We start from the raw sequence: 109,095 nt of genomic DNA on the forward strand, positions 1-109,095 counted from the left end.
GCGTCGACGTCAAGCTGCGTCTGCGCGAAGAGGATCGTTACTGGCCGCAGATTGCAGTCGGCGCTCGCGATATCGGCGGCACCGGCCTGTTCGCGGGCGAATACCTCGTCGCCAGCAAGCGCTGGCACGATTTCGACTTCACGCTCGGCATCGGCTGGGGCTACCTCGGCAACCAGGAGGATTTCACCAATCCCCTGAGCCGTCTCGACGATAGCTTCGAGCGTCGCTCCGGGTTCACTTCAGGCGGCGACGGTGGCAGCGTGAACCTGGGCAGCCTGTTCAGCGGCCGTAGCGCCCTGTTCGGCGGCATCGAGTATCAAACGCCCTGGCGCCCACTGGTGCTGCAGCTCGAGCTCGAAGGCAACGACTACCAGCGCGAACCCCAGCGCAATCATCAGGAGCAGGATTCGCGGGTCAATCTGGGCGCCCGTCTGCAACTGAGCGACAACGTCGAGCTCAAGGCCGGCTGGCAACGCGGCAACACCGCCATGCTCGGCATCAGCGTGAGCACCAATCTTGCCGGGGTTTCCCAGCTCAAGCGCGACCCGCTCCCGGCGGAGATCGGCGAGCCACCCGCAGCCAACACCGGCGATTGGAGCGGACTCAGCAGCGAGCTGGATGCCAACGCCGGTATCGGCGTCTACCGCATCTACCAGTCGGACAATAGTGTCGTCATCGAGGGCGAGCCCACCCGCTACCCTTCGCTCGCGGAAAGCGAGTACCGCGCCGGGCGCCTGTTGCACAACCATCTCGGCAACGACGTGGACACCCTGCGCTTCCGCTGGCACGAGCGCGGCATGCCCCTGCGCGAGAGCGTTCACGACCGTCACGCCCTGGCTGCCGCCGCCGTCTCCAGCGCCGAAACCGTCGCCTACCGGCACGGTCTCTATGCACATGCCGGCCATGCACCGTCCCAGGGTGAGCTGTTGCATGAAACCACCTCGCAGGGCTTCTCCTACAGCCTCGCACCGCAGCTCGAACAGAATTTCGGCGGCCCGGACGGCTACCTGTACCGCCTCTCGGCCAACTTCGACAGCGAATATCGGCTGGGGCGCAACGACTGGCTGTCGGCCACGCTGACCTACACGCTGGACGACAATCTCGACAGGTACCACTACATCGGCCCCTCGGACCTGCCGCGTGTCAGGACCCATATCGGCGACTATCTGGCCGAGACCGATATCGGCCTCTCCAACCTGCAGTACACCCGTACCGCCCAGCTCGGCAACGACTGGTACGCCATGGGCTATGGCGGTCTGCTCGAAACCATGTTCGCCGGCGCGGGGGGGGAGCTACTCTACCGTCCGTTCAACTCCGACGTAGCCCTGGGCCTGGACGTGAACTGGGTGAAACAGCGGGAGTTCGACCAGCGTTTCGGCATGCGCGACTACAGCACTTGGACCGGCCATCTCACAGGATACTGGCAGACGGATTTCGAAGACGTGTTGGCCAAGGTCAGCGTCGGGCGCTACCTGGCGGGCGATCTCGGCGTCACTTTCGACTTCTCCCGGGAGTTCGAATCCGGTATTCGCCTGGGCGGCTGGGCCACCTTCACCGATGCCGGCAGCGACTTCGGCGAAGGCAGCTTCGACAAGGGGATCTATCTCTCGATGCCGCTGGACGCCTTCTTCGTGCGCTCCACCCGTCAGCGGGCCCAGGTCGCCTGGCGGCCGCTCACGCGAGATGGCGGCGCCCAGTTGGCGCGGCGTCAGACGCTCTTCGACCTGACCGAGGAGCGCAGCATGGGACGCTACTGGGAGGAGCATGCCGAGCTGCTGCGCTGAGTTCAGACGACAGCGGCTTCACCCTATCCGCGCCCGGGCCTCGAACGATCTTCGAATCTTCGAGACCTGGGCTTCGAGACCTGGACCCAGAAACGGCAAGGCCACCGCATTTGCTGCGGTGGCCTTGATGAAGATAACGGTATAAATGTAGATGAGTGCGTTAGCCGCGGTGATAGCCCGGTGCCACGAAGGGCATCTTGCTCACCACCATCGGCAAGCGCTTGCCACGCACCTCGGCATGCACGGTGGTACCGATCTCGGCATACTCGATGTCGACGTAACCCATGGCCACCGGCCTGCCCACGCTGGGGCCGAAGCCTCCCGAGGTCACCCTGCCGATATGACGGCCGTCCTCGCCGTAAAGCTCGGCTCCCTCACGTACCGGAGCGCGCCCTTCGCCCAGCAGCCCGACACGCTTGCGGCGATGATCCTTGGCATCAACCTGGTGCAGGATCACGTCCGCCCCCGGGAATCCGGCGGACCTTTCCCCCCCATGACGACGCGGCTTGCCGATGGCCCAGATGAGCCCCGCTTCCACGGGCGTGGTCTCGGTGTCGATGTCATGGCCATAGAGACACAGTCCAGCCTCGAGACGCAGCGAATCGCGTGCTCCCAGGCCGATCGCCTCGACCTCATCCTCGGCCAGCAACCTGCGAGCCAGGGCCTCCGCCTCCTTGGCGGGAATCGAAATCTCGAAGCCATCCTCACCGGTGTAACCGCTGCGGCTGATCCACACTGGCACGCCCATCATCTCGAAACGGCCGTGCTGCATGAACACCAGCTCACAGGCCTGCGGACAGTGACGCCGCATGACGTCCGCCGCCTTGGGCCCCTGCAGGGCCAACAATGCGCGATCGAGTACCTCGACGCGGTGCTCGTCGTCGAGCCCCATGTCGAGCAGCGCAATGTCCTGATCCTTGCACGCGGCATTGACCACCAGGTAGAGGTGGTCGCCCGGATTGGCCACCATCAGATCATCCAGGATTCCGCCCGCCTGAGCGGTGAAAAGCGCATAGCGCTGCATGCCCTGGGGCAGCCCGACGATATCGGCACAGACCAGCGTTTCCAGGGCCTCGGCTGGGCTGGGACCATGCAGAAGAAGCTGTCCCATATGGGAGACATCGAACAGCCCGCAGGCATTGCGAGTGTGCTCATGCTCCTTCTTCACACCGAGCGGAAACTGCACCGGCATCTCGTAGCCGGCAAAGGGCACCATCTTGCCGCCCAGTTCGAGATGCAGGTCGTACAACGGTGTGCGCTTGAGATCGCTCATGAGGTTTCCTCGTGACATTGGGATGACAGGGCTGGCCAGGCGGAACGAGGCGCCAGGCAGCGCCTCGTCGACCGCAGGTCCATCACGCCTTGTCGTGATCGTGATCCTCGCCCGGCAACACCTCCTTGCCGTCGAAGTAATCGCGGGTGACCTTGAACACCACCGGTGACAACAAGGCCAGAGCGATCAGGTTGGGAATGGCCATCAGGGCGTTGAAGGTGTCCGCCATGAGCCAGATGAAGCCGAGCTGTGCCATGGCCCCCAGCGGGATGGCCAGCACGAACAGCACGCGATAGAGCATGATCGAGCGGGTGCCGAACAGGAACTGGAAGCACTTCTCACCGTAGAACGACCAGCCCAGAATCGTGGTGAAGGCGAACACCGCCAGCGCCAGCGAGACGATCTGATTGCCCCAGCCGGGCAGTGCCGCATCGAAGGAGAGCGCCGTCAGCGAAGCCCCCGCTTCACCCTCGATCCACACCGTGGAGGTCAGGATCACCAGCGCGGTGATGGTACAGACGATGATGGTATCGATGAATGTGCCGAGCATGGCAATCATGCCCTGCCGAACCGGGTTGCGGGTCTTGGCCGCCGCGTGGGCGATCGGCGCGCTGCCCAGGCCCGCCTCGTTGGAGAAGATACCGCGTGCCACCCCGAAGCGAATGGCGGCCATCACCGCTGCCCCGGCGAAACCACCCACCGCCGCATGCGGGTTGAAGGCGTAATAAAAGATCATGCTGAAGGCTTCGCCCAGTTGGCCGGCATTGACCACCAGCACCACCAGACCGGCCGCGACATAGGCGATACCCATGAACGGCACCAGCTTGCCGGCCACCTTGGCGATACGCTTGATGCCCCCGAGAATCACGGCACCCGCCAGCACCATGATGACCACGCCGGTCAGCCAGTGCGGAATACCGAAGGTGGAGTCGAGCGCGTCTGCAACCGAGTTGGACTGTACGGTGTTGCCGATACCGAAGGCCGCCACTGCGCCGAAGAAGGCGAAGGCGCCACCCAGCCACAGCCACTTCTTGCCCAGGCCGTTCTTGATGTAAAACATCGGCCCGCCGACGTGGTAGCCGGTGCTATCGGTCTCACGATAGCGCACGGCAAGCACGGCTTCGGCAAACTTGGTCGCCATGCCTACCAGCGCCGTGATCCACATCCAGAACACCGCGCCTGGGCCGCCAAGAGCAATGGCCGTCGCCACACCGGCAATGTTACCGGTGCCGATAGTGGCGGAGAGTGCCGTCATCAGCGCGTTGAAGGGCGAGATCTCCCCCTCGGCTTCCGCCTTCTTGACCTCACCCGGTGCCGGCTTGGCCTCACGTCCCTGCCACATCAGCTTGAAGCCGGTGCCCAACTTGCGGATGGGCATCAGTTTCAATCCGAGCTGCAGGTAGAGGCCCACCCCCAGCAGCAGTATCAGCATCAACGGTCCCCAGACCACGCCGTTGATGGCCTCGAATATGGCTGTCAATGTTTCCACGAACGCTTCCCTCTGTTGTATGGAGTGTTATAAGGCATCCCACCGTCTTCAGGGCGTTTCCCCGAAGGATCCTGTAGTGAGACGGCGTACCATAGCGGAAATCGCCAGGAATGCACCAGCTCGCCGAAATGGCTGCTACAGCCTGGCCGTCAACGCTTGCTGGATACTAGATTAACGCTTGTTTCGTATCGGAAACAACGATAGGACACGATCCGCCACTACGGTGTACCTCACTGCCATTGCCGCCACTCGACAAACGCCAGCTATAGCGTAGTGAGCCACGCCGCCGCTGTCGAACGGCGCCACGGCCTGGCTGCATGCCCGTATCGTCACGGCGGGACTGGACGTTCACGGCTGCAGGCGCCACGCTAACCATGCACGATGCCCTGACAGCGGCGTCGAGCGGCATCTTGAGACTCGCAAAATGCCGACAATGGCGTTAGCATTCACCCAGCCAGAAAACCTTTTTCTTATAGGAAAATCATCATGAGCTCTATTCCTGCCAACCTGCGCTACAACGACAGCCACGAATGGGTGCTGGACAATGGCGACGGCACCGTCACCATCGGCATCACCGATCACGCTCAGGAAGCCTTGGGCGACGTGGTGTTCGTGGAACTGCCCGAGGTTGGGCGCACTCTGGAAAAGGGTGAAGAGTTCGGCGTGATCGAATCGGTCAAGGCCGCTTCGGATCTCTATGCCCCGCTCGCCGGTGAGGTCGTCGCAGTCAACGAGGCTCTCGAAGATGCTCCCGAGACCGTCAACGAAGCCCCCTATGAAGGTGGCTGGATCATGAAGGTTCGCGTCGAGGATGCGGCAGCCGTGGAAGCCCTGCTCGACGCCGAGGGCTACCAGGCCGTGGTCGACAGCGACGCCTGATAGCAACGCACCGATGCCGCCCGGCCCTGCGGCCGGGTTTTCCAGCGCCTGCACTTCCATTTCAACGCACGGGTTTTTCCATGGTTTACGACAACCGCCGCCTGGCCGATCTGGCCGATCATGACGCCTTCATCCGCCGCCACAACGGTCCCGGAGCCGAAGATGTTGCCGCCATGCTGGCGGCGCTCGACATGGAGAGCCTCGAAACGCTGATCGAGCGCACGGTACCGGCAGACATTCGCCTTGGCCGCGAGCTGGACCTCGACCCGCCGCGCAGCGAAGCCGAGGCGCTGGACTACCTCAAGCGCCTGGCGCGGCAGAACAAGGTGTTCAAGACCTACATCGGCCAGGGCTATTACAACACCCACGTGCCGGCCGTGATACAGCGCAACGTGCTGGAGAACCCGGGCTGGTACACCGCCTACACCCCCTATCAGCCCGAGATCGCCCAGGGCCGCCTGGAAGGCCTGCTCAACTTCCAGCAGATGGTGATGGACCTCACCGGCATGGAGCTGGCCAACGCCTCGCTGCTCGACGAGGCCACCGCCGCCGCGGAAGCCATGGCACTGTGTCAGCGGGCCAACAAGAAGTCGAAGAGCAACGCCTTCTTCGTCGCCGACGACGTGCTGCCGCAAACTCTCGACGTGGTTCGCACTCGCGCCTACTACTTCGGCTTCGAACTGATCGTCGGGCCGGCCGAGAGCCTGGCCGAGCACGACGTGTTCGGTGCCCTGCTGCAGTACCCGGGCGAAAGCGGGCGCGTACACGATCTCGCCCCGCTGCTGGCCACCGCCCGCGAGCGCAACGTGATGACCTGCGTGGCGGCCGACATCATGAGTCTGGTGATGCTCAAGGAGCCGGGGGCGCTCGGCGCCGACATCGTGGTGGGCAACACCCAGCGCTTCGGCGTTCCCATGGGCTATGGCGGACCGCATGCCGCCTACTTCGCCACCACCGACTCGCTCAAGCGCTCCATTCCCGGGCGCATCATCGGCGTGTCCCGCGATGCTCGCGGCAACACCGCCCTGCGCATGGCGATGCAAACCCGCGAGCAGCACATTCGCCGCGAGAAGGCCACTTCCAACATCTGTACCGCCCAGGCTCTGCTGGCCAACATCGCCGGGTTCTACGCCGTCTATCATGGCGCCGAGGGTCTCACCACCATCGCCACCCGCATCCATCGCCTGACCACCATCCTGGCAGTCGGGCTGAAGGAGAAAGGCGTGCGTCTGGCGCATGACAGCTGGTTCGACACCCTGCGCCTGACCGGGGTCGATGCAGGCAAGATCCACGGTCGCGCCATGACCCATGAGATCAACCTGCGCTATTTCGATAACGGCGACATCGGCGTCAGCCTCGACGAGACCACCACCGCTCACGATCTCGACGCGCTGTTCGACGTGCTGCTGGACGAGGAGCACGGCCTGTCGATCACCGCACTGGACGAGCGCATTGCCGCCGAGGGCATCAGCGGGATTCCCGCCGCCAGCCGCCGCGAATCCGACTTCCTGACGCACCCCAACTTCAAACGCTTCCGCAGCGAGACCGAGATGCTGCGCTACCTCAAGCGCCTGGAGAACAAGGACCTTTCGCTCACTCATGCGATGATCCCGCTGGGCTCATGCACAATGAAGCTCAATGCCACCAGCGAGATGATCCCGATCACCTGGCCCGAGTTCGGCCATCTGCACCCCTTCGTGCCCCAGGAGCAGGCCGTCGGCTACAAGCAGATGATCGGCGAACTGGCGGCCTTCCTGGTCGAGATCACCGGCTACGACCACATCTCGATGCAGCCCAACTCCGGCGCCCAGGGCGAATACGCCGGCCTGGTGGCCATTCGTCGCTATCAGGCGGCCCAGGGCGAAGGGCACCGCGACGTCTGCCTGATCCCCAGCTCCGCCCACGGCACCAACCCCGCCTCCGCCGCCATGGCGCAGATGAAGGTGGTGGTGGTGGAGTGCGACAGCAACGGCAACATCGACCTCGACGACCTGCGCGCCAAGGCCGAGAAGCATAGCGAAGCACTGTCGGCGATCATGCTCACCTACCCCTCGACTCACGGCGTGTTCGAGGTGGGCATTCGCGAAGCGTGCGCCATCGTTCACCGCCATGGCGGCCAGGTCTACATCGACGGCGCCAACATGAACGCTCAGGTCGGTCTCTCCCGCCCCGGCGACTTCGGCGGCGACGTCAGCCACCTCAACCTGCACAAGACCTTCTGCATTCCCCACGGGGGCGGCGGCCCCGGCATGGGCCCGATCGGCGTCAAGGCGCATCTGGCGCCCTACGTCTCCAACCATGTGGTCACGCCCATTGCCGGCGTGAACGAGAACTGCGGCGCCGTTTCCGCCGCGGCCTTCGGCAGCGCCTCGATCCTGCCGATCTCCTGGGCCTACATCAAGATGATGGGCGCACGCGGCCTGCGCCAGGCGACCGAGCTGGCCATCCTCAACGCCAACTACATCGCCCGGCGCCTCGAGGCGCACTATCCGGTGCTCTATCGCGGCGTCAACGGCACCGTGGCCCACGAGTGCATCATCGACATCCGCCCGCTCAAGAGCGCCTCGGGCATCAGCGAGGAAGACATCGCCAAGCGCCTGATGGACTACGGCTTCCATGCGCCGACCATGTCCTTCCCGGTGCCCGGCACGCTGATGGTGGAGCCCACCGAGTCGGAGTCGCGCTATGAGATCGACCGCTTCTGCGATGCCATGATCGCCATTCGCGAGGAGATATCCCGGGTCGAGCGCGGCGAGTGGCCGGCCGACGACAACCCGCTGGTGAATGCACCGCACACCATGGCCGACCTCATGGACCCGGCCTGGGAGCGCGCCTACTCCCGCGAAGTCGCCGCCTTCCCCTCGGAAGCGGTCAAGGCGGCCAAGTACTGGCCGGCGGTCAACCGCGTCGACAACGTCTTCGGCGACCGTCAGTTGATCTGCTCCTGCCCCAGCATCGACGAGTACCGCGACTGATTCGCGAGACTGCGACCAGCAACGCAAACGGCCCGCCGAACGATCGGCGGGCCGTTTGCGTTGCGCTTAGCGAAAGCCGCTCACAGAACGCGGCTACGGCAGCGAGGCGATATCCCCGTGACCGAAGCGCTCGCGCATGCGCTGCTCGCGGAACCCTTCGAGCAGACGCGCATAGCGACGGGGAATCTTGGTTCCGGTGCGGCTGACCAGATGCAGGGTCTCGTGCTCGATGACCGGTAGATCGAGCTCCTTGACCTGGCGCTGCCAGGGCGAGGTTTCCAGCACCAGCCGCGAGACCACGGTGAAGCCGAGGCCGCGCGCCACGGCGTCGAGCACCATGCCCACCTCGTTGGTGAAGCCCTGGCGGCGAAACTGGCTCATGGTGCGAAATTCGTCGGGGAAATTGCTGCGCAGCAGCGCGCCGGCGTGATTGACCCCGTCGGAGTAGTTGATGAAGCCGATGCCCATCAGCTCGGTGAGCGAGGTGCCGGCGAAGTCCGCCGGCACGACCAGGCACAGCGGCTCCTGATGCCACAGACTGCAGTTCAGCTCCGGATGGCGGATCGGCTCGGTGACAATGCCCAGATCGTGACGCCCGGCCAACACGTCGGAAACGATCTCGTGGCTGAAGGCGAAGCTGTAGCTGACCGTCAGCCCCGGCGACATCTGCTGCTGACCGAGAATGTAGGGATAGAACATCAGCCCCACGCTGCCCGGCGAGGCGATACGGCACTCACCGGTATCCAGCGCGTCGTCGTCCAGTGAATGACGAAACTGCTCGTGTTCGGCAAACAGCCGCAGCCCGTAGTCGTAGGCCCTGCGCCCGGCCTCGGTGAGAGTGAAGCGCCGGCCCTGCCGCTCCAGCAAGGGCTTGTCGAGGTACTGCTCCAGCTTGCGCACATGCTGGCTGACCCCGGGCTGGGTCATCTCGAGATGCCGCGCAGTACGCGTGAAGCTGCCTGTCTCGACCAGGGTGATGAAGGTGCGAAAGTACTGTGCGTTGAACATGGCGATCGCTTGCAGGGACCAAGGCCGGAAACTCTCATCCTACCACCCCTGGCCCAACCACGCAGCGCTGCGCCGCTGAGGGCAGCGTGATAGCATCGAATGACGACTCGATGACAGGCACGTAAGCCGACACCACAAGGATCGTTTCATGCCAGACACCATCTCCACCATCGTTTCACCGCTGCGCAGCCTGGAAGTGCTCTCACAGCATGAGGTCAACCGCCTGCGCGACACCTCCAAGGCCGGTTTGCACGATCTGCTGCGGCGCTGCTCGCTTGCCGTACTCAGCTCCGGCAGCATGACCGACGACAGCCTGGTGCTGATGGAGACCTATCACGACTTCGACATCGAAGTGATCCAGCAGGACCGCGGCATACGCCTGAAGCTGACCAATGCCCCCGCCCAGGCCTTCGTCGACGGCAAGATGATTCGCGGCATACGCGAGCACCTCTCCTCGGTGCTGCGCGACATCGTCTACGTCTACAACGAGATCCAGCAGCATCGCCGTTTCGACCTCACCACCGGCGAAGGAACCACCAACGCGGTGTTCCATATCCTGCGCAAGGCCGGCACGCTCAAGCCAGGACGCGACCCCGGCATCGTGGTGTGCTGGGGCGGCCACTCCATCACCCGCGAGGAGTACGAGTACACCAAGGACGTGGGCTACCACCTTGGCCTGCGCGAACTAGACATCTGTACCGGCTGCGGCCCCGGCGCCATGAAGGGTCCGATGAAGGGCGCCAACCTGGCCCACGCCAAGCAGCGCATACTCGACGGCCGCTATCTGGGTATCTCCGAACCCGGCATCATCGCCGCGGAGGCACCCAACCCGCTGGTCAACGAGCTGGTGGTGATGCCCGACATCGAGAAGCGTCTGGAGGCCTTCGTACGCCTGGGCCACGGCATCGTGGTCTTTCCCGGCGGCGTGGGCACGGCGGAAGAGATCCTCTACCTGCTGGGCATCCTGCTCCATCCCGACAATGCCGACATGGCCCTGCCGGTCATCTTCACCGGCCCGGCCAACTCCGCCGACTATTTCCAGCGTATCGACGAGTTTCTCGTCTATACCCTGGGTGAGGCGGCGCGCAGCAAATACCGCATCATCGTCGATGACCCCGTCGAGGTCGCCCGCACCATGCGCAAGGGCATCGATAGCGTCACCGAGTTCCGCCGCGCCCATCAGGACGCCTTCCACTACAACTGGCGCCTCACCATCGCCCGGGACTTCCAGGAGACCTTCGAGCCCACTCACGCGGCGATGGCCGGCCTGGCACTGCACCGCAGTCAGCCTGTGCACGACCTGGCCGCCAATCTGCGCCGGGCCTTCTCGGGTATCGTGGCGGGTAACGTCAAGGAGCACGGCCTGCGCGCCATCGAGGCGCACGGTCCTTTCAAGTTGCATGCCGAACCGGAGCTGATGCGCCGCCTGGACGAGTTGCTGGGCTCATTCGTCGCCCAGGGCCGCATGAAGCTGCCAGGCCAGGAGTACGTGCCCTGCTATCGGCTGGTATGACAGCGGGCCGGCATGAATAGAAGTGATCGAGTAGAGAAAGAACGGCGGCGCCTGAAAGGCGCCGCCTGCAGTTCAGTCTCGCGGCTCAGTCTCGAGGAACGGCTGGACGCCACCACAGCAATACCGCATGCAGCAGCAGCCCAAGCGTGGCGCCATGCGCGAGCAACAGCTGCCAGCTGATCCAGGCCGTGAACAGCGCATGCCACAGGCCCATCACTACCAACCCTGCCAGCAGCGCCAGTAGCAGCCGCTTGCCCAGCTGCGGCAGCCGGCGGCGTTGGTCCGCATCCAGCATGCGCCAGTTGAGGAAAGCCACCACCGCCACCACCGCCAGCGCTATCGAGATCAGCGACAGGCGATTGCCATAATCGCCGGCGATGAATCGCGGCACGGTAGCGAGCATCAGTATCAGCAAGCCCGCCAGCAGGCTCAGTCGTTCCGCAGTCGGCTCGGCATGCATCTCAAGCCACCTGCAGCTGTTGGTCTTCGATCCACTCCTCGACCCAGGGCAGCGCAGCATCGTCGGCCATGAAGGTCTCCATGGCATCGATCTCCAGCCGCTCCCCCAGCCGGGTGGCCCCAAGCCCTTCGAGCATCTCATCAAGACGGCGCCCTGCTCCGCAGAAAGTATCACCGTAGGAGCTGTCGCCCATGGCGATCAAGCCGTAGCGCACGCCCACCAGCGACGGGCTTCGCTCATCGAGGGCGCGGGCAAAGGGTACGAAATTGCCCGGGAAATCGCCGCTGCCGGTCGTGGAGACGCAGAACAGCACCAGATCGGGCCGCTCTTCGATCAAGTCCTCGAGCGTGGGCTGCTCGAGAACCGCGGTCTCGTAGCCGGCATCCTTGAACAGCGGAGCGACCTGTTCGGCGACATCGAGGGCGCCGCCATACATGGTTCCTACGAAAATCTTCAGCATTGGCATGTCGGAAATAGACCTGATTCGTTCAACCGATACGTTCGACACGAGTTTACCACGTGTCGGCGAGTTGGCGCCGAACGCCACCACCCGCCGTCACCAAGCGACAGGTTGTCGCAGGCGGCTCGAAAGCTGGCCAAGTATAATGTTCGGTCTCTGTTTCGAGGAGGCGACATGCTGGAGGCGCATACGTTCGAAGCCTGGGTCACCCCGCTGCTGATCGGCGGCCTGATCCTGTTCATGGGCTTCATCATCTGGGACCTGGCCAAGCAATCCCAGGCCGGTCGCTTCGGCACCCTCATGCTGTTCGTGGTGCTCGGCGCGGGCATGATGGGTTACATCTTCAAGGTGGTGATCACCTGGCTGATGGAGAGTGGCGGCGGGGTTTGAGACTGACTGGGCATGTACCCAATAGCCGCAGTATCCAATAGCAAGATGCCACCCGTGGGGTGGCATCTTGCTATGGCGTTTCATCAGCTGGGCGCCGGGCCTTCGTAACGCTCGACCTGGCTCTTGAGCTTCTGGCCGGGTCGGAAGGTCACGACACGTCGCGCCGAAATGGGAATTTCCTCCCCCGTTTTCGGATTGCGCCCCGGGCGCTCACGCTTGTCGCGCAGATCGAAGTTACCGAACCCCGACAGCTTGACCTGCTCGTTCTCGCGCAGACAGGCCCGGATCTCTTCGAAGAAAGCCTCTACCATGGCCTTGGCTTCACGCTTGGTCAGCCCCAACTCAGCATTGAGATGTTCGGCCAGTTCCGCCTTGGTCAACGCTCCCATGTCATCTCCTCAGAGTGGCGGTCCAGCCCGCCGCCGTCATGGCTCCCGGTTCGTTCGAGCACTTACCCGCGCAGCTCGGCCCCCAGATGCTGATGCGACTCGGCGACGATGGCATCGACCAACTGATTGATTTCTTCGTCATTCAGCGTGCGCGAAGGATGCTGCCAGGTCAAGCCCAAGGCAACACTCTTGCTCCCTTCGGGCACCCCTTTGCCCTGATAGACGTCGAACAGGCGCAATTCCTGCAGCCATTGTCCTGCGCGCTGGCGTACGCAATCCAGCAGCGCCTGCACGGGTCGGCTCTCATCGAGCAGGAAGGCCAGGTCCCGACGCACCTCTGGATAGCGCGACAGCGGCTCGAAGGCGGGCAGGCTGCCATGGGTGAGCGCATCCTGACGCACTTCGAACAGATACACCTCGGCCTTCAGGCCAAGCTCGGCCTTGACGGCGGGATGCAGCGCACCGATCCAGCCCACCTGTTCGCCACGGAACACCACCCGCGCACACTGGCCGAGGTGCAGCGCCGAGTGCTCACCCGGCTCGAAGCGCCAGGCATGCTCTTCTCCGCCCAGGGCGATGAGGCTTTCCAGATCGCCTTTCAGGTCGAAGAAATCGACCTTGTCCCGGCTGCCGGCCCACCCCTCGGGAAGGCGCTCACCGCAGACCAACGCACCGACCATGGGGGTCTGGTCCAGCTCATCCAGATCGCCACGGAAAACGAGCCCCGTTTCGAACAGGCGCACCCGGGTCTGCTGCCGGTTGAGGTTGTACTCCAGCGCACGGATCAGCCCCGGGAACAGGCTTGCTCGCATCACGGCCAGATCGCTGGAAATAGGGTTGGCCAGTCGCGGAGAGACCGCATCCGGCAGCAGCGCCTGCTGCAGTTCGGGGGCAACGAAGCTGTAGGTGACGGCCTCCTGATAGCCCCGTGCCACCAGTTGACGCCGCAGCCTGGCCAGAGGCGTGCGCGCCTCGTTGTCGGGACGCAGCGCCAGGCGGGCCGCGGGACGGCGCACCGGCAGCAGGTTGTAGCCGTGAATCCGCGCCACTTCCTCGATCAGATCTTCCTCGATGGAGATATCGAAGCGCCAGCTCGGCACCTGCGCCTGCCATCCCGCCTCCGTCACGCTGACTGACATACCCAGCCGCTCGAGGATCTCCTGCACCTCGGCCGAGGGTAGTGCCTTGCACAGGGCCTGCTCGAGCCGCGCGGCACGCAGCGTGACCTCACGCGCGGCCGGCATATGGGCATCGCTGATGACTTCCACCAGCGGCCCCGGCTCACCGCCGGTGATCGCGAGCAGTAGCGCCGTGGCACGCTCCACCGCGTCACGGGTAAGGCACGGATCGACCCCTCGTTCGAAGCGATGCGAGGCATCGGTATGCAGCCCATAGGAACGCGCCTGCCCGGCAATCGCCAGGGGCGAGAAGAAGGCGGACTCGAGGAAGATATCGCGGGTTGCCGGGCCGACGCCGGAACCCTCGCCGCCCATCACGCCAGCAATGGCCAGCGGCCCGCGCTCGTCGGCGATGACCAGCGTCGAGGCGTTGAGCGTGATCTCCTGACCGTCGAGCAGTATCAGTTGCTCCCCTTCCCGCGCCAGACGCACGACCACCGCGCCGTGCAGATTCTCACGGTCGAAGGCATGCAGCGGCTGCCCCAGTTCGAGCATGACGTAGTTGGTCACGTCGACTACCGGATCGATGGAGCGCACGCCGCTGCGGCGCAGACGCTCGACCATCCACAGCGGGGTGGCGACGGTGACGTCCACCCCCTTGATCAAGCGGCCGATGTAACGCGGACAGCGCTCGGCATCCTCGACCCGCACCGGAAAGGTCTCGTCGTGGCTGGCAGCGACCGGCTCGACGTCGGGCTCGGTGACCGCCAGCCGATTGAGCACGCCGACTTCGCGCGCCAGACCTTTCAGGCTCAGACAGTCGCCGCGGTTCGGGGTCAGATCCACCTCGACGGTATGGTCGTCGAGCCCCATCCAGGCGCGAAAATCCTCGCCGGCAGGGGCATCGGCAGGCAGCTCGAGAATGCCCGCCGAGGTCTCCTCGGCAAGACCCAGCTCAGAAGCGGAGCAGATCATGCCACGGGATTCCACACCGCGCAGCTTGGCCTGTTTGATCTTGAAGTCGCCCGGCAACACTGCCCCGACACGGGCAAAGGGCACCTTCTGACCGACCGCCACGTTGGCGGCGCCGCATACCACCTGCACCGGCTCACCGCTGCCGTCGAGCACCTGGCATACGTTGAGCTTGTCGGCATCCGGATGCTGCTGTTTGTCGACGACCTCGGCTACCACTACACCACTGAAGGCAGCGGCAACGGGCTCGACGGCATCCACTTCCAGGCCGGCCATGGTGATCTGGTCGGCCAGCCCTTGTACGCCCAGCTGCGGTGACACCCACTCGCGCAGCCACTGTTCGGAAAATTTCATGGTCAATCCTGTATTCGGCCGAAGTTCATGTCCGCCTGGGCTCGGCGCCCGATCAGGCGAATTGGCGCAGGAAGCGCAGGTCGTTGTCGAAGAACATGCGCAGATCGTTGACGCCGTAACGCAGCATGGCGAGTCGCTCGGCGCCCATGCCGAAGGCGAAGCCCTTGTAGCGTTCCGAGTCGATGCCCGAATGGCGGAACACTTCCGGGTGCACCATGCCGCAGCCCATCACTTCGAGCCAGCCGCTGTGGGAGCAGACCCGGCAACCCTCGCCGGAGCACATCACGCACTGGATATCGACCTCGGCGGAGGGCTCGGTGAAGGGAAAATAGGAGGGACGAAAGCGCACCGACAGGTCGTCACGCTCGAAGAAGGCGTGCAAGAAGTCTTCGATGGTGCCCTTCAGATCGGCGAAGCTCACGTCCTCGTCGACCAGCAGCCCCTCGACCTGATGGAACATAGGCGTATGGGTCAGGTCGGAGTCGCTGCGATAGACCCGCCCCGGACAGACGATACGGATCGGCGGCGTCTGGCTCTTCATCGTGCGCACCTGCACCGGCGAAGTATGCGTGCGCAACAGGCGCGTGGCGTCGAAGTAGAAGGTGTCCGCCATGCCCCGTGCCGGATGGTGGGCCGGAATGTTGAGCGCCTCGAAGTTGTGATAGTCGTCTTCGACCTCAGGCCCCACGGCGACGTCGTAGCCGATGCGGCTGAACAGCCCCTCGATGCGCTCCAAGGTCAGAGTGACCGGATGCAAGCCGCCGTTGGTCTGGCCACGCCCCGGCAAGGTCACGTCGATGCGCTCTGCGGCCAGCTGTGTTTCCAGCGCCGCCTTGGCCAGCGCCTCGCGACGAGCGTCGAGCTCCTCGGTCAGGGCCAGCTTGGCCTGGTTGATCCGCTCCCCCGCAGCCGGACGCTCATCCGCCGGCAGCTTGCCGAGCCCCTTGAGCTGAGCGGTGATCTCGCCTTTCTTGCCAAGGTAGCGTACCCGCAGCTCCTCGAGCGCCGCGATGCTGTCGGCGGCCTGAATGGCCTGACGGGCCTCGGTGACCAGTGTTGGTAGATGGTCCATCCGTTGAGCTCCGAAGTCGTTATCGTGCTGTTGACGCGTCAGTGTGCGTCGTAAAAAAACAGGGGAAGAGCGGCTGCTCTTCCCCTGCGACGGTCTGGCATCGACCGGGCCGGCCGCAACCGGCCCGACACCCGAGACAATGTCACTTACTGGGCAGCCTTGGCCTTCTCGACGATGGCAGCAAAGGCAGCCTTCTCGTGAACGGCCAGATCGGCCAGCACCTTGCGGTCGATCTCGATACCGGCCTTCTTCAGGCCGCCGATGAAGCGGCTGTAGGACAGGCCGTGCTGACGGGCACCGGCGTTGATACGCTGGATCCACAGGGCGCGGAACTGACGCTTGCGCTGACGACGGTCACGGTAGGCATACTGACCAGCCTTGATGACAGCCTGCTTGGCCACGCGGAAAACGCGCGAACGGGCACCGTAGTAACCCTTGGCCAGCTTGAGAACCTTCTTGTGACGACGACGAGCGACGACACCACGCTTGACACGAGTCATGGCTTTCTCCTGACGTTAAAGTATGTGACCTGAGGCTTACAGATTCGGCAGCATGCGCTGAATCAGGGCCTTGTCGGCGTCGTGGATAAGCTTCGTACCACGCAGATGACGCTTACGCTTGGTCGACTTCTTGGTCAGGATGTGGCTCCGGAACGACTGCTTGTGCTTGAAGCCGTTGGCCGTCTTCTTGAAGCGCTTGGCAGCGCCGCTGTTGCTCTTGATTTTCGGCATGAGACTAACTCCGCTCGAGATTTTTCAGAAAACCCGGGGCCGGCGGCCGGCTATTGCCGACCGCCCGTCTGACTGGCCTTCGGATCACTTCTTCTTGGGGGCAATGATCATGATCATCTGGCGCCCTTCCATCTTGGGGAAGGACTCCACGGTCCCGATCTCCTCGAGATCCGCGGCGATCCGCTCCATCAGCTTGCGGCCGATGTCCTGGTGCGCCATTTCACGGCCGCGAAACCGCAGCGTGACCTTGCCCTTGTCGCCACCTTCGAGGAAGCGGATCAAGTTACGCAACTTGATCTGGTAATCCCCCTCGTCGGTGCCAGGCCGGAATTTGACTTCCTTGACCTGAATCTGCTTCGTCTTCTTCTTCTGAGCTGCCTTCTGCTTCTTCTGCTCGAAGACGAACTTGCCGTAATCCATGATCTTGCAGACGATCGGATCGGCATTGGAAATCTGGACGAGGTCAAGACCGGCCGCTTCGGCACGCTCGAGCGCTTCGCTCGTGGGCACAACGCCCAGCTGCTCGCCGTCGCTGTCGATCAGGCGCACCTGATCCTCGGTTATCCGCTCGTTCATTGGGGGGCGCTTGTCCTGAGGACGTCCGCGCTGGCTGCTTCGCTTGATCGTTCCGTCTCCGTTCCGGTAATTGACGATGTCGATGCCGACCTGTCTTTCCCCACCTGGGCTTACAGGTCTATTCCAGGCCCTACAGGTCTAATCCAGGTCTACAGACCCAGCCCAGGCCTTACAAGTCTCTTACAGACCTTCTGCCCGTACCCGCTCGATGAAAGCATCGACGGTCATGGTGCCCAGGTTTTCGCCAGTGCGCGTACGCAAGGCAACCGAGTCGGCTTCGACTTCCTTATCCCCTACTACCAGGAGATAGGGAACCTTCTGCAACGTATGTTCGCGGATTTTAAAGCCGATCTTCTCGTTCCTCAAGTCCGCCTTGACGCGAAGGCCAATTTTTTGCAGGCGCCGCTCGAGTTCCAGCGCATAGTCACGCTGGGCATCGGTGATGGTCATGACCACCGCCTGCTCCGGCGCCAGCCACAGCGGCATGGCCCCGGCGTAGTGTTCGATCAGAATACCGATGAAGCGCTCGAAAGAGCCCAGGATGGCCCGATGCAGCATCACCGGGGTCTTGCGCTCGCCATCCTCGTCGACGTACTGGGCGCCCAGGCGGCCCGGCAGGTTGAAGTCGAGCTGTAGGGTACCACACTGCCACACGCGATTGAGACAGTCGCGCAGGGCGAACTCGATCTTGGGCCCGTAGAAGGCGCCCTCGCCCGGCTGCAGCTCCCACTTCAGACCGGTGGCGTTCAGCGCCGCCTCGAGGCCGGCCTCGGCGCGATCCCACAGCGCCGCCTCGCCCATGAAGTCGTCGGGACGGGTCGACAGCTTGAGCTCGACGTCGTCGAAGCCCAGCTCCTTGTAGACCTTGAGCGTCAGAGCAATGAAGGCCTCGGCCTCGCTCTGGATCTGCTTCTCGGTACAGAAGATGTGAGCATCGTCCTGAGTGAAGCCCCGCACCCGCATCAGGCCGTGCAGCGAACCGGAAGGCTCGTTGCGGTGGCAGCTGCCGAACTCGGCCAGGCGCAGCGGCAGGTCACGATAGCTCTTCAGCCCCTGGTTGAACACCTGCACGTGGCAGGGGCAGTTCATCGGCTTGACCGCGTACTCGCGCTTCTCCGACTCGGTGGTGAACATCAGGTCGCTGTAGTGCCCCCAGTGGCCGGATTTCTTCCACAGTGAGAGATCCACCACTTGAGGCGTGCGGATTTCCTGATAGCCATGCTCGATCTGAATCCGGCGCATGTACTGCTCCAGCGCCTGGTACAGAGTCCAACCGTTGGGGTGCCAGAACACCATGCCCGGGGCCTCCTCCTGCAGATGGAAGAGGTCCATGCGCTTGGCCAGCTTGCGGTGATCGCGCTTCTCGGCTTCCTCGAGACGCTGCAGGTGGGCCTTTAGATCCTTCTTGTCGCCCCAGGCGGTGCCGTAGATACGCGTCAGCATCGGCTTGGTGGCATCGCCGCGCCAATAGGCGCCGGCCAGCTTGGTCAGTTTGAACGCCTTCAGGTGCCGGGTATTGGGCACGTGAGGCCCACGGCACATGTCGGTGTATTCCTCGTGATGGTAGAGACGAATGGTCTCGCCCTCGGGGATCTCGCGCACGATCTCCTGCTTGTAGGGCTCCTCCCGATGCAGGAAGGTCAGCATCGCCTTGTCGCGATCCACGTACTCGCGCACCACCTCATAGTCGGTGTCGATCAGCTGCTTCATGCGCGTCTCGATGGCGGCCAGATCATCCGGCGTCACCGAGCGGCCGAAGTCGATGTCGTAGTAGAAACCGTCATCGATCACCGGGCCGATGGCCATCTTGGCATCGGGGTAGAGCTGCTTGACCGCATGCCCGATCAGGTGCGCGCAGGAGTGGCGGATGATCTCGAGCCCTTCCGGGTCACGAGCAGTGATGATGGCCACCTCGGCGTCATGCTCGATGAGGTCGGCGGCATCCACCAGCTCGCCGTCGATCTTGCCGGCCACGCAGGCCTTGGCCAGCCCGGGGCCAATGGACTCGGCCAGCTGCATCACGCTAATGGGTTCGTCGAAAGTTCTCTGACTGCCGTCCGGCAGGGTCACGATGGGCATCGAAGGGTCCTTTGCGCAGTGGTGATCCATACCAGGGATCACGTGTCGCGGTTGATAGCAGATACGAAAAACGGGTCGTCAGCGACATGCAGCCCACCCACTACCTTGGGCGATACGGGTGCCGTATTCATAGCGGCCCCGCTGCACGTCACGGCGACCGACAAGACTACCAGAACAGCCCCCGCTTGCGCCATGGCGAGCATCGCCTGGGCAGAATGAAAGGGACACAGACGCGACAGGGGCACCCGAAGGTGCCCCTGCAGATGACGGTGCTGGAAACTCATCCAGCGCCGGGCATCAATCCCAGTTGATGATCTCGACGCGACGGTTCTGCGCCCGTCCTTCGTCGGTGTCGTTGGTGGCAACCGGACGCTCTTCACCGAAACCGCGGGTGGTCATGCGATTCTCGGCAATGCCGCGTGATACGAGGAAGTTACGCACGGAGTTCGCACGACGCTCGGAGAGGCCCACGTTGTACTGCGGGGAGCCCACGGAGTCGGTGTGACCCTCAATGCGCACGCGCAGGTTGGGATTCTCGCGCAGCGTGGTCGCCACTTGGTCCAGAGTCTGATAGGCACCCGGACGGATCTCGTCGGAATCGAAGGCGAAGGTGACTCCGCTATCGAGCGTAACCGGCTCGAACTCGGTGACCGGAGCCGGCTCAGGCTCGGGCATCGGCTCGGGCTCCGGCTCGGCAACCGGCTGCGGCGGGGGGGTACGATCGGCACACAGCAGAGCGCCGATAGCCGAGCCAGCCACGGCACCAGTTGCAGCACCAGTCTCCTCATCCGAGCTGCTGCTGGTTGCATAGCCGATGCTGCCGCCGATCAGGCCACCGGCGATACCGCACACCACGGGCTGCTGATACCAAGCGGTGCCACCGCCAGTGCCGGCCGTCGCGGTACCGCCCGCGCGCTCACCGCCGCGCTGAAAATCCGTAGCACAGCCAGAAAGGCCGAGCACCAGAGCTGAACCCAACAGCAAGCCAGTCGTTGATTTTTTCATTGCAAGACTCCTTCTTGATTTTCATCTCGGGCTGCACGAAACGCGAATTTCCCGATGGTCAGGACACTCATTGACCCAACGGCTTAAAGTGTAGGCCGTTATCGGCCTTGCTCAAAGCGCCGTCTCACTCCTTTCCCCGGCCATTCTGCCATTTTCTGCCAGCAAATACCCAGGGAATGGCCATGTTTAGCATGGCGGAGCGCCCAAGGCGCTGCCAACATACCGTGCTGTAAAGCTTTTGTATAGATCTCAATGCAGGCTTTCGGGCCAGTTTCGACGAAATTTGAGCACTTCTTCAGCCGCCTTAAGCACCGGCTGGCGCCACTCCGCCTCCACCTCGAGACGCTCGCGGTCCTCGCGCATGCGATCGCGAGGAGCCAGCTGCTTGCGAGCAGAGTGCGTATGCAGGTGCTGGGTGCGCTCATATACCTCGCTGAAGGCCTGGAAGTCGGGCCGCTCGAGCAGGCGCGGGTCGAGAATATCGAGCAGCAGCTTGCAGCGCCACGCGCCTTCGGTGATGTCGACCTGCTCCTGCAGCAACGAAGAGGCAACGATCTCGAGATTGGCAAGGCAGTTCTCATGGGCACGGCGCAGCTCATCCTCACGAAACGCCTCGCGCCGCTGCACCTCCTTCCACAAGGTGTAAGCGTAAGCTGCCAGGCCGGCAATGATGGCCAAGCCCACGGCGAGCAGAATCAATGCCGTCGTCGTCGTCATCCAAACTCCAGAAGGTGGATTGAGGGGCGCATTGTAACGCAAGCCCGCTTCCGAGACAGCGCCCGACGCGCTCACTCAATTCAGCGTGTTATCGATCAGGGTTAGGCTGTATCTGAGAAATCGGCGAGCGATGGCCAGACAAGGCAAAAATTAGCGAAAAGACGGAGTTTACGTGGTGTAAATGAGTATTTTGAGCTAATTTTTAACGCCGTATGGCCAAGCGCAGACAGTTTTCAGAGATAGCCTAGGTCGCTACAGGCGATAAAGGGGCCATTAATCAAACTCTCCCCCCGGTTGTAGCGCAGCGCATGACCATCGCGCGGCTCGATCACCGCCCCACCGGCACCCTCCAGCACCGCCTGGCCGGCGGCGGTATCCCATTCACAGGTCGGCCCGAAGCGCGGATAGAGATCGGCGCGGCCTTCGGCAATGCGGCAGAACTTCACCGAGCTGCCGCAGCGCTCGAGCGTGGCCTCGGGAAAGCGCGCCAGCCAGGTCTGGGTCTGCGCATCGAGATGGGCCCGGCTGGCGAGGATCCGTGGCGGCCTCTCGACACGCACGACCAGCTCCCGACACCGGTTCTCATGCCAGCGCCAGGCACCGATCCCCTTTCCGCCCATCCAAGTCGTGCCTAGTGCCGGCGCATGCACCACCCCCAGCCGTACCTCACCCTTCTCGATCAGCGCTACGTTCACTGTGAAGTCATCGAAGCCATCGACGAACTCACGAGTACCGTCGAGCGGGTCGACCAGCCAGTAGCGGTGCCAGGTAGAGCGTTCCGCCCAGGCGATATCGGCCTGCTCTTCGGACAGCACCGGTATCTCCAGCAGCCTCGGCAAGCCCCGCATCAGGCGACGGTGCGCCACCATGTCGGCCTCCGTGACCGGACTGCCGTCGGCCTTGCCGGCCACCTCGTAGCGTCTTTCGCGTATGCGCAGGATCTCCCGGCCCGCCGCCTCGCAAAGTTCGCGCAGCGCTCGCCCATCGGGCAGCAGAGACGTCGCGCCTTCGTTCTCGATCACGCCTCTTCTCCCTGTCGCAATGATTCAGCAGACCGAAACGCGAGTGCCCGGCACATGCCGGGCGCTCGAAGTAAAACCACCTGACTTGCCTACGCTAACTAGAGAGCCCAGAGGCCGGCATAGTGATCCAACAACAGCACGCCGAACACACCGAGAATGTAGCGAATCGAGAACCAGAATGCCGCCAGCGGAGCGTTGGGGTCGGCCCCCCGCCAGACCTTCCAGTTCCAGTACATGAAGCGCAGGTTCAACGCCATGACACCTACCAGGTAGACGGCCCCGCTCATGCCGATGACGAAGGGCAGCAGCGTGACGGCCACGGTCAACCAGGCATAAAGCCATATCTGCAGCCGTGTGAACGCTTCGCCATGGGTTACCGGCAGCATCGGCACACCGGCACGCGCATACTCATCGCGCTTGTGGATCGCCAAGGCCCAGAAATGTGGCGGCGTCCAGGCGAATACGATCAGCACCAGCAGCAGCGGCTCCGGCCCCAGTTGCCCCGTCACCGCCGTCCAACCCAGCATCGGCGGCGCCGCCCCGGCCACGCCACCGATGACGATGTTCTGCGGCGTAGCCCGCTTCAGGAAGGCCGTATAGATCAACGCATAGCCGATCAGCGATGCCAGCGTCAGCCACGCCGTCAAGGCATTGACCTGCCATAGCAACAGCGCGATACCCGCCATGGAGAGCAGCGATGCCCAGCCCAGCGCCAGCACCGTCGGCATGCGCTGGGCCGCAAGCGGCCGCTGGGAAGTCCTCAGCATCATCGCATCGAGGCGCCGATCCACCACATGGTTGAACGCCGCCGCGCCACCGGCCGCCATACCGATCCCGGCCAGGCCGAATACTACCGTGGAAAGGGAAGGCAAGCTTGGCGTTGCCAACGCCATCCCCACCAGTGCGCAAGCCAGCATGACCAATACCACTCTCGGCTTGCATAACGTGAGCAGGTCCTGCCAGCTCCAGTTGGAGCCTTCCAGCTGTGACAGCAGAACGCGCTTCAATTCGCCACGTCTCATCAGCGCGTTAGACATGCACCCACTCCTTGTCCCGTCGTGTTGAATCTTCGGCCGCAACGGCCGACTCTCGCCAATGCCACACCGCCAACGCCAGCAGCAGTACCAGCGCCACGGCACCGGCCGTATGCAGCAATGCCAACCACAAGGGCAGCCACATCAGCACGTTGGCGATGCCAAGCCCCACTTGAATACCATAGGCGAAGACGAGCCCACCGAGCCAGGGGCGCATGCGCGCCTCGCGCCAATAGCGCAGTGCCAACGCTATCAAGGCCAGTCCGAGCACCAGAGCGCCGATCCTGTGCCCCTGATGGATGGCAGTCCTGGCATCTGCATGCAGCTGCCCGTGTAGATAGTTCGGCCCTACCGTCTGGGTCAGATGAAAGCCCTCGCTCCAATCCATCTCCGGCCACCACTGACCGTTGCAGGTGGGGAAGCCCTGACAGGCAATGCCCGCGTAGTTGCTCGACACCCAGCCGCCCAGAGCCAGTTGCAGCAACAGGCAGAGCATGGCAATGCCCCACAGCGGAGTGAGACGCCGCCTCGCTACGCCAGGTGCCGCAGCGCCTCTGGCAAACCGGCGCAAACTAAGATGCAGCCAAAGGAACAGCAGCAGTACCGCCAGGCCGCCCAACAGATGCAGGGTCACGACCTGTGGCCACAGCTTCAACGTCACGGTGAAGGCACCGAACGCCCCCTGCAGCAGAATCACGACCAGCAGAGCCACGCTCGTTTTCCACGGATAGCCGGGGCGACGGCGCAGCCCGGCCCCCAGCACCAGCAAGGAGATGACCAGCAGCCCGAGCGCCGATGCCACGTAGCGGTGAACCATCTCCACCCAGGCCTTGAACACTTCCAGCGGCGCGTCGGGAGAGTGGGCCATCGCCCGATCGGCATTCGGCACCACCAAGCGCCCATAGCAGCCCGGCCAGTCAGGACAACCAAGCCCGGCATCCACCAGGCGCGTCCACACACCGATCAGAATCACCACGGTGGTAAAGACGACCCCAGCCAGACTCAGCCGCAGCAACAGACGCAGCCGCGCCGTATCGCGCTGAATGGAAGCATTCGACATCGAAGCACTCTGCATGGTGTGGCTCCCGCCTCCCTGGTCGAATAATGGTAGCTGCGCTCAGCGTGTATCGCCGTCACGCTCCGGCGCACTGCGCCGGTCGGGGTTCATGCGCAGCAGATGACTGAGATCATCCATCACATCGCGCTCGCCGACCTCACGACCATAGGTCAATACCACTTGGCCCCTCGGGTCGAGTAGCCAGACCTGCCCGGGCGCCTGCCAATCCGGCACATCCAGCCACTGTGCACCGATCTCTCCCGGCAAAAGTTCTCCCGGCAGAATCTCGCCCTCGCCGCCGACACGCAACCTCGTCACCCTGGGCGCCTCGCGGCCCAGCGCACGATGCAGACGCCACCAGCGGTCGGCGTTTTCAGCACACGCCACGCTGCAGTCGAAGGCCAGCACCCAGTCGCCCTCATCCAGGCTGTCAGTAAGCTCCACCAGGGGCCACTGCGCCAACTGCGGTACGTCCGGTGCCAGCTCGCCGTGGGCCGTGCGTTGCTCCGGGATGCCGATACGCCACTGCACCATCACCCAGGCGGTAACGACCGGCAAGGCGAAGATTGCTATCAATGCCAACAACTTGAAGCGCTGGTGACGAATTCTCATGGCTTCCTGCAAGGCTTTGCCTCCTCATGTGCATTGCGACCTGCGGCGTTAGTGGCATCACGACGGTCATTGGCCAGCCGGCGCCCGCCAAGCAGCATCACGACCAGAGCGGCCAGCGCCAATCCCCACCATTGAACGGCATAGCCAACATGCCGACTGGGTGGCATCACGCTGGGCTGCCACCACGGCTCGAGCAGGCCGCCCCCACGCTCGAGATGCATCCATCCGGCGTGCGCGAAATCCGCCTCCCAGGCCTCGAGCTCGATGCGCTGCAGGCGGCTACCTTCACGGTTGGGGCCGAACAAGGGAGTGCCACTGCCTGCCGCCTGCCAGCGGCCTGCGACGACGACCTCACCCATGGGGGTTTCCACCTCAGGCGCCTCGCGGGTCGGCCCGGTGGCCAGGAAGCCTCGCTGAACCAGCCACAGTCGGCCATCTTCGGTTCGAAGGGGGGTGAGCACCGCCACTCCCAACTGGCCCTGATGGGTGCGGTTGTCGAGAAACAGAGTCTGCTCCTCGAGATAGCGGCCACGCAACGTCAGGCGAGTGCCTTCGGGGGGAGTGTCGATTGGCGCTTCCAGCGTTGGGGCGGCGTCGAGACGTGCCAGGTATTCGCGCTTGTCGTCCGCCCGCTCCCACTGCCATAGTCCAAGGAACAAGCCCAATGCGACCAGTGCCGACCAGAACGAGAACCAGATCCTCAGTCGCCACTTTCCGCTCCCCTGACTTTCAATGGAGTGCCCCATGTTCCTCAAAACTCTGATAGCCGTGGTGTTCCTGGCCATGCTGACCAGCCTGGCCGCCGGCGTTGGCTTTCTGCTACGCGACGATTCCAGCTCGCGGCGCCTGCTCGTATCGCTGAAGATTCGCGTTTCTCTGGCCGCACTGCTACTGGCCCTGCTGTTCTACGGCTTCTATTTTGGCAGCCTGGGAGAAATTTGACCCCAGACTGCCGATATCACCAGCCCCATGAGGACACATGGGGCTATGCTATGCATCACACCACCACGTCAGAACACATAGACGAACAGGAACAGCCCCACCCATACCACATCGACGAAGTGCCAGTACCAGCATGAGGCCTCAAAGCCGAAGTGGTCTTCCGGGGAGAAGTGGTAGCGCATCACCCTGAACAGCATCACGATGAGGATCAGCGTTCCGACGATGACGTGAACCCCATGGAAGCCCGTCAGTATGAAGAAGGTGGCGCCGTAGATGCCTGCCTGCAACGTGATGCCGTAATGGGCATAGGCTTCGTAGTACTCCACACCCTGAATGACGATGAAGGTGAGGCCCAACAGAATGGTGCCCGCCAGCCAGTTGCGGCATATCTTGCGCTTGCCTTCCTTCAACGCCTCGTGCGCCACGGTCAGGGTGATACTCGAAGAGACCAGGATCAGCGTGTTCACCAGCGGCAAGTGCCAAGGGCTGAAGACCTGTGAGGGGCCCGCCACGGAGGGGTCCGGCGGGCTGAGCAAAGGCCAGTGCGCTACGAACTCCGGCCACAACAGCGCGGTTGCCCCCTTGGTACCCTCACCTGCCAACCACGGCACAGCGAAGGTGCGCACGTAGAACAGCGCGCCGAAGAAGGCGGCGAAAAACATCACCTCGGAGAAGATGAACCAGCCCATGCCCCAGCGGAACGAGCGATCCATCTGGGCATCGTAGAGCCCGCTGCGCGACTCCACCACCACGTCACGGAACCACAGCGCCATCACGGCGATGACTGCCACCAGGCCCACCAGCGTGATAACGGTACCTCGCCCGTGCACCAGCACCATGCCGGTGCCGACCATCATCACCCCGAGAGCGAGTGAGCCAAGAATGGGCCACTTGCTGGTTGCGGGTACGTAATAACTGCCACCACTCATGCCTCACCTCCTTCGTCGCGCTTGACCCCGGCCTGCAGCGTTTGGGTTTTGCCCTCAACGGGGTAGAGGGTATAGACCAGAGTGACGGTGTTGACCTCGGGAGGGAGGTCGCGATCCAACTGGAACACCAGTGGCATTTCTACCCGCTCGCCTGCCTGCAGCAGTTGCTCCTCGAAACAGAAGCAGCTCGACTTGCGTACATGGCGGGTAGCGGTGTTGGGCGAAACGCTGGGCACGGCGCGCCCCCAGTTCTCGCTGCTGCTCTGATTGCTGAACATGAAATTCACTTCGGACGTCTGCCCAGGGTGCAACCGCACCTGCCGGGTCTCGACATCCAGTCTCCAGGGCAGGCCGGAACCGTTACGCGTGATGAACTGCACCGTGACCAGGCGCGACTCGTCCACATCGTCGTGAACCAGCGCCTGAGCCGTGGTATCGACCTTGCCGTTGATACCGGTTACCCGACAGAACACGTCGTACAGGGGCACCAGGGCGAAGGCGAAGGCGAACATGCCGATCAGTGCCGCCACGCTGCGCCAGATCGTCCGCCGCACCCCCGCCTGCCTGGCCTCCATATCGTGCTGAGTCATGCTTCACTCCTCCTTTCGATGGCCGGCCACGCCGTGGCCGGCAATGCGAATCAGTGAGCCGGACGCTGGAAGGTCGGCGGCGTCTCGAAGGTATGCAGCGGTGCAGGACTCGGTACGCTCCACTCGAGGTCGTCGGCGTATTCGCCCCAGGCCGCCGCCGGCGCCTTCTTGCCGCCACGCACGCACATGACGATCACGGCGACGAACAGCAGCTGGGAGAAGCCGAACATGAAGGCACCGATGGAAGACACGAGGTTGAAATCGGCGAACTGCAGCGCATAGTCGGGAATCCGCCGCGGCATGCCGGCCAGCCCCGAGAAGTGCATCGGGAAGAAGGTCAGGTTGACGCTGATCACCGAGAGCCAGAAGTGCCATTGAGAGAGGCGCACGTTGGGATAGTGGCCGGTCCACTTGGGCAGCCAGAAATAGACGGCGGCCATGATGGAGAAGATGGCACCCGGCACCAGCACGTAGTGGAAGTGCGCCACCACGAAGTAGGTGTCATGGTACTGGAAGTCGGCCGGTGCAATGGCCAGCATCAGCCCCGAGAAGCCGCCGATGGTGAACAGCACCACGAAGGCCAGGGCAAACAGCATCGGCGGTTCGAAGCTGATGGAGCCGCGGAACAGCGTGGCCACCCAGTTGAACACCTTCACCCCGGTGGGCACGGCGATCAGCATGGTGGCGTACATGAAGAACAGCTGCCCGGCCAGCGGCATCCCCACCACGAACATGTGGTGCCCCCAGACCAGGAACGACAGTACCGCAATGGCGGCAGTGGCATACACCATGGAGGCATAGCCGAACAGGCGCTTGCGGGCAAAGGCCGGAATGATCGCCGACACGATACCGAAGGCCGGCAGGATCATGATGTAGACCTCGGGATGGCCGAAGAACCAGAACAGGTGCTGGAACAGGACCGGATCGCCGCCGCCCGACGCATCGAAGAAGCTGGTACCGAAGTTGATGTCCATCAGCATCATCGTGATCACCCCGGCGAGTACCGGCATCACGGCGATCAGCAGGAAGGAGGTGATCAGCCAGGTCCACACGAACAGCGGCATGTCCATCATGCGCATGCCCGGGGCACGCATGTTGAGGATGGTGGCGATGATATTGATCGCCCCCAGAATCGAACTGATGCCGGCAATGTGCAGCGAAAGGATGAAGAAGGTGGTGGAGGGCGGCGCATAGGTCGTGGACAGCGGCGCGTAGAACGTCCAGCCGAAATTCGGCCCACCACCCGGCATGAACAAGGTCGAGAGCAACAGCCCGAATGCCACCGGAAGCAGCCAGAAACTGAAGTTGTTGAGCCGCGGCAGGGCCATGTCTGGTGCGCCGATCTGCAGCGGAATCATCCAGTTAGCCAGCCCGGTGAAGGCCGGCATGACTGCCGCGAAGACCATGATCAGGCCGTGCATGGTAGTCATCTGATTGAAGAATTCCGGATTGACGAATTGCAATCCGGGCTGGAAAAGCTCTAGACGAACCACCAGAGCGAAGATGCCACCGATGAAGAACATGATCAGCGAGAAGATCAGGTACATCGACCCGATCTCCTTGTGATTGGTGGTCAGCAGCCAGCGCATGATGCCCTTTGGTGGGGCTTCGTGGGCATGTCCATGCCCCGCTTCCGCGGCGGTAGTGCTCTGCTCGAGAGTCGGCTGAGGAGGTACCTTAGGGGCCATCGGAATACTCCAATCTCATTGTCTTGTTTTGTCGCAGCTTGTCAGGGGTCCCTCACGCCGCCGTGGCGACGTGAGGGCGACGATCATTGCAGCCGCTCGGCGATTTCGGCCGGCTGTACCGCATCGCCGGACTCGTTGCCCCAGGCGTTACGGGTATAGGTGATCACCGCTGCCAGCTCGACCGGATTGAGCGTAGTGCGGAACGACGGCATGGCAGTCCCGGATACGCCATTGATGATGACGTCCTTGTGCCACTCCACGTCCGCAAGCATCCGCTCGTTGCCGGCCAGTGCGGGGAACGCCGGCGGCGACCCTTGGCCTTCAGGCTGGTGACAGGAAGCACAGATGCTGCCGTAGACGCCCTCGCCCCGCTCCATCAGCTCATCGAACTCCCACTCGCGGTCGATGCCCATGGCCTCTTCCGCCGCCATCTCCTGGCGCTCGGCCAGCCAGGCGTCGAACTCGTCCTCTTCCACCGCGCGCACCACGATCGGCATGAAGGCGTGATCGACCCCGCACAGCTCGGCGCACTGCCCACGATAGATACCCGGCTCGTTGATGCGTACCCAGTTCTCGGTGATGAAGCCCGGCACCGTATCCTGTTTCACGGCAAAATCGGGAACCCACCAGGCGTGGATGACGTCGTCGGAAGTAAAGAGGAAACGAACCTTGCGATTGATCGGCAGGACCAGCGGCTCGTCGACCTCGAGCAGGTAGTGCTCACCGCGCTCCTCGTCGCCGCGAATCTGCGCCCTCGGGGTGGCGAGATTGGAGTTGAAGGCGACGTCTTCACCGAGATATTCGTAGCGCCAGCGCCACTGCTGACCGGTGACCATGACGTCCAGCTCGGCCCCGGAAGGATCGTAGATTTTCTGGAGAGTGGCGGTCGCCGGTATGGCCATGCCGATGAGAATCAGCAGTGGGATGCCCGTCCAGATGATCTCGACCGTCGTATTCTCGTGAAAATTGGCAGACTTTGCGCCTTTGGAATGACGATAGCGAAACAGGGAGTAGAACATGACCCCGAATACGATCACGCCGATGACCACACAGATCCAGAAGATCGTCATGTGAAGGTTGTAGATTTCTCTACTGAGGTCAGTGACCCCAACCGGCATGTTCCAGCCGCTAGCCAGAGCCATCTGGCTCGAGCCAACAAGGGTCAAGCCCCCTGCCAGCCAGACGAGCAGAGTGCGCATCGACGCCTCCCGAGTTTGTAGTTGTGTCGATAACGGCGCCCCACGAGTCAGGGTACGGGGGTTCTCATCCCAGAGAACATTAGCCGCTTCTTCTAGCCGAGTATATGGAGACAAGTTTAGAAAGTCACTCGCCTAACCTTCACCTTATGGCTAACGCAGCAGTCAACGCTGGGCCCTGCTACGCTCAGCGCGCAACCCAGATCGCCACCAGGGCCAGCACACCCACCAGCAGCAGTCCCATGACGATTCCAGTCACGATGAAGGCCATTGGACTGCCACGCTCGAAATCCTCACGCCGCTGCCTATCGCGCTGAACGCCGAAGAACGCTGCCAGCACCGATTTTATGACACTCCACATCGCCTTCCCCCTCTATAGACCGGCAGGATAGACCGGCTGGCTTCAGAGCATGACACAACCACCCCATTGCCGGTAAGCCACTGGCTTGCAAGCCCGTATCGGAGTGCCGAGTTCGATATCACGAAATCGCATACCGCAATGCAGCAAAAAAAGCATGGGAGAGCCACCTTTGCTGGACTACACTCGAATGCAAGCGTTCTACCCTGTCCCAATCGCCCATTCGACATATCACGGAGATCGCCATGGCCAGCCCCACCCCCGGTCGCCCCGCGCCCAACCCCGCCCTCGATGCCTCCCTGCCACTGATGGAATGGTGGTCGCAGCAATGGATCCAGGGAGTTACCCCGATGACGCGCCTTCAACTGGCATGGATGGAAAGCGTATCTGACATGATGCTTCAAGAAGCGAAATTCCTCGCCGCGCTTTCCGAAGCAGGACAACAGCTCGGACACTGCTATGACACCCACGGCGCCGACCCCGAAAAGATGAAGGCATGCTATGAGGAAATAGCGCGCGAGGTTGCCGACCAGCATATGCGGCGCCTCAAGCAAGTCGCCGCCATGCCCCAGGAATTCCGGCGCAGGATCTGGGAAGAGATCTGATTGGCTCAATGCAGCTTGTGAGTCTCATCGTCGGAGACGGGGCTCGGCTGTGTCCCGGCATCCTCGAGATCGGCCCACGGCTCCCGCGGCGCTTCCACGCGCTCGCCGGTACGTGCTGCATAACGCTCACGGTGCAGTGCCTTGAGCAGCCCGGCGACCATCAGCATGACCACTACCGAGAATGGCAGTGCCGCCATGATCACGGCGGCCTGTAGCGTTTCCAGTCCACCTGCCATCAGCAATACCGCCGTCAACAGCCCCAGCAGGCCACCCCATAGCAGCCTGTGAGCAGTGGGCGGCTCGGGGTCGCCACCCGCCAGAATCGTATTGATGACCAACGTGCCCGCATTGGCCGAGGTGATCAGATACGTCGCTATCAACAGCACCAGCATAGCGGAGAAGCCCCGCCCCAGCAGCCCGAGTTCCATGGCCTCGATGGTGGCAAAGACTGCCGTGGCAATATTGGAGTCGACGGCTGCCACGATGCCGCCGTTGCCGAACAGCTCATGATACAGCGCCGTCCCGCCGAAAAGCCCAATCCATACGATGGTGATCACGGTGGGCACCAACAACACGCCCATGACGAATTCGCGAAAGGTTCGACCACGCGATACACGGGCGATGAACATTCCCACGAACGGCGACCAGGCCAGCCACCAGCCCCAGAAAAATACCGTCCATTCCGACTGCCAAGCATCGCCTCGGGTGGCATTGGTATGGAACGTCATACCCATCAGGTTCTGGATATAGTCCCCGGCCGATTCGATGGTGATCGCCACCAGATACTGGGTGGGGCCGAACAGCAGCAGAAAGAGGACGGCAGCGATGCTCAGCCAGAAGTTGGCCTCGGAGAGCAAACGTACGCCACGCTTCACTCCGGAGACGACCGAAAGGGTGGCAATGGTCATGATCACGGCAGTAACAACCAGCTGCAGCAGCAGCGACGACTGCAGGCCGAAAACTGCCTCGAGCCCGGCATTCATCTGCTGTACGCCGAGCCCTAGCGTCGTGGCGATACCAAACACGGTACCGAAAACGGCCAGCACATCCACGACATCTCCCAGGACACCTTCGGTACGCCTGCCCAGCAGCGGAGTCAGAGCGGAGCGAATCGTCAGCGGCAGGTTCCAGCGGTAGGAAAAGTAAGCCAGCACCAGCGCCACGAAGGAGAAGATCGCCCAACCGTTCAACCCCCAGTGAAAATAGGTCAGACGCATGGCAACCCGGGCGGCATCAGGGCTCATGCCCTGCTCGATGAAAGGATTGTCCTGGAACTGCAGGATCGGCTGGGCCACCGACCAGAACAGAATGCCCACCCCGGTACCGGCCGCGAACAACATCGCCACCCAAGAGAAAAAGCTGAACTCGGGCTGCTCGAAATCACCGCCCAGACGCACGTTCTTGTATCGGCCCATGCCCAGCCACACCATGAACAAGAGTAGGAAGGCGACCAGAAGAACGTAGTACCACTCCAGGAAGGGATCGAGCACGCCTCGAGCCAATGCCAGCCCTTGGCCTAGACGCTCGGTATAGAAGGTTCCATAGAAAAGGGAAACCGTCACCACCACGAAAGTCACCAGGGTGACCCTCGGGTTCATGCCCTTGAGTAGTCCACGCTGCGCCTGCCGTTGCATCTCCCCTCCCCTGCCAAGATGCCGTGCCGTCACCATCATAAGGCAGCGAAGCGGTCACATCACGCCAGCGACCGTATTGCCATGAGCCAAGCCGGCCAAAGGCAAGCATCTGAAAGGAAAGTACAAAAGAGGCTTTTCATTTCCCCCCGAACGCGCTAGTATACGCCTCGTTCTCGGGGGCATGACCACGGTCGAGCCTGCGTCAGTTTCCGAGAAAAATCAGTCGGAGCGTGGCGCAGCTTGGTAGCGCGCTGCAATGGGGTTGCAGAGGTCGCAGGTTCGAATCCTGTCGCTCCGACCATCTGATTCGAAAAAACCGCCACTAACGGGTCATGCCGAGTGGCGGTTTTTCGTCGCTGGTAAAATTCTCGCAAAACTCTCGTAAAGCACCTCTCCTAAAGTACCTCCTCGCAATGCAGTCCTCACCTGGCTAGAGTGCAAGGGAATCCCCCGGACCAAAGGAAGGTCGATGCTACGTTCTTGTACCCTCTTTTCGTTTGCACTGTTGAGCCTGGTGGCTCATGCCGATACCGCCTCGGCGGAATGCGAGCTCAGCGCCGATCAACGCGAGATGCTCGAGCGGGTCAACGATGCACGCAGCGAAGGCCGTCAATGCGGCGATGAGGAGTTCTCTGCCGCAGATCCGCTAGAGTGGAACTGCCACCTGGCCGAGGCCGCACTCGACCACTCGCGAAACATGGCTGAAGAGGAATTCTTTGACCACACCGGCCCCGACGATCGAGGCGTCACCGCTCGGGTGAGCGATACAGGCTATGTGTGGCAGGCTGTGGGCGAAAACATTGCCGCCGGTCAGGCAGAGGTCGAGCGTGTCATGCAAGGATGGCTGGAAAGCCCCGGGCACTGTGCGAACATCATGAGTGGCGACTTCAGCGAAATGGGGGCGGCTTCCCATGCAGCGGAAGGTTCCCGCTATTCGCCCTTCTGGACACAGGTGTTTGCCCATCCGAGATGATGGCATCCCGCCTATGGAGGAAGAATAAGGAAGTGAAAAGATAAGGAAGCAAAAAGAGAATAGAGGCTAGAACAGTACAGTTACGGGAGTTGAATGTCGTCGGGACCCTCCCTGGCCCTTGGGTGCAACGGGTAACGCTGGTTCAGTGAATGTACGCGACGAGAGCATCGTTCGCCGCTTGCTGGGCCAAGGCATGGGAAACCCAGTGGTTCAGGACTTCGCACACATCGGCTTCCACACGCTGCTGTGTTGGCATGAGGTTTCTCCTTTGTGACAACGAGAAACATCATGCCGCAGGTTTGTCGACATTTCATCAGGCTTACGAAACTTTGCCCTCAAGATGCAGCATTCAATCTGAGGCTGCCATAAAACGCGCGTTTGCATTCGAATGGTGAGTGGAAATGGCTTCCATGAACTTTTTGGCGCGTAAAACCGCCGCAGCCTGGAGCAGAGCTCAATCGAGAGCCCCAAGTCGGCAGTTGATGCCTGCCGGTATCACCCCTTGCGGGTTCTCCAGCATCAAACCAATGGCAAAGGTCCCGCTCGAGGCATCGATCACGCTATCCACCCGCTGCACACGAGCCGACGCCGTTTCCTCTACTGGCGCAAGCAGCTCTATCTCCAGGTTGTCTCCCACGGCTATCGCGCCGAAAGCAGTCAATGGCAAGACCGCCTCGATGCGCAGTGGGTCGAGCTGAACCAGCTCGAGCACCGGCGTGGCGTCGATGTACTCCCCCTCCTCGGCCACACGCTGCGTGATCAAGCCCGCGAACGGGGCCCGATGCGTCATCTGCTCCAGCCGGGCGTTGGCCAGGTTGACCTGCATGCGGGCAAGGCGCATTTCCGTGTCGATCTCGTCGCGCTCGCTGTCGCTGAGCATACCGCGCTCGATCATGCGCTGGTTGCGCTGTACCCGCCGTTCGGCATAGTCGGCACGGGCACGCTCCAGCGCCACGCTGGCCAGCTCTACGTCACGCTTTAGCGTGAATAGCGTGTCCCCCGCAGCAACCCGATCGCCCGGCTCGACCTGGATGGTTTCGATCACACCCGGTACCTGGCTCGACAGAAACGCCTGCCTGCCCGGCTCGACCAGACAGCTAAGCTCGCCGAACCAGGAGTCGCCAAGCTCCTGTCCCTGCGCCTGAAGAGCGACGCTCCCCATGCCCGCCAGGCACAGCGGTAGCGTGATGCTGCGAAGAAAGCGCTGACTCATAGGTTCCCCACTCCACCGTCCGCTGACGGCTATTCGGTTGTCGGTCACAATCATTCGGACTTGCCACTGAAACCCAACTGTTCGTCCTCGCGCCAGTCGGCCTCCAACAGCCGCGCGCGTTCTCTGGCGTGGCGCGCCTCACGCCGTCGCTGAGCACGCTTCAAGCGTGTCGGCAGTTGCCCCATACGACGCTGCCACTCCGTCAGCTCATCGAGCAGAGCCTCTTCTTCACATACCACCAGTTCCACACTGCCCGGGTCGCCCTGACGCGCGCAGCGACCGGCAATCTGCCGATCCACCCGCGAGGCATCGTGGTGGCCGGCAACGATGACATGCAGCCCACCTGCTCTCTTGACCTCTTCCTCCAGCGAAATGTCGGTGCCCCGCCCCGCCATGCTGGTAGCCACCGTCACAGCACCACGACGGCCAGCGCGGGCAACCGTATCGGCTTCTTCGGCATCCTGACGCGCGTTGAGCATGGCATGTTCGATACCGGCCTCGGCGAGCCGCTGCGACAGCGCTTCGGAGTCGGCCAGGTTGACCGTGGTCACCAGCACAGCTCTCCCCTGGCCGGCGATTTCCTGGACGCGGGTGGCAATCCACTGCCACTTGTCGGCCTGCCGTGCGAGGGATATCGTCGGCCAGTGCTGGCGTTTGCTGGGCCGGTGCGGGGGTATCGCCACCACCCGCAGACGATAGGTACGCCAGAGCTCTCCGCGCACCTCTCGCGCCGTGCCGGTCATGCCGGAAAGATGGTGGTAGCGGCGGAAGAAGCGCTGGTAGGTAAGCCGCGCCAGCGTCACGTTGGGATCACTCGGCTCGCAGCCTTCGAGTCGCTCGATCATCTGCTGCAGGCCCTTCTCCCAGCTGCGGTCTGCCATGACCCGGCCGGTGTGCTCGTCGATGATCTGCACCTTGCCATCACGCACCAGATAATGGTGGTCACGCTGGAAATGGTGGCGCGCCACCAGCGCCTGTTGAACCAGCCACTCTCGCCGTGAACGCCCTACCCAGCCACCGCCGCCCAAGGCCTGCGCCCGTTCGGTCAGCCGCTCCCGGCCACGCTCGGTCAGATGGATCTGCCCGCTCTCCCGCACGAAATGCGTATCCTCCTCGAACTCAGCGGCAAGGGCCAGCGCCTGATCGAGCAGCGCGATATCGAGCGCGTCCTTGCCTGCCGGCCCCGAGAGAATCAGCGGCGTTCGCGCCTCGTCGAGCATCACGCTGTCGGCCTCGTCGACGATGGCGAAATGCAGACCCCGCAGCAGCAGGCGTTCGTCTTGCAGCTCACCGACCAGCCGCGCCGCATGGGCCTGAAGCGGATGGCGATGACGACCCAGCAGCTGAGTGTCGCGCAGGTAGTCGAAAACCAGCTCCTTGTTGGTGCAATAGACCACATCGGCAGCGTAGGCGGCTCGCCTCTCGTGTGGCGGCATCTCATGCACCACCGCTGCCACGCTCAGGCCCAGCGCACGGTAGACCGGGGTCATCAGCTCCGCGTCGCGAGCGGCCAGGTAGTCGTTGACGGTGATCACATGTACCGGAATTCCGGCCAAGGCAGCCGTTGCCGCCGGCAGTGTCGCCGTCAGGGTCTTACCCTCGCCGGTATGCATTTCGGCGATTCTTCCCCCCAGCATGGCCAGCCCGCCCAACAGCTGTACGTCATGATGCGCCATGCCCAGCTCCCGCCGGGAGACCTCCCGCACCAGAGCGAAGGCATGCCGAGCCAGCCGTGGCGTCACGCCCTGGCGTGCAAGCGCAAGCCGCAAGCCATCGCGCTCCTCGGCCAGCACCTGTACATCGAGTGATGCCAGGCGGGCGGCATGCCGATGTATGCCCGGCAGCTGCGAGCGCAGCCCAAGCCTGCGTATCGCCGCCGGCCGATGCAGCTTCGACCTCAACCAGTGCCAGGGACGCTCCAGGCTCCCCGGCGGCAGCAGGGTTCGCTCCGGACGCGTCAGTACGTCGCCGGGCAGCTTCAGCAAAGGCATGTCAGACGGCTCATAGCTCGAAAAGCCTCAGGAACGAGCGGCGCAGGTCACGCCACAGCCGGTAGCCCAGCGGCTCCGGAGCATGCTCGATACGTACGTGAACCCGCCCCCCCAGATGTAACGAGCCCCCCTCCTGCAGCAATTCTCCCGCCGCAAAGTCGGCCAGATAATGTCGCCGAAACGCCCTGGGTGAACCATCGTCGGTCGTCGCACTGGGATCGACCGCCACGTGTCCGCCGCCCTGTACGCTCAGTACCGGGCTGGGTATTGCATGATCGGAACTGGGCGATACCCACAGCAGGCTGCCGGCAGCATCCCACTCATGGCCCGGCAACCGCAGCTGGACCCGACGCGTATCGTCGCGCACACGCTCTACCACATGAGCCGGCAGCAAGGTGCGAATGCGCAGATCCTCCGGACGCACCACCGACGCAACGGCCGTGCCACGATGCAGATAGCTACCCAGGCGGGGAACCCCCTCCGGCATCAGCATCAGGCCAGTATGGGGGCTGATCACCACGGTGGCAGCAGCACGCTGGCGTGCATCGTCGAGCTGACGCTCCACCGGCACCAGGGTCTCGCGCAGGATGGCAGCCGCCTGGGCATCGCGCACGTTGGCGACGAGCTCCTGCTGGATCTCGCGGATTCGCGCCTCGAGCAGGCGCACCTCCACGCCCAGCTCCGGAGCGGCAATGCGCATCAACGGATCGCCAGCCGTCACCTCCTGGCCATCCTCCACCCACAGCTCGGCGAGCTCGCCGCTGACGCCAACGCGCACCTGGGCCGGCTCGCGACTATCCACCACGCCATGCACATGGGTAGCGTAGGGCAGCGGAACCAGAAACAGCAGCAGCGTCACTGCCATGAGGCCGCCAAAGAGCCAGCCCCAGGCGCGGCCACGCGAGCCTTGCAATGAATCGTCCACGGTCATGGCCTTGAGCATCTTGAACAGAGGCAGCAATAGCGTCATGGTCACCGACCAAAGGGCGAGAATGACGCCAACGAACAGATATTTGGTGGCCACGAACACGGCGATGGCCACCATGATCATCAAGCGATAGGCGAACGACGCCAGGGCATAGCTCACCAGCCAGCACGCCTCGCGCCGGGATCGCGCCTGACTGGTCACGTCGCGCCGGCCCAGCAGGTAGCGCTTCACCGCGTAGGTCAGCTGCTGATTGGCGCGATTGAAGAGATTGGGAATCTCCAGGTAATCCGCCAGCACGTAATAGGCATCGAAGCGCAGCAATGGGTTGCCGTTGAACAGCAGCGTCGACACACCCGCGATCAGCATCACGTTGAACGCCACTGCCCGCAGCAGGCCCGGTTCGGCCGCCGCCCATACCAGCATCGCCAGCGATGCCAGAAACAGCTCGACCATGATGCCGGCCGCCCCCACCAGCATGCGGCGCGACTTGTCGGGGCAGGCAGCCGCGGCACTGGCGTCCACGTATGGCACCGGAAAGAACACCAGCAGCATCACGCCGACCTCATGTACCTCGCCCCCGGCATCCTTGGTCGCCCAGGCGTGGCCCAACTCATGGAGCGCCTTGATCAGCGGATAGATGAGCGCCAGCATCAGCAAGTTGCCGATACCGAACACCCGATCGGCCAGGTTGTCGGTAAGCGACTGCCAGTGCACCCCCGCCACTACCAGCGCCAGTAGCAGCGTTGCCAGCCACAGCACCCCACCCAGTGGGCTGATGAAAGGCCTGACCAGCGGGTAGCTGGCAGCAATGAAGCGCTCAGGATCGAGCAGCGGGATGCGAATGCCCAGAGGAGAGCGCACCAGCTGTAGCCACTTGCCCCGCTTCTGCTTCGTCTGGCGTCGGGAGAGCTCGTCGATATCGATGTCGCCGTAGCCCGAAAGCACGTTGGCCCCGTGCAGCCTTCCGATCAAGGCGATCAGCTCCTGCTGGGTCGGCATGGCATCGCCCAGCGAGGCACTCACCTGATCCCATATCTCACTCAGAGTGCGCTTGCCATCCAGCCGACCGACGATCTGATACGCCTCCGGCGTGAAGCGGTGCACCTGTCCGGTGAGGGTATCGTGCAGCACGTACCACGGCTCGCCGCGATATTCGTGGCGATGCAGGCTGGCATGATGACGCAGCCGCAAGCGCAGGTCGGCCACTCGATGCCAATGCTGGCTGAACAGCGGGCCGGCCACGCCTCAGCCCCACCAACGCCATAGCGTCAGGCGCAGCCAGTCCACCAGCTCCCGCGTCCAGATGACGATCAGCTTGTTCTCGCCGGTCTCTATCCTGGCCACGCCCTGCAGCCCCGGACGCAACTCGCGTCGCGCAGCGCCATCGATGCTCTCGGCATCGCGCACCAGGCTTGCCTCGACGACGAAGCGAGTGCTGCCATCACTGCTGCGGGTCTGCGGTGTGAGCCGTTCGATGACGAAAGGCAACCGTTCGCCGGTCATCGCCGCCAGCACCAGTTCGCCCCGCTGCCCCACCCTGACGTCATCGATGCGGCGCTCCGGCACCTCCAGTTCGAGACGGAAGTCGTCCAGCGGCGAAACCCGGAACAGCTCCTCCCCCTGCTCCACGGCACCTCCCAGTCGCTGGGTGAGATCGCCGCTGACCACCACGCCGGCAAATGGCGCCAACAGCGTGGCCCGTTCCAGCCGAGAATCCACCAGAGCCAGCCTTGCCTGGGCCTGATCGCGCTGCGCCGCCAATACGTTCATGCCGGCACGGTCGCCCCGTGCCCGCATCTCCTGCTCCTGGCGCTCGAACTTGGCCAGCTCGCTCTGCCACTGCAGGCGTTCTAGCAACAGGTCTCGGGTCTCCATGTCGGCCAGGGGTTGGCCGGCCTCGACCCTATCGCCGGGCCGCACCAGAGCCGCATCGATATAGCCACGAAACGGCGCCGTCATCACTCGCTGCTCACGGCTCTCGAGGATCGCATCGGCGGCGATGCGCTCCTCTCCTGTCGCCAGCCAGGAGAAGGCCAATAACCCTGCCAGCACCAATCCGGTCAGCTTGTAGCCCAGGAACCCCGGGCCGAACAGCCGCCCCAACTGCTCCGACGTAGCCACCGCCATCTTCAGCGGCAGCGGTCTGTCGTTGCGCCGCTTCTCTTCGAGGGCCCGGGCGCAGAGTGCCAGCAAACTCTCAAGCGCCGCTACCTCTTCGGCATCGAAAGGCATGTCGCGCTCCAGGGTAACGGCGCCGAGGGGCTCCGCTCCATCCAGCAACGGCAAGCTGACCACCGCTGCCAGCCCCGTCATGCCGCCCAGCGCCGCCTGGGCGCGCACCACACGGTGCTCCCACCCCGGCCCGGCGGGAGCCGGCCACACTGCGCTGATGCGCTGGTCCAACGCCTCGTCCATGGCAGTTTCCGTGGCGCGGATGCGATTCATCTTGCGATTGAACTGAGCGCTGTGAGAGATCTGCTCGACTCGCGTACGAGAACCGCGCCGCCAACCCAGGCTGACCCGCTCCGCTTCGAAGTGGCTGGCCAGGCGCGAGACGAGCTGCATGGCAGCGGAGGAAAAACGCGGTTCGGCGAGCACTGCCGCCAGCAGAGAAAGGTGCTGGGAAAGCCGGTCCTGGAGCTGTCGCCCGCTGCGATACGAGCGCTGCAACACGTCGCGCTCGAGAGTCGCGACTCCATCCTCGAGCCGCTGCATCAGCGGCAACAGGGCTGTCTGCACGGCGCTATCTCGGCCCCGCAGAGCCTCGGGCAACATGACCCGCAAGGCCACTGCTCCCAGCAAGGCCCCCTTTCCCGGCAGGGCACCCTCGGCCTCGTCGCTGGCCAGGTCTCGCACCGGATAACCGATGCCCAGGCTGTCTTCGCCAAGCTGGCTCACCAGCCCCCGCCCTGCGTCCCGCACCTCTTCACTGAGCGAAAGCAGTGCAGCGCCATCCGCCTGACCGGGCCACAGCGCAACGGGCTGCCACTGCTCACCCTGACGCCAGAGCACCACACCCTGGGTCACACCGGCCCCTTCCGGGCGCGGCGCCTGCTCACAGTGCCGCGCGAGCCAGCCTTGAACGCCCTGGACCTGCTGTTGCCAGGCCGCAATGGCCTGGGTCCCGCTATCGCCTAGCTGCATTACCTTCACTCTGTTACGGCTTGCACAACCGGGCCCCGTGATAACAGGTCAGGAACGGTTGGCCGTCGTCGCCGATACCGAACGACAGATTGCCCAGCATTTCGCTGCCATGGGCCGCGACCCACTCCACCACGGTACTGCGCGGCGCACTCTGCCATTCGCGCACGAGCCCCATGCACAGGCCGGCAATTCCACCCAGCGGCAGACGGGCCTGGTGCAGATGCAGATTCAACGAGTGGCGCTGCGTCTCTCGCCCGCCCACACGCTCCTCGATGCGCACCGTCAATGGCGGCCAGGGCGTCTGCTTCAGCGCAAAGCTCACCTCCAGTTGTTCCAGCAGATCGGCCAATGCCATTGGCATCTCGGCCAGTAGCGCCTTGATCGCGCGCACGGCTTGGCCGGCACTAGGCTCCAGCACGTAGTCGGATAGCGCAGCGGCCTCGCCCGGCTGCCACTTCCAGGCACGATAGAGAACGAAGCGCGCTTCCTGTGCCAACCGCTCGGGCTGGCTCGCCTCCCAGTACACCTTGCAGCGGCCATCCTCGACCCCGAGATGCAGATAGTGCGGCACTTCCCCAACGGTCGGTTGCAGCTCGGCGAGAAACGCCTGCATGTCCGCGTGCTGCATGCCCAGCCGCTCCAGCAGCGCGGGTAGCTGCCGAGCGAGCACATCCGCACCGCATGCCGAGACCGGGGCGCTGCAGAGCAGGCGATCCGTGGACCAACGCTGCGGCCGCCACTTGGCGGAACGCTCGATGCCATAGGGCATATCCAGCGCCGCCAGGAAGGTCTGCATCATCTCGGCATGCACGCCTCCTGGCAGCGAACGGGCCTCACTCATCCTCGCTGTGCTCCTGCTGACGCTCTGCGCCATTATCACTCTTCATCAGGCGCTGCCACTCACAGGCGGCTTGCTCGCGGCGCAGCGCCGCCATGCGCGCGGGTTCCGTGCCGTTCGTCTTCGAACGCGCCACGCCCCAGCCACTGGCCCCGGCCAAGGCGCCGATCAAGCCGGCGACTTCGAGCGCTGCATCTTCGTCGACCTCCTGGGTGACCTCGGCAGGCTCCCCCTCCTCCGCTGCCTCTTGCGGCAACTCGGTTTCTTCCAGCGGCAGCTCCTGCGGCTCGGCTTCCAGCACCTCGTCGCTCGACTCGTTCGTCACATCCTCCGGCGCGGCATCCTGTGACGGCGCCTGGGCTGGGGCCGACGCCTCTCCGACACTGGCCGCTACCGAGGAAGCCACACTGGTACGCAACCCGCTGCTGCCTGCCCCCTGCTGGCGCTCGACCCACTCGTCGATCAGCGTCCGCAGCCCCTCCATGCCCCGTGCCTGGAATCCGGGCTGGTCGTGGCGAGCGAAAAGGTTGCCATTGCCCAGCAGTCCCTGCGGCGTCATGTCGAGCCAGCCCAGTGCCTCCTGCACCCCATCGTCGCGCTCCTCTTCATAGAGGTTCTGCTGCGCCTGACGAATCAGGTCGAGGCGACCCTGCGCGAGCGTGACGATCGAGGTGATCTGCTCGGCTTCGTTACTGCCGCTGAGCATGATGCGGATCCGCGCATACTCGCCGATCATGGTGTCGAGGTCGAAGTTGCCGTCGAACCTGTCGTTGCCGGCACCGCCAATGGCGATGTTGCGCCCAGGGCCGGTGATCAAGGTATCGTTGCCGCCCTCGAAGTGGTTGATTGTCTCCACCGTGATCATCTGCGACGTGCGGGTCACGCGGCCGAAGTCGCCGAACAGGATGTCGTTACCCGGCCCACCGTCGAGGTAGTCGTCACCCTTGCCGCCGAACATGATGTCGCGGTCGCTGCCACCGAACAGCCGGTTGTCGCCGCCCAGGTCGGTGCGGCCCGTTTCGGCCATGGTGTAACGCCCGCGGGCATCGCTCAGGATCACACCCACATCGCCGATGATCACGGTCTCGCCCGCCACGTTGGTGACATGGTCGTTGCCTACCCCGGCGATCACCTGATCGTTGCCGGTGCCAACGTGGATTACGTCGTTGCCCCCGGTAGAGGCGCGGGTATCCAGGCTCTCCACGCGCTGGCGAATGCCGTCGCGAGCCAGGATCCGGCCATTGTCGCCCAGCACCACGTTGTCACCCGATGTGACGGTGATCCTGTCATTGCCATGACCGCCGATGATCCAGTCGTTTCCGGCCCCGCTGGTAATGGTGTCATTACCACCGTGATTGAAATGCAGCGAAGTGAAGGAGAGGATCACGCCATTTTGATCGAACAGCGCCTCGGCGTGATCACCAGCCAACAGGTCGTTGCCGTCACCACTGTGAATGGTGTTGTTGCCGTCGCCGCCAATCACTAGGTTGCCACCGTGGCCAAGCGTCACAGTGTCATTGCCGCCCCGACCCGGGTTGGTGGACATTGCTTTTACCAGATGCCCTGCGGAGTTCCACACCAGCTCGCCCAGATCAGCCAATACGACGTTACGGCCATTCTCCCCCGTGATGGTATCGTTGCCTTCACCACCCACGAGCACGTTGTTACCTGCCCCACCGTGCAATTCATCATGCCCGGCTCTCGCGCTAGGCAGAGTCACAAGATGGCGCAACTGCCCGTTGACGAAGGTTAGAACGGCGAAATCCCCTACCAGGACGTCATTCCCTGTGTGGTTTCCGCTCAGCGCCGTGCCGCCGTAGAGAATGTCGTTCCCGCCACCTCCCAGCAGAACGTCGTTACCGCTACCGCCTTCGATGATGTCATCGCCATCAAAGCCCTCGTCGCGAACCACGATCTTCACGATGTTTCTGAAGTCGTTGACACGCCCGAACGTCACATCGGCATGGTCGCCGATCAGGATGTCGTCGCCGCTGCCACCCTGCAGGGTATCGTTGCCGCTACCTCCGATCAGGATATTGCGCCCACCCGTCACCTCCAGGTGGTTGTGGCCATAGGAAGCGGGATCGGTACTGCGCACCGAGATCACGCGCTGGCTGTCGAGCAGGCGCAGGTTGGCGATGCCTTTGCGCGCTTCGAGTTCGATCACGCCATGGTCGCCGATCAGGACGTCGTTGCCGTTACCTCCGTACAGTCGATTGTCGCCCGCCACCAGGCGGTCGCCGGTGGCATGCGCTACGTCACCCGTCGTAGAGTAGAGCGTCATCACCCTCTCCGCCTGAGACAGACGCACGCTCAGGTCGACGTCGATGCTGCCGTTGCCATACAGGTGGTTGTTACCACCGACACGAGCATCCAGCGTATTGTTGCCACCGCCGCCGAACAGCTGGTCGTTACCGGCACCGCCGATCAAGGTGTCGTTACCGGCGCCGCCAACCAGCACCACGCCACCGATTGCCTGACTAGCATCGATAACGTTGTTGCCAGGCTTGGTGAAGGGCTGCGCCAGGCGCGTAGGCTCGCCGCTCACGGCGCTGTAACGTGCGCCGCTGCGTGAAGTGTCACCGAACACGATCAGCGGAATCTGAGCATCGTAGCCACCGCGTATTTCGATGAGATCGTCGCCGCCACCGCCATGCACCACGGTCAGCGGCATCTCGCGAATGACCGCCGGACGCTGGTCGCCCAGCGCCTTCAGCAGTTCCGCGAGCGGACGATCCAGCAACATGTGTCCTGCGCTGGTGAAGCCGAACACCAGGAAGCGCTCGCCGCCGATCAGCAGGCCGTCTCCAGCCCTGAAGCCATCCTCGCGCCAGCTGCCGTCACGGATCAGCATCGCCCGTTCACCGCTGGCGGCGGCCGACCATTCGCCGGAGAACGCCACGGGGTCGAGGTCGATCTCCAGGTGGTCGTTGCCGCTGCCCAACAGCAACTCGACTATCTCCATGCCATGGAAGGTCACGCCGCGCAGGGTGTCGATGGTGGTTCCGGCACCCCGTCCATCGTCCTGACTCAGCACGCCTTCTCCCATGCCCAACCCTGTCACGCGATTGGCGGTCAGGCTGCCATGCAACGACTGCACGCTGGCATCGGCATGCAGAATCAGGGTATCGGTGTCATCGGTATGATCGTCATCGCCAAGACCTTGCCCGAGGCCATCGCCCAGTTGGCCGGTCGACTCATGGGGCAGCATGATGGCGGCGTTCAAGGTGCGATCGGTATCGCCCACACCGCCTTCCAGGATCAACGGCCCCTGGATACGATCCAGCACGTGGGGCTGCGGCGCGAAAGGCATCACGTAGCGTTCGGTCTCCGCCGCCACGAACCCGTTATCGGCCCTCAGCGTCACCTCAACCGTGCAGTACCAGTCCTCGGCCGTGAAAGTGACCGCCGGAATGGCAACCTCGGTCAGCTGCCAGTTGCCGGCAGCGACGTCCACGCCCTGGGTCAGGTGCAGATAGCCGTCGGCATCGACATGATTGACGCGGACCTGCAGGACATCGCCCGCCGGATCGACCAGCGTCAGAGTCATCCCCACGCTCACTCCCAGCTCGGCCCAGGAACTCTCCAGCAGCCGCAAGCGCGGCCCGGCCTCGGCACCGGCCAGCACCTCGATGGCTACCGCGCCGCTGAACAGCGTATCGAGGAAGACCCGATCGCCGAGTACCACATCGGTCAGGCCGTCCGAGAACAGACGGACCGTCACCGGCTCGACGATGGCCTGGGTAAGGCGCAACGTATAGCTGTCGGTTGCTCCGGCGGTGGTCACCAGAGTGCGGCCATCGGTCTGCTGGATGACCAGACCGGGACTGTCGTTGTCGTAGACCGTGACCCGCACGGTACTCGCCTTGACGTCCTCGTAGATGGAGCCATCGAGGTTGCTGCTGAGCTCGAACAGCACGCGCCCATCCAGACGGTTCTCGACACGATCGTTGTCGACGGCCGTCAGCGTGACGGTCTGCGCCTGGTCCCAGTTGGTATGATCGAAGACCAAGGTAGTGGTGCTGGCCGAGACCCGGTCGCCGAAAGCCGACAGATCGAGGGTCACGGTCACCACTTCACCCACCTGAAGCGGTGCCGAGAGACGCAGCTCGAAGCTACCGTCCTGGCCGGTCACCGAGTCGCCCTCGATCAACTGCAAGCGGTCGCCGGGAACGTTCAGCACCACGTCGCCCAGGTCGTTGTCGTATACCGTGACCATGGTATTGGCGAGCGGCTGGCTCAGCAGCGACTGCAGCGCATCCGGCATCTCGCCGTCGTGCCCTTCGGGCAGGGCTACCTGCGCCTGGTAGCTCACCGTGACGAGTCGCGTGCCTTCCACCACATCGTCATCCGGCGCCTTGACGAAGATCTCCTGGGCAGGCGTCCATACGCCATCCACCAGCACGAAGTCCACGGTGATCGCCTGGGTGTACTCGCCATCTTCCTGCAAGGAGAGCTTGACCGTCTCTGCGCTACGCCCACCGTGAGGCGTGCGGCTGCGGTCGTGGGAAGAGGCCATCGCCGCCGAGACGGTCAGCGTCACCAGCGTGCCATCGGCCAGCCCCCCGGTGGATAGCGCCAGCGACACGAACCAGGAACTGGGACCGCCGCCTTCCACCACCCTCGTGGAACCACCGGGCTCGGTGACCACCACGACACCGGAGCGTTGGTCGACCACGCTGACCGGCAGACCATCGGCCAGCAGGGTCTGGTAAGCCTCTTCGGCGGAAGCGAAGCCGTGCGTCACCAGGCTGCTGCGACCCTCGGGATTGGCGGAGATGATACGTCCCGTCACGTCGCCGCCAACGATGAAGGTATCGCTGCCGACTCCGCCGATCAGCTCGGTCACCACATCGAAACGGGTACTGAGCACATAGAAGGTGTCGTCGCCTTCCAGCCCGTCCACCCGCACCCGCTGGATGTTCTCGAAGCCGATATTGAGACCGGCCCCGAACACACCGTCCTCGGTGATGACGAACTGATCCGCGCCCTCGGTACCCAGCACGGTCACGGTGTTATAGCCACTGCCTCCGTCGATGCTCACCGGTGCATTGATGTTGTACTCGATGTTGTCGTCGCCGCTGCCACCGCGTATTTCGATGTCGTTCTCGGCGATGAAGGCACGGATGACGAAGTTGTCGTTGCCATCCTCCCCCTCCATGCGCAGCAGCCCCTTGTTGCTGTAGACGATGAACTCGTCGTCGCCATCACCGCCATAGATCACCATGGCCTCGCTGTTGCCATAGCTGAGATAGCCCAAGTTGGTAGGCGTGACGCGAATCTCGTCGCCCACCCTCACGCCGGTGGCGTAATAGCCATCCACCGCCGTACCTTCAGGGTTGGGATGCTCGGCAAACAGCTGGCCGATCTGGAAGCGGTCGTTGCCGTTGCCACCGTCCAGGGTCATCAGGGCGGAGGTATCGTCCACCACGAAGACGTCATCACCGTCATGGCCATTGACCGTGACCCGGCCGTTCATGTCGGCACCGTAGTTGATGCGCTCCACGTTGCCGCCGGTAACGCCCTGGGAAGAATCGCCCTCCAGCCGCGCAATAAAATTGCGGCGAATCAGGAACAGGTCGCTCATATCGCCGTCGACGAAGGCTCCCATGTCGCGGTCGAGCATACCGGGGTAGTCGTCGAAGCCGCGGCCTTCGATGAACAGGAAGTCCACGCCGTCGTTGATCGCCCCGCCGTCGGCTACGGTGATCTCGTAGTTGGCGTTCACCCCCTGGTGCATCACGATGCGGTAGGTATCGCTGCCGCTACCGCCATCCATCAGCAGGCCATCGGTACGGCTGTTGAGCTCCACCACGGTGAGCGTATCGTCACCCTCACCGCCGAGCAGCTCGATCTCACCGAGCAGCTCATCGGCATGCAGCATCAGGTCGTCGTTACCAGCACCGCCGTAGAAACGCATGCCGTGTTCGGCATGGATGGTGCCGTGCACGCGTAGCGTATCGTTGCCGGCCCCCAGATCCACTTCCAGGCGGCCCAGGGCGTGCTCGCCGTCGAAGGTCACGCGGTCGTCGCCCGTACCGCCCTGGATCAGTACCTGATCGGCCACGATGCTGCCCGCCAGCCACAGCACATCGCCATCATTACCGCCATTCAGCAGTACGCTGGTGGCTTCGATCTGACCCTGCAACTCGAAGCGGTTGTTGCCATTACCCGTATCCAGCTCAACGGTAGTGGCGATGAGCGTGGCGTTCTCTTCGATCAGCCAATGCTGTCCTTTTTCGTTGCCGCCACGCATCACGATGGACTCGCCCGCTTCAAGAGTACCTCGCAGTACGCTTGAAGCCTGCGTATCGTCGAGACGCGTACCCAGCAGAGTGCTTTCCCAGGTTTCCACCCGTAGATAGATATCGCGGGAGGCCCTGAGTACGACTTGATCGTCCTCGATGACGATACCGTCGCCTGCGGATACGAAGATGCTGCCCTGCTCGGCCTCCACCAGAACGCCGTTGGTGAACGTCACGATATCGCCGTTGTCGTCGGGATCGCTGCTCTCCATGGCGTAGAGATAGATGTTGCCGGAGTGAGAGATCAGGTTCTCGCTGACCGTCATGGGGCTATTGGTCGTGATCTCGATGTCGCCAGCGGCGGTCAGGCCCTTGCCGTCGATCACCAGGTGACCGCTGTTGTTCAGGTACACCTGACCCTCGCGCGACTCGCCCTGCAGCACACCGGTCGCCGTGGTGATCACCTTGTCCTGACGACCGATGTTGTGCTGGGCCACGAGGTAGACGCCGTAGGAGAGGATGTTGATCTCGCCCTCGTCCAGAGCGTTGAAGATGTTACCCACCTCCGAGAAGATCAGCGCCAGGGTATTGTCGCTACCGGCCCTGACCTGACCCAGGCGCAAGTCACCGCTGCGGCCCAGGCTGGCACTGCCCAGTACTTCACGTACGAAGGCGGTGTCGGCACTATCGAGATCCAGCCGCCCGATCTCGTCGTCGGTCATGATCGCCAGCAGGCGGTCGGCCTGGCCCACTCCGCCAATGCGGGTCTCCAGGCGCAGGGTCGTGGCCTTGATGTCACCGGCCAGTTCGTTGCCGTTGGTGCCCAGAATCGAGTGCAAGGCACGCAGGTAGACATGTTCACCGGCTTCGATGTAGCCGATGATCATGCTGCCATCCACCGTATCCAGATAGATATCGTTGCCGGCCTGGGCATTGATCACGCCACCGGGTCGCGTGGCGAACTCCAGGAAATTGTTTTCCCTGCCGATGTTCTCGCCGGCTGTCAGGTGGATATTGTTGGCCAGCATGTTGATCAGCCCGTGGTTCAGGCCGTCGAGGATGCTGCCATCGGCACTCAACCACAGGTCGCCGCTCTGGGAGAACATGGTGCCGATACGCATGTCGCTGCCAAGCGCATGCAGGTGAATATCCTGCTGGGCTCGGGCGGTCACGGTCGCGCCCTCCTTCAGGTCCAGCTGCAGTCGCGAATCGGGGCTGGAGCCGATCTGCCCGTTGGCCGCCTCCAGCACCAGGTCGCCGCTGCGGATCACCAGATCCCCCGAAAGGGTCTGGGCGGCGAGAATGCTGCCCGACACCTTGATGCGGGCATCCGCCCCCGCGTGCAGCTTGGCCAGCCGCAGGCTCGCCTCGCCCTCCTCGGCATCGGCACCGAGGTAGACCGAACCCTCGGCTTCAACGTAGATCTCGCCGCCGTTGTAGACGTTGAAATCCTCAACCAGGCTGATGGAAATGAAGCGAATGACCGGCAGGCCGTCGGGCCCGAAGGCTTCGGTGCTGCGCGGGTCGAGAAGCACCGCGGCCAGCTCGACATCTACGCCCGACTCGGCCACCACGTCCAGTGCCGTGGTCAGCACCAGAGTACCGCCGTCCACCGAAACGATCTCGTAATAGAGCCCGTTCTCGGTGATGTTGAGCGACCTGCCATGGATGTCCAGGGTCTCGCCGGGCTTGAACCAGGTGGTGTCCCAAGCCTCGCCATCGGTACGCTCGAGGGTAACGGTGGTGACACCGCCCACTCTATCGCCCACCACGAAATTGACATTGGCTTCCACCGGGGCGTGCTTCAAGTAGCTGACGTCCTGACGCTCCGCAGCGGAGAGCATCAGACGCTGCTCCTCGCTCAGCCCCGCCAGACCGTTGGTCATGTCGAGCAGCTCACGGCCGCTGGCCACACCGATGTTGCCGCCGGCGATCAAGGTGATGTTGCCCGCCGCCTCGACGTTAGCCGCCTGAATCTCGGTACGGGTGCTGGTGGTTTCCTGCAGCAGCCCGGCGCCGATCAACGACAGCAGCTCCGCCTCGGTCCACTCTTTCACCGAAAACTCGATATTGGCCACCTCGGCAGCCGTCAGGGTCGCCTGATAGTTCAGCTCGCGCAGCAGCGTTGCGGAGCCGTTCTCGTCCACGCCATGGATGGCATGCAGCTGGCGATAGACGGTAGTGCGGTCCTGAGCGATGCCGTCGATTCGCGCCTCGAGGGCGGCCTCGTCGTCGGCCAACGAGGGATCCAGTTCCAGCAAGGCCTCACGATAAGCGCTGCGTTCGCGCTCGGTCAGAATCACGCCTTGGTCGGGGTCATACTCCACCACGCGGCGATAGGTGAGGGTCTGCCCCACGGCAAGCGCTCCACCGGCAGCCAGCAGGCCGTCGGCGGTGACGTCGGCAAGACTGTCGATGGTGAAGAAGTCACTGCCGGAGGTATAGAAGCGATGACCCGCACGCGGATCGTCCGCGGCAATGTCGGGTGCCACCAGTCGCACTTCCGTACGCTCGTCGCCGCTGCCCACTTCCAGCAGCAGGTTGCCGTGCTCGTCGATGCTCTTGATGCGGTAGGTTTCGCCGTCCACCAACCCGCCGATCACGTCCTCGCTGGTGGCAAAACGGTAGTTCCAGTAAGTCTGATACTCATTGGCCTTGCGGTCCTTGAGCTCCTGCTTGGCGGCCTCGATGCGTCCGCCCTCTTCGCCGGGAACCAGCCCCATGCGATCCCACACCCCGCGCAGCTGCTCGATGGTGCGCTCGTCGCGTCGGCTATCGTCGTTGCGGTCGAGCAGGTCGCCCGCGGCTCGCAGCCAGACATCGCCCTGGGCGCTGACGATGCGCTCCACGCCGAGATCACCGCTGACCTGATGCAAGGCAATATCGCCACGTGCGGTGGCGTTGAGGCGCCCTTCGCCCGACTGCTGAATCAGCAGCGGATTATTGGCAGCGATGCTCCCGATGCTGCCGCCCTCGGCAATCAGGGTCAGATTGCCACCCTGCACATGAGCCGTGGTGCCGCCCTGCAGCGTGCCGGCAATCAAACTGCCGGCGGCCATCAGGCTGACGTTGCCGCCGGCATGAGCACGGTTCACGGTCAGGTCACCGTTGAGCTGGTGAACGTTGATGTCGCCGCGCACGGTCACGGCATCCAGACGCATCGGCGGTGCCGCGGCCGCATCTGGACCCAGGCGGTTGTGCAGATCGATGGCGCGGCCATTACCAATGCCATCCTCGGCACGCAACACGATTTCCGCACCGCTGATGCGAATGTCGCGGCGCTGATCGTCGTTCTGACGAATGGCCCCTTCCGTCTTCACGGTGCTGGTGCCGTTGTGGTTGGCGAGATCGCCGATCAGCACAACATCGCCACGAGACTCGACGTTGATGGTGCCGGTCTGATTGCCGATGAATCGAATCTGGACGTCGCGGTTGGCCTCCACCGAGTGGGTATGCAGAATCACGCTCTCGCGCTCCTGCACGAACTTGGCGTAGTTGGTCTTCTTGCCATACCAGGTACTGGTCGACCACTTGTCCACCAGTTGCACCGGGATGTCGTTCCAGTTCTGCAAGGCCTCGCCCGGCTCCGCACCGATCTGGCTCTGCGCGTACCGGTAGCCGGTCTCGTTGGAGGTGTAGAAATAGGAGAGCGAATCCTGCAGCTTGCCGGGGCTGAGTTCGCTGTTGCCCCAGTTCAGCGTGCGCGGGTCGGCGGCCAGTGCATCGATACCCAGCCAGCTGCTGGACCCCTTCACGGCATAGCGCCGCTCGGTGCTGTCCTGGGCCACGCTGAAACCGTAGCGCGCATCCTCCCTGGGCTTGAAGGTGTAGGTATTGTTGCCGTCGGGGTCATAGCGGTATTCGTGCAGCCCGGTGAACTTATCGTCGATGCGCAGAATCCCCTGGCCCGGACGGCTCACGTCCAGCCCGCCTACGGCAAGGGCGTACTGGGTGTTGTTGATCACTTCGATGGTGCCGTAGCCGCCCAGCACTTCGAGCAGTCCGTTACCGGTGTTGACCACGTGGCCGGTGATATCGAGACGACCACCCTCGATGGCGATGTTCTGCACCTCGATCTGGCCGGTGCGCGGGTTGAAGATGGCCAGCGCCGTGCCGCTGGAGGCCGGCAGCACGATGCTGCTGGTGCTGCCGCTGCGGATATGATCGGCGATACGCTGGGCATCGGCGTCGCCCAGCACCAGGCGATAAATATCCTCGCCGGCACGAATGTAGCCGTTGAGGTTGACGAACTCGGCATCGATCACGATCACGCCGGCGGAAAGATCCGGCGAATCGCCACGGCTGTTGCGAATCGCCTCCAGTGCCTCCGCGCTGAGCCCACCGACGCCATCGCCGCTGTGAGCCTTCACCGCCTGAGCATCAGGATTGCCGCCGGGATTGAACTGCGACAGGCCGCGCACGGAAATCTCCCCGGCCGAGGAAAGCAGCAGGCTCTCGGCACGCATCTCCCCTTCGATCTCCAGCGAGCCCGCCGCATAGGCGACGATCTCGCCGGAGACGTTGCGGGTAAGACCCGTGACCGCGAACAGCACGCTGGCCGCCGGTGAGTTGCCATAGTCGTTGTTGTCGTAGAGGAAAGCGTCACGCGCGGTGTCGCTGAGCCCCTCCAACTGCAAGCCACGCACCAGCGCATCGAGCACCTGGCCCCGCACCCCATCGCTGGAGTCGAAATAGACCCCGCTGCTGTTGACGATGGTGATACGCGGCGTCGCCCCCTCGCTGCCCACCGGGTTGAGCCCCGACAGGCTGGTGGTCAAACTCGAGTTGAGCAGATTGATGGCCGCGGCACTGCCCACCTCGGTGAGGTTGAAGTAAAGCCCGCCGACCACCTGGGGAATCTGTGTGCTACCCAGCACCATGCGTGACGGCGCAGTGTTGAGAATGGTGATGCTGGCATCGCCCGGCGCATCCACCTCGCCGCTGCCGGTGAGGTCGTCGGCGAATACATAGACGGTACCGGCCTGGGCCCACACATCGTCGATGTAGACCGTGAGTTGATCCACCTCGTTGATCAAGATGTCGTTGCCGACCTTCTCGGCAAAGCCTTCATCCAGCAGGTGCTGCTCGATACGAGCAATCTCGTTCGTATAGAAATCGATCAGCTGCTGGTTGCCGGAACTGCGGTACAGCGCGAAACGCTCCCTGAGATCGCGGAGCTCATCGACGAGCTCGGACTGACCGCGCGTATAGCCCACGCTGAAGCCGATGTCGTCGTAGCCCTCCCGCGCGACCAGGAAATTGCCGGCATTGCCGGTGAACAACGCGTCGAGTTCGGCCTCCTTGGCATCGATCTCAGCCTGCTTGGCAGCGATCTCGCTCTGCTTCTGAGCGATCTGGCTCTCCCGGGTAGCGATGTCGCCCTGCCTGCCGGCGATCGACTGCTCGGTGGTGGCAATGGCAGCGTTCTTGGCCGTGATGGCCGACTGCTTGGCAGCGATCTCGTCCTGCTTGGTCGCGATCTCGCCCTGCTTGGCCGCGATTTCGGCCTCGAGTCGAGCGATCTCATCCGTCTTCTCGTCATCTTCATCATCAAGAGCAGCAAGCGCGGTGGTGAGGACGTCGAGTTCATCTTCCAGCTCGCCTAGCTCGTCCTCGAGCTCGATCTTCTCCGCCTCCAGCGCCACCAGCTCATCGTTCAACTCGACCAGTTGCTCCTCGAGCAACGCCAGCTCGGCTTCGAGTGCGTCGATCTGGCCAAGCAGTGACAGGATGTCAGGCTCATTGGCGCTACGAATGGTCTGCAGCTCACTTCGCAGAGACTCCAGCGCCTGGTTGATGTCGCGAGCCAGCGAATCGATATTGGCCATCTCCAGCACCAGGCGCTGATGCCGATCGATACCGGTACGCACCGTGCCGTCGATGTTGACCCGACCGTTGGAGCGGGTCACCACATCGCCATCGAGTATCTCGGAGCCGCCACCGCCACCCAGGGCGGCATCGATGGCCCCCGTGACCGCCGAAATCCAACTCACGCCCTTGGCCTGGGCATTCATGTCGCTGAAGCCGAAGCGCTCGGTGAACAACGTGATGTCCCTTGCGCCCACCAGCTCGGCACCGCTGCGGATATCGATCAGATGCGACTGGTTCATCTCCGCCCGGGCATTGAGATCCGTGATCGGAATCAGGCTGCCGGCAAAGCTGTCCAGCGTCGCACTCAGCGCGTATACATCGCGATTGCCGCGAATATCGCCGCCTGCCGCGAAGTTGATGTCGCCAAAGGCCGTGGCACTGGCGCCTTCATGCATCACGATGCGATTGTTGGGACTCAAGATCACCCGCACGTCGCCCACGCCTACGGTGGCGGCACCGTAGGTGTCCATCAGCAGAACGGAACTCAGGTCGCCCGTGCCGCGCGCCGTCGCCACCAGCTCGCCGGCACTGTGCAGCACGGCGTTCTGATGGATCAGCACGCTGGCCGCCATATCGTCATCGCGAATGTGCGAGGTAATGCCGGCGCCGGAGCCGAGGCCGGCAGCGGTGAGGTTGATCTGATCGTGGAAGGTGATGGCGTTGAGTGCCTCCAGACGCAGATCGCCCACGGTAGTGGTCAATTTCGCGCCAGCGCCCACTTCCACCCGGGTATCGAGATCGAACAGCGCATCGGTGCTGGCACCGGCGCCGGCCACGGCACCGCCGGCAACACCACGAATGGTATCGTGGCCGTTCCCCGCCAGACGCTCGCGAATCACTTCGCTCTCGGCAAACATGTCCAGACTGTCAGCCGTGACATTGGCGTTGGCCGAAACGCTTGCCAGGGTATCGGCGGTAATGCGGAAGCGCGCCTCCGCCCCGGTACCGCCGAGCACGCCACCCGCCGCAGCCAGTATCTGGCTCTCCATCTCGAAGATCTGGTTGGCGCGAATCAGAAGCTTGCCGGCATCCGGGTCCGTGGAAGTCAACGGCGCCGTGACGGACAGGGTCGAGGCCCCCACCGTAGCGTGGGTAATGGCCGTCTGGCGCAGGTGGTTACCGGCACCGGCACCGGCGACCACACCGCCGCTGCCGGCCAAGGAGTAGAGCTCCGCCTGCTGGTGACCGCCGGCCTCGACGCTGACTCGCCCCGCGCCGATCAGATGACCATCGCCGATCCTCGCCCGGCTCTGGGTATTCTGGCGCACGTCCACCACGGCAGCACCGGCCGCCACCAAACCACCCACCACGCTGATGGCACGACCTTCCAGCGACGTACGCAGGTCGGTGACGACTCGCAGATGACCGGCCACCTCGATATTGTTGTCGCTCTGCGGCTCGCCCGGCGCGGCACGGTTGGACTGCGTATTGCCGATCACGGCCTCGGCGCGGGCATTGTCGCGCAGAGTGATCACGGTGGCATTGAGGCCCAGCAGCGCCCCGCCGGCGGAGCCGACAGCCCGTGCGTAGAGAGACGGCGCGTCATTCAACAGCGTGCTGCCCGCCTCGACGGTCAGGTTGGCGGCGCGCAGGCTGATGTCGCTGTTGGCGCCGCCAGGCGTGCCCACCTGTGCCAGCACCCGGGTGCCCAGGTTGCCCACCACCACCGAAGCGCCGATACCGACCCCGGCGCTAACCGCCACCCCGAGCGATTCTACGCTGACCCGCGGCGTATGCAGCGCGCTGATGACCACATCGCCCAAGGCGCTGAGGGTTATGCCGCTGCCCAGCCAAGCCTGCACATCGTTGGAAAGACTCACGGTGGATACGTTGGCGGTGCCCGCACCGGCCAGACCGGCGGCCACGGCAACCACGGTCAGATTGACCCTGTCGAGGCTGGTGGCAGACACCATCACGTTGTTCAACAAGGTATCGTCACCCAGGATCGCACGCTCACCGAGCCACGCCTGAGTGGCACCACTGATCTCGACCACCCCTACGGATATACCCGCCGCCACCTTGCCGATGCTGCCGCCGGCCGCCAACGCCTGATGCTGACGGTCCACACTGGCGCTCAGCGTCAGATTGCCGGGCGTATTGATGACGACAGCCTGAGCCGGCGTACCGGCATCTTCGATATAGGCCTGCTGGATGCTGCGATCCAGGATGATGGTGCTCTGGCCGCCTATGGCGATACCCAGAGCCGCCGCACCGCCCACGGCATGCAGGTTACTGTTGAGCTCAGCGTGGCTGGCCACGCGAATTTGACCGTCGGCAGCGAGCGAGCTTCCGTAGCCCACGGTGGCACTCACCGCGCCGTTGAGTTCGAGCACGGCGATGGAAATGCCCACGCTGGCGGCGCCGGAAATGGCCGCTCCGCCGGTCACGATCCCCACCTCGAGCAGCTCTTTCGCCTCGACCACGATATCGCCGGCAGCATCGAGCTCGGTGAAGCGCCCCACCTTGGCGGTAGTGTCGCCGATCACCTGGCCGTTCTTCTCGACGTCGAAGCTCACCTGGAAGGTCAGTTCATCGAGGGCCTGGTTGGTGGTCTTGCGGTTGGCCTGGTTCTGATTGCCGGCGTTGGCCGGCGCATCGAAGTCGCGCTCGAAGTCTTCCGGGTCGTACGGGTCGTCGTCGTCATCTTCGATGCCGGAGTCGCCTGAGCTTGCGCTCTCCTGCATGGCATAGTCGCCGTTGGCGAAGCCAGCAAAGGAACCCGAGACCAGTTGGCCAAGCTCCTCGACGTCGGCCACGGCATCCTCGCTGAGCCCCGCTCCCAGGCTGATGACCGAGATGGCACCGTTGAGGCTGAGCGTACCGCTGGCGGTAAAGGCCAATACCGCCGAGTTGATGTCGCGCTCGAGCAGGGCTTCCACACGAATGTCGCCGGCGGCGTGTACCAGGCTGTAATCGTCGATGGATGCCAGAGTGCGCTCGCGCAGCACCATGACCTCCACCGAGGCACCGGCCCCGACGCCACCCACACTGACAGCGCCCACCCCTTGCAGGTAGTCGCCGGCGTTTTCACGTACGTTCATCTTGGTGAGCGTATTGGCGACCACCTCCACCGAACCGCCGGTGGAGCGCAGTTCGCTGCGCTGGCCAGCGTAGCTGGCAACCAGAGCCTCGGTATGAGCATCGGCCATCATCACCGAGAAGGCGCCGGAAAGCGCGCCGCCGCCCACGGCACCGGCTACCACGCTGATGCCCATGTCCAGGGTCTGTCTGGCGGCAATACGGATGTCGTTGCTCGCCGTCAGGCTCGCCCCTTGAATCGACGTCACGGCCCTGGGATTGAGCAGGCCCACCGCCAGCGAAGCACCAGCGCCGAAGCCACCACTGCCGGCCAGAGCCCCGACGATGAAACGCCCGTCGACATGATTCTCGGCGCGCACATCGATGGTGCGGCCCTCGATGCTGGCCTGGCGCACCGTGGCGCGGGTCTCCATGGAGACGTTCACCGCACTGGCGGAGCCGGCCAGCGCCGCACCCGGCGCGATATCCACCGCGATACCCATGACCACGGAGAGGAACACTACAGAGGCCTCGGCCTCGACCATCAGCGCCTCGTCGGCTTTCACCATGGCCTCGGGCGAGCTGTAATCCGAACCGTCGATCCAGGCCTCGGTGCGATGGCCGAGCAGGGTCGTGTCGACACCCGCTGCCGCGGCCAAGCCGGCGCCGATGGCAGCCGCACCGCCGCCGCTGTCGGCGTCGGTATGGTGCAGCGCGCGCACGACGACATCGCCGCCACTACGAACCCTGGCATTCTCGATATAGGCCTGGGTAGAACCGTTGACCCCGTCCACCGTGACGTTGGCCGCCAGCGAACCGATGCCCCCGGCGACCGTGGCCGCCACGGTCAGGAAGGTCATGTGGCTGGTGGCCAACACCACCACCCCCTTGTGACTTTCGGTTTTCCAGCCATCGTCCCAGCGCTGCGTCACGGCGCGACCATCGCCGTTGCCTCGCGCCAGCACGTCGGCATTGCCGCCAATCCAGGCGCGGCTGTCGCTGCCCATCAGATCGACCGACACCCCGCCGCCGATGGCCACGGCCCCGGCTGCCACGGTACCCAGCACGATACGGCTGGTATCGACCACGTCGGCATGAACCAGCAGGGTGCCGTCGGCACGCACCGTGCCGCCGTCCACCCTGGCCTCGGCCAGGTTGCGGATCACCGAGCTGCCGGCATTGGCCGCCCCGGCGCCAAAGGTGCCGTAGGTCACCCCTGCGCTGGTGATCAGATTGCTGGAAAGAGAATCGGCGCGAATGACCACGTCACCGCCACCGTGCTGGCGGGTTTCCAGTTCGGCCCCCTGGCTGCCCGCCACGATACGGTTCTGAATGTCGTGGTAAACCACCGAGATACCGGCCGCACCGCCCTTCACCGCCACATTGACCTGAACGCTGGCGGAGGTCATGCGGCTGCTGTCTTCGGCCTCGATCAGAATGTGCTCACCGGCTTCCACGCGGGTAGCGCCGCCCAGCACCTCGGCGCGGATTTCCTTGCGCGTGAAGTTGAGGGTGGTGGTACCGCTCAGCGCGGCGAAGCCCGCCACCGCACCGCCGATGGTGTAAGCGTTGATGCGCGAATCGGAGGTGGCCTCGAGCAGCACGCTACCACCGGCCGTGACCTTGGCACCGTTCTGGATCAGTGCGGCGATACGGTTGCTGGCATCGTCAGCGGGATTGTCGGGGTTGCCGCCGACATAGTTATAGGCGAAGTAGCCCGCGGCAGCGAAAGCGCCTGCCCCGGAGGCCGCAACGGTGAAGGCGTTCAGGCCCAGGTCGTCGGAGGCAGCCACACGCACGTCGCCCTCGGCGTTCACCTCGGCGGCATCGATCACTGCCTCGACATTGCTACGCAACCAGTTCAACGATAGCGCGCCGGAAACGGCCACCTTGCCCGCACCCGCGCCGCTGAGTGCAAAACTCCAGATCTGATCGCCCTGTTCCGGCGTCGCCGGCCGGTCGCCGGTCTCTTCCTCCTCGGGAATCAGGCTGTTGTCGACGTTCATCTGCGGCACGCCGTCGGTCACTCTGAGCAGGCGAGCCTGAACATCGACGTTACCGTCCGCCGTCACCCGGGTCGCGGCCCCGTCGATACGGGCGCTGACGATGGAAGCCATGTCGTTGGTAGCGGAGGCTCCCGCCAGGCCGACGGCACCGGCGCCGGCTGCGGCACCGGCGATGTTGATCATGATCGGCGCCACGGAGGCGCTCACACGCACATGGCCGGTGGTGTCGTCACCCGCCACCGCATTGGCCACCACCTGAGCGCCACCGCCTATCCGCGCCAGCAGGTCGTGCTGCATGAAGTTGATGGCGATGGAGCCGGCCAATGCCACCTTGCCCGCCCCGGCACCGCCAGCGGTGATGTTAAGCAGTTGGGCTTCGGCATGGGATTCGACCGTGACGTTGCCCGCCTCGGCAGTCACCTCGGCATTGTCGATCACCGCCGCCACCTGGCCGGCTTTGTAGCCGAAGGTGTTGCCACTTCCCTCCAGGATCAGCATGTCCTGAGAGGCATTGACGTCGTCGTCGCTGGTGTTATCGATAGTTCGCGACGGATCCGAAGGATCGCCGCCGATGTAGTTGAAGGAGATGGCAGCGCCACCGGCCACCTTGCCGGCCCCGGCCACGCCGAAGGCGAAGCTGGCCAGCCCTTTCTTATCGTAGGCTTTCACCTCGACATCGTTGCGCGCCACCACCACGGCACCGCCGCTCACCTCGGCGCGAATCGAGCTGCGCATCCAGTTGAGATTCACCGCCGCGGAGCCGGCCGCGGCCCCCGCACCGGAACCGGCAATGCTCACACTCACGACACCGGAGGACCAATTGAGGTTGCCCATGTCACGGGCGGCGATATCCGGCTCCTCCTCGCCCTCAGCGAGCTCGGTGCCCTCGGTTTCCGGATTGACCCCGGTCAGCGCCTCGAGGTCGAAAGCACCACGCTCGGTTTCCTCGGCAAGGCCTGCCCATATCCTGACGTTGTCAGCCTCGAGCCGGCCGCCTTCCACCAGCGCCACGATGGCGTTGTCGGTCTGTACCGTGGTACTGCTGACACCGCCCGCCACCTTGCCGGCGCCGGCGGCACCGATGGCCACCACCACAAGTTGCGCGCTATCGGTGGCCTGAACCTGGATATCGTCACCGGCCGTCAACTGTGAATTCTTGACCTGAGCGACCGTCTGGCCGGACACCAGATTGACCGTCACCGCGCCCGCCAGCCCCACCTTGCCGGCCCCCGCGCCGCCAATGGCCACCGAGACCACCAGCGAGCTGGAAGTGGCGCTGAGCAGCACCCCCTCGTCGGTGGTGAGATGACTGTCGAGAATCGTGGCCCGGGTATCGTTGTCGATGATGTTGACCGAGACGCTGCCGGCCAGCGCCGCCTTGCCGGCACCGGCAGCGGCGCCGCTGATGGCGATCAGCTGGGTGCGGTCCTGTGCCAGCACCGAGATCGCCTTGGTTGCCTCGATACGCTGGCTATCGATGCCCGCGCGCAGCGAGTTGGCAATGATATTGGCCGAAACACTGCCCGAGCCGGCCACCTTCTTGCTGGCACCCACGCCAATGGTGAGCGTGCGCAGCAGGCCGGTATTGGCGGCCAGCACCGCCACGCCGGCCGCCTGCTCGATCACCCCGCCCTGAATCAAGGCGCTGGTGGTGTTGGAGAGATAGTTGACCGAGATGGCAGCACCGAAACCGGCCGTGCCACCAACGCCTACGGCGCCGGAAAGCGACCAGATGCTGCTGCGATCCTCGGCGCTCACCCGCACGGCGAACGGCACGGCGTCTTGCTCGCCTTCTTCGCCTTCTTCACCTTCTGACTGGGGTGCCGTCAGATAAGCGTCCTTGAGCAGTGCCTGAGTGGTGTTCTCGATGCGATTGATCGCCACGGTACCGGCCAGGCCCACGCCTTGGGCGCTGGCGCCGATACCGGCGGAGCCGGCAATGCTGACGATCAGCGCCTCGCTCTTGGCATCCACCGACATACCGGTCACGGCCATGGCAGCGCCATCGCTACCCAGACCATCGACCCGCGCTTGTACATCATGAGAAATCTCGGCATAAGCGGCTGCCCCGCCCACGCCGGCCTTGCCGCCACCGGCCACCGCGCCGGCAACCAGAATGGTATTGGCGGCATCGCGGGCGATGACGCTCACATCGCCCAGGCTGCCGGCCTGAATGTTGAGCAGGCCGGCGTCCACGGTGCGCAACGAGCGCAGCACACTGGCCGATCCGGCAAAACCGAAGCCCTTCTGACCCTTGGCCATGGCCAGCCCGGCCGAGGCAACGACCGCCCAGCCACCGCGCAGCGCCTCGACCTCCAGGCCCTGGCTGTCGAAGCGGGCAACATGGTCGATACGCGCTCGGGTAATGCCATCCTGGAAGGCCAGCGCCGCGGCACCGGCTACCGCCACCTGAGCCCCGCTGCCGCCGAGGCTCAGCGATGCCCCGCCCGCCAGCAGGCCGAGATGGGTACTGTCATTGGCCGCCACGCGGGTCGAACCCGAAACATCGAACAGCTCGAGCCCCTGCACCAGGGCTTGGGTATTGTCGTTGCCGACGTGTACCACCACGGAACCGGAAACGCCGACGCCGAAGCCGCCCTTCTTGTCACCGCCACCGCCGCCAGTGCCACCACCGCTACCGCCGCCCTGACCCAGCTTGCCCGTCAGCTCGGCCAGCACGTTGTCGTAGTTGCTCTGGTTGTTGGGCCACTTGTTGGGGTCGTCTTCACCGCTACCGCCGCCGCTACCGCCGGAACCGGAGCCACTGTCGGAGCTGACGCCACTGGGTGCCTTGCCACCGGCCTTGGCGCCGGCCAGGGCCATGTCGACCACCACCCCGAAGGTGTTGGCCTCGACCAAGGCGTCACCGCCAACGGCAATGCGACCTGCGAAGGCCAGATCCTCGGCCAGGCTGCCGAGCACCGCCGTGGTATCCCGCTCGATCACCGAGACCACCACCGACGCCCCGATGCCGACGCTGCCGCCCTGTGCCACACCACCGGCAATGCCGAAGGCATAGGTATCGTCGTTGGCACTGATGCGCAGCGAAGGGCCTGCAGTTTCGCCCTCCACGCTGCCGTTGCCGATCTTGAGCTGTACGGCGTCCTGCACCTGGGCCAGGGTGAAATTGTTCACGATGTTGGCCACCGCCGTGGCATTGAACGCCACCTTGTCGGCCTGGCCGCTGGAAACCCCCATGCCGAGCAGCAGGGTCTCGTTGGCGGCCCGCACGTCGAGGCTATCGGCCACCAACTCCACACCACGCTCGATCATCGCGGTGGCACTACCGCCCAGCAGATGCACACCCACGGCGGCACCGATGGCACTGCCCTCCGACTTCACCCCGGCAAGGCCCGACTTGATGGTATCGATGTCGTTCTTGAAAGCTTTCTTCCAGGCGTCGCCGTCAGCCTTGTTGGCACCGGAAAACGAAGGCAGGCTGACGTTGCCGATCAGAGAAAACAGGTGATTGTCATTACGCGCCACGACGCTGACGCTCTGGCCAGCTTGCGGCTCCACGGCACCGATGTCGGTCTCATCGCCCAGGTTGATACGCGCACCCTCGCGAATCCGCGCATCGCTGTTCTGGTTGACCAAAAAGACGTTGGCCGAGCCCGCCACGGCAAGCTTGCTACCCTCGGCGGTGGCCATGGTCCAGCTGTCGAAGCTGCCGGGCAGGCCGAGGTCGCCTGAGGTGTAGCCGTTCAGGGTATCGACGAACTCGCCGATACGGATATTGAGCGGAGTTCCCAGATTCTCCCAACGCTCGTCGTCGGAGAAGTCCTCGCTGGCAAGATCGATGTTCTCGCCGTTCTCACCAAGGAAGCGATAGACGAAACCAGCCTCGCCGCCGGCCTGGTGGCCGTCTGCCACCAGCACTTTCTCACTCGGCGCGGTGGCCACGGCGCCTTCGCTGCTGGTGTGGTCGTAGGTGCCTTCGAGATCGTCGAAAGCCTTGCCCGCGGTATAGAGATTCATGCCCCACAGGCTGCCGATATCCACCGTGTTGAGGCTCGCGGCCTCGACGGAGATTGCCTTGCCGGCATCGAGGTCGACGTTGCCCTCGATGGTGGCGTTGGCGCTGTTGTCGAGCAGGCCGAAGCTCACCGCACCGGCCACTCCCACCTTGGCCGCCTCGCTGGCTTCGCTCTTGTCGTCCTGGGCTTGCTTCTTCTGCGCCTCGGCGGAGTCGTTGCCCTTCACTGCCGACTTTTTCTCGGCGGCCAGATACTTGGCGATGATGGTGTTACCCAGCACCTTGTCGGTGAAGCTCTTCTCCTTTTCCTTCTTGTTCGGGTCGACGCCCTCAGCGCTACCGCTGGCACTCACGGCGGGCCGATGCTGGCTCAGCGCCTGCACCGTGACGTCGCCCTCGACGACGATGCGGCTGCGCTCGTTGTCTCCCAGTGCATTGCCGGCCCGATCGACGCTGGTACCCAGGCGCGCCTCGGCAATGTTGAGGTCGACGGAAACCGCCAGGGCGGCGGCTACGTCGAGCGAGTTCTTCTTCTCTCCCTCGGACTCACGGAAGTGCTTGCCGATGAAGTTGGGCGCCTTCTCGCCCACCGTCTTCTTGATCTTGTCGGTCAGTGCATCTGTCAGCGCACTCTGGAAGTTACCGATCAGCGCCGTGGGCGAAGCGTCCTTGAACGACGACTCGATGCCGTCGCGCAGGTCGCTCGGCCCGCCGGAAGGCTTGGCCGTGCCGGCACTGGCGGTGACGGCACCATTGCTCTCGCCCTGCTTGGTCGTCGCTTCCACCAGCAGGTCGTTACCGACCGTGACGTCGCCGGCCAGCTGCGCCTCGGTGCGACTGCTCTCCACGTTCGCCGCAATGGCGATACCCACCACCCCCTTGTCGGGCGCCGAGGTTGCCTTCGTCGTGTTGTTCTCCACCGTGGTCGCGGAAACGGTCAGATCGTTATTGGCATCGATGACAGCATCGTTCCACACCATCACCCGCGACTCGCTCACCAGCACGCTGACCGCTACCGCGCCCGCCACACCACCAAGCCCGCCCGGTGCGGCTTCCACGTTCTGGGTCGTGGTCACGCTGCTGCTGAGGTGAATGTCGTTGGATGCCGTCAGCTGCCCATGCACATGGACGTTGGAGCGGGTGATCAGCGTACTCACTGATACACCCAGCCCCCAGGCTTTGGTGGGCGACACGTCAGCGGTGATGTCGATCTCCGAGGCTACGACGATATCGCCATCCGTCGCGGTGATCTTGGCATCGGCACCGATATCGATGGTGGCGTTGGCAATCAGGGTGGAAATGCTGCCGAACAGCGACAGGCCCTGCAGGAAATTCAAGGTGGCATCTATGCCTTTGTCGATCAGACCAACCCCGGTGCGCTGGTTGAACCAGTCGCGCTCGGGGTCGACCAGCAAGGCATCGATGCGTACGCTGCCACCGGTCAGGGTGGCATCGCCGATGTTCACGGAGAGATCGAACAGCCCCACGTCGACGAAGCTGTTGACCGGCGCCAGCACCTTGGGCGGCAGTTGAGCGCTGACGTGCAGGTGGCCACCGTTCGTGTTCAGCTCGCTCGCGCCGCTGATCGTCACATGCCGTCCGATCAGCGTCAGATCGCTGCCGTCGGTGGTCAGGTTCGCACCGGTAATGGTCAGCCGGCCGTCGGCACGCAGCTCGATATGGTCGGTGAATGCTCGGGTGACGCCATCCAGCGTGCTGTCACCCTTCCAGTAGCCGACCAGGGTCGCACCCCCTTCTACGGTGACATCATTCAGGCCCGCCAAACTGTTGGCGGCGAGATCCACCGTTACGCGGTCGTCGCTCTTGGCCTTGACGGTAGCGGCTACCCCTTCGGCCACCCGGAACTGGGTCATGCCGGTGAAAGCGGTGGCCTCGATTGTCACACCGCTGCCGCCGGTCAATAGCAGCTCGGCCAGTTGGATGTTGGCGAGCGCAGTGTCGAGGTCACCCAGCGTCAGGGTGTCGTCTTCGAGGGTCATGTCGGCGTCGTGCTCGACCACCAGAGTATTGGTGCCCGCGCCCCCGTCTATCTCGTGCTCGCCCGCCACCACGATGAAGCGGTCGTCGCCACGGCTGCCGGTGAGGGTATTGTCGCCCCCCAACCTGGCATCGATCACCGCCCCCGTACCGGCCAGAGCCTGGCTCAGCCACTCGCCGCCCGACATGGCGAAACCCAGCGCATCGGTCAGGAGCGCGGCGGTGTCGTTGGCAACGATGGCGAAGCTGCCGGCGCCGCTCGTGCTATCCACCACGCGCAGGCGGCCCTCGGCAGCGTCGAACTCCGCCTCCAGGCCCTCCACGGTGCCCAGCAACAGCAGCAGGTCGCCCAGGGTGCGCGCATCGGAAACGTTGAGGCTGTGCGTCTGCCCGTTGGCCAGGGTGATATCCAGGACGGCCGCAGTGGCCCCCATGTCCGCCAGGGCCAGCGGGTCGAAGCGTCCACCCAACGCGGCCAGGAATGCCTCGATGTCCGTTTGCGACGCACCGCCACGCTGCATCAGCTCGATCAACGAGCTGTGCTCGCCCAGGCCATGCCAGCCGCTGGCATCCAGGGTATTGTCGCCGTCGTTGCCGACCAGGGTCAGCAGATCGACATTGACGTAGTTCGAGACCGTGCCGTCGACCTGGAAGCTGTCGCCCCCCACCGTGACACTCTGCTGACCGGTGGCCAGGGCCACGATGAGGTGGTCGCGACCCGCCCCACCGGTGATGTCGTTCTCGCCGCTGCCGGCATGAATGGTGTTGTCGCCGGCCACGGTGACGAACTGCGTGAAGCCGTCGCCGCCATAGAAGGTGTCGTTGCCGCTGCCACCCTGCAGCAGCACACTGCCGCTGAAACCGCGGGCATCGAGTACGGTGTTGCCGAACTCCGCCTCGAGCACGGCATTGTGAATGTTGACCAGCGTATCGCTGCCGGCCTGGCGGGCGCGGGTCTGGGTCGACATCACCGAAGCCGCGCCGGCACCCATCAGTGCCACGCCGAAGGTCTCACCATCCAGCGCCCTGGCAAAGGTGCCATCGTCGAGCAGCCGCATGAAATCGCCGACGAAACGCACCGTCCAGCGCACCTCGTCGTCCGTCGCCTCACGGGCAACCTGCAGATTGCCCGCGCCGATACCAAGGAGCTGCTCCAGGGCGTGCTGTACCTCCAAGGCCTCGGCATCGATGCTCAAGGCAATGGTCTGCTCACCGCCGAAATGAAACTCGACAATGTCACCAGCGGTGCGCTGCCACACCAGCTCATGCTGCTCGGCAAAGTCGCCACGCCTCAACATGGCGTCATCGCCATCGTCGAACAAACGCAGCGAATGGGAGGTAGTGGCTATGGCCGTATTGTTACCGCCGCCACCGTCCAGCAGGTTATTGCCGCGGTTCCCGAACAACACATCGTCACCGGCACCGCCGTAGAGCGCGTCGTCGCCGCTACCGCCGATCAGAATGGCGCCACCGCTACCGGCATACAGAGTGTTGTTGCCCGCCACACCCTCCAGACGCACCTGTCCCGTGAAGCCACGGGCATCGAGCACGTTGTCGCTCTCGCCACCCACCAGGCGTGCAAGTTGCACGTTCTCGAGCTGCCACAGCGACCAGCCGGAAACGGCCAGCTGTGCATCGCTCAGCGTCATGTTCGCGTCGGCCTGGGCCTCGATCAGGTTCTCGTCACCGCCGCCCGCATTCACCGTGCCGCCGCCCGCGCCGAGAATGAAGCGGTCGCTCTGCTGGCTGCCCAGCATGGTGGTGTTCGACGCGGTGTCGCGCGCCTGGAAGGTCACCCCGCCAAGTGCATAGTCAGCGGCACTCAGGGTCTGGCCATTGCCCGCCGCCGCCAGCACGATCTCGACCGGCTGATGAGTGAACGCCACGCTGCCCAGTTGGGTCGCGATCTGCGCCTGAGCGCCCTGGTTGGTCAGCGTGATGTTCCCGGCTGAGCGCTCCACCACGTAGGTCAGTTCGGCTTCTTCGGGGCTGAAGCTGTCGCTCAGGGCGAAGGTGTCGTTGCCGCCAACGGAGACCAAAGTACTCTGGCCAGCGCCCGCCTTGAGTAGATCGTTACCGCCGCCGCCAACGATCAGGTTATCGCCATTGCGACCATCCAGCGTCACGCCCAGGGTCGCTGACGCATCGCCGATCAGAATGTCGTCGCCGTTGGTGCCGATCACATGACCGAAGCCGCCCACCTGCTTGAAGCCGCTGGCATTGCCGGTGCCGAGGTTTACCGCCACCGAAGTGGCATAGTCGGAATAGTCCAGGGTCTGGCTGTGCCGTCCGACGAGAACGTCGACGCCCTCGAAGGCGATACCGCCCAGCGTCAGGCTGCGCTCGTCGTAGAGCGCCCAGCTCATGCCGTCCACGGTGGCGGAAAGACGATGCGTGAAGCCGTCATCCTCGGGGGCAATATCGCCCGCCTCGCGATACCAGGCCGCATCGATGTCGGTAATTCCGCTGAAGCTGAGCCAGTCGCCGTTCGAATGATCGCCAAAGCTGGCGTGCCCCTCGCCATCGTCGGTCACCGTCCATGCGGTGTCGGCCTCGAGCCCCTGGATACGGTCATCGCCCTCGCCCCCCACGAAGTTGATGACCAGCCCCTGGCTGTTGGCCAGGTTCAGGGTGTCGTCGCCGTCCCCACCGTGGAAATTGATCAGCAGCCCGCTCAGATCGACATCCAACAGGTTGGCGTCGAAGCTCAGCGAATCGTCGTCCTCGCTACCCTGAATCGTGATGCTCCCTGCATCGCGCGCCGCCACCAGGTCGAAGCTGTGGAGTAGCTGCTCCTGCTCCTCCAGGCGCTCCACCAGCTCCAGGCGCTGCTGATCCGCGGACATGCGCAGCACCATGTCGCTGCCGGCGGCCACCGCTGCCGTCAGCGGATCGGCGGAGAGCAACATGCGCGGCTCGAGCCCCTCGAAGATGAAACGCGAGGGCTCGGCCTGGGCACGCTTGGCCCGACGCGACTTGCGCGCCAGCGAAGAGATCAGGTCCGACAAGGGCTTGCGCAGGGGGCGATTCATCTCGATGCTCCTGGTTCTTCTTTTTTTCCGCTACGTAGTCAAACCGCTATGCGAAAACGGGCTGCCACTCATGCCGACGCGCGGCACACCTCTTTCGCATAGCGCCTCACATGGCGCCTGCTAGAGGCGGCTCGTGTATCGCACGCGAGCCGCCATCGGCATCAATGCACCGGTTTCTCGTCGGTATCGCTCTGGCTTACCGCCTCATCGGCGGGATCGCCCTTGCTCAGTGCTCCCACGCGGGAACCGCCGCGCGCCAAGCGGCTCAGACGATTGAAGTTACGCATCGACTGCAGGTGCACGTAGAGCAGTTCCAGCTCATCGGTGGCCAGCATGCTCTTCAAGGCATCTTCCGGCAGCGCCTTGAGCTTCTGGCGATTCACCGCCTTGAAGCCGGTCAGCGTGCGCTTGCCGCCTTCGGGCAGGCTGATCTGGGCTTCCACCGCCTCCAACAGGTCGAGCTCGGCCAGCCGCGCACAGAAGGTGCGGGTGCGCTGGAAGTGCGCCTGATAGTCCTGCAGAAAGTCGAGCACCTTGGCCATGTACTGGGTCTGCTCGCCGTCGCTGTCGAAGAAGCGCTCGCCGCGGCCCTCGGCATTCAGGCCTTCGTAGTCTTCATCGATGCACAGGGTGAACGTCTTGCCATCCTCACTGGAGGCGAACACGAAGGGATAACGACGCAGGAAGGCCGGCACGTACTCGCCACGCCATTGGCCTTCGCCGTCCACCATCAGGTTCGAGTCCTGGTCGATGCCCAGCACCGCTACCGGCAGCACGCTGCCCTCGGCATCGGTGAACACGATCGGCAGGTCGCTTGCCGCCGCGGGAAACTCAGCGGCCATCAGCGGCACCGAATTGACCTGGCCGGCAAAACCGAAATCCTTGCCGACCTTGAGAGACAGCTCACCGTGCTTGTCACGGGTGATCGGCTGCACGTTGCGATAGATCAGGAGTTGAGTAGCCAAGTTGGCCTCCTTGCATTGCATCTTGTCGTCGCTCCCCACCAGGCGGTCGGGAGCCGTTGTCGCGCAGGCAGCGCTTACAGGCGGCTGAAGGCCACCAGATCCACTTCTTGACTCATCAGGGCATCGATCTCGGCGAGATCCTCCCTGTTGATCACACCCGCCGCATGCTTCAGGCGCAGCACGCTGATCAGGTAGTCGTAGCGGGCACTGGCCAGCTCGCTACGGGCAAAGAACAGGTCACGCTCGGCATCGAGCAGGTCGAGCAGAGGAATCACACCCGACTCGAATCCCACCTGACGGCTCTCGGCGATACGCTCATTGGCACGCAGCGACTCACGCAGCGCTCGCTCGCGTGCCATGGCAGTGACGATGCCCTGATAGCCGGCCCGCACGTTGCGCTGCAATTCACGGCGCACCTGCTCCTGACGCGCCCGACCGGCCTCGATGAGTTGCTCGCCCTCACGCACCTGGGAAGAGACCATGCCACCGCTGTAAACGGGCACGTTCAGACCCAGGCGGATGGTCTGGGTCTCGACCTGGCTGCCACCGCCGAACAGCGACCCTTCGGTATCGTCGTTCTCGTAGTTCAGGCTCAGGCCCAGGGTGGGAAAGTGACCGCCGCGCCGCACCCTCACGTTCTGCATGGCCACGTCCACCGCCAGGCTGGCAGCCTGCAGGCGCGGGTTGCGCTGCAGGGCCAGCTCGGTCCAGGCATCCGGTGAATCCGGCTGGGGGCGCTCCAGTTGCAGGTTGTCGTTGACCAGGCGCAGGCGGCTGGGCAGCAAGCCGGTAACCTCTTCCAGCGCGTTCAGTGCATCGCGCAGGCGGTTCTCGACGTCGAGCTCGCGGGCCTCCACTTGCAGGAAACGCGCCTCGGCATCGAGCAGATCGATCTCACGAGCCAGGCCATCCTCGTGGCGTGCACGCACCTGGTCGCGGTTGGTACCCACCTGCTGTTTCTCGGCGCGCAGGAAGCTCAGGTTCTCGTGCAGCGCCAAGGCCGTGAAGTAGCGCTCGGCCACGCGCAAGTAGAGATCCTGACGCGCCGCCTCGAGCTCGGAGGCCGCCTGCTGGATCTCCTGCTTGGCCTGGCTGAAGGCCGCCCAGCGTGAGTAGTCGTACAGCGACTGCTCGATGGAAACACCGTATACGGTGGTGGGATAGGAGGTGCTGCCGCTGTCGAAGACTTCGTTGTCGGAGCTGACGATGTCCTGAGTGATCTCGCTGCGGCTGGCATTGACGCTGACCTGCGGCAACAGCGCCGAACGCGCCTGGTAATAGCGCTCATCGGTGGCCTGCTTACCGTAGAAATCGGCCTGGAACTGAGGGTCGTTGCTGGTGGCCAATTCATGCAGCTGCAATAGGCTGCTGCCCATCGCCAGAGGCGACATCAAGCCGAAGCCAAGCACCACGGCCAGGCGCCGAAGGGGAAGGGTCCCGCGTACCTTCATTGTCATGTTGCTCCTACTGCGCACTCGACGCGGTCACAGCCACGTCGCATTATCGTTTTACTTATGCTTGCTGCTTTGGCATGAGCCTATCAGCACACTTTTTTCTTATCTTCCACTCAGCGTCACATCGACGCCTAAACACTCACCCTCATAGCAGAGGCATCAGCGCCAGCCTCGGCACGCGCCTCGGTGGGCGTCGTGTCGAACTGCTGCTTGAAGGCCCGATAGAACCAGGAAAGGTTGTTGAAGCCGGAAGCAAAAGCGATCTCGCTGACGGCTCGTTGCGCAAAGCGCGGATCCGTCAGCCGCCGCCACGCCAACTGCAAGCGCAGCGTCAACAGGTAATCGGTGAAGGTGGTGTGCTCATGCCGGAAAAGCGCCCGCAGGTAGCCTGGTGAAACACCGTGCCGTTTGGCCACGTCGGTCAGCGTAAGATCACCACGGCCGGCAAGAGCGAACATATCGGCCTTGATAGCACGCAACCTCGCCTCACGCAGGCCACGGCCTCGGGCACGGCGGTCTGCCTCCGGCGTCGCCCCAAGGCACAGCACCGCCAAATCGGTCATCTGTTCGGTCAGCGCGACAGGATCCTGCTCGGCCTGTGGCTCCCTGCCCGTGGTAAGCGCCAGCGCCAATTGGGCCAGGTGACCCAGCGGCTCGCAACGCAACACCTTGTTCACTGCGGGCCGCATGTCCTGGTTCAGCAGCGGCGACAATAGTTGGCGTGAAAAACCGATGCTGAGAAAGCGTGCCCGCGAGCCATGGAAAGCGACCTGGCCAGGAAGCTCGTTGAACCCCAGACACCCTTCTCCGGCGCGGCAGGTCGCCTCACCCAGCCTGGGTTGTGAAGAGGTCCAGCCGCCCTGCCCCGAGGGGTTCAGCAGAAAAGAGAGATCGTCATTGCCGTCGGCAAGGTTCGTCAGCTCGCGCTGGGCAATCAGAGGGGAACATTCGACGCTGGCAATGGAAACGCCAGGCAGCAGCCGGATACGCGCCTCGATCTCGGGGGGCTGCCCATGGGGGACCGCCAACTCGACGTTGGCAACGGCCGCATAGAATTCGCGTGCCGCATCGAGACGCTCGCGCTCGGAGTACTCTCTACTGGCAAATGAGATCAGGGCCATGGTCAGCTTGTTCACCGTCAGGAAGCCAGCCGAAGGTATCAGGCAAACGTGACGCTTGAGCGACACTTACCACGCACCCAACCAGCATTTGTCATCATTGTTATGAGCTGAGCGACCTAGTTTTCTTAGGTCTTAGCTATTATAGACATGACCGCGGTCAAGTAAACGCTTTGTTACAAAACTCTTGCCCATCGCCCGATCGCCACCCACCAGATCGCCAGGTCACCGGGGATGGTGCCTGGCGGCTCAGGCAACCTGGGCAACGAGATTACGTATGCCAGATACCTTTTCATGAGCGTGAGCCAAGCCCAGCAGCGTCGGCTCATCGAAAGGCCTGCCAATGAGCTGAAAGCCGACCGGAAGGTCGTTGGGGCAAAATCCACACGGTAGAGACACTGCCGGGAGCCCGAGGTAATTCGTCAACCGGGTGCAATGACTCAAATCCGAAATCATTCTTGTCGATTCGAGCGAATGCCCAAGGTCCGTCTCTTCCAGAGTCGGGGTTGGCCGCCGAAACACAGGGGTATGCAGAACGTCGCATTGGCTCATCACGTCTTTCATGAATCGCTTGAAATAGAGGCCCCTGAGCTGCTTTGCCTGAACGTAAGCCGCTGCGGGAATGAAGAAGCCGTGTAATAACCGGGCCCGTGTCTGCTTGCCGTAACTTGCCTCGTGCCTGGCGAAGCGCTCCGCATGATAGGTGGCAGATTCAGCCCCCAGAATGATGTAGGACAAACTGGTAAGTTCCTGATGATCGGGCACCTTGACCTTGACCAGCTTGCAGCCGAGCCGTTCGAGCCGCAACAGGCTTGCTTCCATCAGCGACTCGATCACAGGATCTATATCGTCATAGTAGTAATTCTCAGGGATGCCGACGCGCAGACCTTTGACATCGCTTTCCAAACGACAGGAAAAGCGTGCAGCCTCTCCTTCCCCCGTCGATGCAAGGCAGTCCATCATCAACGCGACATCCTCTGCCGTGCGGCCAATCGGCCCGAAGCAGTCGAGCGAACGCGACATCGGCATGGCGCCATCACTGCTCAGTAATGCATGCGTCGGTTTCAGGCCAACGGCACCACAAGCGGCAGCCGGTATGCGAATCGAGCCTCCCGTATCGGAGCCCAATGCTGCAAAAACAGCACCGGCAGCGACAGCAACCCCGGAGCCACCGGATGAACCACCTGAGATATACGCCGAATTCCAAGGATTGCGACAAGGGCCGAAATGGTCGTTATGTCCCGTCGCGCCAAAAGCGAACTCAGACATGTGGAGGCTACCAATCTGCACCGCTCCCGAGCGGTCAAGCGCAGCAAGCAGGTGAGATGTCGCTTTCGGCACTTGGGCCAGCTCAGGTGACGACCCATAAGAGCAAGGCATACCCTTGCGATGAAACATGTCCTTGTGGGCCAATGGGATACCCGCCATAGGGACTTTTCCATGAGCAGAACGGCAATCTGCCGCTCGTGCCGAACTCAAGGCAGACTCTTCCTCTATGCGAGTGAAGCAGTTCGTTACCCGATTGATGCGGCGAGCCGCCTCGAGGCTCGCCGAGACGAGTTCGACACACCCGATCCTTCTTTTCAAAACGGCTGTGGCGGCCTCCTTCAATGTCCACTTCATCGGATCATTCATTGCGGCCCCCATGAACCTTGGACTCTTCTATCAAACGATCGAAATCCCCTGCTTCCTCAGCATCTTCACCAGCCACTGAGCAACAGGAATAATCGATAGCGCCAAGCACCCGAGCAAGTACTTCAGAAGTCCGCTCGACATCGCCCTTTCGAGGCTCAACTCCGGTCAGGAGCATGAAATTTCGTTCGACATAATCGCTATAGAGCATGTCATTTTCGCTCCTCGAAGTATCGCATCACCTCACTCATGCTCATGACATCGCCATACTTGGCATGAATATCGAACAGATTTGCCTCATGTGGATTCTGATGCCTGTCTCCCACACACTCACGAGGAACGACCACACGAAACCCATATGAGATGGCGTCGACCACGGAGGCACGAACGCATCCGCTCGTTGAGCAACCGGTAATGACAACCGTATCGATCCCCTGAGCAACGAGAATCGAAACAAGAGGCGTACCAAAAAAGGCGCTTGGATATTGTTTTCGCAAGACAGTCTCGCCTTGAGCAGGCAAGACCTTTTCATCGAATTGCGAATAAACACTGCTCTCCGTCATCTGGCGGAGAACAGGCAATTTCTTTATGAACACTCCGCCATCAGCCCCATCCTCCGAAAAGACAACACGGGTATGGATGACTGGAATTTCGCATCGACGCGCACATTTATACAATATCTCCGCATGCTTGACCGCCTCGACGACACCTTCCGCATACAGCCCACTATCAGGAAGTGTATAAGCCTTCATGAAGTCTATTGCCAGTACAGCCGAAGCATTACCGAAACCGGTCGAACCATTGAAGGTGTCGCGGTAATTTTCCTGAAGATTGTCGTTCGTCATTTTTCTTCTCCGTTGATCATAACATGCTTATCACAACATGCCCGGCAACCAAGTCACCAAGGCGGGGAACATGGCAATGATCACCATGGCCAGAATAAAGACACCCACAAAAGGCCAGGCGGCAGCATAGAGGTCACTCACTTTTAGTTCAGGTGCCGCCGCCTTGAAAGCAAATAGAACATAGCCAAACGGTGGAGAAAAACCTCCTATAGTCACATTGATGAGAAACAGAACCCAGAACCACAGCGGATCGAATCCCAACGCGGCTATGACAGGCGCATAGATGGGAATAATGACGATACTAATCGCTATTTGGTCCATGAACATACAGAAAATGAATGGTATCAACATCATGATAAACAGCATGACAAGCGGATCCAGAGAAGTCGCAACGGAGAGTTGGGCTATGGCAGATGTTGCACCACTCAAAGAAAGCAACTGGCTGAACAGCTTTGAACTGGCCATGATGATCAATATGACGGCCGAAACTGCAGCAGCAGACTGCACAGATTCAAGAATCATTCTAATGGAAAGTTTCTTGTAATAAGCAGCCGCAAGTAGAGCCCCTACCACTCCGGAAGCTGCCGACTCTGAAGGAGTGGCGATCCCCAGCAGAATGAATCCCATCACGAAGAAAATAATGACCGAGAAAGGTAGCAATTGAATGACGGCAACAACCTTATCCTTGAAACTCCTTACGGGCACATCATGCTGGGAAGCCTGGCCAGCCAATCCAGGGTTGATTGCAATGCGGACGGACGTATACAAGAGAATCAGGCAAGCGATGATGAGCCCAGGTATTATACCTGCAATGAGAAAGCGTGATATCGAGATATTGGCCAACATGCCGATGACAATGATAAGCACGCTAGGCGGTATGATAGGCGCCAGGTTTGCCCCACCCAGAATGGCCCCGATAGATAGTCGTCGGTCGCTACCCCTGGCAAGCATCTGCGGAAGAAGGGATCGCCCCAGCATCGCCACGACCCCCATAGCAGCCCCGGACAGAGCCCCAAAGATCGTTCCCAGTGCAGCCGAAAGAACAAAATCGCGACCCTTCACACGCCCAATCAGCGTATCGGTCGAGCGAAAGACGGCATCGGTAGCTCCCGAACGGAACAAGACCTCACCCATTAAAATAAAAAGTGCTATGGTAGCAAGAGACGAAGAAGCAAGCGTATCGTAAATGCTGTTGGTAAATATACTGAACCCACGCCCGCCGAAGAAGTACATTGCTCCAACCAGATTTGTGAATAGAAATGCCACAAATACGGGAACGCCGAGCACAAACAGGAAGAGAAGAATCCCCAAACCTGCAAGCAAGATCTGTAGCCATTCCATACTTACCTCCTTTGTTGAATTTTTTATAAGGCCTCAAAGATCTCGACTCGCCAAAGAGCTCTTCAACTCCATGACACTAGCTCGAAAGAAATATACCCCTGAACTCATCAGGCCATACGAGATAACAGCGCTCATCCACCACCTGGGAACCGACATCACCGCCATGGTTCTGATACCACGATCGTATTGGCGCATGGCTTCCTCGAAGGCATACCAACCTGCCCATATACAAGCTATGGTGGCCAGTAAAAACAACAGTGAATTGAAAAAGCCCCTAGCCCTATCCGACAAGGCATCTTTAATGAAGGTTATCTCAATATGGGCCCGCTCCCGCGTCAACCTCGGGGCCAAAAGAAAGGTCGAAAAGAGCAGAAAATACCCTGTAAAATCATTGATCCACTGAGTAGGGCTGCGAAAAAAATAACGCGCCGTAATTTCATAGCAAAACATGAGCAAGATAGCAAACAAGGCCAGCACACCAAGCCAGTAGCCTATATCCGTTATCGCATCGTGCGTCTTGCCAAGGCCAGAGTATATCTTATTCATTTCACCTCAGCCCTCTGATGCTTGATTCTAAATCGTCACTGGCCACGCATCAGGCGGCCAGTGACGATGAACTCCTTTCGTGGTTTGACTTTCAGGGGGTAAGGCCAGCCTCACGGGCGAGTTCGCGCATGCTTTCGGCAGGCTCTCCCGAAATACGAATAGCCTCTTCCCATAAGCCATCTGCAAATGCCTGATCGAGCATTTGCTGCTGCTCCTCACCCAGGTAAGTGAGCTCTGCACCCACCCCCTCCATCAACTCCGTTTCTTCAGCGATGAGGCCGTCGTAATGAGCAAGCGAGACATCCTCCAACTCACGCCCAATTTCCAAAAACGTCGCTTGGTCCTCTTCGGGAATTTCTGCCCAGTAGTCTTCATTGAAGACCACCATCAAGCTGGTTACCCCGAAGCCGGGCCGAACCAGGTAGGGCAGTACTTCGTGCAGCCCAATTTGGTAATTACCGAAAATATTGTGACCAGCACCCTCGATCACACCACGTTCTGCAGCGGTATAAATTTCCGAGACAGGCATCACAGCTGGGGATCCGCCAAAGGCACGGATGGGGCCATGGTAGGTCAGCGTGCCACGAATGATACGGCCTTCAAACCCACCATCATCCCCGATAGGATCGGTCAACATGAAATGGTAACCAGGATTGGCGGAGGGAAACGAGATCATCCGAACATTGTGTGTCAGGTAGTAGTCCTGATAGGCCTCCCAGATGCCTGACTCCCGGCGCGCTTGCGGGTCCGCATCAATGGCGTCGGCAGCCAGCCCCACGCCAGTGACTCCGGTATGATACGGTCCAGTCGAGAGCGCCATCGGGAAAACACCGGAGCTCACCGGGTCGAATTGCTCGAACCCGGGGATTGCGTCCTCGCCAACCAGGCGTATCTGATAACGACCATCGAACTTCTCATCGACCATTTCGACAAACAGGTGAGCAATGTCGTTCAGGGCATGATTGGTCGGAAAGGGAACGAGCATTTGGTAGCTATTGGCTTGTGCCGTTGCTACACCACTCAAGCCAACGGCGACAGATACTGCGGCAACAATAGACAATTTTTTCATTGTTATCTCCCGGGACAAGTTACTTTTTATGCTTCAGGCTGGTATCAGATAGGGCATGCCGTGAAACTCAGCCGCCTGCTTCGTGTACTCTCTTTTCGCTCCATCGAATTTCTTGCCAACGATTCCGCCACGCACGGCACCCGCGGCAACATCGTGGTAGGCTGCTTCAAGCGCGGAAGAGAGCGGCTGACTGTACGGGGTCGAAATCCACGATCTCAACAAATGGCGTTTCTTTTCCTCCTCCTCAAAATCGATAAAATCAGTTCTCGAGTGCAAGATCACATGATTGTTAAGAACTTGCATATCCCCCGGCTCCAACACCATCTCTAAAGTAAAATCATCAGATGCAACAAGCCTATCCAGCATATCCATCGCTTCAGTCTGAGTGGCATCAGGCTGGGGAACGCCATCGAACTCATGGGCATAGCGAATGTGGTTGCGAACATACCGACAACAGAACTCGCCATCTCGCTCAGAAAATATAGGAGCCGCATAATATGGCGGTTCGTCGGAACTCTCCTCACCTTTGCGAGAGTAATAAATATCCTTGTAGAGGGCTTCAAAAAGCTCCGGAGATGTAGAGGCAATCTCGTCTCTCACCGCTATCGAGCAAGCAATACGGCTTTCTCCGCCGCTTTTGGCAGCATTGATACAAAGCAAGCCGACCAGATCCGCCATGTCTGTGTGGTAGTCGAGACGCGCGTTTGTGTTGTAGCCCCTCCCGCTCGCAGAGCGGTAATTCCCGCCGGCATCACGCACGTCGCCGAGCAAGTCGCTATTCACTCCCTGCGGCCGAAGTACTCCCAAGTGGTTGCACAAGCCCCAGTACAGCGCCCGGATACGTTCAACGGACAACGACTCGATAGGCAACCCACGCAGAACGACAAAGCCCAACCCATGCGAGACCGCCTCTTTTACATCGGCAAGCAAGCGATCGAGGTTGCCGAATGGGAAGTCTCGGGCACAGGTTGCCAGCAGCGGCTTACCGGCATTTTCAAAAGCCGCCAAGCCCCCGAGCAGCCCTTCACGCTCTTCCTGCGACAACACCCTGACCCAGGCGTCCTCAGCATCTACCACCTCCTGGCTTTTCCAAGCCCTCGGCGTGGGGCCGACAACGCCACCGGCACATGGCCCAGTTCCTCCGGAAGAGTTCAAGCTTTTGTTTGAGAAACCTTTTTCCCAAATTTCAGGCCCTGATCCGTGCTGTGCCATGTCTCATCTCCAGTTGATAGATTCTTGTCTGTATACTGGCGAATCTCAGCCTTGCTCATTGGATACGTTTTGTCAAATCCCAGCCCCTTCGAACTAGCGGAAAAAATTTGACGATCCGAAAAAAAGGCCGCATCAACTGTCAGAATTTAAATTTTAATCCTTATTTATCAATTGTTTATGTTAACACGCATGTTGCACACGCCTATCGTGCTTAGCAGCAACATCAATAGCCAGCGCATCGCCCCGACATGAGAAACAACCCTCACAGCGCTTGATTGGATACGATATGTGGTATATGTATACTCTAGCTGGCATCACACGCCCAGCGATGGCTAACAACGACAGCGAGGCCAACGACAGCGAGGCACGCAGCGATGGGAAGAACACTTTTCGACAAGATATGGGAGTCGCATGTCATCAGCGAACGAGACAATGGCACTGCACTCCTTTTCATCGACCGCCACCTAGTTCACGACGCCACAGCGCAAGCATTCGACCAGCTCAAGAGCGAGGGACAGAAGGTAAGAAGGCCCGACCTTACGTTCGGTATGGCCGACCATTACATTGCCACTCATGACGACCCTGATCGCGACCCCGTGCATGACGCCATGGTGACGACACTGGCAGAAAATGCTCGCGAGCAGGGAATCACCTCCTTCGGAGCGAATGATGAGCGCCAGGGGATCGTACACGTAGCGGGTCCCGAGCTGGGGCTGACCCTGCCAGGCACTCTGCTCGTTTGCGGCGATAGCCATACCTCCACCCACGGCGCATTAGGCGCACTGGCATTTGGCATCGGTGCCTCTGAGGTCGCTCATGTACTGGCCACACAGACGCTTTGGCAGCAGCGCCCCAAGACAATGCGGATCCGCATCGATGGAGAACTGGGAGTGCATGTCACGGCAAAAGACCTGATCCTCACCATCATCAGAACCATCGGTGCCAATGGTGGTGCCGGGTATGTCATTGAATATGCGGGTGAGGCCATAGACAACCTGTCGATGGAGTCACGTCTTACGCTATGCAACATGTCGATAGAGGCCGGCGCTCGGGGCGGCATGATTGCACCCGATGAAACCACGTTTGCATATTTGAAGGGCAAGCCCTTTGCGCCACAAGGAGAGCTTTTCGAACGTGCCGTAGAAGCATGGCGAGGCCTCAAGAGCGATGACGATGCCCATCATGACAAGGAAGTTGCCATAGATGCCCGCTCGATTGCCCCCACGGTAACCTGGGGAAATTCCCCCGAAACGGCCCTGCCCATTACCGGTCACATTCCGGACCTTGGAGACATCGAGACAAGCAAGATGGAGCAATACCAAGCCACCATCGAGTACATGGGTCTCGAGCCGGGTGCGAAACTCACTTCTCTGAAAGTCGACCGGGTATTCATCGGCTCCTGCACCAATAGCCGCCTGGAAGACCTTCGTGAAGCCGCGAAAATTGCAAAGCTTGGCAGAGCCAAAGTGCCTACTATCGTCGTGCCCGGTTCTCAGCAAGTCCGTCAGCAAGCAGAAAAAGAAGGATTGCACGAAATCTTTCACCAGGCAGGTTTCGAGTGGCGTGAGCCTGGTTGCTCCATGTGCGTTGCCATGAACGGCGATTCGGTACCAAGCGGTGCTCGTTGCGCATCCACCTCCAATCGCAACTTCGCTGGCCGCCAAGGCCCGGGAAGTCGTACGCATCTCATGAGCCCAGCAATGGCCGCCGCCGCTGCCATTACCGGTCACCTCACCGACGTCAGGGAGCTGGAGGGCACCAAATGCTAGCTTTTACCACTCACCGTGGACAGGCTCTGAGCCTGCCTTGGGAAAACATCGACACCGATCAAATCATACCGGCGCGATATCTACATCGGCCCCGTGAAGCCGGATACGAGGATCAACTCTTTCATGATCTGCGCTTTACGCCTGATGGCAAGCCGAAAGTAGGATTTCCCCTCAATGACCCCACCCAGGCAGAGTCGACTATTCTCATTGCCGGGAGAAACTTCGGATGTGGTTCATCACGCGAGCACGCAGTATGGGCACTTCTCGATTATGGCTTTCGTGTCGTCATTGCTCCGGATTTTGGCGATATTTTTTTCAATAATAGCCTGAAGAACGGTCTCTTAGTGATTCGCCTGGATGAGCAAAGCATCCAGTCTCTGATGCATGAAGAAGGCCAACCCCAAATATTGACCGTTGACTTGCCTCAGCAAAGCATCATCAACAGCTCAGATTTACGTTTCCCCTTTGAAATCGATGCTTATCGAAAAGAAGCTCTATTAAAAGGCGAGTCGGAAATTCAAATGACTTATCGCCTGCTAGATAAAATCAAACAATTCGAAACACACCACATCAACGCCAACCCCTGGGTCGCAACACCACCAGCATCATGAGGGTGCCGAAGGTGAACAATCGGTATATACAAAGGAGAAGTAAAAAATGACAGCCAAGTCACTTAAAGAACAGCTTAACTCTGGCGAAATCGTCGTTGCACCAGGCATCTATGATATGATTTCAGCCCTGATAGCCGATCGCATGGGCTTCAAGGCTCTCTACGTGACGGGTTATGGCACGGTTGCCTCTCACCTGGGCCTACCCGACGCCGGCATTGCCACTTACAGCGACATGGTCGGCAGAATCGCCACCATGGCGAAAATGACCGACACCCCCATAATCGCCGATGCCGACACCGGCTATGGCGGCCTGCTCAACGTTCATCATACCGTACGAGGCTATGAGGAAGCCGGGGCATCCGCCGTTCAACTGGAAGACCAGGAATTCCCGAAGAAATGCGGTCATACGCCAGACCGTCGAGTCATCCCCTTGGAAGACATGGTGCAAAAGATCAAGGTCGCCTGCGATGCGAGGCGTAGCGACGATCTTGTGATCATTGCACGGACGGACTCGCGCACGGCATTGGGACTCGATGAAGCATTGAAGCGCGCGCAGGCCTACAGCGATGCGGGTGCCGACGTCATCTTCATCGAATCGCCCGAGTCGGAGCAGGAAATGGAAACCATAGGCAAGCGCATCGACAAGCCGCTGATCGCCAACATGGTACCAGGGGGTCGTACACCATTATTGTCAGCCGAAAAGCTGCAGTCGCTGGGCTTCGCTCTGGCCATCCACCCTGCCGCCGGCTTCCTGGCCACCGCCGCGGCGCTGGAAAAGAGCTATGCGGACTTGAAGGAAAACGGCGACGTAACCGACGCTTCCCAGCTGTATAGCTTCAGTGAGTTCAATAAGCTGATTGGCTTCCCGGAAGTTTGGGAGTTCGAAAAGCATTATATGGGCTAGCCTCTGCCGATGACTCACCGGGCATTGGCCCGGTGAGATTTCCATGCCCAGCCACTCAGGACTCACGGTTTGGACACCCATATTTCGAGTACGGCCCGAACCCTGGCTTTGGCCAGCCTGGGCGGGCTGGTCGGCAGCGCTGCCGGGCTTCCTGCAGGCTGGCTGCTTGGCGCCATCGGCGCAACCTTGGCAGCCAGCCTCGCCGGCTTTCGCCTCCATTACCCCGGCGAGCTCCAGTCATTGGTCCTGGTACTAGTGGGGATCAGTATCGGCAGCTCCTTGAGCCCACGATTCTTCTCCGAAGCGGCTTCCTGGCTTCCCAGCCTGGCAGGGCTGATGGTCGCCATGCTCACCATCACGTTTACCGTCTCCTATACGCTTGCCAGACTTACCAAGCTCTCCGGGAATACCAGTTTTCTCTCAGCCTACCCCGGGCACATGGTGCTGATTCTGCAAACGGCATCGCAATACCCTTGCAATGTACCGCAAGTCACGATGATCCAGAGCATACGACTACTTTTTCTCGTCGTGCTTTTTCCGCTACTTGCACAAGGAGCCGTAGGCGAAAGAGTTCATCAAGTTCAGGGTACCCACTACACGGCACTCGCCCTGCTCGTTCTCGCAGCGGGCCTGGGCGCCGCCATATGTCAGCGCTGTCGGCTGCCTGCTGCCGCTCTCCTGGGTGCCATCTTGGGGGCGGCCCTGGTTTCCCTCAGTGGGTTCGAAGTGGGCAGGCTGCCCACGGGCCTGAAAGTAACGATCTTCATTCTGACCGGAGCGATGATCGGAACACGCTTCACCGACAGCAGCCTCGGCAGAATGGCCAAGCTGCTGCCCGTGTCGTGTTTTTCCGTAGCGTTGACCCTGTTGGCAACCAGCGCGATCGCCTTTCCCATCAGCGTGGCAGCCGACATACCCTTTACCCAGCTGCTATTGGCCTACGCCCCCGGCGGTGCGGAAGTCATGGCCTTGATCGCTCTCGCAGTCGGTCACGACGCAGGGTTCGTCGGAATCCATCATTTGGCCAGGTTGATGTTCATGGCCCTCAGCTTTCCTCTGCTGCTCCGACTGATGATCAGCAAGTCGAGTGACTAGCGGCCGGCGGGCTGGGGTTTTACCCCCTCCGCCCGTATCGTGACCTCAATAGACAGTTCGATAGATCTCGAGAGCGTCCCGCTCCGTCACTTCCCGAGGGTTGTTCACGAGCAAGCGCTGCTGCTGCATGGCGTCTGACGCCAACTCATCAAGAGAGGACTCGAGAACACCGACATCACGCAACCTGAGCGGCAGACCGCTTCTTTTAAGTAGGGCCTCGATGCTTGCAATAAAGCTTTCGCAATCGTCCACGTTAGAGCGGGAGCGCGCTTCTTGCGTGAAAATGGGAGCCAGCTCCGCGTAGAGATCGGCTGCCGTCACCGCATTGAAACGCAGTACTGCAGGAAGCACCAAGGCGTTGGATAGCCCATGGGGCACGTGGTAATGGCCCCCCAGCGGGTAAGCCAAGGCATGTACTGCAGCTACCGGAGCGTTGGCAAAAGCCTGCCCGGCCAAGCAGGAACCCAGCAGCATGGCTTGTCGCGCTTCCAGATCCCAGCCATCCTGCATGACCCGATCGATATGTGTGACGAGTAGGCGCAGAGCCTCCCTGGCGAGCGTATCTGACATCGGATTCTTGCGAATCTTGCTCGTGTAGGCCTCAATCGCATGCACCATGGCATCGATACCCGTCGCCGCCGTCACATGGCGTGGCAGCCCCACCGTCAGAGTGGCATCGAGTACGGCGACATCCGGGAGCAACACCGGCGAGACGATGCCCGATTTAGTCGTCTCGCCTGTCGTCACGATGGAGATGGGCGTCACCTCGGAGCCCGTACCTGCGGTCGTCGGCACCTGGACGAGTGGCAGCCTCTCGCCCTCGAGATTGCCCACCCCATAGGCCTCCTGCAGCGACTGGCGACAATGCAGATGGGCAAAGCATGCCACCAGCTTGGCAACATCCATTGAGCTGCCGCCGCCAAACCCGATGACCAGTTGGGCACGCATCCGCCTGGCCCGCTCCACCGCCTCGAGCACAACCGCTTCGGGAGGATCCGCCACGACGCCGTCGAACAGCTCGACCTTGGCTCCATACTTTTCGAGGTTTTCTATCGCCGGCCCCAGCAATCCTAGCTCGGCAATCCCCGGGTCCGTGACCACAAAGATACGCTCGGCCGAAAACTTGCCCACCACTTCGTGAAGACGCTCAGCCGCGCCATGTTCGACGATCAGCTGTCGCGTAGTATTGAAAACGAAACCTGGCATTATTCCTCCTCGCTCGTCCTGACAAGATCGCATGCTGCCATGATGTGCGACTTCATTATCGATGAGGACCAGTCACTATCACCTGCCGCTATGGCCGCTACGAGATCACGATGGTGTATCAAACTGCGCTGCTCATCCTTGGCCGAGAAGAATCGATACGACCGAATCAAGAAGCCGATATCCATGAGAGACAGCGCCGTTTCCTCAAGCTTGGAATTGTCTGCCAGTTTCAGAATCTTGGTATGAAACTTTCTGTTCAATACCGACAGAGACTCGACCGTCTCAGGCGCCAACCGATAGCTTTCCATTTCCTCGCAGATCAGTTCGAGATCTCTGATATCCCTCGGCGTGGCATTTCGCGCCGCAAGCCCGGCGGCACAGCTTTCAAGGCAGGCCCTGACCTGAAATATCTCTATCGCGTCTTTCCTTGTCCAGCCACGCACCGCAGCACCGGAATTGGGATGAAACACCACGAATCCATCCTGGGCGAGGCGATGCAACGCCGTTCGCACGGGTGTTCTGCTGGTACCCACCCGATTTGCCAGCTCATCTTCACGAAGCCTGTCATTGGGCTGGTATTCACCGGCAAGAATCGCTTCGCGTATGATGATATAAGCCCTTTCAGGAGCGGGAAGGTTAGTGAATCTTGGGCTAGCTGTGTCTAAAACTTCCATATTTTCCCACCTTGCACGATATTTTCTCATTCCATAGATCAATCAGGTACGCCTTGCATACCCCAGACTCTCTTTTGCATTACGATATATCTTAAAGGCGATAGGCGCCAAGCAGAACAAGATCATGCATAGCAGGATGAGGCTCACAGGTCGGTTCAGGAAAATGCCTATGGAGAGCTCACCCGCCCCCTGGAAGGTTCTCATCAACTGGCGATCCAGTATCGGGCCGAGGATGATACCGAGAATGACCGCTATCAGGGGGTAGTCATATTTTCTCATCAAGATTCCCAACGCTGCAAAAACGAGCATGATCTTCACATCGAACATTTGCAGGCTGATAGCGTAAGTTCCCGCCACTGAAAATACAGCAATCAAGGGAATCAAAACGATAGTAGGTATATTGATTACCTTGGCTGCGTACAGCGATACCAGCAGACCAGCCATGAGCAGGAAGAAAGAAGCTACGACTTGCGCAAACATGATCCCGTATACGAGGCCCTGGTGATCGATGAACAATCTCGGCCCGGGGATTAGCCCTTGCAGCATGAAGGCACCTACCATTACCGCAGTCGCTAAACCACCCGGAATGCCCAAGGACAGCATGGTAGCCAGAGCACCCCCTTCGGATGCATTGTTTGCCGACTCAGCGCTGATCAACCCCTCTTCCGCTCCCTTTCCAAATCCTTCCGGCTTCTTTGAGCTTCGCTTGGCCTCATTATAGCTTACGACGCTAGCCACGGTGGCACCAGCACCAGGCAGAGCGCCGATGATAACACCGATGGTGCTTGACTTTAACACTGTCAAGGGATGCTTCAAAACACGACCGAAACCGTAGAGAAGACTATGCAGATTTTTTTCACTTTCGCCTTTGCGTTTGCTTCCACCGGTAACGTAACGCTGCTGCAACATATAGAACAGTTCTGAAAAACCGATCAGTCCTATCAAAGCCGGTATGACAGGAATGCCGTCCATCAATTCAAAATAACCGTGGGTACCACGAATTGCACCGGTCGACGTCATGCCTACGGTTCCCAACAGTACCCCAAAACCACCCGCGATGATGGCCTTGAGAAAGCTGTTATGTAACGCAGCAATAACCGTAAGCCCCAACACACCCACCAGGAACAGTTCGGGCGGACCGAACATCAACGCAACCGTGACGATAAGCGGCATGACCAGAATCAGAAAGAAAGCACCGAGCAGGTTGCCCATGGCGGATGAGGCGACTGCCATACCCAGTGCCTCACTCGCTCTTCCCTGCTTCGTCATTGGGTTACCGTCAAAGCCTGTCACGATAGCCTGGGGAGAGCCCGGTATGTTCAGCAGAATCGAGGAGATGGAGCTGCCGAAATTCCCTCCCGCATAAATGGCAGTGAGAAATGCTATCCCCAGAACCGGGCTCATTGGGTAAGTCAGCGGCAGCATGATGCTGATGGCCAGAGGCGTACTGAACCCAGGAATGGCACCGGTAATGATTCCGAAAAACACTCCTAAAAGAATAATGGACATGACCTTCCAATCGGCAAGAAGGCCAAGACCCTCCAAGATAGGAGCAGCATCGAACATAAAAAATCTCCGACCAAGCGGTTAAAATAGAATTCCTTTAGGAAGCGGGATGCTCAGCCACATATCGAAAGTCAAATGAATGAACAGAGCCGTTCCTGCGGGAAAAATTACAATAATCAGCCAAGATTTAACGGAGAAAAAAATCAAAAGCAATGCCATATAGAGCCAGGATGAGATCACGAAACCCACCCACTCAATTCCAAACACATAAGCCACTGTCAGCACCGCAAACGACACCGTTGCTGCTTTGTTGGTGATTTTTCTCTCGCCTGCTTCGCTGCCGGAAGCGGATACTGGCTTACCAATCAGCAAGCTATACACGTAAGCAGCTACCAGAATGGTAAACGCCACGACTATAACGAAATATACCGGCTGAATGAGCAGCAAGTTAACTTCACGCCTTGGCAACCCGCTTACTTCCATGTAATAGTAAGTTGCGTAAGCCAGCATGATAGAAGGAACGATAAACTCACCGCCCTTCTTTCCCAACTGCCTTAAAAAATCCATAAGCGTTCATCCCATAAAGCAATTAGTGCGTGCCAAGGAAAAGGAGAGGCGCGCTAGCGCCCCTCCCTATCGATCAGTTTCCTGACAGCATATCGCCGTATCTTTCCACGACCTCATGGATTTCATAAATAATTTCCTTCGACTCTTCAGGCCCGTAGTAGCCTGAAATCAAGTCGGAGCCGAGGTTTTCGATATGTGCCTGGTAAGCATCGCTGTTGAACACTTCCTGGTAGCTTGCAACGATGGCTTCGAAAGCTTCAGGGTTTTCCTCAGCAAAGCTGGTATGTACGGCAAGAAAGCGGTTATCGCCAATGGCGGGAAGGTCCGCCTCTGGAAAGGCTTCGTTCACCGGCGGGGCATCCGGCCAGCCAGGGAATGTCTCATGTGAAGAAACGGCCAGCACACGCACCTGATCACCGAGTGTCATATCGCCATATGCCGAAGAAAACGCGGCATCGGAGTGACCGCCAAGCAGATCCGTGCGCTGCTCGCCACCACCATCGAAGGTCACGATATTGGGATTCAGATCCAGCGTATCGAGAAATGCCAGGCCAAAGAGGTGCGTTCCAGAGCCGGTCGCCATGGACATGGTAACGCTACCCGGGTTCTCGCGAATGCTCTCGACCAGCTCTTCGATGGTTTCATAGGGAGAGTCGGCACGAACGACGATCGAGGTATAGTCGCGCTGCTCGATATTAATGAAGGTGAAGTCGTCCAGATCGAAATCGGCACCTTGAGCCACGATGTTCATGCTCAAGGTCGGCTGAATGCCTGCGAACAGGTAGTGACCGTTGGACGGAGAACCGAGAAACGTTCTGGAGCCCAGCAAGCCTGAAGCCCCACCACGGTTGTCCACGATCATGGCGTAGTCGTGAAACTCCTCCCAATGCTGGGTCAACCCGCGCGCAAAACGATCGATGGAGCCACCTGCACTAAAAGGCAGGATGAGCCTGACGTTTTCCGTCGGCCATTCGGCAGCATTGGCGGAAAAGGCTGCTCCCGGCGCTGCGGCCACGAGGATAGCGCCGGCAAAGAGCGCCTTGGCGGTCGTTTTCATCTTGGGCTGGACAGTCATGCCTGCTCCTCTCTTTCTATTGTTTTTGCGATTGTTTGCGATCGTTTTACGTTCGCTTCATGTGCCATTTAGAAATTGTTCTTGGCGATACGAGCGATTCGGGCGGGTTCTACCCTGACCAAAGTCGCCCTGACTTGTATCCCAAACTAGTTTATTGGATACGATCAGTCAAGAAAGCCTATAACCAGACCTTTGTCTAACCTTGTCCAGCTGATGCACAGCAGGGTATCGCTCACAAGGCGCTTCACCGCCAAAGCGAAAGTCTTAACTAACCATATGTATTTAAATAAATTTCCAGAGGCAGGACGATTGAGCCTAACAATCGGCGTGCGGAGGCGTGCCGTAAGCAGGAGTATGAGCCGGCCCTTGCAGGCAGGCTCTTCGTGTCGATTGCGAGAATTGGATACGAAAACGTCAGGGCATGCAGGTCGGGCCGTCAGGCCCGGCCCTCAGCCCCTCTGGCGCGTGAAGAACTCGTGAACCGAGATCCCGGCCAGTAGAGCCACATCGCGAGTGGTCACGGACCTCCGCTTCATGCGTCGCGCTCGTCTTGCAGCTTGCTGTAGGCGCCAAGCGCCATCAGTTGGCGGTCGCGCCAAGCCTGGCGTTCGGCCAGCCCTTCGAGAGGCAGCGCCGTGCGTCGTTCCGCCTCCAGCGCCGCAAGGGTTTCCGCCTGCCAGGGAGAGGCCCCATCGCGCTGGGCATCCACATCGGCATAGAGCGGGCCATAGCGGCGAGCGTAATCGGTCACCCCCGCCGGGGCATTGAGATCGATCGTCTCGAACGGCCCCATAAACGACCACCGCAGCCCCAGGCCATGCTTGACGGTCTTGTCCAGATCCTCGGCCGAGACATAGCCGTCACGGAACAGGCGCAGCGCCTCGTTGAGCAGCGCCCCCTGCAGCCGATTGAGAACGAAGCCAGGCAACTCGCGCTTGACCAGCACCGGCACCTGGCCCACCTCGGACATCAAGGCCAGCGTTCTTTCGACCGCATCCGGGCTGGTGTTCGGTGCAGGCACCACCTCGACCACCGGCACCAGATAAGGGGGATTCACCGGGTGCGCCACCAGACAGCGCTGCGGATGCGTCAAGTGCCCCGTGAAGCGCGACGCCGCAATGCCTGAAGTGGAGCTGGCAAGAATGGTGTCGGGCGCCGTCTCCGCCTCGAGGCGAGTGTATATTTCCTGCTTCACCTCGAGATTCTCGGGGCCGCACTCCTGCACGTAGGCAGCCTCACCCACCGCGAGTGCCAGGTCGGGTTCGATCTCGATGCGCGCCAGAATCGCCTCGGGATCATCGACCAGGCCGGCGCGCTGCAGGTCCTGCAACGACTGGCGAATCGCTTGCGTCGCACCCGCCAGGGCCTCCGGCTGGGCATCATACAGCCTCACCGAGCGCCCCGCCCGAGCAAAGACCATCGACCAAGCCCGTCCTATCAGTCCTGCCCCCACTACCGCGATAGGCTCCGACATGCTGCCTCCTATTGACTCAAATGACTTTCGGCTCGAATGGCTGAAACAAGACAATTGCATTCGTATGCAAACGATACTAGCCTTGCGATGAGCCGTCTGTCGAGGCAACTCGATCACTCGTACAATTCAGCAGGTAACCGCCATGATCCGACGACTGAAAACGGGCGCCCCGAGCGAAGCCCGCGCCGAAGCCGACCGCAAGGTTCGGGAAACCGTCGAGCAGACGCTTCAAGCCATCGAGACACGAGGCGATGAAGCCGTGCGAGAGCTTTCGGAAAAATTCGACCGCTGGTCGCCCACCACCTTCCGGCTGAGCCAAGCCGAGATCGAACGGGCAATATCGGAGCTCACGGCGCAAGAACTCGACGACATCCGCTTCGCCCAGGCTCAGATTCGCCGCTTTGCCGAGGCCCAATTGGCCAGTATGCAAGACGTCGAAGTGGAAACACGGCCCGGTGTGGTGCTGGGTCATAAGCACATCCCGGTCAATTCCGTAGGCTGCTACGTACCCGGCGGTGCCTACCCCATGGTCGCTTCTGCGCACATGAGCGTGCTGACCGCCAAGGTGGCCGGTGTCAAACGCGTCATCGCTGCCGCCCCGCCCTATCAAGGCAAACCGCATCCGGCTATCGTGGCGGCAATGCATCTGGCCGGTGCCGATGAAATCCTGGTGCTGGGTGGCGTACAGGCGGTTGGCGCCATGGCCATCGGCACCGAGTCCATCGAACCGGTCGACATGCTGGTCGGCCCCGGCAATGCCTTCGTTGCCGAAGCCAAGCGTCAGCTCTTCGGCCGGGTGGGCATCGATCTGTTCGCCGGCCCCACCGAAACACTGGTCATCGCCGACGAAACCGTCGACGGCCTGCTCTGTGCCACCGACCTGCTGGGCCAGGCCGAACACGGCCCCACCTCGCCCGCGGCGCTGCTCACCAACTCCGAGGCCTTGGCCAAGGCGACGCTCACCGCCATCGATGACCTGCTGGCCAAGCTGCCCACCGCCGAGATCGCCCGCCAGGCATGGAACGACTACGGCGAGGTCATCGTTTGCGACAGCCACGAAGAAATGCTGCAGGTGGCCGACGAGATGGCCTACGAGCACGTCCAAGTGATGACCGAAGACCCCAACCTCTATCTCGACAGGCTGACGAACTATGGCGCGCTCTTCCTCGGCCCGCGTACCAACGTGGCCTACGGCGACAAGGTGATCGGCACCAACCATACCCTGCCGACCAGGAAAGCCGCGCGTTATACCGGCGGGCTGTGGGTCGGCAAGTTCCTCAAGACCTGCACCTATCAGAAGGTGCTCACCGACGAGGCTTCCGCCGAAATTGGGAGCTACTGCTCACGCCTGTGTGCGCTGGAAGGCTTTGCCGGACACGGCGAGCAGGCCAACGAACGCGTACGCCGCTACGGCAAGCGTGACGTACCCTATGCCTCCGCGGTACCGGTATGAAGCTGCCGCAAACCCCGAGCCTGCGCCTGGATGGGCGCAGCGCTCTGGTCACCGGCGCCAGCCAGGGCATCGGGCTGGCCTGCGCCTGCGCCCTGGCTCAAGCGGGCGCACGAGTGACTCTGGTGGCCCGCAACGCCGAGCGGCTGGAAGAAGTGGTCGCGGCTCTGCGCACCGCCGGGCACGAAGCGGAAGGCCTGGCACTGGACGTGCAAGACCAGGGCGCCACCCGTCGCGCCCTGGCGGGCCGGCGCTTCGACATACTGGTCAACAACGCCGGCACCAACCGCCCCAAACCGATCGACCAGGTCACGGAAGAGGACTACGCCGCGGTCATGGCGCTCAACGTCCGGGCTACCTACTTCCTGACCCAAACGGTGATCGAAGAGATGCCCGCCGGCGGCAGCGTGATCAACGTCTCCTCACAGATGGGACACGTAGGCGCCAAGAACCGCAGCCTCTACTGCGCCTCGAAAGCGGCAGTGGAAGGCATGACCCGCGCCATGGCGGTCGAGCTGGGCCCTCGTGGCATTCGCGTCAACAGCCTTTGCCCGACCTTCATCGAAACCCCGATGACACAGCCCTTCTTTCAGGAGCCCGGCTTCCGTGAAGCAGTGCTCGCCCAAATACCGCTGGAAAGGCTCGGCCGCATCGAAGACGTGATGGGCCCCGTGGTGTTTCTCGCCTCGCCCGCCGCCAACCTGATCACCGGCAGCGCCTTGATGGTCGATGGCGGCTGGACCGCGCATTGATCAACCGCTAGGTCTCTCCTTCCACGTAGGTCAGGTTGGTTTCCCAGCTTTTGCTACTGACTTCGATGGCGGCGCGAACGCCTTCGCCATCGCCTTGCTGAAATGCCTGGTAGATCGCCTTGTGGTCCTTGAGTGCCACGTCGGGCAGGGTCTGCATGGAGGTTTCCAGCGCCGCCTCGATCAATTGCAGGAGCGTCTCGCCGACACGAATGGTCATCGGGTTGTGGGTGGCGTGAAGGATGGCCCGATGAAAGGCAACGTCGTGCCTAGCCGTCTGCTCACCGTTGGCAATGGCCGCTTCCATGTCATCGATGGCCTGACGAATCCGCGCATGATCATCCGGCCTGGCAGACTTCATAGCCTGAAGCGTATAAGCCGGCTCGAACATGCGGCGAAACTCGAGCAAGTCGCGGGTCATGCCGCGCGCCAGGATCATGCCGAAGGCCATCGGATCGACGATCGGCTCACCCGGCTCACGGCGAATGACTGTCCCCTGTCCGCGCCGAACCTCCACGATGCCGATTGCCTGGAGCATCTTGATGGCTTCACGAACGCTGGACTTGCCGATGCCCAGACTATGGGTCAACTCCGTCTCGGAAGGCAGGAAATCGCCAGGCTTGAGCTCGCCGCGGATCAGAGCGCCCTTGATTCGCTCGAGCAGCTGCATGGCCACTGAGCTTCTCTCGATGGAGCCACCAAAAGAGTCGCATGGGGTGGCTCGGGCGGTGAGCTGGCGTTTCGTACTCATGTGGCCTCTCGTTTTACGGTTAGCGAAAACTTCCAAATTTTTATTAAACACAACAACCAGTTAGCGCACCGCTGCCTGACCTTCAAGATCGTCAATGCCCTCTCGATTGTGTCGCGCTCTTGCGTTTGTAGCAAATCTTTGCATAGCATATCACAACTGACATCAGACATCAGATGTCTTGCCGGCAGGCGTTCAAGGTTACGCTTGCGCAACACCACGGACACGAGCAATGACAAAAAGCAGAATCGTCGTACTGGCCACCGGCGGCACCATCGCCAGTCAACTCGACGCCTCGGGACGCAACCGCTCCGGCGCCCTCCAGGGCGAAACTCTGCTGGCCCAGGTCAGCCTGCCGACCGATTTCACAGCACAGGTCGAGGTGCGCTCGCTCCTGCAAAAGCCCAGCAACGCCATTACCTTCGAAGACCTATTGGGCCTACGTGAAGCGTGCCTGGACATCGCTGCACAAGACGACGTGCAAGGCATCGTCATCACTCACGGCACCGACACCCTCGAAGAGACAGCCTACTTTCTCGACATCACCCTACCCGACGGCAAGCCAGTGGTGCTGACCGGTTCGCAGCGGGCCCCACATGAGCCGGGCACCGACGCCTTCTGCAACATCGCCGATGCCTTGAAGGTCGCAGCATCGTCACAAGCGGCAGGGCTCGGTCCGCTGGTGGTATTCAACCAATCGATCTTCGCCGCCAGACAGGTACGCAAGGTCAGCACCTTTCAGGTGCACGGTTTCGCCGCACCCGACACTGGGCCCTTGGGGTATGTGGACGGCGCCCAAGTGCGGCTGAGCGCCATCCCCCAGCGTCCCGCTGGCACGCCCTTAGCGATAGAGAACGCCATGCCCCGGGTCGACATCCTGCCCGCTTATCTCGGCGCTTCGCCAAGCCTGGTCGAAGCGGCGGTGGCAAGCGGTGCAGTCGGACTAGTGATCGAGGGGCTTGGGCGTGGCCACGTACCTCCCGACTGGATGCAAGCCATCGCCAATATCACCGCACGCGGCATACCGGTCATGGTGGTCAGCAGTTGCGCCAGCGGCCCCGTTCACGCCAGTTACGAGTTCATCGGCAGCCTCGCCAGCCTGGAGTCGGCTGGGGTCATGCCGGTTACCGACCTTAGCGCACGCAAGGCACGCATGGCGTTATCGACACTACTTGCCTCCACTGGCGCTCAGCCACTGGCGGAGAGAGTGAAACTCCTGGCCGCCTGACGCCCCATAGCGGGCATGAGCCAGGAACCTGCCTCGGGCGAGTTTCGCAGGGAAACGAGGTCATGACGCATGGCGTACGAGCCGCAATCGGCTGCCCATGCGCAACCAACAACGTTGGACACGCGACAAGAACCCACAACGAGGTGAAAGATGAAAAACAAACTGAGCAAAGCAACGCTGGTCGCGGCCATTGCCGCCGCCTCCCTTGGCATGGGTCAGGCCCAGGCCGCCGAATACACCTTCCGCTTCGCACACGTACTGATCGAGGACACCCCGAACGGTCAGGCCGCGCTGCGCTTCAAGCAGGAAGTGGAAGAGAACTCGGACGGCAGAATTCGTATCGACGTGTTGCCGGCAGCTCAGGTGGGCGGCGACGTGGAGATCATCGAACAGATCCAGATGGGGCTGATTGACATCGGCATCCCGCCGACGGCCACCCTGGGCAACTTCGAGCCGCGCCTGCAGATCCTCGATCTGCCGTTCCTGATCTCGGACTACGACACCATGGTCAAGGTGCTGGACGGCGACGTGGGCCGTGAGATCCTCGATACCCTGGAAGCCCACAACATGTACGGCGTGAACTTCTGGGGTGCCGGCTTCCGTCACATGAGCAACAACGAGCGGCCAGTCGAAGGCCCGGACGATCTGGAGCGCATTCGCATGCGCACCATGCAGGCGCCGATCATCATCTCCACCTATCAGAACTTCGGCGCCAACGCCACGGCCATGGCCTTCACCGAGGTTTACAACGGCCTGCAGCAGGGTGTCGTTTCCGGTCAGGAGAACCCGCTGGCCAACATCTACACCATGCGCTTCCATGAAGTGCAGGACTACCTCACCCTGACCAACCACGCCTACCACGGCTATGCCGCCGTGATGAACAGCGACTCCTGGAACTCCCTACCCGAGGACCTTCAGGAGGTCATGCGCGAAGCCTTCGACAACGGCCGCGATTTGGCCCGCGAGCTGACCCTGCAGGATGAAGAGCGCATTCTCGAGGCCATCCAGGACGAGATCGCCATCAACGAGCTCTCCCCCGAAGCCCGCGAGGCGTTCATCGAAGCCAGCATGCCGGTTCACCGCGAATACGAAAGCGTGGTCACCACCGAGCTGCTGCACAAGGTGTACGACGAGGTCGGCATCTCCTACTGAAGCCACACACCCGCAGGTTTGCCGCTGCCCGCGCCATGAGCGCCGGGCAGCGGTACCGTGCCTTCCCTGACTCCAACCGAGTGGCCTCAACCATGTTCGACGCACTCAACAAGGTTCTGGACTTTCTGGAAAGCGTGGCGATGGTCGTGTTCATGTCGATCGCCACCGTGCTCACCACGCTTCAAGTCGTCTATCGGTATGGCTTCAACAGCTCGATCTTCTGGGTCGAGGAAGTCGTCATCTACTCCATCATCTGCATGAGCTTCGTCGGCGCCAGCATGGGCGTACGTCATGGGGTGCACATCTCCGTCGACGTCCTCAACGCTTTCGTGCCGCCTGCCGTCAATCGCTGGCTACACATAACCGCCGCCCTGCTCGGCATCGCCTTCGCCGGCTACCTGGCCTACTACGGCTTCCAGCTCTACTTCAATACCCTGGGGCGTGGCCAGCTCACCGCCGCCCTGCGCCTGCCAATGGCCTGGTTCTACCTGCCTATAGGCATCTCGGGAATTCTGCTGATCCTGCGCTATCTGTGGGTGATTCACGAAGCCTGGACCAAGCCACCGGTCAGCCTCGCCGAAGAGCTCGCCGCCGAAAAAGACAAGCTCGTCTGACGACTGGAGTTCCTCATGATTACGGCTCTGCTTCCCATCTTCTTCGCGGTGCTGCTGCTGGGGCTGCCCATTTTCGCTTCACTGGCCTTCGCCGTGTTCCTCGCCATCGACTTCTTCGGCAACACCAATCCGGTGATCGTGCCGATGCGCATGTTCACGGGAATGAACAATTTCTCGCTGATGGCCATCCCCTTCTTCATTCTGGCCGCAGAGCTGATGCGTATCGGCGGCCTGTCGAGTCGACTGATCGACCTGGCCAAGGCTCTGGTCGGCTGGGTACCGGGCGGTCTGGCTGCCGCCACGGTGCTTTCGTGCCTGTTGTTCGGCGCCATTTCCGGCTCCAGCCCCGCCACCGTGGTAGCCATCGGCTCGATCATGTTCCCCGCGCTGGTGGCGGCCGGCTACGACAAGCGCTTCGCCATCGGCCTGATCGCCACCGCCGGTACGCTCGGCCCCATCGTGCCGCCCAGCATCGCGTTGATTATCTACGGCTCGGTAACCGGCACCTCGGTTGGGCGCCTGTTCGCAGCAGGCCTGCTGCCGGCCATCCTGATCGCCTCGTTGCTGATCGCCTACTGCATGGTTTATTCCTCGTTCAAGGGGTACGCCCGTGCGCCCTTCCCCACACTGCGCGAGATCGCTGCCGCGGTGAAGTCCGCCGCCTGGGGGCTGGGGCTCCCGGTCATCCTGCTCGGTGGTATCTACAGCGGCATCTTCACGCCCACCGAATCCGCCGCCGTGGCCTGTATGTATGGCCTCTTCGTCGGCATGGTGGTGTATCGCACCATCGGCTGGCGCGAGCTACTCGGCACCCTGCGCAACTCCGGGCTGACCTCGGCCACGCTGCTGCTGATCACCGCGGGCGCCTCGGCCTTCTCCTGGCTATTGGCCATCACCGGCACCCCGACTCAGTTGGCCAGCCAGGTACTCTCGCTCACCGACCATCCGGTACAGGTGATGGCACTGTTCAATGTGGTCATGATCGTTGCCGGTTTCTTCCTCGACAGCGCCTCGGCCATCATCGTGCTCTCGCCGCTGCTGCAGCCCATCGCCGCTCAGGTCGGCGTCGACCCGGTGCACTTCGGCATCATCACTCTGGTCAACTTCTCGGTGGGCATGATCACCCCACCCGTGGGCCTCAACCTGTTCGTGGCCATGGCCATCTCGCGGATGTCGCTGCTCGAGGTGTTCCGTGCCTGCATCCCGCTGATCGTGATGATGTTCATCGCCCTGATCGTGCTCACCTACGTACCCTGGTTCAGCACCTGGGTGCCCTCGCTGATCTACTGACGCTCAGCGGAAAGAGGAAACCCGAACATGAGTCAAACACCTTCCCTGGGCGAGCGTCTCGATGGCGAGCGGTTCTGGGCCGACCTGCAGGCCCAGGCCGAAATCGGCGCGCTGCACCCGCGGGGGCTGCGCCGCCTGGCGCTCGACGAAAACGACAACCGCGCTCGTTTGTGGTTGATCGACCAGGGCCAGGCCTTGGGCTGTCACGCCTATCACGACGCCATGGGCAACGTCTTCCTGCGCCGCGAGGGGCAGGAGCCAGAGCTGCCGGCGCTGCTCGTCGGCAGCCATATGGACAGCCAACCCAGCGCCGGCAGCTACGACGGCACGCTGGGTGTGGTGGCCGGACTGGCGGTGCTACGTACGCTGCAAGAGCAAGGCATCGAGCATGCACGCCCCATCGAAGTGGTGGCCTGGACCAACGAAGAAGGCGCGCGCTTTGCGCCCGGAGCCTCCGGCTCCGCCTGGTTCGCCGGCCAGCGCGACGCCGACACCATACTGGAAGCCCATGACGATCAAGGCACCCGCTTCGCCGATGCTCTGGCAAGTTGCCTCACTCTGCTCGACGATCACGGGACATCCACCTTCCGTCCCGCGCCCTTCGTGCCTCATGCCTTCCTCGAACTGCATATCGAGCAGGGCCCGGTGCTGGAGAGCCTGAGCGTGCCGGTGTGCGCCGTCAGCGGCATCCAAGGGGTGAACTGGTACGAGATCGAGGTGCACGGCCAGGCCAATCACGCCGGCACCACGCCGGAAGCCGCACGCCGCGACGCCTTAATGGGCGCCCATGCACTGATCGGCGCACTGCGCGATGCCGTCGCCGGGCAGGACGAACAAGTACGCTTCACCATCGGCAAATTCAGTGTCTCGCCCGGCTCCACCAATACCATTCCACAACGAGCCGATTTCACCATCGACCTGCGCCACCCCAGCCAGGCCGTACTCGAAAGGCTGGATACCGCGTTTCATCGGCTGGCCCAACGCCAATGGTCCGGCTGCGATATCAGCCTTAGGGTCACGTCGCGAGTCGCACCGGTGAGCTTCGACCCAGCCCTGGTCGAACTCGCCGACAGCGCCGCGAAGTCGTACAGCCCAGATGCCCCGCAGCTGGTCTCCGGAGCTTTCCACGATGCCATTCACCTGGCACGGGTTTGCCCCACCGTCATGCTGTTTACGCCCTGCCGCGCCGGCATCAGCCACCACCCGGATGAACACATCGAGCGCAGCGACGCCGAAACGGCCGTACGCGCCCTCGCCGACACCGTCGAAAGACTGCTCAACCCATGACACAAGGACAACGAAAATGACGACCATCGCCCAAGCCGTCGCCGAGCGCGGCCTCACACTGCCGGCCATCCCACAGCCCCGCGGCTATTTCGTGCCCTGGTCGCGGCTCGGCAACCAACTGTTCCTGGCCGGCCAGATCTGCGAGCGCGGCGGCGAAGTGCTATACCCCGGCAAGGTCGGGGCGGAGTTCGATCTCGAAACCGGCAAGCTTGCCGCCCAGGCCTGTGCGCTGAACCTGCTCGCTTCGCTCAGCGATGCCGTGGATGGCAATATCGAGCGTGTGGTGCGCTGCGTGCGGATGAACGGCTTCGTCAACGTGGCACCAGGCTTCCATGACGTGCCGCTGGTCATCAACGGCGCCTCGGAACTGTTCGTCGACCTGTTCGGCGAAGCCAGCCGCCACGCCCGCACCGCCATTGGCGTGGCAACCCTGCCCGGCAACGCCGCGGTGGAAGTCGAAGCGATCTTCGAGATTCGCGATTGAACAGGGCCTCTTGTCCAGGAGAGACTGCTTGACCAGGAGAGACTGCATGACCACGAATTCACCGCTGCTCCAGCCCCTGCGCCAACAGGCCGCTGCCCTGCGTAACGGCACGCTGAGCGCCAGCGAGCTGGCCGAAGCCGCCTGCGCGGCCTACGCCAGCCGGGGCAAGCACGACAACGCCTACCTCACCTGGCAAGGCGAGGCCGCCCTGGCCTTCGCCCGCGCCACCGACGCCCTGATCGCCCAAGGCGGCGACACCGGCCCGCTGATGGGCATCCCGGTGTCGATCAAGGATATCTACGCCGTATCGGGCTTGCCCACCTACGCCGGCTCCTCGCGTCGCCTGCCGGCCAGCTGGGAGCGGCCGGGGCCCATCGTCAAGGCACTGCTGGCCCAGTTGCCCAGCCTGATGGGAAAGACCCACACCGTGGAGTTCGCCTTCGGCGGACTGGGCACCAACGCCCACTGGGGCGCACCGCGCAACCCCTGGGACAGCCAAGCACACCGCACGCCGGGCGGCTCCAGCTCCGGCGCTGGGGTTTCGCTGATCAGCGGCACCGCCGGTCTGGCGCTGGGTACCGACACCGCCGGCTCGGTGCGTATCCCTGCCAGCATGACCGGCGTTGTCGGCCTCAAGACCACCGCAGGCCGCTGGCCAGCGCAGCAGATCGTGCCGCTCTCCACCACACTGGATACCCCCGGCCTGCTGGCCCGTCGGGTCGACGACCTGGCCTATGCCTTCGATGCCCTGGATGCGAACCTGAGCCCGCGGCCTTCACGGGTAAGCGCCACCCCAGAGCTGGCCGACCTCACCTTCGGCGTGCCGGAAACCTTCTTCTGGGACGACTGCAGCCCCGGCATTGCCGAAGCCGTGCAACAGGCCATTCGCCAGCTCGAAGCCGCCGGTGCGCGGGTGGTCACCCTGGAGCTGCCCAACACCGACGAAGCCTACGAACTGTTCCAGAAAGGCGGCCTGGCCGCCGCCGAGCTGGCCGCCTTCCTCAAGGCCGAACTGCCTGAAATGGAAGACGCGCTCGACCCCAACGTAGCAGCCCGCGTACGCGCCGCCGACGACATGCCCGCCTGGGAGTACGTGCGGCGCCGCAGCCTGCTCGACAAGCTCTGCGCTGCCGCCGCCGAGCGCATGGGTCAGGTGGATGCCGTGCTCACCCCCACCGTGGCCATCACACCGCCCACGCTGGAAAGCCTGGCGCCGGAAGGCGCCTACCCCAAGGCCAACATGAAGGCGTTGCGCAACACCGTGATGGCCAACTTCATGGGGCTGTGCGGGCTGACCCTGCCGGTCGGCCGCGATGCCGCCGGCATGCCGGTCGGGCTGCAAGTACTGGCCGGCCCCTGGCAAGAGGCCCGCCTGCTGGCCATCGGCCAGGCCATCGAGGCCAAGCTGGGCACCGGGCTCGACATCCTGGGCGAACCGCCGGCACCCTGAAGCCCGCTCCACCCGGCCGGTACGCCTCGCGTGCCGGCCGGTGGCGCAGCATGCGCCCTTCACCTAGCGCATTTTTTTCCCTAACGGGAAAAACTCAGCTCCTCGCCCCCCAACCAGTGAGAATTTTCCCAATCGGGATAATTTCCTCGCGCATTAAAAATGTGCAATAGGTTGCTCAAATCTTACGTCATAACTCAAAAATGAGCACTTAAATACTCAAAAATAAAAATAAAGGCTACAATTGAGCATCATGTTGCCCATATGGCTCAAGCATGCAGCTGACGATCCAGATCTACCATGACCAGCGCTGGCACGATGCCGCGCTACTGGAGATACCCCACCCCGAGCGGGGCGTTGATGGCGCCGCGGCGTTGACCTACCTGCAGGAGCATGCCCTCGCCTGGCTGTTCCACGACGACGAGCATGCCTGCAGCCTCACGCTACCGGTGGAGCTCATGATGAAGCACCACGCAGAGCGTTGGTTCGGCTTTCTCGAGGACATCATGCCCGCCGGCGCCAGTCGTCGCTACTGGGTAACCCACCTGGGACTGCAAAGCGCCGCTACCGGCGAACAAGACAGCGCCCTGCTTCGCCATGGAACCATTGCCCCGGTGGGCAACCTGAGGATCAAGGAAGCCGTTCCCCAGCGTATCGCCGGCTCGCGCCTGGAAGAGCGCCGCTTCACCCTGCAAGACGTAGTGGAACGCCACGCCGACTTTCTGGAATATGCCCAGCAGATGGGCGCGGCCAGCGGCGGCGCCACCGGTGCGGGTGGCGAGGCGCCCAAGCTGCTCTTGCGCCGCACCGCTGACGACAATGTCTGGATCGACACCTGGCAGGACGACCCGCACAACCGCGACCGCGCCTACCTGGTGAAATTTCCTCGCGGCCAGCGCAGCCAGGACGACTGCGACATTGTGCGCGCCGAATATCACTACTACCGGGAACTGGCCGCTCTGGGTATCGATACCATCGATACCGACGGTATGGAGCTGATCGAGGGCGAACGCTACCCCTCGCTGTGGCTACCACGCTTCGATATCGCCATGCGCGAAGAGGGCCAGATTCGTTATGGGCTGGAGTCCATCTATGCCATCTTCGGTGCCGCACCTGGCTCTTACCTCAACCACTTTCAGGTGATTCGCGGCCTGGTCGAGCGGCTCGAACGGCAATACCGCGTCACGCATGGAAAAGGGGGCTTCGATACTGCCGCCTTCGTCAGCGAATGGGTCAAGCGCGACCTGCTCAACGTGGCCTTCGGCAATTCCGACAATCACGGACGCAATGCCGCCCTGCTCAAGCGCCCGGAAGGCATCTGGCACAGCCCCGTTTACGACTTCGCCCCCATGAAGGCCGACCCCGAAGGAGTGACCCGCACTACACGCTGGGGCTCGCCTTTTGAAGAAGGAGGCGAATTCGACTGGCCCGCCATCGCCAATGCGCTCGACGACCTGGTGCCCGCCTCTCAGCTCATGCAAGAACTTCGAGAGTTGGCCGCCAGACTCTGTGGGTTGCAACAACGGCTCGCGGGGCGCGGCGTGCCCGAGCGCATCCTCACCCTACCGGCCGTCGGCCTGAGCACGCTGGAACGGCGCCTGGAGCGCTGGGGGCTTTTACCAAGGGAAGGTCGATGAACGGGAGCACGCCATGAAAAGACGTGAGCTAAACCCCGACGAGCGCGAAGCGAAGCTGGTGGAGGTCGTACGCCAGCTGCTCGCCGAAGAGATCAACGAGGGCGATGCTCTGCGTATCCTGCGGCGGGACGTGCTAGGCCTCTCCCAAGACGCCTACGCCAAGCTGGTGGGCATCAGCCGGCGCACCCTCTCCGACCTGGAACGCAACCGCGCCAACATCACGCTGGACACCATGAACCGCGTATATCGGCCGCTGGGCCTGAAGGTGGGCCTCCTCCCCCGCCAGCCCGGCATGCTCGAGCGCGCCCTGTCGTAGCGCAAGGCACCTGGCAAGCTCCGCCGCAAGACTGCTACACCTGAAGGGTGAGGAATGACGAAACTCCCTACAAGGAAGGAGGGGCATGATGCAACGCCTGTACTTTTTGATACCCGACAAGGAAACCACCACAGAGGTGGTCAACGAGCTGAATTCGATGGGCTTGTCCAAGGATGACCTGCATGTCATGGGCAAGGACTGGCAACCGCTGGAAAAGGAGGGCGTGCCAGTCGCCACGCTGATCCAGACGACCGATGTGGTCAACGCCTCGATTCGCGGCGCCATCGTCGGGGCCGTACTCGGCCTAGTGCTGGGCTTTATCGCTCACTATGTGCTGATCGACACGAATATCATCTGGATGGCGCTTGGCATGATGCTCTTTGGCGCCCTGTTCGGCGTGTGGACCAGCACGATGGTCGGCGTTTCGGTACGCGACGTCAAAGTCGGCAAGTACGACAAGGCGATCAAGCGGGGCTCCACGCTGCTGATCATCGATGTCCCCGATGAGCAAGAAGAGACGTTTCGAGAGGCGATCAAGCGTCACCACCCCGAAGTCGTCATCGACAAGGTGACCGCCAAGGACCGAAAACAATCTGTCGGCGAGGGCCACTGACGAGCCGTTCGCCCTCTCCTATCGTTGGGGCTAGACTTTAACTAATTATTGATCATAAAATGAACAGAATTAGTTAAAGCCCATCCAGGGGGCTCTCGATGTCCTACCAACGCCTTCAATCCGAGGCATCCCGTGTAGCCGTAAACGCCATTCAGCTCTTCGAGGCACTGGAGCAGCATCGTGCTCAAGCGCGCCAGGTAAAGGGCTCGATGCACTGGAAACACATCAATGGACGAGAGTATCTTTACCGCGCCTATACAGGCGGCAAGAACCACTCTCTCGGCCCGCGCTCCCCCGAAACCGAAGCCATTCAGCAAGCGTTCGAGGCGCAAAAAACGGATTACCATGCCCGAGAACAGTCGCTCAAGGAGCAGCTTCAGCTGCATGCGGCCTATGTACGGGCCAACCGGTTGAACCGCTTCCCCCTGGCCGGCGCCAGGGCGATAAGGGCGCTTCAACGCAAGGAAATCCCTTTCAGGGTAATCGGCACCAACGCCCTGTACGCCTATGAAGCCCGCGCCGGGGTGCTGATCGAGCCCGAGCACCTGGCAACCGCCGATATCGATGTGCTCATGGATGCCCGGCAAGGCCTGAGAATCATCACTGCTCTCGCCGGGGAAACGCTGCTATCAGTGTTACGTGCCAGCGACCGGTCTTTCCAACCTCTCACCCAAGCGCCCTTCGAGTTTCGTGCTGCCAACGCCAAAGGCTACATGATCGACTTCATCACTCAAGCCGCTGATCCTATGAGGATGAGCGACTTCGAGCGCTATCTAGAAGCGGGGGACCTGAAACCGGTAGGGATCGACTCGTTAAAGTGGGCCATTGCTTCACCACGCTTCGAGGCCATCGTCTTCGATGAGAAAGGCATGCCGTTAAGGCTCTCGACCGTGGACCCGCGAGCCTTCGTGCTTCACAAGTGGCATGTCAGTCAGCAGCCCGACCGAGAGCCTCTCAAGCGCCATCGCGATGAGGCCCAGGCCCGCCTCGTCGCCACGCTGCTACGCGACGAGCTGCGCGAACTCTCGGCAACGCAGGCAGTAGAACGCGCCTTTCCGCATCTCCTCAGGCAGCAGGCCAGCAGCCGACTCGACGAGTACGACCTTTGAGCGAGCAGCAAAGCCGCCCCACCACTACCGCTTGCGCACCACGTCGACCTGGTACTGCTCCTTGGTCCACTTGCCCTGGGGCTTGTCGATGTACTGGAAGTACTCGTTGGTGAAGTTGCCCTGGTTGCAGGTGTAGCGGTAGGAAGCCGTGCGCACCTCATCGCGGGGCAGCACCTCGTTATAGACGGTGGGGCCGGTGAGGTGAAAGATGCCCTTGTCCTCATCGCTCTCGATGTTGGCGTAGATCGCGTCGATCACCAGTTGGAGGTGCGGGTTGTCGGGCTTGCTTGCAATGAAGTAGTTGCTGATGTCGCCGCGCTTGGTGGTGACAAACAGCTCCTCCATCTCCGGCTTGACGATCCGCGCCAACGGCCACACCGCATGGGCGTCGATATCCAGGTACACCCCGCCGTGCTTCTGCAGCACCAGCACCCGCCAGAAATCGGCCTGGGCAGCCCCCACCTGCAACCGCGAGAAAGCCTCGAAGATCTCGCCCGGGTAGTTCTCCTCGATGAACCTGGCCCTGGCCGCGGTAATCATGAAGCGATACTCGAAGCTCGGCGCCATCAGCCGGTTGAACAGATAGTTAAGGTAAACCGGCAGCGTGGCCTTGTCGGTGAAATTGGTCTGCCAGATGATGCGCGGCACCTTGGCCGGGCGGCCCGACTTCAACCACGGGGCGGCGCGCTCGGGAATGGTGAATCGCTTGTTGGGAAAGAGGTAATGGAAGGAATAGGCGGCCAGTTTGGTCACGTTGGCCAGCAGTTTCACGACTCTGGCGAAGGCCAGCACACCGATGTTTTTCAACCCAACTTCCCCATGCAATAAGACCCCATCTACGACACTTTCAGGGCCATACGGTTCCGGAAAGCCGCTACTCTAGCATGCCTCAGCCGTTGTCAGCGGTGAGAATTGATCGGCTTTTTCATCGCAGCTTGGTGGGCAACCCCAACTGCCTCGGCGTAACCGAGCATTAAAGTCATCCTGTTCGGCTGCCGATACCTTGAAAGTGACAGCCGTAAGGTTGCCCTCACTTCAACAAGGCCAGACTCGATGACACCAACGAACAAGATCCCCCTGCTTCGCCCCACCCTGCTTGCCACCGCTACCGCCTTGGCCACCATGACAACGATAGCCTCGGCTCAGGCGGGCAGCCTCACCGAGTTCACCCTTACGGAAGGGCACCCCAACGTCGGCACCATGTCGATCGACTGGGCAAGAATGGGCACCCGCGAGTTGCGTGACGACCCACTCGCCTTGGGCCCCAATACCTTTCGCTACGTCGGCCAGGAGCTGATCGTCAATACAGGTGGCGAATATCTGCTTGTCCAAACGGCCGCCCCGGTCGATACCGTCATGCTGATATTCAAGGGCTCCTTCGACCCCGCTCAACCTGGCAACGGCTGGCTGACGGGCAATGACGACTGGATCAACCAGTTGGACGGCTCCGATCTTTCCGGCGAACTGGCGGCTGCCGGCATCACGCTGGTCTCCTGCTCTTCGGATTCTCAACAACGCCCCCAGCGCTGCCCCGCGCTCAAGCTGTCGCTCTCGGGCGATACGAGATACACCGTGGTGATCAGTACCTACAACCCCGACATGGAGATCGGCTTTCCGCAATCGTTCTTCGTCTATGGCCCCGATTTCGTCGTGGTGGTGAAAGGTGGCAACTTCGAATCACCGGTGGAAGGCCAGCGCAGTCAGCCTGGCGGTGCCTACCTGGACCGGGTCGTCAGCGAACTTGGCCTGCGAGACCCCAACAGCCCCCTGCTCCAGGCGCTGACTGCACTCTCCACCATGGACGAAACGCAACGCGCCCAGTTCGTCGAGAGCATGAGCTCTAACGTCTCACGCGGCGGCGTTCGCGATGCCACCACGAACGCGGGCCGCACCATGATCAATACCGTGGGCAACCGCTTTGCCAGCACCGGGCTGGGCGGCCAGATGAGCGCCGGTCAGTTGGCTCCCGCCACCTTCGCCGGAATGGCTGTCGAGCGCCAGCAGCATGGCGCCGTGATGCCGGGTATGGCGCCCGACAACGCCCCTCGAAGCAGCATCTTGCAGTACGGCGACCATGACTCGGTAGAAGGCTTGCTCGGTGTGGCCTCCCAGCTTTCGCACCAGGGAAGCTCCCGTGTTGGCCACAGCAGCAATTGGGCCGAAGGCTTCGTCAGCCGTGGTAGCGGTGACAACTACGATTACCGCACCCACGGCGCCCTGTTCGGGATGGACCGGCGTTTCGACGAACACTGGCTGGGTGGGCTGTTCATCGGCATCGGCCATGGTCGGGTACAGGGCGACGATGCCGCCAATGCCCGCACCGAGATCGACAGCGTCACCACAGGCATGTACACCGCGCGTAGGCAGGGCAACGTCATTCTCGACGCCACCCTGCTTGCTGGCTTCAGCGACAACGAACACCGTCGCGAAGTGGCCGGCCTGACAACCGAGGTAGTGGAAGGCAGCAACCGGGGCGAAGAAGTGACCCTGAGCCTGGGCGCCAGCTACGTGATGGAACGAGGAGACGGGCTGGAATTGGTACCCCACGCCCGGCTGATGCACAGCTGGCTGCACCAGAGCGCTTATGAAGAGAGCGGCGATTCGGCGTTCGCCATGGCCTACGGTTCTCAGCGCCAGCAAGTGTGGCGCACCAGCCTGGGCCTGGATGCCGGACAGCTGCTCCGCCAAACCGAGCAGACCTCCATCCTGTGGACCGGCGGCCTGGCCTGGGGCATGCGCACACATTCCGGCGGCAGCACCCACGCCACGCTCAGCGCCGATACCACCGGCGACAGCTTCGTCATTTCTCCCGACAACCGCACGGTGCACTCTGCCGATATCAACAGCGGCCTGCGCTGGGAACGGGAACTGAACGGCAACGGCAGCTTAGCATTCAGCGGCAGCTACGAAGGTTCGTTCTCGAGCCGCGAAACCGAGCATGGCGCTCGCCTTACGCTAGGCTACCACTGGTAAAACATATCCATGCATAACCAGCCCTTGGCGATAAATGGCATCGCCAGGGGCTTGATGCACCAGGGCACATACCCAATTCAGCGACATAATCATGAGGGAGAGACAGATCAGTAGCCGGCTCAAAGCCGGCTCAAGGGGTCCAACTCGTCTTGCTCCTACGCTGCCTGATCTTGTGAGACTTCATCGCCAAGCGTAGCCGCTTTCGCCAAGGTAGGCTGCGCAGGAGCTCCCTCTCACATAGAGGCCACGGTGTCAGACAGGAATAATGGCGGAAAACATCCCCCAGGGGATGCTCCGATTCGGCATGCCACGGCTTTACGTTGCCCGTGTAGTGGATAATGCCCGGCTCGCGTAGCGCATCTGCCAACGCCGGCAGCAAGCAGGTCAAATGCTCAGGCCCGACATTCAAGGCGGCGTAAGTGGCAGACTGCAGATTCCACCTGGGATCCAGCTCATGCCACTGCCCGGCCAGCACGTGATTCAAGGCGTCCTGATCGGGGTAGCGCAACCGCTCGCCTTGTCGTTGCAGATACTCCCAAGCGCGACCGGCCACGTCGTGCTCGCGCCAGCGTTCCAGATCGACCACCAGCAAACCGGAATTGAAATACGCCGAGGTCTCGATGGCACTATGCTCATCGGGGTCCCCTGCTATATCCCGCACCGCCGCCACTACGTGCTCGCCAAGCGGTACTTCCCACAGCGGCGCCAGGTCGGCAAGCACCGCCATATCGCAATCCAGATAGATGACACGCGAGCACTCCTGGCCGAAATGCTCATGCATGAACAAGCGAAAAATGGACGCCAAGCCGAACCGATCGAGATGAGTAGGATCGATATCGATCTTGCCCACTTCCACCACCCGCACCTTGGCACCGTATCCCTTCGCCAACGCAGCAAAGGCGTGCTGCGTCTCTTCCGGCAATGCGGGGGTCAGCAGCGTTACCCGCACTGCCGAAGGATCAGCCATGTGCTCCAGCGCTGAAACCATCGTGGTGGCCGCATAGGGCGCGTAGCGCTCGTCGGCGCACAGAAGCAGCTCCATCAGCCCTGCCGCTCCAGGCCGGCTACCGGTGCCAGGGCAGCATCCAAAAAGCGCTGCAGCTGGATGTCGAGCGCCTCCCAGTCCAGACGGTTCACGTCATCGACCTCTCCCGGCAGCCCCATCAGGTTGATGGAAAGAGAGTTCACGCTGTGCCATGCCGCCATTTCACCGGGGCCGTAGGGAAACAGCACGAACGAAGGGATGCCCAGTCCATCGGCGATATGCACGGTGGCGGTGCTGGAAGAGAGCTGGGCCATGGCCGCCGCCAGTAAGGCCACATTGTCGTAAATGGACTGGGTATCCGGATAAAGGAAGCAGCGCTCGGGGTTCCAACCGGCAGTGATCGCCTGAACCGCCCTTTCGCAACCGGGCACCGTCAGCAGGCAGATGTCGTGGCCCGCGGCCATATGCTCGACGCGCTCGATCAACGCCAGTGTCGTTTCCACACTGAATGTCTTGGCCCCGCCCTTGCTGAAGGGGTTGATGGTCACGTAAGGGCGTGGGCGCTGCTGCAGAAAGGCGGCTACCCGCTGCTCCGAGCCGGCGTCGCGAGGTACGGTATAGTGCTTCTCTGGTGTGGCGATACCGCAGCGCTTCAACAGCTCACAGTAGCGCTCCTCCATGTGCAGCCCCCGCGTGGCCTGGCCCAGCTTGATGTCCACCAGGCCCACGGAGTCGTCCAGGCTGGCAACATGGCGCGCCTTGACGGAGCCCAGCAGGCAAATGTCGCGCGCCTTGGCCAACTCACTGAAGTGCACGAGCAAGTCCACCTCGCCGAGCGAGGCCGCCAAACGGCGGATCTTACCGCCCGAAGGGCGCTTGGGTATGACATGCACACGATCGACACCCAACTGTTCGGTGAACAGCGGCGCCATCTCGGGCGTGGCGATCACCTCGACCGACACCCCCTCACCTAGCTTGCGCAGCTCGGGCACGACCAGGGAGAAAATGATGGAATCGCCCCATTTCGCATCCCAGCGCAGAAAAACGATCCGCTTCAAGTCCGATACACGCTCAACCTCAGGTCTGCAACGATCGTAACGCCAACGAGAGAGCGCGATACGCCAGTCGTCCCGTTTCGCCCGGAAAGCATGCAAATACTTTTTCATTCCCGTTCCTGTCACAAGCCGGCTGCACCGCTGGTATAGCAAGCGGCATTCCGCTAGGCTGGCCAATTTCGAAGGATTGAGGGTAGCACACCATGTCGTCACTTCCTCCCGTTATCGTCATCTCCCTACCCGGCTCATCACGCAGAGCGCGAATCCAGGCCACCTTCGACGAGATAGGGCTGCCCTTCGAATTTCACGATGCCGTGAACGGGGCGGAATTGAACGACGAAACCCTGGCCAGCGTGGACCAAAACTATGCCGAAAAGGAATGGGGGCACGGTCTCAACAAAGGGGAGATAGGCTGCGCGATAAGCCATATCCAGCTCTACGAGCGCATGGTGGAACAGGGCCTGGAAGAAGTCATCATACTCGAGGACGACGCTCAACCCAGCGAAGGCTTCATGCAAACCCTGCGGGAAATGCTAAGCGCTTTACCCAAACGTGCGGAAATCGCTTTTCTGCATCACGGCAAGGCGAAGTCCTGGCCAATCAAGCGCAGCCTGCCCAACGGCCACAAGCTAGGCTTTGTCCGAAAAGTCTGCTCGCAGACAACGGTCTATGCACGCCAGACATACCATGGCCCTGAAGCTACTGGCCAACTTGTCGTACCGTGTGCAGACCCGGCGTAGCTCTTTCACCC

The 109,095-nt window shown here is 62.0% G+C and carries 78 protein-coding genes and 1 tRNA gene (1 of these 79 running past the window's edge); 28 read left to right on the top strand and 51 right to left on the bottom strand.

Translation table 11 applies throughout. The features are described from left to right. Positions 1–1,784, top strand: partial view of a YjbH domain-containing protein gene (locus HOP59_RS11790; protein WP_234254078.1) — the 3' portion only. It extends 328 nt beyond the left edge of the window; 1,784 of the gene's 2,112 nt are visible here — the last part of the coding sequence; its start codon lies off the left edge, out of view; its stop codon occupies positions 1,782–1,784. A gap of 160 nt (positions 1,785–1,944) precedes the next feature. Here HOP59_RS11790 and gcvT read toward each other — a convergent pair whose 3' ends face one another. Then, positions 1,945–3,057, bottom strand: coding sequence for a glycine cleavage system aminomethyltransferase GcvT (gcvT, locus tag HOP59_RS11795; protein WP_234254079.1), 1,113 nt, complete (start codon positions 3,055–3,057; stop codon positions 1,945–1,947). An 82-nt stretch (positions 3,058–3,139) separates the two neighbouring features. Continuing rightward, positions 3,140–4,546 (bottom strand): alanine/glycine:cation symporter family protein, encoded by a 1,407-nt coding sequence (locus tag HOP59_RS11800; RefSeq protein ID WP_234254080.1) that lies wholly within the window; start codon positions 4,544–4,546, stop codon positions 3,140–3,142. A gap of 486 nt (positions 4,547–5,032) precedes the next feature. Here HOP59_RS11800 and gcvH point away from each other — a divergent pair, with 486 nt between their 5' ends. Both gcvH and gcvP read left to right on the top strand, forming a co-directional pair. Beyond that, a complete protein-coding gene (gene gcvH / locus HOP59_RS11805) occupies positions 5,033–5,425 on the top strand; it encodes a glycine cleavage system protein GcvH (protein WP_010628681.1) in 393 nt (130 codons plus the stop codon). A gap of 80 nt (positions 5,426–5,505) precedes the next feature. Then, positions 5,506–8,400 carry an aminomethyl-transferring glycine dehydrogenase gene (gene gcvP, locus HOP59_RS11810; protein WP_234254081.1) on the top strand — a complete coding sequence of 965 codons (2,895 nt, stop codon included), beginning with the start codon at positions 5,506–5,508 and terminating at the stop codon, positions 8,398–8,400. A gap of 93 nt (positions 8,401–8,493) precedes the next feature. Here gcvP and HOP59_RS11815 read toward each other — a convergent pair whose 3' ends face one another. Further along, complete coding sequence (locus tag HOP59_RS11815) at positions 8,494–9,408, bottom strand: LysR family transcriptional regulator (protein ID WP_234254082.1); 915 nt, start codon at positions 9,406–9,408, stop codon at positions 8,494–8,496. A 148-nt stretch (positions 9,409–9,556) separates the two neighbouring features. Between HOP59_RS11815 and ppnN the strand changes: the two genes are divergently transcribed. Next, on the top strand, positions 9,557–10,921 hold the full coding sequence (gene ppnN / locus HOP59_RS11820) for a nucleotide 5'-monophosphate nucleosidase PpnN (RefSeq protein ID WP_010628684.1): 1,365 nt from the start codon (positions 9,557–9,559) through the stop codon (positions 10,919–10,921). 85 nt (positions 10,922–11,006) lie between these two features. Here ppnN and HOP59_RS11825 read toward each other — a convergent pair whose 3' ends face one another. Together HOP59_RS11825 and HOP59_RS11830 are read right to left on the bottom strand one after the other, a co-directional pair. After that, positions 11,007–11,381 carry a hypothetical protein gene (locus HOP59_RS11825; RefSeq protein ID WP_010628685.1) on the bottom strand — a complete coding sequence of 125 codons (375 nt, stop codon included), beginning with the start codon at positions 11,379–11,381 and terminating at the stop codon, positions 11,007–11,009. Between the two features lies 1 nt (position 11,382). Next, positions 11,383–11,847 (bottom strand): flavodoxin domain-containing protein, encoded by a 465-nt coding sequence (locus tag HOP59_RS11830; RefSeq protein WP_103968037.1) that lies wholly within the window; start codon positions 11,845–11,847, stop codon positions 11,383–11,385. A gap of 168 nt (positions 11,848–12,015) precedes the next feature. Between HOP59_RS11830 and HOP59_RS11835 the strand changes: the two genes are divergently transcribed. Then, a complete protein-coding gene (locus HOP59_RS11835; RefSeq protein ID WP_010628687.1) occupies positions 12,016–12,231 on the top strand; it encodes a DUF2788 domain-containing protein in 216 nt (71 codons plus the stop codon). An 83-nt stretch (positions 12,232–12,314) separates the two neighbouring features. Here HOP59_RS11835 and HOP59_RS11840 read toward each other — a convergent pair whose 3' ends face one another. The 14 genes from HOP59_RS11840 to HOP59_RS11905 all read right to left on the bottom strand — a co-directional run bounded on the left by HOP59_RS11840 (position 12,315) and on the right by HOP59_RS11905 (position 25,715). After that, positions 12,315–12,620: an integration host factor subunit alpha gene (locus HOP59_RS11840; protein WP_010628688.1), complete on the bottom strand. Its 306-nt coding sequence runs from the start codon at positions 12,618–12,620 to the stop codon at positions 12,315–12,317. Between the two features lie 62 nt (positions 12,621–12,682). After that, positions 12,683–15,064 carry a phenylalanine--tRNA ligase subunit beta gene (gene pheT / locus HOP59_RS11845; RefSeq protein ID WP_234254083.1) on the bottom strand — a complete coding sequence of 794 codons (2,382 nt, stop codon included), beginning with the start codon at positions 15,062–15,064 and terminating at the stop codon, positions 12,683–12,685. 52 nt (positions 15,065–15,116) lie between these two features. Continuing rightward, a complete protein-coding gene (pheS, locus tag HOP59_RS11850) occupies positions 15,117–16,136 on the bottom strand; it encodes a phenylalanine--tRNA ligase subunit alpha (RefSeq protein ID WP_010628690.1) in 1,020 nt (339 codons plus the stop codon). A gap of 146 nt (positions 16,137–16,282) precedes the next feature. Beyond that, positions 16,283–16,636 carry a 50S ribosomal protein L20 gene (rplT, locus tag HOP59_RS11855; protein ID WP_010628691.1) on the bottom strand — a complete coding sequence of 118 codons (354 nt, stop codon included), beginning with the start codon at positions 16,634–16,636 and terminating at the stop codon, positions 16,283–16,285. A 36-nt stretch (positions 16,637–16,672) separates the two neighbouring features. Further along, complete coding sequence (gene rpmI, locus HOP59_RS11860) at positions 16,673–16,867, bottom strand: 50S ribosomal protein L35 (RefSeq protein ID WP_010628692.1); 195 nt, start codon at positions 16,865–16,867, stop codon at positions 16,673–16,675. A gap of 84 nt (positions 16,868–16,951) precedes the next feature. After that, complete coding sequence (gene infC, locus HOP59_RS11865) at positions 16,952–17,527, bottom strand: translation initiation factor IF-3 (RefSeq protein WP_479688660.1); 576 nt, start codon at positions 17,525–17,527, stop codon at positions 16,952–16,954. A 96-nt stretch (positions 17,528–17,623) separates the two neighbouring features. Continuing rightward, positions 17,624–19,522 carry a threonine--tRNA ligase gene (gene thrS, locus HOP59_RS11870; protein WP_010628694.1) on the bottom strand — a complete coding sequence of 633 codons (1,899 nt, stop codon included), beginning with the start codon at positions 19,520–19,522 and terminating at the stop codon, positions 17,624–17,626. Positions 19,523–19,819: 297 nt separating this feature from the next. Continuing rightward, positions 19,820–20,527, bottom strand: a complete 708-nt coding sequence (locus tag HOP59_RS11875) for an OmpA family protein (protein WP_010628696.1) — start codon at positions 20,525–20,527, stop codon at positions 19,820–19,822. Positions 20,528–20,776: 249 nt separating this feature from the next. Further along, positions 20,777–21,244, bottom strand: a complete 468-nt coding sequence (locus tag HOP59_RS11880; RefSeq protein ID WP_234254084.1) for a DUF2489 domain-containing protein — start codon at positions 21,242–21,244, stop codon at positions 20,777–20,779. Positions 21,245–21,477: 233 nt separating this feature from the next. After that, entirely contained in the window at positions 21,478–22,266 is a 789-nt protein-coding gene (gene cysQ / locus HOP59_RS11885) for a 3'(2'),5'-bisphosphate nucleotidase CysQ (RefSeq protein WP_010628698.1), read from the bottom strand. A 98-nt stretch (positions 22,267–22,364) separates the two neighbouring features. Then, positions 22,365–23,303 (bottom strand): heme o synthase, encoded by a 939-nt coding sequence (gene cyoE / locus HOP59_RS11890; protein WP_010628699.1) that lies wholly within the window; start codon positions 23,301–23,303, stop codon positions 22,365–22,367. Further along, complete coding sequence (locus HOP59_RS11895) at positions 23,296–24,375, bottom strand: COX15/CtaA family protein (RefSeq protein WP_010628700.1); 1,080 nt, start codon at positions 24,373–24,375, stop codon at positions 23,296–23,298. Before HOP59_RS11895 ends, cyoE begins: the two co-directional genes overlap by 8 nt. Positions 24,376–24,417: 42 nt before the next feature. Then, positions 24,418–24,969, bottom strand: a complete 552-nt coding sequence (locus HOP59_RS11900; RefSeq protein WP_051004653.1) for a hypothetical protein — start codon at positions 24,967–24,969, stop codon at positions 24,418–24,420. Next, a complete protein-coding gene (locus HOP59_RS11905) occupies positions 24,966–25,715 on the bottom strand; it encodes an SURF1 family protein (protein ID WP_010628702.1) in 750 nt (249 codons plus the stop codon). Before HOP59_RS11905 ends, HOP59_RS11900 begins: the two co-directional genes overlap by 4 nt. Here HOP59_RS11905 and HOP59_RS11910 point away from each other — a divergent pair. Further along, positions 25,714–25,911, top strand: a complete 198-nt coding sequence (locus HOP59_RS11910; RefSeq protein ID WP_010628703.1) for a DUF2909 family protein — start codon at positions 25,714–25,716, stop codon at positions 25,909–25,911. The genes HOP59_RS11905 and HOP59_RS11910 overlap by 2 nt on opposite strands. A 68-nt stretch (positions 25,912–25,979) precedes the next feature. Here the strand turns inward: HOP59_RS11910 and HOP59_RS11915 are convergent, their stop codons facing one another. The 5 genes from HOP59_RS11915 to HOP59_RS11935 form a co-directional block, all read right to left on the bottom strand. Further along, positions 25,980–26,840 (bottom strand): cytochrome c oxidase subunit 3, encoded by an 861-nt coding sequence (locus HOP59_RS11915; RefSeq protein ID WP_010628704.1) that lies wholly within the window; start codon positions 26,838–26,840, stop codon positions 25,980–25,982. Next, positions 26,837–27,430: a cytochrome c oxidase assembly protein gene (locus tag HOP59_RS11920; protein ID WP_010628705.1), complete on the bottom strand. Its 594-nt coding sequence runs from the start codon at positions 27,428–27,430 to the stop codon at positions 26,837–26,839. The genes HOP59_RS11915 and HOP59_RS11920 overlap by 4 nt, the downstream gene beginning before the upstream one ends. A 50-nt stretch (positions 27,431–27,480) precedes the next feature. Next, entirely contained in the window at positions 27,481–29,118 is a 1,638-nt protein-coding gene (gene ctaD, locus HOP59_RS11925; RefSeq protein ID WP_026038158.1) for a cytochrome c oxidase subunit I, read from the bottom strand. Positions 29,119–29,201: 83 nt separating this feature from the next. Next, a complete protein-coding gene (coxB, locus tag HOP59_RS11930; protein ID WP_010628707.1) occupies positions 29,202–30,317 on the bottom strand; it encodes a cytochrome c oxidase subunit II in 1,116 nt (371 codons plus the stop codon). Positions 30,318–30,501: 184 nt separating this feature from the next. Beyond that, on the bottom strand, positions 30,502–30,675 hold the full coding sequence (locus tag HOP59_RS11935; RefSeq protein WP_234254085.1) for a DUF2970 domain-containing protein: 174 nt from the start codon (positions 30,673–30,675) through the stop codon (positions 30,502–30,504). A 242-nt stretch (positions 30,676–30,917) separates the two neighbouring features. On the opposite strand from HOP59_RS11935, the gene HOP59_RS11940 reads away from it, so the two are divergent. After that, positions 30,918–31,277 carry a hypothetical protein gene (locus HOP59_RS11940; protein WP_010628709.1) on the top strand — a complete coding sequence of 120 codons (360 nt, stop codon included), beginning with the start codon at positions 30,918–30,920 and terminating at the stop codon, positions 31,275–31,277. Positions 31,278–31,282: 5 nt separating this feature from the next. On the opposite strand, the gene HOP59_RS11945 is transcribed toward HOP59_RS11940, so the two are convergent. Further along, a complete protein-coding gene (locus tag HOP59_RS11945; protein WP_010628710.1) occupies positions 31,283–32,911 on the bottom strand; it encodes a BCCT family transporter in 1,629 nt (542 codons plus the stop codon). Between the two features lie 224 nt (positions 32,912–33,135). Here HOP59_RS11945 and HOP59_RS11950 point away from each other — a divergent pair. Both HOP59_RS11950 and HOP59_RS11955 read left to right on the top strand, forming a co-directional pair. After that, positions 33,136–33,212 (top strand) — tRNA-Pro (locus HOP59_RS11950). Positions 33,213–33,380: 168 nt separating this feature from the next. Next, positions 33,381–33,884 carry a CAP domain-containing protein gene (locus tag HOP59_RS11955; RefSeq protein ID WP_010628711.1) on the top strand — a complete coding sequence of 168 codons (504 nt, stop codon included), beginning with the start codon at positions 33,381–33,383 and terminating at the stop codon, positions 33,882–33,884. Positions 33,885–34,338: 454 nt separating this feature from the next. Here HOP59_RS11955 and HOP59_RS11960 read toward each other — a convergent pair whose 3' ends face one another. The 16 genes from HOP59_RS11960 to HOP59_RS12035 all read right to left on the bottom strand — a co-directional run bounded on the left by HOP59_RS11960 (position 34,339) and on the right by HOP59_RS12035 (position 78,326). Next, positions 34,339–35,097 (bottom strand): efflux RND transporter periplasmic adaptor subunit, encoded by a 759-nt coding sequence (locus HOP59_RS11960; RefSeq protein ID WP_010628712.1) that lies wholly within the window; start codon positions 35,095–35,097, stop codon positions 34,339–34,341. Positions 35,098–35,147: 50 nt separating this feature from the next. Beyond that, entirely contained in the window at positions 35,148–37,088 is a 1,941-nt protein-coding gene (locus tag HOP59_RS11965) for a preprotein translocase subunit SecA (RefSeq protein WP_010628713.1), read from the bottom strand. A gap of 10 nt (positions 37,089–37,098) precedes the next feature. Then, positions 37,099–39,258, bottom strand: a complete 2,160-nt coding sequence (locus HOP59_RS11970; RefSeq protein ID WP_010628714.1) for a biotin/lipoyl-binding protein — start codon at positions 39,256–39,258, stop codon at positions 37,099–37,101. A 3-nt stretch (positions 39,259–39,261) separates the two neighbouring features. Beyond that, positions 39,262–41,160, bottom strand: a complete 1,899-nt coding sequence (locus HOP59_RS11975) for a GAF domain-containing protein (RefSeq protein ID WP_234254086.1) — start codon at positions 41,158–41,160, stop codon at positions 39,262–39,264. Between the two features lie 13 nt (positions 41,161–41,173). Beyond that, positions 41,174–42,001, bottom strand: a complete 828-nt coding sequence (locus HOP59_RS11980) for a hypothetical protein (RefSeq protein WP_010628716.1) — start codon at positions 41,999–42,001, stop codon at positions 41,174–41,176. Continuing rightward, positions 41,994–68,144 (bottom strand): LEPR-XLL domain-containing protein, encoded by a 26,151-nt coding sequence (locus tag HOP59_RS11985; protein ID WP_234254117.1) that lies wholly within the window; start codon positions 68,142–68,144, stop codon positions 41,994–41,996. Before HOP59_RS11985 ends, HOP59_RS11980 begins: the two co-directional genes overlap by 8 nt. Before the next feature lie 161 nt (positions 68,145–68,305). After that, the gene (locus HOP59_RS11990) at positions 68,306–69,109 is read right to left on the bottom strand and encodes a SapC family protein (protein WP_035591305.1); all 804 of its coding nucleotides are present in this window, start codon (positions 69,107–69,109) and stop codon (positions 68,306–68,308) included. A gap of 74 nt (positions 69,110–69,183) precedes the next feature. Next, positions 69,184–70,566 carry a TolC family outer membrane protein gene (locus HOP59_RS11995; protein WP_234254087.1) on the bottom strand — a complete coding sequence of 461 codons (1,383 nt, stop codon included), beginning with the start codon at positions 70,564–70,566 and terminating at the stop codon, positions 69,184–69,186. 128 nt (positions 70,567–70,694) lie between these two features. Beyond that, positions 70,695–71,699, bottom strand: coding sequence for an AraC family transcriptional regulator (locus HOP59_RS12000; protein ID WP_234254088.1), 1,005 nt, complete (start codon positions 71,697–71,699; stop codon positions 70,695–70,697). A gap of 231 nt (positions 71,700–71,930) precedes the next feature. Further along, positions 71,931–73,316 (bottom strand): amidase, encoded by a 1,386-nt coding sequence (locus HOP59_RS12005; RefSeq protein WP_234254089.1) that lies wholly within the window; start codon positions 73,314–73,316, stop codon positions 71,931–71,933. Then, positions 73,309–73,524, bottom strand: coding sequence for a hypothetical protein (locus HOP59_RS12010; protein ID WP_141638618.1), 216 nt, complete (start codon positions 73,522–73,524; stop codon positions 73,309–73,311). The genes HOP59_RS12005 and HOP59_RS12010 overlap by 8 nt, the downstream gene beginning before the upstream one ends. 1 nt (position 73,525) lies before the next feature. Further along, a complete protein-coding gene (locus HOP59_RS12015; protein WP_234254090.1) occupies positions 73,526–74,158 on the bottom strand; it encodes an N-carbamoylsarcosine amidohydrolase in 633 nt (210 codons plus the stop codon). Between the two features lie 30 nt (positions 74,159–74,188). Beyond that, a complete protein-coding gene (locus tag HOP59_RS12020) occupies positions 74,189–75,499 on the bottom strand; it encodes a TRAP transporter large permease (RefSeq protein WP_234254091.1) in 1,311 nt (436 codons plus the stop codon). 33 nt (positions 75,500–75,532) lie between these two features. After that, on the bottom strand, positions 75,533–76,045 hold the full coding sequence (locus HOP59_RS12025; RefSeq protein WP_010628725.1) for a TRAP transporter small permease: 513 nt from the start codon (positions 76,043–76,045) through the stop codon (positions 75,533–75,535). Positions 76,046–76,136: 91 nt separating this feature from the next. Beyond that, complete coding sequence (locus tag HOP59_RS12030) at positions 76,137–77,114, bottom strand: TRAP transporter substrate-binding protein (RefSeq protein WP_010628726.1); 978 nt, start codon at positions 77,112–77,114, stop codon at positions 76,137–76,139. A gap of 33 nt (positions 77,115–77,147) precedes the next feature. Beyond that, positions 77,148–78,326 carry a TauD/TfdA family dioxygenase gene (locus tag HOP59_RS12035; RefSeq protein ID WP_234254092.1) on the bottom strand — a complete coding sequence of 393 codons (1,179 nt, stop codon included), beginning with the start codon at positions 78,324–78,326 and terminating at the stop codon, positions 77,148–77,150. Between the two features lie 374 nt (positions 78,327–78,700). Here HOP59_RS12035 and leuC point away from each other — a divergent pair, with 374 nt between their 5' ends. From leuC to HOP59_RS12055, 4 genes are all read left to right on the top strand, one after another. Then, positions 78,701–80,095, top strand: coding sequence for a 3-isopropylmalate dehydratase large subunit (leuC, locus tag HOP59_RS12040; RefSeq protein WP_010628728.1), 1,395 nt, complete (start codon positions 78,701–78,703; stop codon positions 80,093–80,095). Beyond that, positions 80,089–80,706 (top strand): 3-isopropylmalate dehydratase small subunit, encoded by a 618-nt coding sequence (leuD, locus tag HOP59_RS12045; RefSeq protein ID WP_234254093.1) that lies wholly within the window; start codon positions 80,089–80,091, stop codon positions 80,704–80,706. Before leuC ends, leuD begins: the two co-directional genes overlap by 7 nt. A 46-nt stretch (positions 80,707–80,752) precedes the next feature. Next, entirely contained in the window at positions 80,753–81,610 is an 858-nt protein-coding gene (locus tag HOP59_RS12050) for an isocitrate lyase/PEP mutase family protein (RefSeq protein WP_234254094.1), read from the top strand. A gap of 69 nt (positions 81,611–81,679) precedes the next feature. Further along, positions 81,680–82,705: an AbrB family transcriptional regulator gene (locus HOP59_RS12055; protein ID WP_234254095.1), complete on the top strand. Its 1,026-nt coding sequence runs from the start codon at positions 81,680–81,682 to the stop codon at positions 82,703–82,705. Positions 82,706–82,750: 45 nt separating this feature from the next. Here the strand turns inward: HOP59_RS12055 and HOP59_RS12060 are convergent, their stop codons facing one another. The 6 genes from HOP59_RS12060 to HOP59_RS12085 form a co-directional block, all read right to left on the bottom strand. Beyond that, complete coding sequence (locus tag HOP59_RS12060) at positions 82,751–83,911, bottom strand: iron-containing alcohol dehydrogenase (RefSeq protein WP_010628732.1); 1,161 nt, start codon at positions 83,909–83,911, stop codon at positions 82,751–82,753. Continuing rightward, complete coding sequence (locus HOP59_RS12065; protein ID WP_010628733.1) at positions 83,911–84,585, bottom strand: GntR family transcriptional regulator; 675 nt, start codon at positions 84,583–84,585, stop codon at positions 83,911–83,913. Before HOP59_RS12065 ends, HOP59_RS12060 begins: the two co-directional genes overlap by 1 nt. 42 nt (positions 84,586–84,627) lie before the next feature. Beyond that, entirely contained in the window at positions 84,628–86,151 is a 1,524-nt protein-coding gene (locus HOP59_RS12070; protein WP_234254096.1) for a tripartite tricarboxylate transporter permease, read from the bottom strand. Between the two features lie 21 nt (positions 86,152–86,172). Further along, a complete protein-coding gene (locus tag HOP59_RS12075; RefSeq protein ID WP_234254097.1) occupies positions 86,173–86,658 on the bottom strand; it encodes a tripartite tricarboxylate transporter TctB family protein in 486 nt (161 codons plus the stop codon). Positions 86,659–86,731: 73 nt separating this feature from the next. Then, positions 86,732–87,733, bottom strand: coding sequence for a tripartite tricarboxylate transporter substrate binding protein (locus tag HOP59_RS12080; protein WP_010628736.1), 1,002 nt, complete (start codon positions 87,731–87,733; stop codon positions 86,732–86,734). A gap of 532 nt (positions 87,734–88,265) precedes the next feature. After that, a complete protein-coding gene (locus HOP59_RS12085) occupies positions 88,266–89,207 on the bottom strand; it encodes a 3-hydroxyacyl-CoA dehydrogenase (RefSeq protein WP_026038162.1) in 942 nt (313 codons plus the stop codon). A 142-nt stretch (positions 89,208–89,349) separates the two neighbouring features. Between HOP59_RS12085 and hisD the strand changes: the two genes are divergently transcribed. Both hisD and HOP59_RS12095 read left to right on the top strand, forming a co-directional pair. Continuing rightward, positions 89,350–90,660 carry a histidinol dehydrogenase gene (hisD, locus tag HOP59_RS12090; protein WP_234254098.1) on the top strand — a complete coding sequence of 437 codons (1,311 nt, stop codon included), beginning with the start codon at positions 89,350–89,352 and terminating at the stop codon, positions 90,658–90,660. Continuing rightward, a complete protein-coding gene (locus HOP59_RS12095) occupies positions 90,657–91,409 on the top strand; it encodes an SDR family NAD(P)-dependent oxidoreductase (protein WP_234254099.1) in 753 nt (250 codons plus the stop codon). Before hisD ends, HOP59_RS12095 begins: the two co-directional genes overlap by 4 nt. Positions 91,410–91,416: 7 nt before the next feature. On the opposite strand, the gene HOP59_RS12100 is transcribed toward HOP59_RS12095, so the two are convergent. After that, complete coding sequence (locus tag HOP59_RS12100) at positions 91,417–92,157, bottom strand: FadR/GntR family transcriptional regulator (protein ID WP_026038163.1); 741 nt, start codon at positions 92,155–92,157, stop codon at positions 91,417–91,419. Between the two features lie 229 nt (positions 92,158–92,386). On the opposite strand from HOP59_RS12100, the gene HOP59_RS12105 reads away from it, so the two are divergent. The 11 genes from HOP59_RS12105 (at position 92,387) to HOP59_RS12155 (ending at position 103,331) form a co-directional block, all read left to right on the top strand. Further along, positions 92,387–93,382, top strand: a complete 996-nt coding sequence (locus HOP59_RS12105; protein ID WP_010628741.1) for an asparaginase — start codon at positions 92,387–92,389, stop codon at positions 93,380–93,382. Positions 93,383–93,532: 150 nt separating this feature from the next. Then, positions 93,533–94,534, top strand: a complete 1,002-nt coding sequence (locus HOP59_RS12110) for a TRAP transporter substrate-binding protein (protein WP_010628742.1) — start codon at positions 93,533–93,535, stop codon at positions 94,532–94,534. Between the two features lie 92 nt (positions 94,535–94,626). Further along, the gene (locus HOP59_RS12115; protein WP_010628743.1) at positions 94,627–95,148 is read left to right on the top strand and encodes a TRAP transporter small permease; all 522 of its coding nucleotides are present in this window, start codon (positions 94,627–94,629) and stop codon (positions 95,146–95,148) included. A 15-nt stretch (positions 95,149–95,163) separates the two neighbouring features. After that, on the top strand, positions 95,164–96,438 hold the full coding sequence (locus HOP59_RS12120) for a TRAP transporter large permease (protein WP_010628744.1): 1,275 nt from the start codon (positions 95,164–95,166) through the stop codon (positions 96,436–96,438). Between the two features lie 27 nt (positions 96,439–96,465). Continuing rightward, on the top strand, positions 96,466–97,725 hold the full coding sequence (locus HOP59_RS12125) for a M20 family metallo-hydrolase (RefSeq protein WP_234254100.1): 1,260 nt from the start codon (positions 96,466–96,468) through the stop codon (positions 97,723–97,725). A 16-nt stretch (positions 97,726–97,741) separates the two neighbouring features. Beyond that, positions 97,742–98,209: a RidA family protein gene (locus HOP59_RS12130; RefSeq protein ID WP_234254101.1), complete on the top strand. Its 468-nt coding sequence runs from the start codon at positions 97,742–97,744 to the stop codon at positions 98,207–98,209. Positions 98,210–98,255: 46 nt separating this feature from the next. Further along, entirely contained in the window at positions 98,256–99,659 is a 1,404-nt protein-coding gene (locus HOP59_RS12135) for an amidase (RefSeq protein ID WP_234254102.1), read from the top strand. Positions 99,660–99,931: 272 nt separating this feature from the next. After that, entirely contained in the window at positions 99,932–101,293 is a 1,362-nt protein-coding gene (locus HOP59_RS12140; RefSeq protein WP_234254103.1) for a type II toxin-antitoxin system HipA family toxin, read from the top strand. A gap of 13 nt (positions 101,294–101,306) precedes the next feature. Continuing rightward, entirely contained in the window at positions 101,307–101,609 is a 303-nt protein-coding gene (locus HOP59_RS12145; protein WP_086508849.1) for a helix-turn-helix transcriptional regulator, read from the top strand. Positions 101,610–101,694: 85 nt separating this feature from the next. Then, the gene (locus HOP59_RS12150; RefSeq protein WP_234254104.1) at positions 101,695–102,222 is read left to right on the top strand and encodes a DUF1269 domain-containing protein; all 528 of its coding nucleotides are present in this window, start codon (positions 101,695–101,697) and stop codon (positions 102,220–102,222) included. A 98-nt stretch (positions 102,223–102,320) separates the two neighbouring features. After that, positions 102,321–103,331 (top strand): GSU2403 family nucleotidyltransferase fold protein, encoded by a 1,011-nt coding sequence (locus HOP59_RS12155; RefSeq protein ID WP_234254105.1) that lies wholly within the window; start codon positions 102,321–102,323, stop codon positions 103,329–103,331. Positions 103,332–103,355: 24 nt separating this feature from the next. On the opposite strand, the gene HOP59_RS12160 is transcribed toward HOP59_RS12155, so the two are convergent. After that, a complete protein-coding gene (locus HOP59_RS12160; RefSeq protein WP_010628752.1) occupies positions 103,356–104,138 on the bottom strand; it encodes a glycosyltransferase family 32 protein in 783 nt (260 codons plus the stop codon). A 246-nt stretch (positions 104,139–104,384) separates the two neighbouring features. Between HOP59_RS12160 and HOP59_RS12165 the strand changes: the two genes are divergently transcribed. Further along, positions 104,385–106,304 carry an autotransporter outer membrane beta-barrel domain-containing protein gene (locus HOP59_RS12165; protein ID WP_234254106.1) on the top strand — a complete coding sequence of 640 codons (1,920 nt, stop codon included), beginning with the start codon at positions 104,385–104,387 and terminating at the stop codon, positions 106,302–106,304. 130 nt (positions 106,305–106,434) lie between these two features. Here the strand turns inward: HOP59_RS12165 and HOP59_RS12170 are convergent, their stop codons facing one another. Both HOP59_RS12170 and HOP59_RS12175 read right to left on the bottom strand, forming a co-directional pair. Further along, the gene (locus tag HOP59_RS12170; RefSeq protein ID WP_234254107.1) at positions 106,435–107,346 is read right to left on the bottom strand and encodes a glycosyltransferase family 8 protein; all 912 of its coding nucleotides are present in this window, start codon (positions 107,344–107,346) and stop codon (positions 106,435–106,437) included. Further along, positions 107,346–108,347 carry a glycosyltransferase family 9 protein gene (locus tag HOP59_RS12175; RefSeq protein WP_234254108.1) on the bottom strand — a complete coding sequence of 334 codons (1,002 nt, stop codon included), beginning with the start codon at positions 108,345–108,347 and terminating at the stop codon, positions 107,346–107,348. Before HOP59_RS12175 ends, HOP59_RS12170 begins: the two co-directional genes overlap by 1 nt. Before the next feature lie 200 nt (positions 108,348–108,547). Here HOP59_RS12175 and HOP59_RS12180 point away from each other — a divergent pair, with 200 nt between their 5' ends. Next, complete coding sequence (locus tag HOP59_RS12180) at positions 108,548–109,084, top strand: glycosyltransferase family 25 protein (protein WP_422676405.1); 537 nt, start codon at positions 108,548–108,550, stop codon at positions 109,082–109,084. The last annotated feature ends 11 nt before the right edge of the window (positions 109,085–109,095 follow it).

Source organism: Billgrantia aerodenitrificans, assembly GCF_021404405.1.
Lineage (GTDB): Bacteria > Pseudomonadota > Gammaproteobacteria > Pseudomonadales > Halomonadaceae > Halomonas > Halomonas aerodenitrificans.

Excerpts from the sequence above, each read along its gene's own strand:
- HOP59_RS11985 (WP_234254117.1), bottom strand. The coding sequence starts at position 68,144 with ATGAATCGCCCCCTGCGCAAGCCCTTGTCGGACCTGATCTCTTCGCTG.
- ppnN (WP_010628684.1), top strand. The coding sequence starts at position 9,557 with ATGCCAGACACCATCTCCACCATCGTTTCACCGCTGCGCAGCCTGGAA.
- hisD (WP_234254098.1), top strand. The coding sequence starts at position 89,350 with ATGATCCGACGACTGAAAACGGGCGCCCCGAGCGAAGCCCGCGCCGAA.
- gcvT (WP_234254079.1), bottom strand. The coding sequence starts at position 3,057 with ATGAGCGATCTCAAGCGCACACCGTTGTACGACCTGCATCTCGAACTG.
- HOP59_RS11900 (WP_051004653.1), bottom strand. The coding sequence starts at position 24,969 with ATGAGAATTCGTCACCAGCGCTTCAAGTTGTTGGCATTGATAGCAATC.
- HOP59_RS12100 (WP_026038163.1), bottom strand. The coding sequence starts at position 92,157 with ATGAGTACGAAACGCCAGCTCACCGCCCGAGCCACCCCATGCGACTCT.
- rplT (WP_010628691.1), bottom strand. The coding sequence starts at position 16,636 with ATGACTCGTGTCAAGCGTGGTGTCGTCGCTCGTCGTCGTCACAAGAAG.
- ctaD (WP_026038158.1), bottom strand. The coding sequence starts at position 29,118 with ATGGCCCCTAAGGTACCTCCTCAGCCGACTCTCGAGCAGAGCACTACC.
- HOP59_RS12170 (WP_234254107.1), bottom strand. The coding sequence starts at position 107,346 with ATGGAGCTGCTTCTGTGCGCCGACGAGCGCTACGCGCCCTATGCGGCC.
- HOP59_RS12015 (WP_234254090.1), bottom strand. The coding sequence starts at position 74,158 with ATGACGAACGACAATCTTCAGGAAAATTACCGCGACACCTTCAATGGT.
- thrS (WP_010628694.1), bottom strand. The coding sequence starts at position 19,522 with ATGCCCATCGTGACCCTGCCGGACGGCAGTCAGAGAACTTTCGACGAA.
- HOP59_RS12120 (WP_010628744.1), top strand. The coding sequence starts at position 95,164 with ATGATTACGGCTCTGCTTCCCATCTTCTTCGCGGTGCTGCTGCTGGGG.
- cyoE (WP_010628699.1), bottom strand. The coding sequence starts at position 23,303 with ATGTCTAACGCGCTGATGAGACGTGGCGAATTGAAGCGCGTTCTGCTG.
- HOP59_RS12105 (WP_010628741.1), top strand. The coding sequence starts at position 92,387 with ATGACAAAAAGCAGAATCGTCGTACTGGCCACCGGCGGCACCATCGCC.
- HOP59_RS12030 (WP_010628726.1), bottom strand. The coding sequence starts at position 77,114 with ATGAAAAAATTGTCTATTGTTGCCGCAGTATCTGTCGCCGTTGGCTTG.
- HOP59_RS12130 (WP_234254101.1), top strand. The coding sequence starts at position 97,742 with ATGACGACCATCGCCCAAGCCGTCGCCGAGCGCGGCCTCACACTGCCG.
- HOP59_RS12065 (WP_010628733.1), bottom strand. The coding sequence starts at position 84,585 with ATGGAAGTTTTAGACACAGCTAGCCCAAGATTCACTAACCTTCCCGCT.
- pheT (WP_234254083.1), bottom strand. The coding sequence starts at position 15,064 with ATGAAATTTTCCGAACAGTGGCTGCGCGAGTGGGTGTCACCGCAGCTG.
- HOP59_RS11995 (WP_234254087.1), bottom strand. The coding sequence starts at position 70,566 with ATGACAATGAAGGTACGCGGGACCCTTCCCCTTCGGCGCCTGGCCGTG.
- HOP59_RS11830 (WP_103968037.1), bottom strand. The coding sequence starts at position 11,847 with ATGCCAATGCTGAAGATTTTCGTAGGAACCATGTATGGCGGCGCCCTC.
- pheS (WP_010628690.1), bottom strand. The coding sequence starts at position 16,136 with ATGGACCATCTACCAACACTGGTCACCGAGGCCCGTCAGGCCATTCAG.
- HOP59_RS11920 (WP_010628705.1), bottom strand. The coding sequence starts at position 27,430 with ATGACTCAGCACGATATGGAGGCCAGGCAGGCGGGGGTGCGGCGGACG.
- leuC (WP_010628728.1), top strand. The coding sequence starts at position 78,701 with ATGGGAAGAACACTTTTCGACAAGATATGGGAGTCGCATGTCATCAGC.
- HOP59_RS11825 (WP_010628685.1), bottom strand. The coding sequence starts at position 11,381 with ATGCATGCCGAGCCGACTGCGGAACGACTGAGCCTGCTGGCGGGCTTG.
- HOP59_RS11840 (WP_010628688.1), bottom strand. The coding sequence starts at position 12,620 with ATGGGAGCGTTGACCAAGGCGGAACTGGCCGAACATCTCAATGCTGAG.
- HOP59_RS12070 (WP_234254096.1), bottom strand. The coding sequence starts at position 86,151 with ATGTTCGATGCTGCTCCTATCTTGGAGGGTCTTGGCCTTCTTGCCGAT.
- HOP59_RS12080 (WP_010628736.1), bottom strand. The coding sequence starts at position 87,733 with ATGACTGTCCAGCCCAAGATGAAAACGACCGCCAAGGCGCTCTTTGCC.
- HOP59_RS12140 (WP_234254103.1), top strand. The coding sequence starts at position 99,932 with ATGCAGCTGACGATCCAGATCTACCATGACCAGCGCTGGCACGATGCC.
- HOP59_RS11915 (WP_010628704.1), bottom strand. The coding sequence starts at position 26,840 with ATGAGTGGTGGCAGTTATTACGTACCCGCAACCAGCAAGTGGCCCATT.
- rpmI (WP_010628692.1), bottom strand. The coding sequence starts at position 16,867 with ATGCCGAAAATCAAGAGCAACAGCGGCGCTGCCAAGCGCTTCAAGAAG.
- HOP59_RS11980 (WP_010628716.1), bottom strand. The coding sequence starts at position 42,001 with ATGAGTGAGGCCCGTTCGCTGCCAGGAGGCGTGCATGCCGAGATGATG.
- HOP59_RS12025 (WP_010628725.1), bottom strand. The coding sequence starts at position 76,045 with ATGAATAAGATATACTCTGGCCTTGGCAAGACGCACGATGCGATAACG.
- HOP59_RS11895 (WP_010628700.1), bottom strand. The coding sequence starts at position 24,375 with ATGCAGAGTGCTTCGATGTCGAATGCTTCCATTCAGCGCGATACGGCG.
- HOP59_RS11880 (WP_234254084.1), bottom strand. The coding sequence starts at position 21,244 with ATGACGACGACGACGGCATTGATTCTGCTCGCCGTGGGCTTGGCCATC.
- HOP59_RS11910 (WP_010628703.1), top strand. The coding sequence starts at position 25,714 with ATGTTCCTCAAAACTCTGATAGCCGTGGTGTTCCTGGCCATGCTGACC.
- HOP59_RS12145 (WP_086508849.1), top strand. The coding sequence starts at position 101,307 with ATGAAAAGACGTGAGCTAAACCCCGACGAGCGCGAAGCGAAGCTGGTG.
- HOP59_RS11965 (WP_010628713.1), bottom strand. The coding sequence starts at position 37,088 with ATGCCTTTGCTGAAGCTGCCCGGCGACGTACTGACGCGTCCGGAGCGA.
- HOP59_RS11945 (WP_010628710.1), bottom strand. The coding sequence starts at position 32,911 with ATGCAACGGCAGGCGCAGCGTGGACTACTCAAGGGCATGAACCCGAGG.
- gcvP (WP_234254081.1), top strand. The coding sequence starts at position 5,506 with ATGGTTTACGACAACCGCCGCCTGGCCGATCTGGCCGATCATGACGCC.
- HOP59_RS12180 (WP_422676405.1), top strand. The coding sequence starts at position 108,548 with ATGTCGTCACTTCCTCCCGTTATCGTCATCTCCCTACCCGGCTCATCA.
- HOP59_RS11835 (WP_010628687.1), top strand. The coding sequence starts at position 12,016 with ATGCTGGAGGCGCATACGTTCGAAGCCTGGGTCACCCCGCTGCTGATC.
- coxB (WP_010628707.1), bottom strand. The coding sequence starts at position 30,317 with ATGCGCACTCTGCTCGTCTGGCTGGCAGGGGGCTTGACCCTTGTTGGC.
- HOP59_RS12075 (WP_234254097.1), bottom strand. The coding sequence starts at position 86,658 with ATGGATTTTTTAAGGCAGTTGGGAAAGAAGGGCGGTGAGTTTATCGTT.
- HOP59_RS12060 (WP_010628732.1), bottom strand. The coding sequence starts at position 83,911 with ATGCCAGGTTTCGTTTTCAATACTACGCGACAGCTGATCGTCGAACAT.
- HOP59_RS12110 (WP_010628742.1), top strand. The coding sequence starts at position 93,533 with ATGAAAAACAAACTGAGCAAAGCAACGCTGGTCGCGGCCATTGCCGCC.
- HOP59_RS12115 (WP_010628743.1), top strand. The coding sequence starts at position 94,627 with ATGTTCGACGCACTCAACAAGGTTCTGGACTTTCTGGAAAGCGTGGCG.
- HOP59_RS12010 (WP_141638618.1), bottom strand. The coding sequence starts at position 73,524 with ATGCTCTATAGCGATTATGTCGAACGAAATTTCATGCTCCTGACCGGA.
- HOP59_RS12005 (WP_234254089.1), bottom strand. The coding sequence starts at position 73,316 with ATGAATGATCCGATGAAGTGGACATTGAAGGAGGCCGCCACAGCCGTT.
- HOP59_RS12155 (WP_234254105.1), top strand. The coding sequence starts at position 102,321 with ATGTCCTACCAACGCCTTCAATCCGAGGCATCCCGTGTAGCCGTAAAC.
- HOP59_RS12050 (WP_234254094.1), top strand. The coding sequence starts at position 80,753 with ATGACAGCCAAGTCACTTAAAGAACAGCTTAACTCTGGCGAAATCGTC.
- HOP59_RS11875 (WP_010628696.1), bottom strand. The coding sequence starts at position 20,527 with ATGAAAAAATCAACGACTGGCTTGCTGTTGGGTTCAGCTCTGGTGCTC.
- HOP59_RS11815 (WP_234254082.1), bottom strand. The coding sequence starts at position 9,408 with ATGTTCAACGCACAGTACTTTCGCACCTTCATCACCCTGGTCGAGACA.
- HOP59_RS11905 (WP_010628702.1), bottom strand. The coding sequence starts at position 25,715 with ATGGGGCACTCCATTGAAAGTCAGGGGAGCGGAAAGTGGCGACTGAGG.
- HOP59_RS12135 (WP_234254102.1), top strand. The coding sequence starts at position 98,256 with ATGACCACGAATTCACCGCTGCTCCAGCCCCTGCGCCAACAGGCCGCT.
- HOP59_RS11960 (WP_010628712.1), bottom strand. The coding sequence starts at position 35,097 with ATGAGTCAGCGCTTTCTTCGCAGCATCACGCTACCGCTGTGCCTGGCG.
- HOP59_RS12165 (WP_234254106.1), top strand. The coding sequence starts at position 104,385 with ATGACACCAACGAACAAGATCCCCCTGCTTCGCCCCACCCTGCTTGCC.
- HOP59_RS11940 (WP_010628709.1), top strand. The coding sequence starts at position 30,918 with ATGGCCAGCCCCACCCCCGGTCGCCCCGCGCCCAACCCCGCCCTCGAT.
- HOP59_RS12095 (WP_234254099.1), top strand. The coding sequence starts at position 90,657 with ATGAAGCTGCCGCAAACCCCGAGCCTGCGCCTGGATGGGCGCAGCGCT.
- leuD (WP_234254093.1), top strand. The coding sequence starts at position 80,089 with ATGCTAGCTTTTACCACTCACCGTGGACAGGCTCTGAGCCTGCCTTGG.
- HOP59_RS12085 (WP_026038162.1), bottom strand. The coding sequence starts at position 89,207 with ATGTCGGAGCCTATCGCGGTAGTGGGGGCAGGACTGATAGGACGGGCT.
- HOP59_RS12020 (WP_234254091.1), bottom strand. The coding sequence starts at position 75,499 with ATGGAATGGCTACAGATCTTGCTTGCAGGTTTGGGGATTCTTCTCTTC.
- HOP59_RS11975 (WP_234254086.1), bottom strand. The coding sequence starts at position 41,160 with ATGCAGCTAGGCGATAGCGGGACCCAGGCCATTGCGGCCTGGCAACAG.
- HOP59_RS12125 (WP_234254100.1), top strand. The coding sequence starts at position 96,466 with ATGAGTCAAACACCTTCCCTGGGCGAGCGTCTCGATGGCGAGCGGTTC.
- HOP59_RS12035 (WP_234254092.1), bottom strand. The coding sequence starts at position 78,326 with ATGGCACAGCACGGATCAGGGCCTGAAATTTGGGAAAAAGGTTTCTCA.
- HOP59_RS12150 (WP_234254104.1), top strand. The coding sequence starts at position 101,695 with ATGATGCAACGCCTGTACTTTTTGATACCCGACAAGGAAACCACCACA.
- HOP59_RS11935 (WP_234254085.1), bottom strand. The coding sequence starts at position 30,675 with ATGTGGAGTGTCATAAAATCGGTGCTGGCAGCGTTCTTCGGCGTTCAG.
- HOP59_RS11955 (WP_010628711.1), top strand. The coding sequence starts at position 33,381 with ATGCTACGTTCTTGTACCCTCTTTTCGTTTGCACTGTTGAGCCTGGTG.
- gcvH (WP_010628681.1), top strand. The coding sequence starts at position 5,033 with ATGAGCTCTATTCCTGCCAACCTGCGCTACAACGACAGCCACGAATGG.